Below are 110,495 nucleotides of genomic sequence, written 5' to 3'. Positions count from 1 at the left end.
CGCGCCCCGGGGCCAGCAGCAGCGACAGTGCAAAAAGCGCAAAGCCCACCAACACGATGATCGGCCCCGTCGGCAGGTTCGGCTGGGCCGCCGACAGCGCCGCGCCGATATAGGCCGCGATACCGCCAAGCGCGCCGGAGATCAGCACCACATGATCGGTCCGCTCGCTCCAAAACCGGGCGGTGACGGGCGGGATGATCAAGAGCGCGACAATTAGGATCAGCCCGACGATCTTGAGCCCCACCACGGTCACCGCCAGCACCAGCCCCATCATCGCCAGATCGGTGCGCGGGACGTTCTGGCCGATGGCGGTGCCATATTCGGGATCGAACGACGCCAATGTCAGCGGACGCCGAAGCAGCAGCACCAGCGCCAGCGTCAGCGCCGCGGCCACCGCAATGATCAGCGCATCGTTGCGCAGCATCCCGGCGGTGGAGCCCAAAAGGAAATCCTCCAGCCCCGCCTGTCGTCCGGCGCTCATGGTCTGGATCACCGTGAGTAAGACGATGCCGAGCCCAAAGAACACCGACAGGACCGAGCCAATCGCCGCATCTTCGGCCAGACGTGTGCGGTTGCTGAGCCATGAGACCAAGAGCAGCCCCGCCGCCGCAGACAAGGCCGCGCCCAGCAGCAGGCCAATCAGGTTGCGCCCGTCCCCGCCAAACGCGACCATTACCATAAAGGCCAGCGCCACACCTGGCAGCGTCGCATGGGAGATCGCGTCGCTGACTAGCGCCCGTTTGCGCAGGAATAGAAAAGTGCCGCCAACGCCCGCAGCCATGCCCAAAAGCGTGGCCCCCAGTGTCACCAGCGTGGCGTTATAGCCCAGTTGCAGCGTCAGCGCTTCCCAGATCATGACAGTTGCAACGCATCCATCTGCGCGCCTGCCAAGCGACCGCCATAGGCGTCTTGCAGGTGGTTGGCTTGGAATACCTCTTCGACGCTGCCTTCTGCGACGCGGTGGGTATTGATCAGAAACACATTGTCGAAATACTCGGCCACGGTCGATAGGTCATGGTGAACCGCCACTACCGTTTTGCCTGCGTCCCGCAGAGATTTCAGCACGGCGATGATCGCCTTTTCAGTTGCCGCATCGACCCCGGCAAAGGGTTCGTCCAGCAGATAGAGGTCTGCATCCTGCGCCAAAGCACGGGCAAGAAACACCCGCTGTTGCTGGCCGCCCGACAGCTGGCCGATCTGACGGGTGGCGAAATCCTCCATCCCGACGCGGGCCAGACAATCGGTGGCGCGGGCGCGGTGCACAGGGCGGATGCGGCCCAGCAGGCCCAACTGCGGGTAAAGACCCATCAGCACCACATCGATCACGCGGGTCGGAAAATCCCAATCCACGCTGGCACGCTGCGGCACATAGGCGATGCGGTGGCGTTGTTCGGCCACCGGCTTGCCATAGACGGTGGCGGTGCCCGCCAGCGGCGTCAGAATACCCAAAGCCGCTTTGAGCAAAGTCGACTTGCCCGCGCCATTAGGGCCGATGATCGCGGTCATCTTGCCCGGCTCAACGGTCATATCCACCGAAAAGACCGCAGGTTTCTGCCCGTAAGAGACGGTCATGCCACGCACGGCAAGCGGGCTGTCGGTGCGCGACATGGGCGCGGCGTCACGGCTGCTGGCAAGTTCAAGTGTCATGGATCAGCTTTCCTGTGCCAGTTTGCCGTTCATCCCGCCAGCATCAACAGACGCGCCAAGCGCGCGGGCGATAGTGGTAACGTTATGATCAATCATACCGATATAAGTACCCTCATAGCTGTCGGGTTCCCCCATGGCGTCACTATAGAGCGATCCGCCGATCACGACCTCATGACCGCGCGCCGCAGCGCCTTCGACCAGCGCGCGCATGTTGCGGTCAGAGACCGATGTCTCGACAAAGACTGCACCGATTTCGCGGTCGACCAGTTCATCGACCAACGCAGAGATGCGGTTCAACCCCGCCTCGCTGTTGGTCGAGATGCCCTGAATGCCGATCACCTCGAACCCGAAAGCGCGTCCGAAATAGCTGAACGCATCATGCGCTGTGACCAAGACGCGCTGGCTTTCAGGCACCTGCGCCACGGTCTCGGCGGCATAGATGGCCAATTGTTCCAGCTCGGCGCGGTAGGTGGCTGCGTTCTGTGCGAACATCTCGGCCCCTGCGGGTTGGGCCTCGGTCAGGGCGCGGGTTACCTCATCAACCACGGCGATCCATGTTTTCGGGTCCATCCAGACGTGGGGGTCATAACGGCCCTCGTAATCCGGGTGGCTGAGCAGATCTTCCTTGGGCAGCGCATCGGCCACGGCAACCACGGCGCGTTTGCGGCCCAGATCCTCGAAAAACCGTTCCATCTGCGCCTCAAGGTAGAGGCCATGCCAGAGCACCATATCAGCCCGGGTCAGCGCCACGATGTCGCTGCGCGTCTGGCGGTAGCTATGCGGGTCAACGCCTGACCCCATCAGCGAACGGACCTCAACCAGATCGCCACCAACGCGGCGGGCGGCGTCAGCGATCATACCTGTCGTCGCGACGACATTAAGCTTTTGCGCTGCGAACGCGGCTGGCGCCGCACCCAGAAGGGTGAGGGCACTCAGGCCTCCGATCAAAGCGGCGCGGCGAGACGGGCGAAAAGGATCAAATGCATGTTTCATGATGTCTTTATGAGAATGATTCTCAACTAAGTCAACAGTTGCGAATGGTTCTCATTAACATTTTCAGTATCCGCCTGTTTTCCGGGCGTTCAACCGATGACGCGGGGTTAGCGTCGCTTGCTTTGGCCCTTGGCCCATGTCATTTTGCCCGCCTGACCAAACCGGAGAGACCCGATGGCCACCCAGACGACCCCGCAGGAAAGCACGACTGAAACCGGCCCAACCGGGCATCTGCCGCAGGTGACAGAGCAACGTGTCGCGCCTATGCCGCTTGATATGGACTGGCTGCGCTCTGTGCAGGCAAACACCTCGGCAATCGAGCGCCGCGCCGCCGCTCTGCCCGCCCGCCGTTCGCTGAAAAAAGCGCATCAGGCCGCGTGGCTACTACGCGCCGTGACCTGTATCGACCTGACGACCCTGTCGGGCGACGACACCGCGCGCCGGGTTGAGCGGCTTTGCGCCAAGGCGCACCAACCGATTGCGCCCGATCTGCTGGATGCGCTTGGCATGGCGCCGATCACCACAGGGGCGGTTTGTGTGTACCACGAGATGATCCCCGCCGCACGGCGCGCGCTGGAGGGCACGAACATCCCCATCGCCGCCGTCTCCACCGGTTTCCCAGCGGGACTGTCGCCGCTGGAACTGCGCATCCGCGAGATCGAGATGAGCGTCGAGGCAGGGGCGTCCGAGATCGACATCGTAATCTCGCGCCGCCATGTGCTGTCTGGCGATTGGCAGGCGCTGTATGACGAGATGCGCGCCTTCCGCGAAGCCTGTGGCGAGGCGCATGTGAAAGCGATCCTTGCCACTGGGGAACTAGGCTCGTTGCGCAATGTGGCGCGTGCGTCGCTGGTCTGCATGATGGCCGGGGCCGATTTCATCAAGACCTCGACCGGCAAGGAAAGCGTCAACGCCACCCTGCCCGTCAGCCTCGTAATGATCCGCGCGATCCGTGAGTATTATGAGCGCACCGGTGTGCGCGTGGGCTACAAGCCCGCGGGCGGCATCTCGAAGGCCAAGGATGCGATCACCTATTTGGCGCTGATGAAGGAAGAGTTGGGCGACCGTTGGTTGCAGCCTGACCTGTTCCGCTTTGGGGCCTCGTCGCTGTTGGGCGATATCGAGCGGCAATTGGAGCATCATGTGACCGGCAACTATTCGGCGGCTTACCGCCACGCGACCTCCTGAGCCTGTTGCAGGCTGCGGGACGGTATTTGGAAAAGGATGAAGGCATGAGCGTGTCCGAGATTTTTGAGAGCATGGAATACGGGCCAGCCCCGGAATCGGCGGCAGATGCGCTGGCGTGGATCGTGGATCAGGGCGGGCGTTTTGGTCACTTCATTGATGGGTCGTTCACCGCGCCGGGGGCGGGGTTTGACAGCACCAACCCGGCGACGGGAGAGGTTTTGGCCAGCCTGACGCAGGCGACGCAGGGCGATGTCGATAGCGCTGTGAAGGCGGCGCGCAAGGCGCAGCCGAAGTGGGAGAAGCTGGGCGGCCATGGCCGGGCGCGGCATATTTATGCGCTGGCGCGGTTGTTGCAGAAACACGCGCGGTTGTTTGCGGTCTTGGAGGTCTTGGACAACGGCAAGCCCATTCGTGAGGCGCGCGATATCGACGTGCCTTTGGCGCAGCGGCATTTCTATTATCACGCGGGCATGGCGCAGCTGATGGAGAGTGAGTTGCCCGATGCACAGGCGCTTGGGGTTTGCGGTCAGATCATTCCTTGGAACTTCCCGCTGCTGATGCTGGCGTGGAAGATCGCCCCGGCGCTGGCGATGGGCAACACGGTGGTGTTGAAGCCTGCGGAATATACCTCGCTGACCGCGCTTTTGTTTGCGGACATTTGCCGTCAGGCCGGGTTGCCGAAAGGTGTGGTTAACATTGTCACCGGTGATGGTGCCGTGGGCGAGATGATCGTCACCCATGAGGATATCGACAAGATCGCCTTTACCGGTTCCACTGCCGTAGGGCGCCGCATTCGTGAGGCGACGGCAGGCTCGGGCAAGGCGCTGACCTTGGAGCTGGGGGGCAAGTCGCCTTACATCGTTTTTGATGACGCCGACCTTGATAGCGCGGTCGAGGGGCTGGTTGACGCGATCTGGTTCAATCAGGGGCAGGTCTGCTGTGCGGGCTCGCGCCTGTTGGTGCATGAGCCTGTTGCGGATCGATTCTATGCCAAGCTGCGCACCCGGATGGAGAAGCTGCGCATTGGCGATCCGCTGGACAAGAGCATTGACGTGGGCGCGCTGGTGGACCCGGTGCAATACAAGCGCGTGAGTGACATGGTGGAGGCAAACACCGCGGGCGAGCGTTTTGTCACACCGGGTGACATGCCTGAGCAGGGATGTTTCTATCCGCCGACGCTGATCACCGGGCTGAACCCGGCGGATACGCTGATGCAGGAAGAGATTTTCGGGCCGGTGCTGGTCTCGACCACTTTCCGTACGCCCAGCGAGGCGGTGCAGCTTGCCAACAACACGCGCTATGGGCTGGCGGCGACGGTCTGGACCGAAAATGTGAACCTCGCCCTTGATATTGCGCCACAGTTGGAGACCGGGATCGTTTGGGTCAACGGGACCAATATGATGGATGCGGCGGCTGGCTTTGGCGGCAAGCGCGAGAGCGGCTTTGGCCGTGAGGGCGGCTGGGAAGGTCTGGCGGGCTATACCAAGCCCAAGACCGCCCAGAAGCCGTTGAAAGAAATCGAAGCCTTCACCGGTGAGGGCGGCCCGGAAGACGGGATCGACCGCACGGCGAAACTTTATATCGGGGGCAAGCAAGCCCGGCCCGATGGGGGCTATTCGGCACCAGTCTGGGGCAAGTCCGGCGGGCTTTTGGGGCATGTCAGCCTTGCCAGCCGCAAAGATGTCCGCAACGCCGTCGAGGCGGCGCATGCGGCGAAGGGGTGGTCGAAAACCACGGGCCATCTGCGGGCGCAGATCCTCTACTACATCGCCGAAAACCTCTCGGCGCGGGGCGATGAGTTCGCCGCGCGGCTGGATGCGATGCAGGGGACAAAGAATGGCCGCAAAGAGGTTGTTGCCGCCATTGACCGGCTATTCACCTATGCCGCTTGGGCTGACAAATACGACGGTCAGGTGCATGGGGTGCCGATCCGGGGCGTGGCGCTGGCGATGAAGGAACCTGTGGGCGTGATCGGGGCGCTTTGCCCGGCAGAGGCACCGCTTTTGGGTCTGATCTCTTGCATGGCGCCCGCGATTGCCATGGGCAACCGAGTGATCCTTTCGGCGAGCGAACCCTTCCCGCTGGCGGCGACCGATTTCGTGCAGGTGTTGGAGACTTCCGACGTACCTGCGGGCGTGGTGAATATCCTGACCGGGCCGCAGGCCGATTTGGCTGACCCGATGGCGCGACATATGGACATTGATGCCGTCTGGAGCTTTGGCGCGGCGGAACTCTCAGCCGTGGTTGAAAAAGGCGCAGCGAGTAACATCAAGCGCACTTGGGTCAACCACGGCATGGCGCGCGATTGGTTCGGGGCCGAGGGTGCGGGGCGTGCATTCTTGCAAGCCGCAACCGAGGTTAAGAACATCTGGGTGCCCTACGGCGAATAAACCCTATCGCCGAGATGCAGTGAAAGCGCCGCCCCCCTTCGGGAGCGGCGCTTTTTTCATTCCTGCGGAGGGGTAGAGGCTTCGAGCCCTTCGGGCTGGCCGACGACGACGAAATGCAGGTTTTCAGGGTCCAGCAACTCCGCCGCGACGCGCTTGACGTCTTCTAACGTGACCGCTTCGACCTTGTCGTTACGGGTGGCGATATAATCAATCGGCAGGCCGAGCATCTGCATCCCGACAAGGATGTTGGCGATCGGCCCGTTGCCGTCAAAACGCAGGGGATAGGCACCGGTGATATAGGTCTTGGCGGCCTCCAGTTCCTCTTGCGTGATGCCCTCGGTTGCGGCTTTGGCCCATTCGGTGCGGATCACTTCAATCGCCTCGCCGATACGGTCATTGGCCGAACTGACAGAGCCGAGATAGGTCTCAGCCAGATCGCGCGGGGCGAGGTAGGAATAGACGCCATAGGTCAGACCGCGCTTCTCGCGCACCTCGGTCATCAGACGGGATTCGAAACCGCCGCCGCCAAGCACGTGGTTCAGCACCGTTGCCGTGAACCAATCGGGATCGTCCTGCGCGAGGCCCGGCTGGCCGAGGATCGCAACGGATTGCGGTGTGGCGAAATCGACCACTGTCGTGCCCGCGGGGATATCGACTTCAGCGCGCGGGGGCATCGGCGCGCCCTTGGCCGGCAGATCGCCCAGCAGCGTATCGAGCAACTCGCCCAGTTCTTCGGGGGTGATGTCGCCCACCGCGCCGACATAGATGCGGTCACGGGCCAGCACGGCCTTACGCGCCCCAGTCAGGTCATCGCGGGTCAATCCGGCCACCGTCTCCAACGTGCCGTTCAGCGAACTGCCGTAGGGGTGGTCGCCAAAGGCGATCTTGTCGAAGGTCTGGCGGGCGATGTCGTTCGGGTCTTTCTGGTTCGACTGGATGTTCGAGATCACCTGACCGCGCACACGCTCTACCGCGTCTTCGTCAAACCGCGGCTCTAACAATGCGGCGCGCAAAAGCTCGATGGAGGCTTCGCGGTTTTCGGTCAGGAAACGGGCAGAGACGGAAAGCGAGTCATCCGACACGTCGAAACTGAAGTTGGTTGCCAGCGCTTCGGTCTCGCGGCTGAAGGCGCGCGCGTCCATGTCGCCTGCGCCTTCCTCCAAAAGGCCGGTCATCAGGTTGATCGCGCCGCGTTTGCCGGGGGCGTCCAAGGACGCGCCGCCCCGGAAACGGATTTCCAAGGCAACAAAGGGGATCGAATGTTCTTCGACCAGCCAAGCGGTGATGCCGCCGGGGCTGGTGACGGGTTGAATGTCGACTTCGGCGCGGGCGGGGAGTGCGGCGAAAACCGTTAGGATCAGGGCGTAGAACAGTCTCATTGCGCGTCCTCCTTCATCAGCCAACCGGTGACCGATGCGCGTTTGTCGAACAGGGTGCGGGCCGCCTGCATGATGTCTTCGGCGGTGACGGCTTGCAGCACATCGGGCCAGTCTTGCACGTCTTGCACCGTCAGACCGATGGCGAGGGCCGAGCCATAGCGGTTTGCCACGCGGTCGGCATCGTCGCGGGCGTAAATCTGATCGGCGCGCAATTGCGCCTTAAGGCGCTCAAGGTGTTCTGGGTCCACCCCGGCTTCCATGAACTGCACCAGCACCTCGTCCAGTGCCTCTTCAGCTTGCTGAAGGCTGACACCGGGCACGGGCAGCACCACAACATCAAAGGTCGTGTCGTCCAGCGTATCGGCCTTGTAGAAGGCGCCGGTGTAATTGGCGATCTGTTCGTCGAATTGCAGCTTTTCAGCGAGGTAGGAGGTGGTGCCGCCGCCCAGCAATTCGCTAAGAAGCAAAAGCGCCGCCGCCTCTTCCTGCGCACCGCTGTCCCGCTCTTGGGCAAGGTAGGAGCGGCGCACATAGGGCTGGGCCACGCGGGCGTCTTGGTAGATCAACCGGCGCTCGGCGATCTGCGGCGGCTCTTCGGTCCGCAGGCGCTCGGGCAGGTCAGGGTTGGCGGGGATCTGACCATAGGTGGCTTCAGCCAATTCGCGTACGTCCTCGGGCATCACATCGCCTGAGACGACGAGGATCGCGTTGTTGGGCGAATAGTAGAGCTCATAGAAAGACAGCGCATCTTCAAGGTCCAACTCCTCCATCTCATGTTTCCAGCCGATGATCGGCACGCCGTAGCGGTGGTTGAGATATTGTGCAGCGTTGACTTGTTCGCTGAACAGCGCGGCTGGGTTGTTCTCGGTCCGCTGGTTGCGCTCTTCCAAAATCACATCGCGTTCGGTTTCGATGTTTTCGGGGGTGAGGCGGATGTTTTTCATCCGGTCGGCCTCCATCTCCATCATCAGGCCGAGGCGGTCGGCGGCGACGCGCTGGAAGTAGGCGGTGTAGTCGTAGCTGGTGAAGGCATTGTCGCGCCCGCCGTTTGCCGCGACGGTGGCCGAAAACTCGCCCGACTCAAGTTTGTCGGTGGCTTTGAACAGCAGGTGTTCAAGAAAATGCGCCACGCCGGATGACCCTTTGGGTTCATCGGCTGAGCCTGCGCGGTACCAGACCATCTGCTGCACGACCGGGGCGCGGTGGTCTTCTACGACCACAACCTCCATGCCGTTATCGAGGGTGAAATGGGTTACCGCCTCATTCTCGTTATCGCGCGCCTGCGCGGAGGGGGCTGTGAAGAGCGTCGCCACCAGGGCCGCCATCATCGGCAGTCGGATCATTGCTTACCTCGAAATATATCGCCTCCCGCATTACCTACGCGGTCTGACGCTACTTTCAAGAAGCCTAGCGAAAACGTGTGTCTTGCGGAGGGTAAGACGGCGTGCGCCCGCCTGCTTTGCGCCAGCGCTCCGCCTCGCTATGGGCATCAAGTGTTTGCCGCTGGTAGGCTTGGCTGTAGCGATCCACCGGCACGATGCGGAACTGGGTGAACCGCCCTTTGCGCTTGCGGAATTCGGCATCGGACTGTGCCAATGTGCCGCGAATACCGGGTTGAACACCCATCCGGCCCGCATGTTGCACCAGTGCTGCGTCCCCTGCGGGGATACCACCGGACGTATCCAGCCGCCCGCCAAAGGCTGCAACGCCTTCGGCAATCGCCGAACGATCGGTCAGGTTCGCCTGCCCCGGTGTGGGGACGGGCAAGCTGTTCAAACTGTCAGGGCGTTCCAGCGGCTTGACCGGTTGGATCAAGAACTCATCCGGGCCGTCAGAAACAGGCTGCAAATCGCGAAGGCCCTGATTGCTGCAGGCGGCGAGGGCCAGCGGGATCAAGCTGATGAGGGCAATGCGACGCATGGTGTCTCCTTTCGGGGTCTGCCTCTCAATATCGCAGGCAGGCGGGCAATGTCACTGACCTTTTTTGCCCCGGCGCTTGGACGCGCTTTTTGGCTCTCCGGTAAAGAGGATCAGGCCCAAGGCTCCGGCGAAAATGAAGACATCGGCAAGGTTGTAAACAAAGGGATTATTGATGCCACAGCAAGAGTTATTCAGGAAGTCGAGCACATAACCATAGATCAGCCGATCCGCCACATTCGCCAGCGCCCCGCCGACCAACAATCCACCGCTCAGTTGCGCCCAACGCCCATGCGGGCTGCGCCAAAGCCACAGGGTGACGCCCGCGCAGATCGCCAGCGCCACCACGATCAGCACCCATTGGCTCATGTCACCGCCGAGGCCAAAGTTAATGCCGCGGTTTTCACCATAGCGGAAATTCAGCACCGGCGGCAGCACATCAATGGAACGGATACGTGCCAACTCCATGATGTGAATGACCACATATTTGCTGATCTGATCGACCAGAAAGGCCACAAAGGCCGCGATGCCGAATGTCCGCATGGTGCTGCCCTTCGCTTAGTGCCGGAAGTGGCGCATGTTGGTGAAGACCATGGCAAGGCCCGCTTCATCCGCTGCTGCGATCACCTCGTCGTCGCGCATGGAGCCACCGGGCTGGATCAGCGCCGTGGCACCGGCTTCCGCTGCCGTGATAAGACCGTCGGCAAAGGGGAAGAACGCATCAGAGGCCACGACCGAGCCTTGGGTCAACGGCGCGTCGATATCCATCACCTCGGCCATGTCTTGCGCCTTGCGCGCGGCGATGCGCGTGCTGTCCACCCGGCTCATCTGGCCCGCACCAACGCCCACTGTGGCACCGTCTTTGACGTAGATGATCGCGTTGGATTTAACGTGTTTCGCCACGGTCCAAGCAAACAGCATGTCGTCGAGTTCTTGATCCGACGGCTTGCGCTTGGTCACGACCTTGAGGTCATCGCGGCTGACGCGGCCCACGTCTTTGTCCTGCACGAGGAACCCGCCCGAGACTTGACGCACGGCCAAAGCAGCGGCGGCTGGGTCGGCCAGACCTTCGGTGGTCAGCAGACGCAGGTTCTTTTTCGCGGCAAAGATGCGCTTGGCATCCTCATCCGCGCCGGGGGCGATGACAACTTCGGTAAAGATCGCAGCAATCGCTTCGGCAGTCGGCCCGTCGAGTGGCTGGTTCAAGGCGATGATGCCGCCAAAGGCCGAGGTGCGGTCACAATCAAAGGCGCGTTTGTAGGCGTCCAGCATCGTCTCGCCCCGTGCCACGCCGCAGGGGTTGGCGTGTTTGATGATCGCGCAGGCGGGGCCATCTTTGGGGTCAAACTCGCTGACCAGCGCAAAGGCGGCGTCAGTGTCGTTGATGTTGTTGTAGGACAGTTCCTTGCCCTGATGCTGCACCGCGTTCGCCAACCCCGGCGCGGTGGAGCCGTCGGTATAGAACGCCGCCTGCTGATGCGGGTTTTCGCCATAGCGCAGGGTTTGCGCGAGCGTGCCGCCAAAGGTGCGGCGGCGCGGGGTGTCTGCAACCTGCTCGGCCATCCAAGTGCTGACAGCCGTGTCATAGGCGGCGGTGCGGGCATAGGCGGTTTGGGCAAGGCGCTGGCGCAGGGCGTAGGTGGTCTGGCCGTCATTGGCCTCCATCTCAGCAATCACCTCGGCGTAATCCTCGACGTCGACCACGACGTTGACGAAGCCGTGGTTCTTGGCCGCCGAACGGATCATCGCCGGGCCGCCAATGTCGATATTCTCGATCACCTCGGCGTATTCCGCGCCCTTGGCGACGGTTTCCTCGAAGGGATAAAGGTTCACCACCACCAGATCGATTGCCCCGATGTTATGTTCGTTCATCGCGCTGACGTGTTCGTCATTGTCGCGCAGCGCCAGCAGACCGCCATGCACGACCGGGTGCAGCGTCTTCACGCGGCCATCCATCATCTCGGGGAAGCCCGTCACATCGGCCACATCCAACACCTCAAGCCCCGCGTCGCGCAGTGCTTTTGCGGTGCCGCCTGTGCTGAGCAGTTCCACGCCGCGTGCCGCCAAAGCTTTGCCAAGGTCCAAAAGACCGGTCTTGTCGGATACGGAAAGAAGAGCGCGTTTGATGGGATAGAGATCGGGCATGGGGCTGGTTCCTTGGTCAGTCTTCATCAGCATAGGGATCGTCGATCGACAAATCTCGCACGCCAATCGCAGTTTCCTGCGCTTTTGACAACGACCAGCGCACCCGCGTGGCATAGTTCATGGCATATCCGGTCAGCACGATCTGCTGCGCGGCGCGGGGTTTAAGACGGGTCGTCTCAAGGTAAACCCCCGGTTCCAAAGACAGATTATGCGTACCGTCATGGCGAAACACCCAAATCTCACCACTTTTCAGCGCCATTGAGGTCGCAGCCCCGCCAAGGTCAACCGTGGCATCTACATCCGGGTGGAGGTGAAAGCGGATGTCAAAGGGCACTCCTTTCAGCCGTGTGGCATCCAGCATTTTGTCGAAACGCCGCTTCTCGGCATCCTCTATCGCCAGCAGCATGTCTTCCCCCGACAGGCCGCGCCCGTCCGACGTCAATTCAAGCCGTCGCGCATGGGTCAGCCCGTGGCTGCGCAGATAGGCATCGTGCCCCCCTTCAAAGCGCAGCCCATCGGCCGCCTCTCCGATCTCGACGGGCACATGGCGCGGCCCTTGGATCAGCGCCTCTTCTCCCGTGTGGCGATCAGGCTCTGCCAGCCGCGCACTGGAATGGCCGACCAGCGACAGTGCCGAATGCGACGGCGTGGCCCGCCCTGCCCGACGCCACTCCAGCCCAAATGACGCGCCTGAACCGCAGTTCACAACCAAGGGCCGCCGCCCCGAGGTCAGCTCGAACGCCAATGTCGAGGCATGGGCATTGCCCGATGCCGAGCCACCCGGCGGGGGTGCGGCATCGACAATCACGCTGGTGCGCCCCGCAGACAGCCGTGCATAGCCCATCGCCAGCCCATCGGGCTGCCGTGTCTTGACCTTGGCCGCCGCCAGCGCGTGATCCAGCCAGCCTTCCATACCGCGCCCGCCGCCATGGAACCGCGCCAAAGCGCCATCCGCATGGCGCAGGCTGCGCAGGGTGGGCGCGATACGCTCGATCGCAGTCAGATGTTCCTTTGGCGTGCTGCGGCCTGCATCGCTTAGCGCGGCAGCGGCCCATGTCAGCAGGGTAAACACGGCGAGCAATTCTTCGGGGTTGCGGGTGGGCAAGCCGCCCTCGGCGTCGATCTGGATGGCACATTCGCGCGCCAATGCCTTGATCGCCGGATCGGCCAGTTCCTCCAACCCCTCAAGCGACAGGCCCGCATAGATCAGCCCGGTCAGCGCCTCGAACCGAGGCAGCCCCGGCGCAGAGGCACGCCAGCGTTTCGACAGAAAGCGGGTCTGTTGCTCTAACGAACGGTAGAAAACATCGCTCTGCTCGGCTTCCGTGCCCCGCAACATGAAAAGCGCATGGTTGATCCAACGGATCAGCCGCCGCCCCGTCAGCGCCGGGGTCCAGCCGGGCCCCTGCCCGCGCCCGAAGCGGTCGATCCAATCCCAAAGCCAATCCTGCGCCGCTGTCCGCGCCCGCGCGTCGCCCACTGCGGCAAGGTCATCCAACCATGCGAATCCATGCAGTTCCGCCGCAAAGACGTGATCTGGCGGGGCCAGTTCCCACATCGCGGTCTGCGGCGCGGTCAGCAGACTGCCAGCAAAAAGATAATTGCCCGCGATCAACTGCCGCCCCCGCGCAAAAGAACCAATGGTGCGCGGCTCGGGCGAAGACACAAAACCTGTCGCCCGCCCGCGCCCACGAGTCGCGCGCCACGCGTGCAAGCGGTTCAAGAACCGCACCCTTCGGGCCATGACGCTGGAAAGATTAATCATATCAAGCTGCCCCTGACGCTCTGATGGCGTTTGACGGGAGCATAGCCCCCGCGCCGCGATGAGTCACCGAATTTTCCCCAGGCGCCGCGCAATCGGCGGGGAACGGTCCCTTGCCAGCGCGGCCGCGCCTTGCCTAAAAGATAGTCGTCCCAAGCGGAGCACGCAGATGATCGCCAGCCTGATGATGTACCTGCGGCCAGAGACCGCCGAGGCCCATGCCCGCTATTGGGCGCTAATCTGCGAAGAACTTGCCGCGCGGGGCATCGCGGCGCCTGAAACACTGAACAACAAAGCAGAGGAATTTACAGTTTGGAAGGCGCCGGATCTGACCCTCTCGCAAACCTGCGGGATGCCTTACCGTCTGTGGCTGCACGACCATGTCACGTTGATCGGTACGCCTGACTTTGCCGTCGCAGGCTGCCCGCCGGGATATTACAACAGCGTTTTTGTGATCCGTGCCGATGATCCCCGTGAAACAATTTCCGAATTTCGCACGGCGCGGTTCACCTATAATCAGTCATTTTCACAGTCTGGATATGCCGCTGCTCACGCTCATTGCAGCGCAGAGGGGTTCTGGTTCAAGAACCGTTCACAAAGCCATGGTCACCGCAACTCTGCCCAGACCGTCGCAGATGGGCGCGCGGATATCGCAGCACTTGATGCGGTGTCATGGCGATTGATCCAACGCTACGACCCCTTCGCCCGCCACCTGCGGGTGCTAGAGCGCACCACACCAACACCCGGCCTGCCCTATATCGCGGCGGCGGGGGCGAATCGTATCGCGACTTTTGCAGCGGTCAGCCAAGCCATCGCGCGGCTTATGCCTGAAGATGTCGAAACGCTGGGCATCAGAGGTTTGATAGACATACCGAACGCGGCGTACCTCGCCGTACCCTCACCGCCGATCGGCGCGTGACGCTTAACCTTTGCGCAAACAGGCGATGTAGAACCCGTCCATGCCGCCTTTGTCAGCCCAGAAATCAGGGCGCAGACGCAACCCGCCTTCTTCGGTGATCCACTCTGCGTCGACCCCGGCCACGTCCAGCGCGGCGCGGTCCACCGTCATGTCACCGTGCCGTTCTAAGGCTTCGTCGACCTGCACTTCGCCCTCGTCGGGCAGCAGGCTGCAGGTGCAGAACACCAGCCGCCCGCCGGGTTTCAGCAAGCTCCATGCGTGGTCGATCAACTCGGATTGCAACTCGATCAGGTCCCCGAATTCCGAGCCATCTTTGGCATGGGGCAGATCGGGGTGGCGGCGGATGGTGCCGGTGGCGGAACAGGGCGCATCAAGCAGGATCGCGTCAAACGCACCCTCTACGGCACGGGCGTCCTTGGTGAGTGTCTTGGCCTTAAGCCCCACGCGGGCAAGGTTTTCCTTCACCCGCTGCATCCGTGGATGCGACTGGTCAACGGCGGTCACGACAGCCCCCGCAGCGGCAAGCTGCATGGTCTTGCCCCCCGGCGCGGCACAGAGGTCCAGCACGGTTTCACCTTCGGTCGGGGCCAGCACCCGCACCGGGATCGCAGCGGCGGCATCCTGCACCCACCAGTCACCTTCGGCAAAGCCGGGCATGGTGGAGACCTGCCCGGCATCCGTCACCCGAACGGACCCTGTCGGCAACAGCGTGCCGCCCACGGCCTCGGCCAAAGCGGCAGGATCACCCTTGGCGGTCAGATCAAGCGGTGCGCCCACGAAATGCGCCTCTTCCATCGCGGCGATGGCGTCGGTGCCCCAAGCTTCGGCCAGCGGGCCGCGCAGCCATTTCGGCAGGCGCGGCGCACGCAGGGCGTCCCAAGCCTCAGGCCCCTGCGCGGCGATCTTGCGCAGGACGGCATTGGTCAGACCTCTGAGGTGGCTCAGCGTGCGGTGCTGCGACACGAGATTGACCATCGTGTTCACCACCCCATGCGCCGCCCCGCCATGACAGAGCTCCACCGTACCGACGCGGAGCACGTTGCGCACGGTCAGCGGCGGGGCCTTTTGCAGATGTTTTTGCAACAGCCGGTCGGCACGCTCCAATCCGCGCAGCGTGTCCTGTGCCAGACGTTGTGCCCGCGCCCGATCATCCGGGGGCAACTTGTCCAACGCGCCGGAGGCGAGCAGTTCCGACATCAGACGTGGCTCTTCGCCCAAAATCTGATCCAGCAGGTATACCGCGCTTCTGCGGGCCTGAACGCCTGTGTCTGCCATGGTCATGTCCTATCTGGGTCTCGTTTGAGGGGTTGCCGGGTTGTCTGGGCCAGCGCGCGACGTATATCAAGGGAGAACTTGGCTCAAGAGGACCATGATGCCCGATCAACGCCCCATTCCCGACAGCAAACCCGGACCTGACCCAACTCCAAGCCCCGCGCCGGACCTGCCACCGCAGCCCAAACCGGGGCCAAAGCCGATCCCCGACACGCCACATGACCCGACCCCGCAGCCCGGCCCTGACCTGCCCGCCGCCGCGCAACGCGCCTTGGCCGAGGCCGCCGCACGGCGCGAGGCCGCCGCTGCGCTGGACCTGCCCGCCGAACTGGGTGGCCGCGATGGGCCAGAGCCGGTGCGCTATGGCGATTGGGAGAAAAAGGGCATCGCCGTCGATTTCTAAGCGGCCTTAGCGCAGGGTCAGGACGGCTGAATCGCCCGTACCCTTGTCGGAGGTGAAGCGGATTTTCGCGCCATCGCGCATGACCACTTGGCAGTTATAGCCCAGATCCTTGCCGCCCCAGACCAGCGTCCGACAGAAGAAACCGTCTTTCCACGTCCAAGTGCCCGTGACCTCCCAAACCGCGCCTTTGCCGGAGATGACCCCGCCAGAGGCCACCTGCAGATTGACGAGCGGGCGGGTCAGATTTTTGCCATCCACCGCCGCGACGAAGTCGGATTTGCTTTGGATACGGGCATATTCCGCCGCTACAGGCAGGCCGCTTAGCGCCAACACCGCTGTTGCGGCGAGTGCAAAAGTAATCCTCATCGAAACCTCCCATCAGTGAATTGCCTCTTGGCATTCACGTAAGCAAAAGAGGGAAAGTTTCAGATAATCTGCATTCGGTTCAGGGTTTCAGGCCCAGCACATCCAGCATGTCATATTCGCCCGGCGCCTGCCCCTGCCCCCAGAGCGCGGCCTTCAGAGCGCCGCGCGCGAAAAGCGCCCGGTCAGACGCGATGTGGCGCAGGATGATCCGCTCTCCGGCGGCGGCGAACATCACATCATGCTCCCCCACGATGTCTCCGCCCCGGATCGCGGTGAAACCGATGTCCCCCTTCTTCCGTGCACCAGTAATGCCATCGCGGCCCCTGTCGGAGACATCGGCGAGTTTCACGCCGCGCCCCTCGGCGGCAGCTTCGCCCAACATCAAAGCGGTGCCTGACGGTGCGTCGACCTTTTGATTGTGATGCGCCTCAATGATCTCAATATCGTAATCCACGTCCAATGCAGCGGCGACCTGACGGGTGAGCTGTGTCAGCAGGTTCACGCCAAGGCTCATGTTGCCCGCGCGGACGATGACGGCCCCCTGCTCGGCTGCTGGAGCAAGCTGCGCGATTTCTTCATCGGTCATCCCGGTGGTGCCGATGACATGCACGATCCCGGCCTTCGCGGCCTCGGCAGCAAAGGCGATCGTGGCCTGAGGCGCGGTGAAATCGATCACGGCCTGCACCTTGGCGAACGCCCCGGCTGCGTCGTCAGTTACGGTCACACCAGACGCGGTGCCACCCATCGCCTCACCCACATCGCGGCCAACCCAATCATGACCCGTCCGCTCTACCGCTGCGGCCAGATGCATTTTGTCGCTGGCGGTGATCTCACGGATCAACATCTGGCCCATGCGGCCAGAGGCGCCGGTAACGGCAATGCCGGGGGTCTGTGTCATGGGGGTGTCTCCTGCAGTTCGGGGGCATGAATGGCTCGGCTGGTTTAGCCCGTCGGCGAGCGCTTGGCAAAGTGCAACCGAAGCCTTAGATGGGGTTCATGGCAAAGAACAAGTTTCATGAGGGCGCAGGCCCGTCGCAACGACAACTCCGCGTGGGCGAAACCGTCCGCCGCGCCTTGTCTGATGTACTCGCACGCGGGGACGTGCATGACACCGACCTCAACCGTCTGTCTATCACCGTGGGGGAAGTGCGCATCTCGCCCGATCTCAAGATCGCCACGGCCTATGTGCTGCCGCTGGGTGGTGAAGGTCAGGATGAGGTGCTTAAACTGCTTGCGCGCAATAAGAACGAATTGCGCCGACAAGTGGCTAAGAAACTCACGCTCAAGTTTTCCCCCGATCTGCGGTTCCAATTGGATCGGACATTCGACCGGATGGACGACACGCGCCGGATGTTGAACCAAGACGTGGTGCGCCGCGATGCGGATGCGCCGGATGATGACGCTGCCGACAGCGCGCCGGATCAGTGATCCGCGCCGGTCTGATCGCATTGGCGCTGATCGCGCTGAAAGGCACGCCTTCGGACGCTGCCGAATGTCGCAACATTACGTTTGACGGCAGTTCCTACACCGTTTGCGAGGTAGATCTGGAACGTGACGATCTGCGGCTCTTTCTCAACGATGACGCAGGCGCGCCCTATGGGTTCTTCGGCTCGTTAGATGAAGCGCTAAAGGCGCAGGGCTTGCGGCTGGGCTTTGCGATGAACGCGGGCATGTACCACGAGGACCGCTCTCCGGTCGGGCATTACGTCGAAGAGGGTATCGAGGCGCGCGGCGTGATCGACAGCGCGGGGCCCGGCAACTTTGGCCTGCTGCCCAACGGCGTCTTCTGCCTGCGCGATGGCCGCGCCGATGTGATCGAGACCAAGCGCTATCTTAGGAACAGGCCCGCCTGCCGCTTTGCCACGCAATCCGGCCCGATGCTGGTGATCGACGGGGCGCTGCATCCGCGATTCTTACCCAACAGCACCTCGCGCTATATCCGCAACGGCGTTGGCACCACGGCAGACGGAAAACGCGCTGTTTTCGCGATTTCCAATGACGTGGTAACCTTTCATGAGTTTGCCCGGCTCTACCGCGATGAGTTGGACCTGCCTAACGCGCTGTATTTCGACGGCAATATCTCCCGTCTGCGCGCGCCGGGACTGCGCCGTACCGGGGCGGGCTTCACCACGCTGGGGCCGATCATCGGCATCGTCACGCCTGCAAAGTGACCTTTTCCCCGCTTGGGGGCTGGGCAGCGCGGCATGGCTCCGTTAGAGGGCAGCACCACAAAGGCGAAGGGGCAAGACATGGCACGCAAACGCAAGGGTCGCGATATTTCCGGTTGGCTGGTTGTAGACAAACCCGCCGGGCCGACATCGACCGCCGTGGTCAACAAGGTTCGCTGGGCGCTTGAAGCCAAGAAGGCGGGCCACGCAGGCACCCTTGATCCCGAAGCGACCGGCGTTTTGGCCATCGCCTTGGGCGAAGCGACCAAGACCGTGCCCTATATCACCGACGCGCTCAAAGCCTATGAGTTCACCGTGCGTCTTGGTATTGCCACCAATACCGACGATGCCGAAGGCGAAGTCATCGGCACCTCCGATCTGCGCCCCGATGATGCAGCGATCAAAGACGCGCTGAGCGGTTTTATTGGCGATATCCAGCAGGTGCCGCCGCAGTTCTCTGCCGTAAAGATCGACGGCCAGCGCGCCTATAAACGTGCCCGTGATGGCGAAGAGATGGACATCGCGGCGCGCCCACTTTGGGTGGAAAGCTTGCTGCTGCTCGACCGGCCCGACGCCGATCACGTCACGCTTGAAATGGTCTGCGGCAAGGGTGGCTATGTCCGCTCCATCGCCCGCGATCTGGGGCAGAAGCTTGGCTGCCTCGGCCACGTCCGCGAGCTGCGCCGCACGTGGTCTGGCCCGTTTGACGCCGCGAACGCTCTGACGTTGGCACAGATCGACGAAATCGCCCGCACCCCGGAACTCGACACGCATCTATTGCCGCTCGCCGAAGGGCTGGCGGAGCTGCCCGAGGTCAAAGCCACCCCCGAAGGCGCCACCCGTCTGCGCAATGGCAACCCCGGCATGGTGATCGCCCATGACGTGGAATATGGCGATGAATGCTGGGCCTCGCTGGATGGTCAGCCCGTCGCCGTGGGCCGTTTCAAGGCAGGCGAATTGCACCCCAGCCGGGTGTTCAACCTATCCTCGGACACGAACGAGGGCTGAATGGCCCTGATCACCCGCAGCCATACCAAGGGCGACGCGCCCTCGACCGCTGTCTACTCCCCCTGTGAGCAGTATCGCTACAGCCTGACACGGGTCTGGGACTGCGCTGCGCCGCGGGTGATGTTTGTCATGCTGAACCCCTCCACCGCGACGGAGGTGCAGAACGATCCCACCGTCGAGCGTTGCGAGCGTCGGGCGCGGGTGCTGGGCTTTGGCGGTTTTCGGGTAACCAATATCTTTGCATGGCGCGCCACCGATCCGCGCGACATGCGGGCCGCCCCCGATCCCATCGGCCCCGACAACGACGCCACGCTGGTCGACGGAGCAGATTGGGCAGATCGCATTATCGCCGCTTGGGGCGTGCATGGTGCCCATCTGGACCGGGGCCTTAGCGTTGCCGCACAGCTCGCGGCGGGGGCCAAACCGCTCTACCACCTTGGTCTCTCCAAGGCCGGGCATCCGCGCCACCCCCTCTACCTGCCCTACACACAAGAGCCGGTTTTGTGGCAGCTCTAGCGCCCCGCGCTGGCAGGCATTCGTTAACCACTTCCCCGCTATTCCTTTGATTTCACGGCCACAGCATGCCCTTTTAAGGGCGGGATGATGTGTGGGGCATCAAGCATTGAACGGGTGGAACTGCGCATGTTGTGGCTGGCTGGTGTAATGGGTCTGATGGCGGTCGGCGCTGTCACTTTCGTTGAGATCGAAACGCCGCCCGAAGATGATATTCCAGAAGGTGACACTCCGCGCGGCCCCAACACCGTCGGAGACATCCTGTCGGGCAGCGATGGCGGCGAGACGGTGCAGGGCGGCACGGGCGATGACCAACTTGGCGGCTACGGCGGAAATGATCTGCTTCATGGCGCTGCTGGCGATGACGATCTGCACGGCCACGACGGTAATGATACGCTGCGCGGCGGCGATGGCGGCGACAGCCTGCATGGCAACGACGGGGATGATGACCTTTTTGGCGGCGCGGGGAACGACAGCCTCTTTGGCCATAATGGCGATGACTTCCTCTTTGGCGGCGCGGGCGATGACGCGCTCCAAGGCTCTGCAGGTGATGACGTGCTGAACGGCGAAGCCGGAAATGACGCACTGCAAGGCGGGCTTGGCGATGACGCGCTGCGCGGCGGCGCGGGCGAGGATACTCTCTTTGGCGGCTGGGGGGATGACACGCTCACCGGGGCGGATGACCTGCAAAGCCGCGATTGCCTGAACGGTGGCGGCGGGGATGACCTGATCGTCGCGGGGGCCGGGGACGTGGTGACATCCGGCGAGGGCACGGATCGGATCGCCTTGGGGGACTGGATCGGCCAAGGCGGAGCGGCGCAGATTACGGACTACCACGCACAGGATGATTCGCTGCTTTTTGTCTGGGATGACAGCAGCGCTACCGGGGCAGAGCCACCGCTGTCCATCCTGCCCGACCCCGATGACGCGGACCAAACACTTGTCCTGCTGGACGATATCATCGTCGCGCGGGTGGTGGGCGACAGCGTCACGATGGACGATATCGCACTGATCCCGCTGTCTGCGGCCTTTGACCTTGGCCTTGCGGCGTGACACAGCGCGCTATCGGCGCATAAATCACCCTTTGCCAAAGGCGCGAATTCCTCCTATACGCCCCCATCGCCTGCTGATTCCCTCAGCGGGTGATATCTCCATGGGCCTGAGCTGGACGACATCCCGGCCTGCGCCATCCATTTAAACTCTTTTCGAAAGGAGACCCCGATGTCGATTACTGCTGAAGAAAAAGCAAAAGTCATGAAAGATTTTGGTACCAAAGAAGGCGACACCGGTTCGCCCGAAGTACAGGTTGCCATTCTGACCTCGCGCATCGTCACGCTGACCGAGCACTTCAAGACCCACAAAAAAGACAACCACGGCCGCCGTGGTCTTTTGAAAATGGTCGCGACGCGCCGCAAGCTGCTGGATTACGTTAAGGCCAAAGATGAGTCCCGTTATCAGGACCTGATCAAACGCCTCGGCCTGCGCCGCTAATTGCGGACAGCCCGCCGGATATTCCGGTGACAGGACGACCCAAACCTCCCGGCCCGCGCCGGGAGGTTTTTTGTTGCGCGCAGGTCAGCACAAAGCGCAACGGAGAGAAGCCGCCGTTCACAGCCTCGCTGCGACAGAACGCTTCCCATTTGCCTTGAAAACCTGTATGTCCGCGCAATCTGAAATCCGGCGCGCGGACTCCTGCGCCTGAAAAAGAAGATACCGGAGTCAGGGGCAATACGGCCCCTATGCAATGGCCAATGGGCCAAAAAGGAAACGTAGATGTTTAATGTAACGAAAAAATCGATCCAGTGGGGCGAAGAGACGCTGACACTGGAAACCGGTAAGGTTGCCCGTCAGGCGGACGGGTCGGTGATTGCCACGCTGGGTGAAACCAGCGTTATGGCCAACGTGACGTATGCGCGTCAGCAAAAGCCGGGCCAGGACTTCTTCCCCCTGACCGTGCACTACCAAGAGAAATACTATGCCGCCGGTAAAGTACCGGGTGGCTTCTTCAAGCGTGAGGCCCGCCCCACCGAGAAAGAAACCCTGACCGCGCGTCTGATCGACCGTCCGATCCGCCCGCTCTTTGTCCCCGGCTTCAAAAACGAAGTTCTGGTGATGTGTACCGTGCTGAGCCACGATCTGGTGAACGACCCCGATATGGTCGCCATGATCGCCGCCTCCGCCGCATTGACCATCTCCGGCGCGCCCTTCATGGGTCCGATCGCGGGCTGCCGCGTGGGCTATGAGGATGGCGATTACATCCTGAACCCAACAATCGACGACATGCAGGACCTGCGCCTGAACCCCGAGCAGCGCCTCGATCTGGTTGTCGCCGGCACCAAAGACGCCGTGATGATGGTCGAATCCGAAGCCTATGAGCTGTCGGAAGAGGAAATGCTGGGTGCGGTGAAATTCGCACACGAGCAGATCCAGCCGGTCATCGACCTGATCATCGATCTGGCCGAAGACGCAGCGAAAGAGCCGTTCGACTTCCAGCCGGACGATTACTCGGACCTGTCCGCCGCTGTTAAAGCCGCTGGTGAAGACGAAATGCGCGCTGCATTCGCCATCGCCGACAAGCAAGAGCGCACCGCCGCTGTTGCCGGTGCCCGCGAGACGATCAAAGGCAAGCTCACCGACGAGCAGCTTGAGGACAAGAACCTCGGCTCCGCGATGAAGGGCCTTGAGGCCAGCATCCTGCGCGGTGACGTGGTGAAAACCGGCAAGCGTATCGACGGCCGTCGCACCGACGAAATCCGCGACATCGTGGCCGAAACCGGCATCCTGCCGCGGACCCACGGTTCGGCGCTCTTCACCCGTGGTGAAACGCAAGGTTTGGTTGTGACCACGCTCGGCACCGGCGACGATGAGCAATTCATCGACGCGCTGCACGGCAACTTCAAATCGAACTTCCTGCTGCACTATAACTTCCCCCCCTACTCGGTTGGTGAAGTTGGTCGCGTGGGCCCTCCCGGCCGTCGTGAAGTTGGCCACGGCAAGCTCGCATGGCGTGCCCTGCAGGCGGTTCTGCCCGCAGCGACAGACTTCCCCTATACCATCCGCCTCGTGTCTGAGATCACCGAATCCAACGGTTCGTCCTCCATGGCATCCGTCTGCGGTGGTTCGCTTTCGATGATGGACGCAGGCGTTCCGCTGAAATCGGCTGTGGCCGGTGTTGCGATGGGTCTGATCCTTGAAGATGACGGCTCCTACGCAATCCTGTCGGACATTCTGGGTGACGAAGACCACCTCGGCGACATGGACTTCAAGGTTGCTGGTACCGAAGCGGGCATCACGTCGCTGCAGATGGATATCAAGGTCGCAGGCATCACGCCCGAGATCATGGAAAAAGCCCTGGCTCAGGCCAAAGAAGGCCGTATCCACATCCTCGGCGAGATGAACAAAGCGCTTTCCGGTGCTTCTGACTTCTCTGTCCACGCACCACGCATCGAGACCATGCAGATCCCCACCGACAAGATCCGTGAAGTGATCGGTTCCGGCGGTAAGGTGATCCGCGAGATCGTCGAAGTCTCCGGCGCCAAGGTCGACATCAACGACGAAGGCATCATCAAGATCGCTAGTGCCAACGGCGACGCCATCAAAAAGGCCTATGACATGATCTATTCGATCGTGGCAGAGCCCGAAGAAGGCGCGGTCTACACCGGCACCGTGGTCAAGATCGTCGATTTCGGCGCTTTCGTGAACTTCTTTGGCAAGCGCGACGGTCTGGTTCACGTGTCCCAGATCGAAAACCGCCGCCTAAACCACCCTTCGGACGTTCTGAAGGAAGGTCAGGAAGTGAAAGTGAAGCTTTTGGGCTTTGACGATCGCGGCAAGGTGCGCCTGTCGATGAAAGTCGTCGATCAGGAAACTGGTGAAGAAGTAACGAAAGAAGAAGCCGAAGGCTAAACCTTCGTCATTTCTGAAACTTAAGGCCCCTGTGTATCCGCGCGGGGGCCTTTTTCTTTGCCGGGCACTGATAGAAATACCGCTGTCGGCAGTTGATATGTTTCTGACCACCGACCCCACAATGCCCAGAATGAGCGCTATTCCGCTCGCAATTTATAGCTAAAGAAACCAAATACCGCCGAACACCGCTGGGCCTTAGACAGATGTAAGTTGCAGCCCCGCGCAAAAAGCCTATCTAGCGCGGATGACTAAAAACACCTACATGCCCATCGACACTGTCATTTCTTGGGTCGACGGCAACGACCCGGCTCACGCTAAACGGCGTAAGACCTATGAAGATTTGGAAGATGTCCAGCATAAGACATCTAAGGAACCAACCCGCTTTGACAGCCAAGGCGAGATCTACGTTTGCATCGCGTCGATCTTAAAGTTCATGCCATTTGTCAGAACGATTTGGGTCGTTACTGACGGGCAAAAGCCGCCCCAATTGGACTGGTTCGCGCAATCAGGTTTCTGCGGCAAAAATCGCATCAAAATCGTTGATCATCAAGACATTTTGGGCGACCGCGAAAATGCACTTCCAACTTTCAATAGTCTCACTATTGAAGCCGCGCTTTGGCGCATTCAGGGGCTCGCCGAGCACCATATCTATTTTAATGATGACATGTTTGTTAAGCGCACACTGACGCCCGAGTTCTTCTTCACCGATGCCGGAGAACCCATTGTTCGCGGTTCCTATCGTTTCTTCCGCAGCACTGGTGGCCTAGAGTGGCTTAAACACGAGTTCTTACGCCCTTTGCGACCCAACCATTGGGGGCGCGCGTCTTTCCGCACATCACAAGAAAACGCCGCCCTTATCGCGGGCCGGACAAAACAGTTCATTCTCCAAGAACATTGGCCCCATCCCATGAAAGCCAGCGTTCTCAGCCAGTTCTATACCAAAAATGAAAGCACTTTCGCAGAGCAGCTTCGCCATCGTTTCCGAAAGCGTAGCCAACACTGGCCCATCGCGCTGCACAACCATCTGACCGTAGGCGACCCCGCTTCGGCACCAAAGGTTGCCTATGCCAAACCGGGCCGCCGAGAAGATGAGATGCTGCAAACTCTAATCGGCGATGGGGCCGACTTTGGTTGCATGCAAAGCCTCGACCAATTCCCAAAGGACAAGGCCGACCGCTTATTTGACGGCCTTGTCCAAATATATTCGCCATTCCTGCGCAGGGATATGCTGGGTAGATAAGCTTAACCCGGCAGTTTTGCCTTGCGCAAATAGGGCAACACAGTATCGAACGCCCCAAACTTCGCCTTAGCGTCCTCGTCTGACACAGTCGCGGGAATGATCACATCGTCGCCCACCTGCCAATCCGCCGGCGTCGCCACGCCGTTTTTCCCGGCAGTCTGCAACCCATCCAGCGCCCGCAGCACCTCCGCAAAGTTGCGGCCCACGTTCATCGGGTAGGTCATGCTCAGCTTCAATTGCTTATCCGGCGAAATGATAAAGACTGAGCGTACCGTGGCACTGTCATTGGGCGTGCGGCCATCGGGCATGTAAGCTTCTGCGGGAAGCATATCAAAAGCCTTCGACACCTCTAACCCCGCGTCAGCGATGATCGGGAAACCGGCTTTTGTACCTGCAACCTTCTCAATATCGCCCTTCCATTTCTTGTGCTCTTCAATCCCATCGACACTAACGCCGATCACCTTAGTGCCGCGCTTTTCCCACTCATCAGAGAGCCGCGCCACGGCGCCGAATTCGGTCGTGCAAACGGGGGTAAAATCCTTCGGATGCGAGAACAGGATCGCCCAGCTGTCGCCGACGAACTCATGCAGCGAAAAGCTGCCCTGATCGGTTTCAACTGTAAGGTCGGGAATAGTGTCGTTGATACGCAAGCCCATGATATCCTCCGGGTCAATCTGTGAACAGATAGGCTAGAGGTAATCGCAAACCCCGCCATTTTCACCCCCCGATTGCCACAAAGCAAAACTTCACCGCAGCGCCACGACCCCTTTCGCCTTCATCCTTTCTTAAATACCGATCCCGCACCTGCTTCTCGTCACAAGGCTGGGCACGAAGCGCCCGCGTCAGAACGGCGCCTTCGCCCGAACCTTGGTCGATTTCCCACCTTGTGGGTGGTTGAACCGTAATTCCTCGCTATGCAGCATCAACCGCGGGTACTCTCGCGCCGCGCCGGTGGCATAGAAAGGGTCACCCAAAATCGGATGCCCAAGCGCCAGCATATGTACGCGAAGCTGGTGGCTGCGTCCGGTCTTGGGGAACAGCCGAACGCGGGAGGTTTCTCCGTCGGTCTTGATCACCTTCCAGTCGGTCTGCGCAGGTTTGCCCGTCTCATGGCACACCATCTGAAGCGGGCGATTGGGCCAATCAACGATCAACGGCAGATCGACCGTGCCGGACTTCTCTTCCGGCACACCCCAGACCCTTGCGACATAGGTTTTTCGCGTCATGCGTTTTTCAAACTGCAGCCCAAGATGGCGCTGTGCATGGGGTGTCATCGCAAAGATCATCACGCCCGAGGTGTCCCGATCCAACCGATGTACCAGCAGCGCCTCGGGAAAGACCGCCTGCACCCGCGCGATCAGGCAATCGGCCAGATGCTCGCCCTTGCCCGGCACGCTGAGCAGCCCCGAGGGTTTGTCGACCAGCAGCACTTCGGCGTCTTCATGCAGAATGACCAGCGGGTCCTGCGGCGGGTTATATTCGCTATCCATGGTTCCCCCTCGCAGATGCCGCCCCGCGGTTCAAGCTGCGCGTGACGGTCAGGCGACCGCGGCGAAACTGTCTTTGAGGATCGCGGCCAATGCATCGGCATCCGCTTGGGTGAACGCATTTGGCTGATCGCTGTCGATGTCAAAGACCCCAAGCAATTCTCCCGTGCCGCTCCAGACTGGCAGCACCAATTCCGACCGCGTCGACGAGGCGCAGGCGATATGGCCGGGGAAGGCATCGACATCTTCCACCAATTGCACCTCACCCGTGCGTGCGGCAGCACCGCAGACCCCACGCGAAAACGGAATCACCAGACAGCCGTGCCCGCCTTGATAGGGCCCGATTTTCAGCAATTCAGGCGCGGTCACGCGGTAGAAGCCCGTCCAATCAAAGCGGTCATCGGAGTGATGCACTTCGCAGGCAATCGTGGCCATCAAGGCCACGGCGTCATCTTCACCCTCGGTCAGGGCGGCGATGGTTTTGGCAAGGGTTTGATAGTCGACTGTCATGGTGAAACTCTTATTGCAGACGGGGAAAGGGAGACAGGCCGCCTCCCCTTCTGGTTCCTCGATGATCCGTAAATCAGGGACGCTCAATCGCGATGGCCGTGCCTTCGCCGCCGCCGATGCAGATCGCCGCGATACCGCGCTTCAACCCGCGTTTCTCCAGCGCGTTCAACAGGGTCACCATGATCCGCGCCCCCGAGGCACCGATGGGGTGGCCAAGCGCACAGGCGCCGCCGTTGACGTTCACGATGTCATGCGACAGGTCCATTTCATGCATGAAGGCCAGCGGCACCACGGCGAAGGCTTCATTGACCTCCCACAGGTCCACGTCTTCTTTCTTCCAGCCGATCCGCTCCAGCAGTTTCTGCGCTGCGGGCACGGGTGCGGTGGTGAAAAGCCCCGGCGCTTGGGCATGGCTGGCGTGGCCGACGATCCGTGCGCGGATGTTCAGACCTTTGGCTTTGGCGCTGTCCTCATCCGCCAGAACCAAGGCCGCCGCGCCGTCTGAGATCGAAGATGAGTTTGCCGCCGTCACCGTCCCCCCCTCACGGAAGGCCGGTTTCAACTGAGGGATCTTCTCGGGCCGGGCGCTGGCAGGCTGCTCATCCGCGCCGACCGTGGTGCTGCCCTTGCGCGATGTCACCTCAACCGGGGCGATTTCATCGGCAAAGGCACCGCCCTCTTGGGCCTCAATCGCCCGCGACAGCGACGCGAGTGCATAGTTATCCTGCGTCTCACGGGTGAACTGAAACCGCTCGGCGCAATCTTCAGCAAAGGTGCCCATCAGACGGCCTTTGTCATAGGCATCTTCCAATCCATCAAGGAACATATGGTCGATCACCTGCCCATGGCCCAACCGCGCCCCGCCGCGCATTTTCGGCAGCACATAGGGCGCGTTGGTCATGCTCTCCATGCCGCCCGCGACCATCACATCGGTATGGCCAAGTGCGATCTGGTCAAAGGCCATCATCGCCGCTTTCATGCCAGAGCCGCACATCTTGTTGAGCGTGGTGGCCGGCACCTCTTCGCCCAGACCTGCTTTGAAGCCCGCCTGACGCGCGGGCGCTTGGCCCTGACCTGCGGGCAATACGCAGCCCATCAGCAACTCTTGCACCTCTGTTGGGTCCATCGTGCCCAAGGCCGCCTTGATCGCGCTGCCGCCCAATTCCGGGGCTGTCAGCCCGCCAAAGGCCCCTTGAAAGCCGCCCATCGGGGTTCTGGCTGCACCGGTTATCACGACATTGCGCATCACGTTCTCCTTGAGTTGGGCCGCATAACACTAGGTAAGGTTTTGCGGTTAATCACGTCTGGAACTTCACAGTCTTGAGCCATGTCTATGGAAGTTTCCGCAAAAACAGAAGACCGCTTTTGCGTGGTCGGCGTGCTCAACAAGCGGATCGACGCGGCAGGCAGTTGGTCTGATTGCCCCGCGATTACCCCCCTTGAGGCAGGGCGGCACGTATATTTCCCAAAACGGCCCCGCTGGGATCACAATTGCGCCTTGGTTGCACGGCATAAACCTAGTTGTAGCTGCATATAGCTTCCCTCGGTGCCGCGTTTAATAGCCCCCACCCAGTACGCGGTGCCGAGGAACTTCTTCCAAATTTCACCTCGCATTGGCAGAACCAACATCACGGTCTAGGGTCGCGTTGACGTATATCAGCGAGAGGCACCCCATGCGCGATTTCCATCTTCCCGGCCGGTCGGCTGTTTTGGCAACCAATGGCATGTGCGCCACCTCGCACCCGCTGGCCGCGCGGGCGGCGGTCGATATCCTTGGGCGCGGCGGCAATGCGATGGACGCGGCAATTGCTGGCGCTGTGCTGCTGGGCATTTGCGAACCGCAGATGACCGGGATCGGTGGTGATTGTTTTGTGCTTTACTCCCCGGCGGGCAGTGAAGAAGTCCATGCGCTCAATGGCTCTGGTCGTGCGCCTGCTGGGCTGGACGCCGCCAAATTGCGGGACAAGGGCGAGACAACGGTGCCGCTCCGCTCTGCCGATGCGGTGACCATTCCCACCGCCATTGACGCCTTTTGCCACCTGTCTGAGAGCGTGGGCAAATTGGGGTTGGACGCCCTGCTCGCCCCTGCGATCCACTATGCAGAGGCCGGTGTGCCCGTCGCCCCGCGCGTGGCCTTTGACTGGGCCACAGATGGCGGCACCTTGCAGGGCCGGGCACGCGACCACTTCTTGATTAATGGCAAAACGCCCCGCGTCGGCGACATTTTCCGAGCGCCGGGCCAAGCCGAAGTGCTGCGCCGCGTTGCCGCTCAGGGGCGCGATGCGTTCTATAGCGGAGAAATCGCCGAAGACATGATTACCACGCTGCAAGCCGCAGGCGGCAGCCACAGCGCCGAAGATTTTGCGGCAGCCCGCGCCGAGGTCACGACGCCTGTGTCGGGCCAATACAAAGACCTCGAAGTGGTCGAGCATCCGCCCAACGGCCAAGGCGCTACCGCCCTTTTGCTAATGAACATCCTCAACCATTTCGACATTGCCGGGATGGATCCGCAAGGCGCCGAGCGGCTGCATATTGAGGCTGAGGCCACCAAGCTTGCCTATGACGCGCGCAACCGCTTTCTGGCTGACCCGGATCACACGACGCGGTTGGACCACATGCTCGCGCCTGAAACAGCCCGCGCACTCGCAGCGCTAATTGATCCCAAACGCGCAATGGCCGCCGCCGCGCCGATCAGCGAGGCGGTGCATAAAGATACGATCTATATCACAGTGGTAGATGGCGACGGCATGTCGGTATCGTTGATTTATTCGATCTTCCACGGCTTCGGCTCGGGGCTAGCCTCGGACAAATTCGGCATCCTGCTGCAGAACCGCGGCGCGGGCTTCACGCTGGAAGAGGGTCACCCCAACGAACTGAAGGGCGGCAAGCGCCCAATGCATACGATCATCCCCGGCATGATCCGCGAAAACGGTCGCGTGACCATGCCCTTTGGTGTGATGGGCGGGGCCTATCAGCCCTGCGGCCACGCGCGCTTTGCGTCCAACCTCACTGATTTCGGCATGGATGTGCAAAGCGCCATCGACGCGCCCCGCGCCTTTGCCGATGGCCATGTCATGAAGGTCGAGCGCGGCTTTGGCGATGACGTTCGTCAAACGCTGAGCGACTTAGGCCATAAGGTTGAGATACCCGCAACCGCGATCGGCGGCGCGCAGGCCATCCGCATTCGCGAGGACGGCGTGCTTGAAGGGGCCAGTGACCCGCGCAAGGATGGCTGTGCTTTAGGGTATTGATTGGCGAAAGTCTGGCGGGCATCAGCCCGCCGGGCTCAGTTCATCTGAAAATGCAGCGGATAGGCGCCGTCGGTGAAAGGGCCAAATAGATCGGGGATATCGGGGTGATCCACCGGCTCGCCCGAATAATCCGCCACGAGGTTCTGCTCGGACACATAGGCCACATAGTAGCTCTGATCATTCTCGGCCAAGAGATGATAGAACGGCTGATCTTTCACCGGGCGGTTCTCTTCAGGGATCGACTCATACCATTCTTCGGTATTGGCGAATTCCGGATCGACATCAAAAATCACGCCACGGAAGGGATGCTTCTTGTGACGGACGATCTGCCCGAGGTGATATTTTGCGCGCGTACGTATCATAACATGCTGCCCCTACCCCTCGACGGTAGCCCTTTCAAGGGCTTTGTCCAATCATGGCGATAGTTCATAGAGAAACAGACTGTGATCGGCGCACCGACAGCGGCCTTCGGGCGTTGGCACCCCCAAAGCGGTGTGCGATCAGCGCAATACCGCCAAGCCGCGCGGCCATCACGCTAATTTAGTGATGTGATGAGCCGCGGGAATCGGGTAAAGTCCTTGAAAAAAACGTACCTATAAAAAACGAGAGGCGAGAGGCAAATGAGCAAGCATCTTCGCGCAATGATTATCGTGCTGCTGGTGGCATCCTGCGGCGGTGGCCCCCAAACGGCCCCGCGCGATTTGGATAACGCCTGCACGATTCTGAAAGAGCGCCCCGATTATTTACGTGCATTCCGCGCGACCGAACGGAAGTGGGGGGTGCCCATCCACGTACAGATGGCCACCATCCACCAAGAAAGCAAATTCGTGGCCGATGCCCGGACCCCATTCAAATATGTGCTGGGCGTGATCCCGATGGGCCGCCAGTCCAGCGCCTTTGGCTATTCGCAGGCCTTGGACGCGACATGGGATGAGTATCTGAACTCCGAAGGCCGCCGCCGTGCGAAACGCGATGAGATCCGCGACGCGAGCGACTTTATGGGATGGTATATGAACCTGACGCGCGATCGGAACGGCGTTTCCCTGCATGACGCCCGGAACCAATACCTTGCCTATCACGAAGGCCACACTGGTTATTCGCGGCAAAGCTACAACAGCAAGGCGTGGCTGGTTGGCGTCGCCGGCAAGGTCGATTCGCGCTCAAAGCTCTATGAACGTCAGATCGCCGGATGCCGCCTGCGCGGTTGGTAAACGCCCGCAGCCAATTCTAAACGCAAAACGCCCCGGTTCATCGAACCGGGGCGTTTTTGTTTCTGCAGGACCGCTTAGCGCTTGCTGCCAGCCCGTGCGCCTGCGGTGTCAAACAAGCTATTGGCGATATTGCCGCCGACCTGCATGTCACCCAGCACGACGGTTGTGGCACTGCCATTGCCGTCATTGATGATCCACTGGCGCAGTTGCACCGGGTTCCCGGTGAACTTCATCTGGATATTCCCATACTGGGGGTTTGCCGGGTCTTGGGCGGTGACGGTCGTCGCCGTGCCGTCATAGTCATGGCCCGTGACCATCTTGGCGCGGCCCAGATCGACGTTTTCCGCCAAGATGATCGACAGCGGGGTGCGCGCCAGCGGATAGGTCTCTGCCGGTTGGTTGGATTTTTTGTCGTAGATCACAACCGTGTTCGCGCCCGCAATGACAAGTCCAGATTCGGGGGCGTTATATTCAAAACGTACCTTACCGGGGCGCTTGATATAGATCGTGCCCGAACTGATGGAGCCATCATCGTTGATCTGGGTGAAGTCGCCCTTAGCCGTCCGAAGCTGGTTCAGATAGCCCGAAATCTCGCCCAGCGACAGTTGCTGCGCCGCCGCCGCGAGGGGGGCAGATACGGCCAGACCAATCGCCAGAACCGCAGAAGTAAGTTTACGCATGTTGTTCGTCCTGTGTTGCCTCACGCTCTGACATAGGGCGGGTTGCCGTGATATTCGATATCAGGGGGCGGTTTTTCGCTATCGCCCCTCACCCGGCCCATAAAAAACACCGCCGGGACGGTGATCCGGGCGGTGTTTTTATGCCTATACCCCAAGAGGGGAGGGGGAGATCGCCCCCTATGCCTGTTCCGGCACCAAAATTTCGCGCTTGCCGACGTGGTTGGCCGGAGAGACAAGTCCCTCGTCTTCCATCTGCTCCACCAGTCGCGCGGCCTTGTTATAGCCGATCGCCAGTTTCCGCTGGATGTAGGAAGTGGAGCATTTGCGGTCTTTGATGACCACCTGAACGGCGGTGTCATAAAGCGCGTCTTCGCCGTCGGTATTGCCGCCAAGGCCCAGCACCGCGTCGATGTTGCTTTCCTTATCCTCGGACGGCCCTTCGACCACGCCACCGACATAGTCGGGCTCACCGAACTGCTTGAGGTGGTTGACGATCTCTTCGACTTCTTCGTCGCTGACGAACGGGCCGTGGCAACGGGTGATCTTGGCACCGCCCGCCATATAAAGCATGTCGCCCATGCCCAGCAGTTGTTCGGCACCCATCTCACCCAAGATCGTGCGGCTGTCGATTTTCGAGGTCACTTGGAAGGAAATCCGCGTCGGGAAGTTCGCCTTGATCGTGCCGGTGATAACATCGACCGAGGGACGCTGCGTCGCCATGATCAGGTGGATACCCGATGCCCGCGCCATCTGGGCTAGACGCTGAATGCAGGCTTCGATCTCTTTGCCCGCGACCATCATCAGATCGGCCATCTCGTCGACGATAACCACGATATATGGCAGCGCCTCGGGGGTGTTTTCCTCGGTCTCAAAGATTGGCTCGCCGGTATCCTCGTCAAATCCGGTCTGCACGGTGCGGGAGAACATTTCGCCCTTGGCCAACGCTTCGCGGACGCGGCCGTTGTAGCCTTCGATGTTGCGCACGCCCATTTTGGACATCTTGCGATAGCGCTCTTCCATCTCGCCCACGGTCCATTTGAGCGCGACCACGGCCTTTTTCGGGTCGGTCACCACCGGGGACAGCAGATGCGGGATGCCGTCATAGACCGACAGTTCCAGCATCTTGGGGTCGATCATGATCATCCGGCATTCCTGCGGCGTCAGCTTGTACAGCAGCGACAGGATCATCGTGTTGATCGCCACGGACTTACCCGAACCGGTGGTCCCCGCGATCAGCAGGTGGGGCATTTTCGCAAGGTTGGCGACAACCGGATCGCCGCCGATGTCCTTCCCAAGCGCCAGCGGCAGGCGCTGGTTGCCGTCGCCGAAATCACGGCTCGACAGGATCTCGCGCAGGATCACCTTCTCGCGGTGCTCATTGGGCAGTTCGATCCCGATCACGCTGCGGCCCGGCACGGTAGACACACGTGCGGAAAGGGCAGCCATAGAGCGCGCGATATCGTCTGCCAGACCGATCACACGGCTGGCTTTAAGGCCCGGCGCAGGCTCAAGCTCATACATCGTGACGACGGGACCGGGGCGCACGGCGACGATCTCGCCCTTGACGCCATAGTCATCCAGCACGGTTTCCAGCATCCGCGCGTTTTCTTCCAGCGCCTCATCGCTTAAATGCAGGCGTTGTACGCTTTCGGGGCTTTCCAAAAGGCTCAGCGGTGGCAGTTCAAAACCCGGATGCGTATCTTCAAAGGTCAGCGCGGGCTGCGCTTCGACCTGTGCTTGTTTGGACGGCTGCACGACCCGACGGGTCGGCTGCTGCACCACTTTGCGCGGTTCGGCCGCGGGGATTTTCATCGCCGCTGGCGCGGGCGCTTGTTCCAACGGCAGTGCTTCAGACGTAACGGTATCCGCATAGTCTTCCATCATCGGCTCTTGCATCATCGGCTCATGCATCGCGGGCTCTTCGGCCATCGGCTCCTGCATCGGCTCTTGCTGGGCCTGCGGACGCCGCAACAGCGGCTCGGGGCGCAGCGTGGCGCCCCCTGCGGTCAACGGCGGCTCTGCTCGCAGTGCTGCAGGTTGGCTTGTGTTCAAAAGCAGCGGGTCCGGCCCACGGCCACGGCCCTTGGTCAGCGGCGCAGTCGTTGGCGTGTGCACGGCATTGGCTGTCCGCACGCGATTCTTGATGACATCGGCAATCTTGCTTTTGATGCGCTCTTCGCCCGGTGTCTCATCGACAATGGCGTCGCTATAGGTCTCGATCAATTCCGGCTCTGGCATGCCGTCGGCTTCGGGACGTTTGATCAGCCCCGGCATCCGACCCAGCAGACCACCGCGCGGTTCTGGCGCAAGCTCTTCCATCGGCGCTTGGGCATAGTAGTCGTCGGCTTCCTGTGCGGCCCAAGTCTCGGCTTCCTCAGCCTCTTGCCGGCGACGCTCACGGCGCTCGGCTTGACGGGCCGACAGGTTCTGCGCGGCAACAACGGCACCGCTGGCGCCCCGGCCCAACAGGGTCATCAACCCGGCATAGGCCATGATCAGACCGACCAGCAGGAACCGCGCGATGCGCATCAACTCAGCCTTGGTAAAGCCCAGCACAAAGGCCCCCAGAGCCACGATTGCCACGCCCATCAAAAGCGACATCAGCTTGACCGTCAGGGTCGAGTCGATGGGCAGGATCGTCAGCAGCGCGCCCATGACGGTATCGCCAAAAAGCCCGCCCAGACCAAAGCTATGGGTCAGCAGCCATTCCTGACCGGGGGCCAGCGTCGCGGCATAGATCGCGCCAAGCGCCACAGCGATGGGGGCAAAGATCAGACGGCCAAGAGCGCGGTCATCGCCTTGGTGCAGCGCGAAACGCCCGCCCCAGAACAGCAGGACAATGGCAATGCCCCAAGCGCCCCAGCCGACGATCATGAACAGTGGTGCGGCGATGGAGGCACCGATCCGGCCCATCCAGTTTTGCACCGGCGCATCCGTCGAGACCATCCAGTTGGGATCGTCGGGCGTGTAGCTGCCAATCATCATGGCGGCCATGACGCCCAGCAAAATCAGCGCCAGCCCCAGCAGTTCACGACCGCGCTTTTCGATTGCCTGGGCCATGTTGCTGTCTAGCAATGGATCGCGTCCCCGTGTCTGATATGCCATGTCGTCCCTCGCTTATGTCGAATACAGACAGTCGCGGATCGCTTCCAACCCGCGCGTCGTTTCGTCTTTTGGGGCCACCAAGGCGACCCGAATGTAATTCTGACCGGGATTTTCCCCGGCAACGTTCTGCGCCAGATAGCTGCCGGGCAGCACCCGTACGCCTGTCTCGCGCCACAGTTTCAGCGCCGCGGCCTCGTCATCCTCGACCGGGAGCCACAAGAAGAACCCCGCCTCGGGGCTCGCGTAACCCGGCACATTGCCAAAAATGCGGTCGGCGATGGCGTATTTCTCTTGGTAGAGTGCGCGGTTCTCTTCGACATGCGCCTCATCCGCCCAAACGGCGGCAGCGGCCTGCTGCAAGGGCAGCGGCAACGGCGCGCCCGCGTAGTTGCGCAGCTGCTTGATCTCGCGCATCGTCTCTGGCCCGCTGGCGGCAAAGCCCGCCCGTAGCCCCGGCAAGTTCGAGCGTTTCGACAGCGAGTGAAAGATCACCACCCGGTTGCGGTCGGTGCCGAGTTCCTTAACCACCTCCAGCGCGCCGGTGGGCGGCGTGTCGCGGTAGATCTCGGAATAGCATTCATCAGCGAAAATCAGGAAATCATACTTCTCGGCCAGCGCGATCAGTTCGGCCCAGTAATCGCGCGAGGCGACAACGCCCTGCGGATTGGCGGGGGAGCAAAGATAGGCCGCCGTGGTGCGCCGGAGCACCTCTTCGGGCAGGCTGGCGAAATCGGGCAAATGCCCGGTCTCGGCGGTGGCGGGGACCATGATCGGCTCCGCCGCGCCCGAAATCGCGCCGATCATATAGACTTGGTAAAAGGGGTTCGGCATCAGAATCGCCGATTTCTCCCCATTCTTGGTCGTTGGGCAGAGCGCGATGACGGCGTTATACAGCCCCTCGCGGGTGCCGTTCAGCGCCATAACCTCGCTGTCGGGGTCCATGTCGACCCCGTAGCGGCGGGCAATCCATGCGGCGATGGCGGCGCGCAACTCGGGCGAGCCGTCGTTTGGCGGGTACTTGTTGAAACCTTCGGCGTGTTTCGTGATCTCATCCGTGACCCAAGCCGGGAAAGCATGTTTCGGCTCGCCAATGGTCATATGGATAGGCGTGCCACCGCCCTCATGCCCATCAAGCAAGGCGCGCAGGCGCGGCCACACGTGGGCCGGAAGGTTCGAAAACCGCTCGGAATACATCATCAAAACTGCCTCGGATCGGGATCATTCATGCCCCGTTTGCCCCAAGGTACCCAAGGGCGCCTCTCCCGTCCAGAAAAACCGGGAGATTTGCCGCCCTTGTGGCTTTTCGGTCGTGCGCTGTTATGCCTCGCGCAGGGCCGCTTCAGCCGCTGCACCAAGGCGCAAAAGCTGTTCCTCGGCATTGGGAGCGGCCATCAAAGAGATGGCACAGGACGGCGTTCCGGTTGGCAACGTAAGCGCGCAGAGCCCCATGAGATTCGCGACTCGCGTGTTCCGCAGCGAAAGGAGATTCTGCGCGAGGTAGTAGTCGTGATCGCTGTTCAGCCGCTCAATGTTCGGCGGCAGCATCGGCGCGGTCGGCACCAACACCGCGTCATAGCCCGCCACGGCCCGGTCATAGCCTGCCCGCGCCAGATCAAGCTTGGCCCAAGCGGCAACGTAATCGGGACCAGAGAACCCCTTACCCAACCGGAAACGCTCAAGAATTTCGCTGAACATCCCTTCGGGATTGGCCTCGATTACATCGCGCCACAGCCCGTAGGCTTCGGTGGTGTAGAGGCAGGAACTCAGCGGCATCGCGTCTTCGACCTCGGGCACGGCGATTTCATCGACCGCGGCACCCGCGTCTCTCAGCCGCTCTACTGCCGCTTGGAAAGCCGCCTTTGGCTCTTCGGAAAGCTCATCCATCACGACATTGGTCAGCACCGCAAAGCGGCAGCCCTCCAACTCACTCTCTTGCAAATCGGCGGGTTTGGCCCCTTCCAAAACGCCCAGCAGCAGCGCCGCATCCTCGACAGAGCGGCAAAGCGGACCAACCGTGTCGAACTTCGCCGCCAGCGGTACCGTCCCGGCGAGGGAGACCCGCCCAGCCGTGGTTTTAAGCCCGACCAGATCATTCCACGCCGCAGGAATACGCACTGAGCCGCCCGTATCCGACCCAATCGCCGCCGCCGCCAAGCCAAAGGCCACCGACGCCGCAGCCCCGGAAGATGAGCCGCCAGAGACGCTGTCAGGCTCATTCACACAGGGCGGCGTCGCGGTGCTGGGGTTGTGACCAAGACCCGAGAAGGCCAGCTCGCTCATATGGGTTTTGCCGAGACAAACCAGCCCCATGGCGGTCGCATTGGCCAGCACTTCGGCATCGCGCTCGGGCACCCGGCCTTCGAGCAGTTTGGTGCCTGCTTCGGTGGCTGTTCCAGCGGTATCAAACAGGTCTTTCCAAGAGATCGGCACACCATCAAGGGGGGACAGGCGCTGGCCGTCGCGGGCGCGCTCTGCCGCCGCCGCCGCTTCGGCGCGGGCGCGGTCAGGGGTAACGCGGGCATAGACACGGTCGCGCATCGGATGTGCGTCGATGGCATCAAGGTAGGTATCGCAAAGCGCCACAGGGTCGATATCGCCTGTCGCAATCCCGCGCCCCAGATCCGCCGCCGTCATTTCCAACCATTCGCGCATGTCGTACCCCTTGCCGCTGTTCTTGGCGAACCTAGCGACCGTTCGGCGCATGGACAATCCCCGCGCGCAGATCATATCTAGGGCCATGGATTTTGACCACGATATCGCGATCATCGGCGGCGGGCTGAACGGCCCTGCCCTTGCCTTGGCCCTCAGCCGCGCTGGATTGCGCGTAGCGGTGATTGACGCCCTGCCCGCGCAGACGTTTGAGAACGCCGACTTCGATGGCCGCGCCTATGCGCTGGCGCTGACCTCGGTGCGACTGATGGAAGGCATCGGCATCTGGCCCGAGATCGCCGGCGACGCCCAGCCGATGCTTGAGATCAAAGTTACCGATGGGCGCGCCGGAACCGGCCCCTCGCCCATGTTCATGCATTTCGACCATGCAGAGATCGAAGAAGGCCCGATGGGTCATATGGTCGAAGACCGCCACCTGCGGCGCGCCTTGCTAAGGGCCGTCGCGGCTGATCCGGCGATCACCATGTTGAACGACACCCGCGTCACCGATCAAACGGTCGAGCCGACCGGCATCACCCTGACGCTGGAGGGCGGCAAGACCCTGCGCGCGCGGCTGGCCGTGGGGGCCGATGGGCGCGGCAGCGGCACAGCCGAACGTGCCGGGATCAAGCGCATCGCATGGTCCTATGGTCAGACGGCGCTGGTCTGCGTGGTGGATCATGAAAAGCCGCACCACGGCATCGCGCATCAGTTTTTCATGCCGCCCGGCCCGCTGGCGATCCTGCCGCTGACCGGCGATCGGTCACTCATCGTCTGGAGCGAAGCCAGCGCCAATGCTGCCGCGATCAATGCCCTGCCGAATGCGCAATACCTCGACGTGCTGCGCCCGCGCTTTGGCAGCTTTCTGGGGGAGCTCTCCCTGACCGGCGCGCGCTATAGCTATCCGCTTGGCCTGTCGCTAGCGCATTCCATGACTGCCCCTCGCGTGGCGCTTTTGGGCGATGCGGCCCATGGGGTACACCCGATTGCGGGTCAGGGTTTGAACGCGGGTCTGCGCGATGTGGCGGTGCTGGCCGAGGTGATCGCCGATGCGGTCCGTCGGGGCGAAGACCCCGGGAATGATGCGGTATTGGCGCGCTACCAAGAATGGCGGCGGTTCGACAACGCCAGCCTTGCGCTAGCGACGGACAGCTTCAACAGACTGTTTTCAAACGATAACGCGCTGATGCGTTTGGCCCGCGATATGGGGATGGCTGCGGTCAACGCCCTGCCCGGCCTGCGCCGCAACTTCATCCGCGAGGCAGCAGGCCTGACGGGGGAATTGCCCCGGTTGATGCGTGGAAAGCCCCTTTAACAGGGCCGCGCAGCGTTACAGCGTACGCGCTTCATCCGGCAACATGACCGGGATGCCATTGCGAATTGGATAGGCAAGCCCGGCGGCCTTCGACACCAGTTCCTGCTTTTCCGCGTCATAGACCAGCGTTGTCTGAGTACGCGGACAGATCAGTGCCTCCAGCATCCGGCGGTCGAATTGAACGGTCGCATCCGTCATTGCATCAAGCCCTCTTCCTGACCGCCGCGCATCGCGAATTCGATCAATGTCACCAATGTCTCGCGCCGGGTTTCCAGCGATGGCGCCTCTAGCAGCGCCTGTTTGTCTTCGTCCTCAAACTCCAGCATCATCGACAGAGAGTTAATGAGCAATTCATCTTCGGCGTCTTTCAACGTATCCCAATCTGCCGAAAGGCCGCGGGCATCGAAATAGCGGCCCAACAGGTCAAGGAAACGTGTCCGGTCAAAGGTGTCGTCAAACTCATCCTCGCCAAGATCCCGGTCAAAGCCCGACCAGTTCACATCGCAGCGGCGATAGGGGCTAAAACCTTCGATCTCTTCCACAACGCGAAACCGTGACACACCGCCCAAGGTCACCATATAGCGGCCATCTTCGGTCTCGGAAAATTGCGTGATGCGCCCGGCACAGCCAATCTGGTGCAGGCCATTGCCATCGCGGCCCGGCACTTCGTTGGGCTGGACCATGCCGATCAGCCGAGTATCCGTTTTAAGCGCATCTTCGATCATCTGAAGGTAACGCGGTTCGAATATATGCAACGGCAACCGCGAGCGGGGCAGCAACAGCGCCCCTGCCAACGGAAAGATCGCAATTGTTTTGGGCAATTCTGCTGGCTTGATCATGACAAGGGACTTAGTGCGCCCAGCTCCTCAGGCAAATATCATCGACGACAGTTTGCGGCGCCCGTTCAAGACCACCGGATCATTGGGCTTTAACGCCTCGAAAATGGTGAACATCTGGGTCTTGGCAGCGCCCTCATTCCATTCACGATCCCGGCGGAAAAGCTCCAGCAGGTGATCCACCGCCCCTTCGGCATCGTTATGCGCATAAAGCGCCTGAGCCAAGTCAAAGCGCGCTTGATGGTCGTCAGGATTGGCCTCAACCGTGTCGGTCAGCTCGGCCACCGGGCCCGCGTTGGCCGCTTGATGCGCCAGTTGTAGCTGAGCATGAGCCGCTTCCAGCTCCGGCGCTTTGGAGATTTCGATCGGCGCACCATTCAGCAGCGCTTCGGCCTGCTCCAACTCGCCCATCGCGATATAGGCGCGCACCATGCCACCGTAGGCCGGGGCGTTCATCGGGTCTTCTTCCAAAATCGCGGCAAAGGTCTGCGCCGCGTCGGCCGCAGCCCCTTCGGTCAGCATTTCTTCGGCAGCGGCCACGGCGTCGGCCAGCGTATCACCGGGCGCTTCGCCACCACCCGCTTTTACCACGCGGTCAACGAAGGCCTTGATCTCGGACTGCGGCTGCGCGCCTTGGAAACCATCAATCGGCTGACCTTTGTAGAAAGCATAGACTGTCGGGATAGATTGGATCTGCAATTGCCCTGCAATCGCCTGCGCCTGATCGACATCGACCTTCACCATCTTTACCGCACCATTCGCGGCGCGCACGGCGTCTTCCAACATCGGGCCGAGCGTCTTGCACGGGCCGCACCAAGGCGCCCAGAAATCAACGATGACCGGTACCGTCTGCGAAGCTTCGACCACATCGGCCATAAAGGTCGCTTCGGTCGTGTCCTTGATTAGGTCGGCATCTGCCGAGGCCGGGGCGGCGGTGGAAAGGTTTAGGTCAATCATGCTGTCATCCTCGCTAATCGCGTTTGGCTTTATATGGACGTGCTGAGGTCCGATTCAAAGGTCAAAACTGGCAAAAACCGGTGCGTGATCGCTTGGTTTCTCCCAACCGCGTGCATCGCGGACGATATGGCTGGAGTGCCCGGCCTGTGCGATATCAGAGGTGGCCCAGATGTGATCGAGCCTGCGGCCCTTATCAGCGGCATCCCAATCGGCGGCACGGTAGGACCACCAGCTGTAGAGATTGCCCTCTGGCACGTCCTGCCGAGTGATGTCGACCCAGTTGCCCGCATCCTGCACCGCGCCGAGCGCTTCGACTTCGACCGGGGTGTGGCTGACGACCTTAAGCAGCTTCTTGTGGTCCCAGACGTCATCCTCGCGCGGGGCGATGTTCAGATCACCCACAAGGATCGACTTCTCGGGCTTTTCACTATGAAACCAGTCGCGCATTTCCGAGAGGTAATCGAGCTTTTGTCCAAACTTCTCATTGATCTCGCGGTCGGGTTTGTCACCGCCAGCGGGGACGTAGAAGTTGTGGATCGTGGTGCCGTTTTCCAGCTTGGCCGCCACATGGCGGGCATGGCCCAACATGGCGAAATCTTGATCGCCTGCGTCCAGCAGAGGCAGCTTCGACAGGATCGCCACGCCGTTGTAGCCCTTCTGACCGCGCGCCACCATGTGCGTATAGCCAGCCGCCTTGAACGCCTCGACCGGGATTTTATCGACCGGGCTTTTGCACTCTTGCAGGCACAGCACATCTGGCCCGTGTTCGGCCAGCAACTTCAGCACCAAGGGCTCGCGCAGGCGAACGGAGTTGATGTTCCAAGTGGCGAGGGAAAAGGACATGGGGCAGGCTCCGGTCTGAGGGTGGTCCGGCACAGTAACGCGGGCGGCGCGGGGGTGCCATGAGGAAATCTGCGCACAGGTCACTGGGGCTAAAGATGGACAGCAGATAAAAAAAAGGGCCGGGCACTATGGCCCGGCCAGTCCAACAGGGAGGTATGTACCTTTACCCGGGTACAAAAGTCGGGCTTCAAACCGAGTGGCGGGTCATGAAAACCCCGCCTCTCAGAGTTTCCAACCACGCGGGGTTGGAAATGGTTCCATGATTTATGCCATCAGGCGATAACCACCGGATTCTGTCACCAGCAAACGGGCATTCGAGGGATCAGGCTCGATCTTCTGCCGCAGGCGGTAAATATGGGTTTCCAGCGTGTGGGTCGTGACGCCGGCGTTGTATCCCCAAACCTCATGCAGCAGCACATCGCGCGGCACCACACCGTCATTCGAGCGGTAGAGGAACTTGAGGATATTGGTTTCTTTCTCGGTCAGGCGCACCTTGCGGTCGTCTTCCGTGGTCAGGACCTTCATCGCGGGCTTGAAGGTATATGGCCCAAGCTGGAACACCGCATCTTCGGACTGCTCATGCTGGCGCAATTGCGCGCGGATGCGGGCCAGAAGAACCGGGAATTTGAATGGCTTGGTGACGTAATCATTCGCTCCGGCATCAAGGCCGAGGATCGTATCGGCATCGGTGTCATGGCCCGTCAGCATCAGGATCGGGCTTTTCACCCCCTGCTTGCGCATCAGGCGGCAAAGCTCTCGGCCATCGGTATCGGGCAGACCCACGTCGAGAATGATGAGATCATAAAGCGCCTCTTTTGCTTTGGTCATCGCCTCGGTGCCATTGGCGGCTTCGAAAACGTCGAAATCCTCGGTCATGATAAGCTGCTCGCTCAGCGCTTCGCGCAGGTCATCGTCATCATCAACGAGCAGGATTTTCTTAAGCTGGGGCATCTATCTCTCCGTCTGTTGCCTTATACATGCGCTTCGGCACGGGCTCCGACAAGGTATGTGACCTCTGTCTCACAGCCTCGTGTCAACAAAGCGTGAAATGTTTCAATTCCTTGGGAAATAACTTAGATAAACGCTGAAGCCTTTGCGGAGTTGCAACAAACCATGAGTTTCGCCCCGGACATCACCGAACAACTGGCGCGTGCGCGGGCCGATTTACGCATGGGCGTCCCCGTGGTTTTAGCGGGTGAGGCGCAGGCCGCGCTCGTGTTGGCGGCGGAAACGCTCACCGCGCAGCGCCTTGCTGATGTGCTGGCCTTGGGCGGTGCGCCGGTGTTGGCAATCACCGCGCGGCGGGCGGAAACGCTTAAGGCGCGCGCCTATGACGGCAATCTCGCCCGCGTGCTACTGCCCCCCGGCGCGACACCGGCTTGGGTGCAAAGCATCGCTGATCCGGCGGATGACCTACGCGCCCCGATGAAAGGTCCGCTCCAGACCGCGCGAGGTGGTGATACCGGCGCACACAGTGCTGCCCTTGATCTAGTGAAAGCCGCGCGGATGCTGCCCGCAGCGTTGGTTCTGGACTTGCCGCAAGGCGCAGATTTCGCGCAACAGCACGGTTTGACCCTCATCGACCTCACCGCCGCTGCCCCGATTCTTGCAGAGCGCAGCGCCCTGCATCCCGTGGTCAACGCCCGTCTGCCGATGGAGGTTTCCGAGGCGGGTCGTTTGCATATCTTCCGCCCCGAAGACGGTGGCGAGGAGCATTACGCGATCGAGATTGGCCGCCCTGCCCGCAACACGCCCGTTCTCTGCCGTCTACACTCGGCCTGTTTTACCGGCGATCTGATGGGCAGCCTGAAATGCGATTGCGGCCCGCAGCTTCGGGCTGCATTGGCGCAGATGGGGGGCGAAGGCAACGGCGTGTTGCTCTACCTCAACCAAGAGGGGCGCGGCATCGGCCTTGCCAATAAGATGCGCGCTTATTCCTTGCAGGATCAGGGTTTTGACACGGTTGAAGCCAATCACCGCCTCGGCTTTGAGGATGATGAGCGCGATTTCCGCCTCGGTGCGGACATTCTGCACTCGATGGGTTTCTCCGCCGTCCGGTTGCTGACCAACAACCCGCGCAAGGTGGGCATGATGGAGCAGAGCGGCGTTGCCGTCACCGAACGTGTCCCGCTGGCCGTGGGCGAGAACCGCCACAACAGCGCCTATCTGGCTACCAAGGCCGCGAAGTCGGGGCATCTGCTGTGACCCCGAACGACATGGTTTTGACCCCGACGGGGCTGCGGTTTCAGGGGCGGCGCTATGCCTGTAGCATCGGCAAGGGCGGTCTGACCCATGACAAGCGCGAAGGCGACGGGGCCACGCCGCGCGGGGTGCATCGCTTGGTCGGCATGCTCTACCGGCCTGACCGCATCCCGGCCCCAAGCGCTTGGGCGCAGCCGATCGGCCCGGGCGACCTGTGGTCCGACGCCAGTGGTCAGCCCGATTACAACCACCATGTCCGCGCCCCCTATGACCACAGCCACGAGGCGCTGCGCCGCGCTGATCCGCTCTATGATCTGGTGATCCTGACCGACTGGAACTGGCCGGAAGCCGAAGCTGGCCGCGGCTCCGCGATCTTTATCCATCAGTGGCGGCGGCCGGGCTATCCTACCGAGGGCTGCATCGCCTTTTCACGCGGGGATTTGCACCACATCGCCGCGCGGGTGGGCCCGGCGACGCGGTTAATTATTCGCTAACCCGTTCACCAAAAATAGCAGAGCCGACGCGCACATGGGTCGCCCCAAGAGCAATGGCCTGCTCAAAGTCACCGCTCATGCCCATCGACAAACCGCTAAGATCATTGCGCGCGGCGATCTTGGCCAGCAGCGCAAAATGTAGCGATGGCGCTTCATCCACCGGCGGGATGCACATCAGCCCCTTGATTGGCAGGTCCAGCGCCCGGCATTCGGCGATGAAATCATCTGTCTCGCGGGGCATCACCCCGGCCTTCTGATCTTCTTCGCCCGTGTTGACCTGAATGAACAGATCAGGGCAGCGGCCAATCTCCTGCGCCAAACGCGCGATGGTCTTGGCCAGTTTAGGCCGGTCAACGGTATGGATCGCATCTGCCAGTTCCATCGCCTGACGGACCTTGTTGGTTTGCAAAGGGCCAATGAGGTGTAGCTCAACATCCGCGAAATCCTCGCGGAACCCCGGCCATTTGCCTGCCGCTTCTTGCACGCGGTTCTCACCAAAGATGCGATGCCCTTCGTCCAATACCGCACGCACGCGGGCATCAGGCTGTACCTTACTCACAGCAATCAGCTTGACCAATCCCGCCGCGCGGCCTGCATCGGCTTCGGCTTTCGTGATGCGGTTTTGGATGTCGCTCAGACTCATTTTCGGCCCTCCATTTCAGGCGCGCAGAGAACACCAGCACCGCGCAAAAGAAAAGGGGCAGACCGAAAGGCCTGCCCCAATATTCACAGTATGTCGTTCAACTTAGAAGTTGAAGCGAACACCCATGTCGGCAACGGTGTCGCCGTCGAACTGCTTAACCACACCGCCGCGCAGCGAGGTGCCGCCGCCGAGGTCGTGGTTGAAGTCAACGCCGTAGCCGGTGTCTGCGCCGTCTTGGTCGCCAACATAGACTTCAACGTCTGTCGCTGCGCCAACGTCGAAGCGGCCAGCCAAGATAACGCGGTCGCCGTTTGTGCCGTTGTCAGCATAGGCCAGAGTTACGTCGGCGATGCCGAAGGAACCACCAGCTGTCGCTGTCCACTCGGTGTCACCCGCGTCGTCGGAGTCTTGACCACCAACTGCGAAGGTCCAGCCGCTCCATGTGTAAGCAACGTAACCAGCAACGCGATCGTTGGTGTCGGAAGCCGACACGTGCACGGCCAGATCGCCAGCGGAGTACAGAACTTCCAGACCGTTGGAACCAGCTGCGCCGCTACCACCGGAGGAGTACGCATCGCCGTTGCCGTCAAATGCGGTGTAGTCATAACCGAGACCGGTCAAACCCATGTCGATTGGGTACTGACCTGGCATGGATTCCAGAGCACCGAAGATGTTACCAACGCCGACTTCGAAGCCACCGGAGCGAGCGAAGAAGCGCACGCCGTTGATGCCTGTACCGGCAGGATCGTTGCCGTTGTCTGTGTTGTTCTGCTGGATGCGAGCACGTGCACCGAAGACAACGCCAGCGTCGGACTCAGCTGTCGCGTCGATCTGCAGACGGAAACGCGAAGTCACGTCTGTGTCGCTGTCGCCACCAGTGGAGTCGTTGTCGTTGTACATGATGCCGAAACGGCCGTAGCCGCCGAATGTCACGTCTGCTGCTGCTACACCGGCGGTCGCAACCAGGGCTGTTGTAGCGAAGAGAACTTTTTTCATGAGTTTTCCCTCGGTTTGAATTCATATGCCCAGACCGGGGAATCCGGTAAGGGTATGAAGGGTGTTTGCCCCCAATGCCCTGCACTTGGCAAGGTTCACGGGCCGCCCACCTACAATGTCACCGGGGCTGGTGCAGCTATGCCACAGTTTGGCCGTCTCGGGCTGTACACAGCGCCCGCACAGCGCCTGCCCCCCTATGCACACTCCTATGACACCTATGACATAGACCTTGCCGATATGGGCCCGCTTGGATAGACCGGAGCGCAAACAGGCAAAGGAAAGCTGCAATGGCCCTTCGTACCGCTTGCAAGATGGCGATCTCCGTTCTGGCGCTTAGCGCGCTTGCCGCCTGTGGTGGGGGCTTTGGTAGCCCTGCCACGGAACGGCCAGATCAATACACCAACCCAAACAACCCCAATAGCATTGAGACCAACCCGGAAAACACGATCTGGTCGATCTTTAACCGCAAGAACACGGACAGCAGTGTTTCGGTTAACAAGTATCTGTGGTCGGCCTCGCTTGAAGTACTGAACTTCTTGCCGGTGCAATCGGTAGACCCGTTCACGGGCGTCATCGTTACAGGCTACGGCACCCCGCCGGGCGGTGGCCGTGCTTACCGCGCGACGGTTCTGATTGACGATCCTGCGCTTGATGCCCGCTCACTTAACGTCGCGCTGCAATCTTCGGGCGGTCAGCCTGTCGCACGAGCCACCTCGCGCGCGGTAGAGGATGCGATCCTAAGCCGAGCGCGGGAAATGCGCGTGTCCGACAGCAAATTCTGAGCCCGCTGAACTCAACACGTTTCCAACGCCGGGCCTTGTGAAAGCAGCAGCCCGGCGTTTTTCATGTCACGAAGGTCCACTCATGCCCCGCTATACCCCCGCCGAGATCGAAGCCCGCTGGCAGCAAGCCTGGGAAAAGGATGGCGTCTTTCAGGCCGTTCGCAACGCTGACAAGCCGAAATACTATGTGCTTGAGATGTTCCCCTACCCCTCGGGCCGTATCCACATGGGCCATGTGCGAAACTACACGATGGGTGACGTGATCGCGCGCTACAAGATTGCCACCGGGCACAACGTGCTGCACCCGATGGGTTGGGACGCCTTTGGCATGCCCGCCGAGAACGCCGCCATGGCCATCGGCGGCCACCCGGCGGATTGGACCTATGCCAATATCGCCGAGATGAAGAAGCAAATGAAACCTCTGGGCCTGTCGATCGACTGGTCGCGTGAGATCGCCACCTGCCACCCCGGTTACTACGGTCAACAGCAGGCGTTGTTTCTCGACTTCCTCAAAGAGGGTCTGGTCTACCGCAAAAACGCCGTGGTGAACTGGGACCCGGTCGATATGACCGTGCTGGCCAACGAGCAGGTCGAGAACGGCTGCGGCTGGCGCTCTGGTGCGCCGGTGGAGCGGCGTGAGCTGACCCAGTGGTTCTTCAAGATTTCCGATCACTCCGAAGAGTTGCTCTCTGCGCTCGACAGTCTCGACAACTGGCCCGCCAAGGTAAAGCTGATGCAGGCCAACTGGATTGGCAAATCGCGCGGCTTGCAGTTTGCCTTCTCGACCATTGAAGCGCCCGAGGGTTTTGACCGGATCGAAGTCTACACCACCCGCCCCGACACACTGCTGGGCGCTTCCTTTGTCGGCATCTCGCCCGACCACCCGCTGGCCAAAACGCTGGAACGCGACGATGAAGCCGTCGCCGCCTTCTGCGCCGAATGCCGCAAGGGCGGCACCACCGAGGAGGCGATCGAGACCGCCGAGAAGCTGGGCTATGACACCGGCATCCGCGTGCGCCACCCCTTCGACACGGCGCATGAACTGCCGGTCTATATCGCCAACTTCATCCTGATGGATTATGGCACCGGCGCGATCTTTGGCTGTCCGGGCCACGACCAGCGCGATTTCGATTTCGCCAGCAAATACGACCTGCCGATCATCTCGACCTTCCTGCCTTCGGAAGATGCCTCTCCCAAACTGGCCGAGGCCTATGTGCCGCAGAAGTCGGAAAAGGTGTTCTACAACCGTGGCTTTGCGGGCGACCCGTGGCAAACCGGCGAAGACGCCGTCGATGCCGCCATCGCCTTTTGCGAGGGAAACGGCATTGGCCACGGCGTCACCAAATACCGCCTGCGGGACTGGGGCCTCTCGCGCCAGCGCTACTGGGGCTGCCCGATCCCGGTCGTGCATTGCGACGACTGCGGCGTGGTGCCGGAAAAGAAAGAGAACCTGCCAATTGAGCTGCCCTACGATGTCAGCTTTGACACCCCCGGCAACCCGCTCGACCGCCACCCGACATGGCGCAACTGCGCCTGCCCGGCCTGCGGCAAGGACGCGCTGCGCGAGACCGACACGATGGACACGTTCGTCGACAGCTCGTGGTACTACGCCCGCTTCACCGCGCCGCGCGCGGATACCCCGACTGATCTGAAAGACGCGCAATACTGGATGAACGTCGATCAATATATCGGCGGCATTGAGCACGCGATCTTGCACCTGCTCTACGCCCGATTCTTTGCCCGCGCCATGCAGATCACCGGCCACCTGCCCGAAGGAGCAGCCGAGCCCTTCGACGCGCTCTTTACTCAAGGCATGGTGACGCATGAGATCTACCAGACTCGCGACGATAATGGCCGCCCGGTCTATCACCTCCCCGAAGACGTAACGGACGGCAAATTGGCAGACGGCTCCGAGGTGGAAATCATCCCCTCCGCCAAAATGTCGAAGTCCAAGAAAAACGTGGTCGACCCGCTGCACATCATCTCGAACTACGGCGCCGACACCGCGCGTTGGTTCGTTCTGAGCGATTCGCCCCCCGAGCGCGATGTGGAATGGACCGCCAGCGGGGCCGAAGCATCTTACAAGCACCTGTCGCGCGTGTGGAACATCTGCGACCGCGTGAGCGAGATGGACCGCGATGCGACAGGTACAGGCGATGATGATCTGCTGCGCGCCCTGCACAAAACGATCCATGACGTGACGATGGGCGTGGAATCCTTCGGCTTCAACGCCGCAATTGCCAAGCTCTATGCCTTCACCGCGACACTGCAGAAATCCAAGGCAGGCTATGCCGCGCAGCGCGAAGCGATCATGACGCTGGCGCAGTTGATGTCGCCGATGACCCCGCACTTGTCGGAAGACATCTGGGCGCATCAAGGCGGCGAAGGGCTCATCACCAAGGCCCCATGGCCCAAGGCCGACGAGAAGATGCTGGTCGATGACACCGTGACCCTGCCGATCCAAATCAACGGCAAACGCCGGGCGGAAATTCAGGTGCCCGCCGACATGCCCAAGGAAGAGGTTGAAAAAATCGCGCTGGCGCATGAAGCTGTCATTCGAACGCTGGACGGGGCCACACCGAAAAAGGTCATCGTCGTGCCCGGACGGATTGTGAATGTCGTTGCCTAAGCCCGCCCATATGCGCCGCCGCTTCCTGCTGGCCCTGCCCCTGCTGGCGCTCGCCGCCTGCGGGTTCGAGCCGGTCTATGGCCCCGGCGGCGCGGGCACGGCCCTGCAAAACCGCGTGCTGGTCGATGCGCCCGAAGACCGCTTTGGCTATTTTCTGGTACGCGAGGTGGAAAGCCGTTTGGGCCGCGCGGCCACGCCCCGCTGGGGGCTGGCCCTGACCACCACCACAACCGAAGACGGGCTGGCCATCGACAGCGAAGGCAACACCCGGCGCTATAACCTGCTGGGCACCACCTCTTACGCCCTGCGCGACCTCGACAGCGGGCAGATCGTGACCTCGGGCAAGGTCGAAAGCTTTACCGGCTATTCCGCCACCGGCACCACCGTCGCCACCCGCGCCGCCGAGTTGGACGCGCAGGAACGCCTGATGGTGATTCTGGCCGATCTCGTCGTGAGCCGTCTTTACGCAGCTGACCTGCCGCAATGAAGCTCACCCCGCGCGAGGCGAAACCCTATTTCGCGCGGCCTGATCCCGCGCGGACGGGGCTATTGATCTACGGCAGCGATGCCATGCGCGTGGCGCTGAAACGGCAGGAATTCCTGAAAAACCTGCTCGGCGCCAATGCCGAAGAGGAAATGCGCCTCAGCCGGATGCCCGCAGGTGAATTGCGCCGCGATCCGGCGATGCTGTTGGACGCGATCAAGGCGGTCGGGTTCTTCCCCGGCCCACGTGCCGCACTGGTGGAAGAGGCGAATGACAATATCGCCAAAATCCTGCTCGACGCGCTGAAAGACTGGCAGCCGGGCGATGCGCAGATCATCCTCACGGCGGGCGATCTAAAGAAAACCTCCAAGGTGCTTAAAGCCTTTGAGAGCCACCCCAACGCCTATGCCACCGCGATCTATGACAATCCGCCCGACCGGGCCGAGATTGAGCAGATGCTAAAGGATGCGGGCCTCACACCCGAAGCCGACGCGATGGCCGCGCTCAGCGATCTGGCCCGCACGCTTGATCCGGGCGATTTCCGCCAAACGCTAGAGAAGATCACACTCTACAAACTGGGGGATAGCACCCCCATCGGTTTGGAAGACATCGCCGCCTGCGCCCCCACCTCGACCGAGGCCGAGGTGGACGACATCCTGCATGTGGTGGCCGAAACCCGCGCCGCCGAGATCGGCCCGGTAATGAGCAAGCTGCAAGGCCAAGGCGTGAACCCGGTGACGCTGACCATCATGGCCACCCGACATTTCCGCACCCTTTACCGCATCGCCGCCAACCCCGGCGCGCCGATCTATGGCGTGCGTGACCGCGACCGCGCGATGCGGCAGGCCCGCAACTGGGGCGCGGTGAAGCTGGAAACCGCGCTTGCGGTGCTCACTGAGACCGACCTCAAGCTGCGCTCTGCCGGGCAGCACGCCCCGGCGCTGGCTTTGGTCGAGCGTGCCTTTATCCGTCTGGCGATGCTGGGCGCACAACGTTGATTTTGGGAGAGGAAATTCAATGTATACAGTCATCGGCGGCACCAAATCGCGCGCGTTTCGCGTTATGTGGATGCTCGAAGAATTAGGCCAACCCTACACGTTGAACCCCGCCGCGCCGCGGTCCGAAGAGGCGCGCAAATACAACCCGTCAGGCAAGATCCCCGCGCTTGTGGATGGCGAAGAGGTACTGACCGATTCTATCGCGATCATGACATATCTGGCCGACAAACACGGGGCACTCACCGCCCCCGCAGGCACCCCCGAACGCGCACGGCAGGATGCGATGACCTTTTGGCTGATCGACGAATTCGACGCCGTGCTTTGGGCGGCGGCGAAACACAGCTTTGTTTTCCCCGAAGAGGCGCGTGTGCCCGCTATCAAAGATAGCCTTAAGGCCGAGTTTGATCGCGCGGCCAAGGGACTTTCGGATCGTCTAGAAGGCCCATTCCTGATGGGCGATGAGATCACCGTCCCCGACTTGCTGGCCGTACATTGCATCAACTGGTCGATCGGCGCGAAATTCCCGCGTGTGGATGACAAGCTGAACCTCTGGGCGAAATCCCTGCGCGAACGCCCCGCTTTCGTCGCGGCGATGGCCAAAGAAAACGGTTAACGCCGCGCCCATTCCACAGCATGGCGGCCCGCCCAATGGCCGGTCGCCAGACAGCCGTTGATCAGATAACCGCCCGTAGGCGCCTCCCAATCCAGCATTTCCCCGGCGGCAAAGACGCCCGGTAAGTCGCGCAGCATCAGCCCCGTATTGAGCGCATCTAATCGCATCCCCCCCGCCGTCGAAATCGCCTCATCCATCGGGCGCAGTCCGGCGTGGGCGATGGGCAGGTTCTTTAGCAAGGCGGCCAGAGCTTCGGCATCCTGCGGCAGCGGGCGCGCCATTTCTTGGAGCAACGCGATCTGCGCGGGGGTAAGTTTCAGACGCTTGCGGAGGTGGTTCGCCTGACTGTCCTTGCCGCGCGGTTTCGCCAGACGCGCCGCCACGTCGCCAATCTGCAAGTCCGGCAACAGATCAAGCGCCAACCCATGTCCTTCACGCAGCCCGCGCGAAACGGAATAGATGCCACCACCCTCCAACCCTTTGGCTGAGATCACCGCCTCCCCGCGTGAGTGGTAGGGGCCGGCAGACCATGCCACCCCTTTCAGCGCAGCGCCGAAATGGCGGGTCATATGCGGCGACCAATCGACCAGCAGACCGACATTGGCCGGAGCAAAATCGCGCAGGGCCACGCCGCGCTCGGCCAGCAGGGGCGCCCATGCCCCCGTCGCGCCAAGCCGTTTCCAACTTGCGCCGCCGAGGGCGAGTACAGTTACATCTGCTTCAATCTGCTCAGGTCCCTCTGGCGTGTTGAAAACAAGTGCATCGCCCTCCCAGCCCTGCCATTGCCAGCGGGTATTGATCTGCACGCCACGCTCGGTCAAGCGTGCCAACCACGCGCGCAACAGCGGTGAGGCCTTCATCGCACGGGGAAAGACCCGCCCGGTCGAGCCGGTAAAAACCTCCTGTCCCAAGCCTTCGGTCCAATCCTGCACCGCTTGGCCATCAAACGCCTCAAGCACCGGACGCAGAACGGGGCTTGCCTCCTGAAAGGCTGCGAGGAACGGATCGAACGGCTCTGCCTTGGTCAAGTTCAGCCCGGATTTGCCCGCCATCAGGAACTTGCGTCCTACCGAAGGCTTTGCTTCGCAAAGCGTCACCGACAGCCCTGCATCCGCCATGACCTCTGCCGCCATCAACCCGGCGGGGCCGCCTCCGATAACCAGCGCGCTCTTCATCGACGGGTTTGCGGATCGAAGACGCCGCCCTCTGGCGCGCACATATCTTTGATCCCACTGGCGATCTCGGCGGGTGCTGCAAGCGTATCAGCGGCGAGCTGAGCGGCGTGGGTAAGCAGGTCGTCCCCTTCAACGATGCGGTCGATCAGGCCAAAGGCCAGCGCTTCTTCTGCCGTGATCTTCTGCCCGCCCATCAACATCAGCTTGGTTCGCGCAGGCCCAATGAGCGCCGCCATCCGCGCCGGATCCGAGGGCTGCGGCAGAAAGCCAAGCTTCATCACCGGATAGAAAAACTTAGCCCCCGGGACCGCGATGCGCAGATCACAAGCCAGCGCCATGCCCATTGCGCCCCCGGCCAGCGTGCCATTCAAGGCGGCGATGCTTAGCCCCGGCAGTGCTGCCACCGCGCCCGAAAGGCGCTCCCAAACATCCGACTTGGCCAATCCCGCGCGGGCTTCGTCCAGATCGGCACCAGCGCTGAACACCTTGCCGCGCCCCGTTAGGATCACTGCACGGGCGGTTTGCGCCGCCTCCATGATCTCGGCCAGCTCGACCAACATAGCATGGGTCAGGGAATTGGCCTTGTCGGGACGGTTGACCGTGACGGTCCAGATGTCGCCTGCGCGGTCGAGCTCGATCATATGAGGCCCACCGCCCTGCGGATGTCTTCGTCACGGAGCGAAATCTCATCGCCCAAGAAACGATCCGCCTCTGGGCCACACATCCACAGAAGGGTACGCGCAGGCCAGTCGGCGGGAATATGTACGTCCCAGTCAAGCTGGCTTACCGGGTTCACGCCGCTTTGCTTGATGTCGCGCTGCATGTCGGTAGCAACGGTGCCGGGCGACAGACCGATGGCGCGGATGCCGTTGCCGCCCTCTTCGTGGTGCAAACATTGGGTCATCATGTTCGCCGCAGCCTTGGAGGCGCAGTAGTGGCTCCATGCCTCGACCGGACCATGGGCCGCCCCGGACGAGATCGTAAGGATCGTGCCACCGCCCCCGTCTTTCATCACCGGAAGGGCCGCGCGCATCCCGTGGAAGACGCCGGTCACATTGATGTCGATGGCCTTGGCCCACTCGGCCGGATCGGCTTCGGCCAAAAGTGAGATCGGGTCGATGACGCCGGCGTTGTTAATCAAGACATCAAGCCCACCAAACGCCTGCCGCGTTGTTTCCACCGCCGAGGACATCTCGTTATAGCGGGTCACATCGCAAGGGATGGCGATGGCCTGTTTGCCCAACTCCCCCGCCAGATCGGCGATGGCATCCTGACTGCGTGCAAGCAGGGCCACATTGCCACCCGCCTTGGCGAAGACCCGCGCGGCCGCAGCGCCGATGCCCCGGCTGGCGCCGGTAATCATGATCGTCTTGCCTGTCATATCCATGTGATGATCCTTCCGCTAACTTTGTCATTGCTTAAGTGCTGTGGTAATCCGCCGATCAATCAGGGTCCAGCCTCGCGTGGCTTGACCCTGCGCGGGGATTGGCAGACTCTGCGCTTAACTCATTGCCGAAAAGGATTTTCCGATGTCCCGCATTCCCACAGCATCGCTGTTTCTCTCCCTCCCGGTTACGCTGGCATCGACGGCCCTTTGGGCCGATCTGACCCCGGCAGAAGTCTGGGGCGATTGGCGCCAATATATGGAGAGCATGGGCTATCAGGTCGAAGCCCAAGAGGCCACGGAAGGGGATGACCTTACCGTAAGCGACGTAACCCTGAAAATGGAAATGGCCGAAGACGGCGGGGATTTCTCCATGTCGCTCGGCACGCTGAACTTTGAACAAGAGACCGACGGCGCGGTTAACATCCTTATGCCTGATGTCATGCCGATGACCATCAACGTCGCCCCCGAAACACCCGAGGATGAGCCGGTGTCGATGGTGCTGAACTACGCCCAGACCGCCCCGGTGATGCGTGCCAGCGGCAGCCCCGATGCGCTGCAATATGACTATGCGGCTGAGACGATCTCGCTCACGCTGGCGGGTCTGAAGGTTGGCGAGCAAAGCTACACCGAAGAGCAGGCCAAGTTCAGCCTTACCGGGAGCGGCGTCAGCAGCCGGACTGAAATGAGCGGCACCGAGACGCGCAGCTATGATCAATCGGGCCGCATCGACAGCCTGACGTATGACGTGGTGATGAAGACCCCCGATGATCCCGCGCGCGTCGCGATGAAAGGTGGTTTGGCGCAGGTTGTCTTTGACGGCAGCGGCGCATTGCCGATGATCGACGCGGGTTCGGACATGGCCGCGATGATGCGCGCGGGCCTGACCTTTGACGGTAACTTTACCGCTGGGGCGGGCAACACCGAGATGGAAGTTTCAGACCCCGAAAATGGCGATTTCGGCCTGATCAGCAGTTCTTCGGGCGCGAAGCTGGGTGTCAGTATGGGGCCAGAGGGGCTTGCCTATAAAGGCGGCCAGAAGGACATCGATGTAAATGTCACCGCCGCCGACATGCCCTTCCCAATCCAGTTCAGCATGGCCGAAAGCGCCTTTGACATGAAGATGCCGATCATGGTGACTGATGAGCCGCAAGACTTCGCCTTCGGCGTCACGCTCGACAGTTTTGAAATGTCGGACATGATCTGGGGCATCTTTGACCCCACCGGCCAACTGCCCCGCGATCCGGCGACATTGGTCGTAGATATTTCGGGCAAGGCCAAGATGCTGTTTGAATTGCTGGACCCCGAAGTCGCATCCACCATGGGCGATCAAGCACCGGCAGAGGTTCACGAATTGACTGTGAATGAGGTCACGCTGGACCTTGCTGGCGCTGAATTCGACGCGACAGGCGCCATCACATTCGACAACGACGGTATGAGCGGCGCCCCCGGCATGCCCCAACCCGTCGGCACGTTGGACCTGTCGCTGATCGGCGGCGTGACACTGCTCGATAAACTGGTGACAATGGGTCTGGTCCCGCAAGAGCAGGCAATGGGCGCGCGGATGATGATGGGTCTCTTTACCGTACCGGGCGACGGCGAAGATTCCTTGACCTCAAAGATTGAGTTTACCGAAGACGGCGGCATCCTCGCCAATGGTCAGCAGATCAAATAACCCCACAGCGCGGGTTTTCCCCGCGCTCTCCCAACTGGGAAAATACAGTGTTGCCCTTGCCCCCTGCGGGGCGGGGGATTACCCCTTTTGCAACCCAAGCGGAGCCAAACCATGCCAGAAGCCCTTGATGCATTGACCAAGTCCCTTTTGCAGGCGGCCACAAATGCCGGTGCAGATGCGGCCGATGCAATGGCGATCACGGCAAGCTCTGTCTCGATCGAGGTGCGCGGCGGGGCACTGGAACAGGCCGAGCGCTCCGAAGGGACAGACATCGGGCTGCGGGTTTTTGTCGGGCACCGCTCGGCCAATGTTTCGGCCTCTGACACATCGTCGCGCACGATTGAGGAAATGGCCGAACGCGCCGTCGCCATGGCCCGCGAAGCGCCCGAAGACCCCTATTCGGGGTTGGCCGATCCGGATCAACTCTCTGCCCGCCGCGATGCCGAAGGGCTGGAACTTTATGACGCGACGCCTGAACCTTCCCCCGAAACGCTGCAAGATGACGCCGCCCGCGCAGAAGCCGCCGCTTTGGCCGTCAAAGGCGTAAGCCAAGTACAATCTGCAGGCGCAGGTTATGGCGCACAAGAAATCTACCTCGCCGCGACCAATGGATTCGAAGGCGGCTATGCCCGCAGCGAACGCGGCCTGTCCTGTGTGGCCATCGCAGGCAGCGGCACGGGGATGGAACGGGACTATGACGGCGACAGCCGCATCTTTCAGGCCGATCTGCGCGATGCCGGGGACATCGGTACACGTGCAGGCGAACGCGCGCTGGCGCGGCTTGATGCGCGCAAACCACCGACCGGCAGCTATCCAGTGCTGTTTGACGAACGTATCGCCGCGTCGCTGATTGGCCATTTGCTGGGTGCGATCAACGGTCAGGCGATTTCGCGCGGTGCATCGTTCCTGCGCGATGCAATGGGTGAACAGGTGCTTCCCGCAGGCTTGTCGCTGATCGAAGACCCGACCCGCATCCGCGCCACTGGCTCTCGCCCATTCGATGCCGAAGGGCTGCCGACCAAGCAGCGTGCTATTGTCGAAAAAGGCATCCTCCAAGGTTGGACGCTGGATTTGGCCACCGCCCGCAAGCTAGAGCTTGCCCCCACGGGCAACGCCGCGCGCGGGCCCGGTTCTGGCCCGCAACCGTCAAACTGGAACATCGCGCTGACGCAAGGGAACACCAGCCGCGACGATCTGATCGCTGAGATGGGCACCGGGCTGTTGGTGACCTCTATGATAGGCAGCACTATCAATCCCAATACGGGCGACTATTCGCGCGGGGCTTCGGGCCTGTGGGTCGAAAATGGTGAGATCACCCATGCGATCAACGAATGCACCATCGCGGGCAATCTGCGTGACATGCTGCGGGCGATGATCCCTGCCAATGATGCGCGCACGCATCTCAGCCGCGTCGTGCCCTCGCTGCTGGTGCCGGGAATGACCCTTGCCGGTGCCTGAGGACGACCTCACCCTTTTGATCGACGCCGCCCTTAAGGCGGGTGCAGTGGCGCGCGGCTTTGTCGGGGCCACGGCCAAACGCTGGGATAAGCCCGATAACGCAGGCCCGGTGACCGAAGCCGATCTGGCCGTGAACGATCTGCTACTGGCGGAACTGCGGGGCGCACGGCCCGACTATGGCTGGCTGTCTGAGGAGACTGAGGACAATACCGACCGGCTGGGGCATGAACGGGTCTTTATCATCGACCCGATCGATGGCACCCGCAGTTTTGTCGAAGGCTCCGACACATGGGCGCATTCGCTGGCCGTGGCTAAGCAAGGTGAAGTGACGGCGGCGGTGGTCTATCTGCCGATGCGCGATATGCTCTATGCTGCCAGTCGTGGCGGAGGCGCCACGCTCAACGGTGCGCCGATCCGCACATCTGAAATCAGCAATTTGGCCGAGGCGACCGTGCTCGCCGCGCGGCCCGCGCTCGTGGCCGAACGCTGGCACGGGGGGGCGCCGCCCGTTTTCAAGCGCAGCTACCGCCCCTCGCTTGCTTACCGCATGGCGCTGGTGGCCGATGCGTCTTTTGACGCGATGATCACCCTGCGCCGCACTTGGGAATGGGACATCGCCGCAGGCACCCTGATCGTGGCCGAAGCAGGCGGCACCTGTGCCACTTCGACTGGCGCGCCGCTGCAGTTCAACAACCCCGATCCGCGTGTGGACGGCATCGTTGCGGGTGGCCCTGCGGTACACCGCGCGTTGATCGACGCCCTTGCGTGACCAGCCCCATCTGCTAGGCACTATGCGCAGTACCGCAGCTTTGACAGATCAAAGGACAGCCTCATGACCCAACGCCTGCACCTTGTTTTCGGCGGCGAACTTATTGACCCGACCAAGAATGCGTTCAAGAACGTTGACGACATCCATGTCGTCGGGATTTTCCCCGATTACGCCACCGCCTATGATGCGTGGAAATCCGAAGCACATCGCACCGTGGACAACGCCCATATGCGTTATTTCATCGCGCATCTGCATCGCCTGCGCGACGAGGAAAAACCCGCTTCTCCCACCGAAGAACTGGACTAAATCACAATGGCGGCCCGGTCGCTGGGGCTGACGGCCTATCGGGCGCTTGTGCGCCGTGGCGGGACCGAGAGCGAAACGCCCTATGCACCGCGCCCACAAGGTGAATTGGTCTGGATGCATGCCGCAGAGGCGGGCAATGTGTTGGCCGTGCTGGACCTTGCCAAACGGTTGATGACGATGCGCGACCGTGTGGCCGTGCTGGTGACCTTGCCCGAAAGCGCCGCAGCTCATGACATACCAACGACCGAGACGCGCGATCTTTTTGTCATCCAAACCCCTAGCGAGCATCCCGAGGATGTAGGGCGCTTTCTTGAGCACTGGCGGCCGGATTTCTGCCTTTGGACATGGGGCGCGCTGAGGCCCAACCTTGTGTTGGAAACTTCGGCACGCGGCTGTGCTATGGTGATGATCGACGCCGACAGCGCGGCTTTCGATGGTCGCCGCCACCGCTGGCTGCCCGATGTGACCCGAAAATTGCTCGCCACATTTGAATATGTCTTTGCCCGCTCTGACACTGCCCTGCGCCGCCTTGTGAACCTAGGCCTGCCCCGCGCTAAGGGAGAGGCGACCTCGGCGCTGTTGGCGGGCGGTCAGGCGCTGCGCTGTGCGGATACAGATCTTGCCGATATGTCGGCCTGCCTTGTCGGGCGCCCGGTTTGGTATGCCACGCAGGTGCTGCCCGAAGAAATTCCCGTCGTACTTGCCGCGCACCGCCAAGCGCTGCGCCTATCGCATCGGTTGCTCTTGATCCTGCACACACATGACTACGCTACCGCGGATCAAGCCTATGAACGCGCCCGTGCGCGTAGGTTCACCACGATACGCTGGGGGGATGATCCCTACCCCGATGAGACGACGCAAGTCATGGTGGTCGATGATCCCGGCGACCGGGGACTGTTCTTTCGTGTGGCGCCGGTGTCTTTCCTTGGGTCATCGCTGGTCTCGGGCCACGGTGGCTGCGACCCGTTTGAGGCAGCAGCGCTCGGTTCAGCTGTGCTTTATGGCCCTAAGGTGCGCAACTATCTGCCTTCCTACGGGCGGCTTGCCACGGCGGGGGCCGCGCGGATCGTCAATGATGCGGGCGCGCTTGGCAATGCGGTGTCGCGGCTGATCGCGCCGGATCAGGCGGCGACCATGGCCCATGCGGGCTGGGACGTGATCAGCGAAGGGGCCGAACTGGCCGACCGGGTGATTGAATTGATCCAAGACCGTCTTGATGAAAAAGCGGGGGAGCTTGATGCGCGCACCTGAGTTCTGGCACCTGCCCCGCCCCGATTGGCGCGCGCGCTTGTTGCAGCCACTGGGCGCGGTCTACGCCACGGCCACCGCGCGGCGGTTGGCCAGCGGGGTGCCGTTGCGTTTGGGCATTCCGGTGATCTGTATCGGCAATATCAATGCAGGCGGCACGGGCAAGACACCCACAGTGATGGCGGTGCTCCAATATCTGCTAGAGCGCGGCCACCGCCCGCATGTCCTTTCACGCGGCTACGGCGGCACGCTGGAAGGGCCGGTGCGGGTGGATCCTGCACGGCACAGCGCGGGCGAGGTGGGGGATGAACCGCTGCTGCTGGCCGCGTTCGCGGATGTCTGGGTTGCCCGTGATCGTGCTGCGGGCGCGCAGGCGGCAGAGGCGGCGGGCGCCAGTGTCGTAGTCCTTGATGACGGCTTCCAAAACCCCGCGCTGGTGCAGGATCTTAGCATCGTTGTGGTGGATGCGGTCAAAGGTTTCGGCAACGGCCTGTGCCTGCCCGCCGGGCCGCTGCGCGAGCCTGTCGCAGCGGGGCTGGCGCGGGCCGATCTTTTGATCTCTATCGGGGATGAGGCGGCGCAGGCGCGCTTTGCGAAACGACTGCCTAAGACGGACCTGCCCCACGCTCGTGCCGAACTCGCACCGCTGCAAACCGGGATGGATTGGTCGGATTCCCAAGTGCTCGCCTTTGCAGGCATCGGCCACCCTGAGAAATTCTTTGCAACGCTGCGCGGGCTGGGGGCTACGATCCTCCACGCCGAGGCGCTGGAGGATCACCAGCCGCTGACGCCACGGCTGATGCTCCGGCTAGAGACCGAAGCCGCGATGCGCGGCGCCCAGCTTGTTACCACTGAAAAGGACGCGGTACGCCTGCCGATGGAGTTCCGCGCCAAAGTGCTGACCCTGCCGGTGCGCCTGTCCCTGCCCGAGGGCAACGCGCTGCATGCAGCGCTGGACAGGCTGCCACCGCTTTAGGCCTTGTTGTCTTCGCCCAGTTTCGGCGCGGGCCGGTGCAGCGAAAGCTCGGCCCCCGAAAAGGTGAAGGGCGACCGCAGCCCCGGCACGCCGTCGAGGTCAATCTGCATGCCGCGTGCAATGACATGCGGATCGGCCATGACATCTGACATATCGTTGATCGGCCCGGCAGGCACGCCATGCGCCTCACAGGCAGCGAGCAGATCATCACGGCTGCGCAGACGGGTGGCCCCGGTCAAGCGGCGGATCATCTCGGGCCGGTTGGCGACCCGGTCGGCGTTCTTGAGGTAATCGGACGCCGTGGCCATGTCATCGAGGCCCAGCAACTGGCACAGGCGCTGATATTGCCCGTCATTGCCCGTGGCGATGATGAGATGGCCGTCGGAACACTCAAACACCTCATAGGGTGTCAGGTTGGGATGCGCGTTGCCCATCCGCGTCGGCGCCTTGCCGGTGGTGAGATAGTTCATCGCCTGATTGCCGGTGATCGCCACGGCGCAGTCAAGCAGTGCCATGTCGATATGCTGGCCGACGCCGGTTTGGTGACGCTGATGCACAGCCGCCAGAATCGCGGTGCTGGCATAGACCCCGGTAAAGATATCGGTGATCGCCATGCCGGATTTCTGCGGCTGGCCGTCCGGTTCGCCAGTGATCGACATCAGGCCCGACATGCCTTGAATGATGAAATCATAGCCCGCGCGGTGGGCGTAGGGGCCGGTATGGCCGAACCCCGTGATCGAACAATAGATCAGTTTTGGGAACTGGGCAGACAGGCTGGCATAATCTAACCCGTATTTCGCCAATCCCCCGGTTTTGAAATTCTCAATCACGATGTCTGCGTCGGCCAAGAGTTCCTTGACCTGCGCCTGCCCTTCTTCAGTCCGGAAATCCACGGTGACCGAGGCTTTGCCCCGGTTGGTGGAGTGGAAATAGGAAGCGGTGACATCCTCGTCCCGGGTGACGAAGGGCGGGCCCCATTGGCGGGTGTCATCCCCCGCCGGGCTTTCCACTTTGATCACCTCGCATCCGAGGTCCGACAGTGTCTGACCGGCCCAAGGGCCAGCCAGAACACGCGCCAATTCGACGACTTTCAGTCCTGCAAGCGGAGCGGTCATTAGCCAGCCAGCGCTGTGTCGAGGATCTCTTTCATGTCGGCATAGGACATGTTCGAGTGTTTCTTGCCGTCGATGACGAAGCTCGGTGTGCTAGAGATGTCATCCTCTTTGGAGTTCTCGGTGTACCATGCCACCAGCGCCTCGGCTTTTTCACCGTCTTTCAGGCATTCGTCCAACATCTCGTTATCAAGGCCAGCCAGACGGCCGATCTTGCGCAATTCGTCAACGATGGCCGCAGGTTCGCCCGCTCGGGTCCACTCGCTTTGCGATTTGTAGATCAGGTCGGCGATGCCAAAGAATTTTTCTTGCCCGCCGCAGCGCGCCACCATGGAGGCCCAGAGGCCGTAGCGGTCGAAATAGACTTCGCGATAAATGAATTTCACTTTGCCGCTGTCGATGTAATCGGCCTTCAGCTTTTTGAAGGTATCGTTGTGGAAGGTCGCACAATGCGGGCAGGTGAAGGAGGCGTATTCGATCATCGTGACCGGCGCGTTTTCGTCGCCCATGACCATCTCGGTGATGCCGGAGGTATCCACGTCGCCCTCGGTCGTTTGCGCGTTCGCGGCACCAACGAAAGGTGTCAGCGCGGTGCTGCCAAGGGGGGAAGAGCCGAAGCTGCTTGCGGCAAACCAGCCACCGACGCCGAGTGTGGCGAGACCGCCAAGGATTACGTTTCTGCGATTCATGAGATGTTCCTTTGTCTGTTACGTCAGCTTTAGGTTGGTCAGCTTTGGTTCTTGTTCAATATGTTCTCGCCCAGACGTGCAAGGGCTGCGCGCAGCCCTTCGTCGGCCACGGGCTGGGCGGCTTCGGCTGCTTTGCGTTGCAACGCGGGGGTCGGGCTGGGTTTTTCGGCCTTGGGTTTATGGTCAAACGCCACCTGCCCTTCGGCAAAGCCGGTCGCCGCCGTCTGGGTGATCCGTACCCGCGCGATGGCGTTATAGCCATAGACCGCGTTGACCCGCGCGCGCAGTTGCTCTTTTTGCATCTCCAGCATGGGCGCATTGGCCCCGGTGGTCAGCAGGGTCAGCGTGGCACCGATGCCTTCCTTGCGGCCATAGCTGACCTCAACCGGGCGCGAGATGGCGGCAGTTGCTTCGCCCGCGATCTCGGTCCAATGGGTCAGCAGACGCGATTGCGCGAAGCCACGGGTCTCGCTCGCCTTGCGAATCTGCTGCGAGAGCAGGCTGTCGGTGCGTTTGAACCCTTTTGTAGTCGTACGACGTGGCGGCATGGCTTTGTTTCCCGAATATGCTGACATACATAACCATTTGCCCCCGCGTCACCAGCCCCTGCCCTGTGGAAAGGCCTAAACATTGCGTGAGAAGACATCCGTCAGCAAGCTGCCGCCGATCCTGCTAGAGTGGTACGACACCCATGCCCGCGCCCTGCCGTGGCGGGTGCCGCCGCACGACCGGATGGCCGGGGTCATGCCCGACCCCTACCGCATCTGGCTGAGCGAGGTCATGTTGCAGCAGACCACCGTGGCCACGGTAAAGGACTATTTCGCACGGTTCACCGCCCGCTGGCCGGATGTAGGCGCGCTGGCCGCCGCCGAAGATGCCGATGTGATGGCCGAATGGGCCGGGCTTGGCTATTACGCCCGCGCCCGCAACCTGTTGAAATGCGCGCGTGCAGTGGTGGCAGAGCATGGTGGCAACTTCCCGGCGGATCACGACGCGCTGCTGAAACTGCCGGGGATCGGGCCTTATACGGCGGCGGCGATCTCCTCCATTGCGTTCGATCTGCCCCACGCGGTGCTTGATGGCAATGTCGAGCGGGTGATGGCGCGGGTCTATGACATCCACACGCCCCTGCCCGCGGCCAAGCCCGAGTTGATGGTGCGGGCCGTCGCGCTGACCCCGCAGGACCGGCCCGGAGACTATGCCCAAGCCGTGATGGATCTGGGCGCAACGATCTGCACGCCAAAGTCCCCCGCCTGCGGCATCTGCCCGTGGCGCGAGCCCTGCGTCGCGCGGGCAGAAGGCACAGCGGTGCTCTTGCCTAAGAAGACGCCGAAAAAGCCGAAACCCATCCGCCACGGCACCGTCTATCTGGCGCAGCGCGAGGATGGCGCGTGGCTGCTTGAGACTCGGCCCGACAAAGGGCTGCTTGGCGGGATGCTCGGTTGGCCCGGTTCCGACTGGGTCGATACGGCAGAGCCGCGGCCCGAAGGCACGCCGCCGCTGGCCGCCGATTGGCAGCCCCTGCCCGGTGAGGTGCGCCATACATTCACCCATTTTCACCTGATGCTGACCGTACAGCACGCGCGGGTCGGCCATGATACTGCGCCAAATGTCGGCGAATTCATCGGCCAAAACCAGTTCAGCCCCAGCGATCTGCCCACTGTGATGCGCAAGGCTTTTGATCTGACCCGCTAGCGCCGCGTCAGGCTTTGTACCCCCGGCGATCTGCGGTATATCTGGCGGGCAACAATGAGGTGCCCCATGCCGAACCGCATCATCGCCCCACAAGACCTTGCCCGCCTCAGCCGCGCCTTGCCGTTTTGGCTGTCGCTGCTGCTGATCCCGCTGGCGTGGTTTTGTGCCCTGCAGGGCGGATGGGCCATCGCACTGCTGCCGTTGGTGACGTGGTATCTCTTTTCCCTGCTCGACGCGGTGCTGGGGCTGAACCTCGACAACGCTGATCTGGAAGCGACCGACGATGACCTTTACTGGTATCGTCTTGTCACGCTGATCTGGACGCCACTGCAATTCCTGACCGTCTTTGGCCTGATCTATTACGCCACGCGCGCCGCGCATCTGGACACGGCAGAGCGTATTTTCCTGTTCTTTGGCGTCGGCGTCATCACCGGCACCATCGGGATTAATTACAGCCATGAGTTGATGCACCAGCGGAATAGGACCGAACGGCGGCTGGCGGATTTCCTGCTGGCCATGGTCCTCTATTCGCATTTTCGGTCGGAACATCTGCTGGTGCACCACCGCCATGTCGGCACCCCGCGCGACACGGTGACGGCGCGCTATAACGAAGGGTTCCACCGCTTCTACCCCCGCGTGCTGCGCGAGTCGCTGACCTCGGCCTTTCATGCCGAAAAGAACATGCTGGCGCGCAAGGGGCTGCCTTGGACCGATCCGGGCAATCCGTTTTTCAAATACTGGGCGCTGCAAGCCGCCTTCTTGTTGCTGGCGCTGGTGCTGGGCGGATGGAGTGGCTTGGGCCTGTTCCTCGTGCAGGCCGGGGTCGCGATCTGGCAGCTGGAGCTGGTCAATTACATCGAACACTACGGGCTGACGCGCAAACATCTGGGCGGTAGCAAGTATGAACATGTCCAGCCGCGCCATTCTTGGAACGCAGCGCATAGGGCGTCGAACTGGCTGCTGATCAACCTGCAACGCCATTCCGATCACCACTACAAACCCGACCGCCGTTTCCCGGTCTTGCAGACCTATGGCACGGGCGACGCGCCGCAGTTGCCCTATGGCTATCCGGTGATGACCATGGCCGCGATGGTCCCCCCGCTGTGGCGGCGCATCATGAACCCCCGCGTGCGCAAATGGCGCGAGATGTACTACCCTGAGATCACCGACTGGAAAGCCTACAACAAGGCCAGCAATCCCCTGCCCCGGCTTTAGGCAGCGATTGTTACCAGTGGAGTGGGCGGGTGCATTAAGTCCGGCCACAAAAAAACCCCGCCAAGCGGCGGGGTCAAGGTAGGCCCCCGTGTGGATGCCCCTCACGCAGAGGGGCCACGGGCGCCGGCGGTGTTCGATTATTCGGAGTGGATCAGTTCGCCATTTCAGCTCTGATCTGCTGACGCAGAATGTCGATGGGGACATTCTTGCCGTCTTTCTTGTAGCACCAATAGGTCCAACCATTGCAGCTTGGCGCTTTCTCATAGGCCGCGCCCACCTGATGGATCGACCCTTTGACATCGCTGCCAATGAGGGTGCCATCGGCACGGACCTTGGCCTTGTGGCGGCCATTCATGGAATAGAGGTTCTCGCCCGGGCGCAGCATGCCACGCTCGACCAACTGGCCGAAGGGCACGCGCGGCTCGGCACGTTTGGAGGTGGTGGTTTGCAGCGCCTCGTTGTCGAATTTGCGCACCATCGAGATGCGTTTCTCGGCAACCTTGCGGTAAGCTTCCTCGCGTTCGATGCCGATAAAATCACGGCCCAACATCTTGGCGACAGCGCCGGTGGTGCCGGTGCCAAAGAACGGATCAAGAATCACATCGCCGGGGTTGGTCGAGCCAACGAGGACCCGGTGCAGCAGGCTTTCGGGCTTTTGCGTCGGATGCGCCTTGTCTCCCGCCTCGTCTTTCAATCGCTCATGGCCGGTGCAAATCGGCAGCACCCAATCACTGCGCATCTGGATGCCTTCGTTTAGCGCCTTCAGCGCTTCGTAGTTAAAGGTGTATTTGCTGTTCTCGCTTTTGCCGGCCCAAATCATCGTTTCATGGGCATTGGTAAAGCGCTTGCCGCGGAAGTTCGGCATCGGGTTGGACTTGCGCCAAACCACATCATTGAGGATCCAGAAACCTTGATCCTGCAACGCTGCACCAACGCGGAAGATGTTGTGATAGCTACCGATCACCCAGATCGCGCCATCGGGTTTCAGCAAACGCCGCGCGGCTTTGAGCCATGCGCGGGTAAAATCGTCATAGGCTTTGAAGCTGGCGAATTGGTCCCATTCGTCATCAACTGCATCGACCTTGGAGTTGTCGGGGCGATGCAAATCACCTCGCAACTGCAAGTTGTAGGGCGGATCCGCGAAGATCAGATCCACCGACTCTGCTGGAAGGGCGTTCATTGCCTCAATGCAATCGCCCGCAACAATAGTGTTCAAGGGAAGCGCCGCAGCGCCCTTTGTCATCGTTTTCATATCTCTGCCTCATTACCCGGCGCTTAAGCGCTCATTGGTTGTGGATAAAATGGGCCATCAGAGATTCGTGGTCAATTTCTTTTTTGAATCAATCGGTTAACAAATTAGCTTGATACAAGATATTGTGTATAGGTTTGAACAAACGTCTATGGTGTGGGGTAACACCAAGATCGCGCAGTGCAGCCATGTGGCTTTTCGATCCGTAGCCCATATTGGTTTCCCAGCCATATCCGGGATGCTGTTGCGCCAAGTCCACCATGAGTCTATCGCGCACGGTTTTGGCAACGATGGAAGCTGCCGAAATGGACAGGCAGCGCGCGTCCCCTTTCACCACAGGTTGCGCAGGCAGCGCCAGATCGCGCGGAAGCATATTGCCATCGATCAATGCGTAATCCGCAACGCAGGCCAATCCGGCGAGTGCGCGGGTCATCGCCAGATGGCTGGCACGCAAGATGTTGTGTTCTTCGATCTCTTCGACGGTGGCATGGGCCACGCAAACGACAGCCACCGACATGATCTCATCATAGAGCCGTTCTCGGGCGCGGGCGGTCAGCTTTTTGGAATCATTCAATCCCTCGGGGATCTGCCCTTCGGTAAAGACCACGGCGGCGGCGGTGACCGGCCCGGCCAGCGGGCCGCGACCCACTTCGTCCACCCCGGCGATGGTGCGAAAGCCGCGGGCAGCCGCGCCGCGTTCAAATTCAAAGTCAGGTATCATAGGGCGAGGTGAAACCGCATGCGCAGAAAAGGTGCAACAAAAAAGAGAAAGGGGAGGCGCCCGAACACCCCCCCTTTCAACACCCGAGCGACAGGGACGTGCCGCTCGGTCAAGGCACGCCGGATTTACCGACGGGCCAAGCTGTAACCCGAGTCGCGCAGGCAGCGGGCATCATACCCGTAGCGTGCGCCGTCCGCCGTCTTCACGCGCTTGGCGCAATAGTTGGGCAGACGGTCGACTTGGGCGTAATTCTTTTCAAGGCAGGGCTCACCGAACATCATCACCTTGCCGTCTTCGCCGTTAAAGCTGCGGAAGCACTGCTGCGGCAGCAACTTGCGGTCCACCCGGTCAGGCAGGGGGCGCACTTCGCGCTTGGGCGACGTCCGGGTAGTGCGGCGCGGCTGCGGGCGCGGATCAACATAGGGGCGCAAACGGGGCCGCTCGGAAACCGTGGGGTAATAGCGTGGCGCTTCATAAACCGGAGCGGCACGACGGCGGGTCACGGTCTCGCGTTCTTTGCGATCTTTGTTATTGTCGTAGATCATCTTGCCCACGATCGCGACGCCCGCAATCGCGGCGAGGGTGCGCAGCACTTCCTTTTCATCGGCAGCGGCGTCGCGGGCACCAAAAGCGGTGATGGCAACCGACAGAGCGGCGATGGTAGCAATGAACTTGCGGTACATGGGTCTGGTCCCTTCTTGTTATCGGCGCGGTGTCCTGCGCCCTTTGTCGTCTGCGGCCAACGCTCGGGGGCCGTGTCTGAGTTTTCGTGTCTGTTGATGCCAGCAAATTGGGGAGAGGGCCAAAGACAGGCAATAACAGGGGGGCGTTATCGAATAACAAGCGGCCAAAAACACCTTAGTTATTGAATATCAGCGGGCAAACGCGCATTAAAAACGTATGAAAAACGCATGTTTCACCCTGATGACCGCGCTGGCGGTCACTGTGGCCCTGCCCGCGATGGCAGCTGCTGGCTGCTATGCTGATTATAAGGCCAAGCAAGACAATCCGCTGCGCCTCCATTATGGGGTGGCGCAGATTAATGATGCCTGCGATGCCGCCGGTGCCAAGGCCGAACTTACGCCACGCCTTGCGGCAGAGGGCTGGACATTGTTGAATATCCTCTCCGTATTCGGCGACGAAGGTCTGGATCAAAGGAAAGACAGTGCAGGAAAATTCCACCTCCGCTTCTGACATGCGCAGATTTGGCGGGCGTTTCGTGGGCGGTGGCATTGCCGCTGTCGTGCTGGTGTTGCTGGCCGGGGCGGCATTGCTGATCTGGGCCCTGCCCGATGCCAATGCCTTTAACGCGCGGGTTGAGCGGATTTTCATCGAGAATGACGATCTGACCACCCAAGCCGAGATCAAGCTGCTCGAAATTCTCGCTCAATCTGGCACCGCATTTTCTGAGACATTGGCCAGCTATCGCATTGTGATCGTGGTCTTGCTGGTCTTTGCCAGCGCCATGCTGATCGCGGCGATGGTGTTTCTGATCATGCTCATCGGGTTTAACCGCCGCATGGCGCAGATTGAGCGGACCGGCATTCAGGTGTCTTCGCTGCTTATCAGCCGCGAGGAAAACACCGTTTACCTCAACAACCTCGGTTTCAAACTGACTGGTGCCGCGATGGAGACGATGTCGGTCCTTGCCGAAGCGCGCATGGATGATGATGTGCTGTCAGGCTCTGAGATTGAAGGCATGATATCAGGCCGCAGCCCTGCCGATTGCGATGAAGCCGCCGGTGCCACGCGGATCAAACGTCTGCGCGACACGCTGGGCAATCAATTGGTGTCGGAGTTGTTGGTCAAGAACATCGCCCGGCGCGGCTATATGCTGGCGATCGACAAGGACGTTATCAAGGTTCTTTAACGCCTGCTCAGCATTGCTCTGTACGGCCTGCGCGCGGCTGGCTCTAGCCAACGCTGCGCAGGCACGTTAAATGGCGTCAAATTAAATTGGACAGACTGGAGTAATCAAATGGGTTATCGCGTCGCCATCGTTGGCGCCACAGGCAATGTGGGCCGTGAAATGTTGAACATTTTGGCCGAGCGTCAGTTCCCCGTGGATGAGATTGTGGCTCTGGCGAGCCGCCGTTCACTGGGCTCGGAGATCAGCTTTGGGGATAAAACCCTGAAGTCCAAAGACCTCGACACCTTTGACTTCACTGGCTGGGACATCGCCCTTTTCGCCGTAGGCTCCGAAGCAACCAAGAAATACGCCCCTGCCGCCGCCAAAGCGGGCTGCGTCGTGATCGATAACTCTTCGCTCTACCGCTATGACAGCGAAGTTCCGTTGATCGTGCCAGAGGTGAACCCCGAAGACGTGCACGGCTATGCAAAGAAGAACATCATCGCCAACCCCAACTGCTCGACCGCGCAGATGGTCGTGGCGCTGAAGCCGCTGCATGACCGCGCCAAGATCAAGCGCGTTGTCGTCTCCACTTACCAGTCGGTTTCCGGCGCGGGCAAGGAAGGCATTGATGAACTTTGGGACCAGACCAAGAGCATCTACAACCCGACCGACGACAAGCCTGCGACCAAGTTCACCAAGCAGATCGCTTTCAACGTAATTCCGCATATCGACGTTTTCCTCGAAGACGGCTCGACCAAGGAAGAATGGAAGATGGTCGCCGAGACTAAGAAGATCATCGACACCAGCATCAAGGTCACCGCGACCTGCGTGCGCGTCCCGGTTTTCGTAGGCCACGCCGAAGCGATCAACATTGAGTTCGAAGACCATCTGGACGAAGCCGAAGCCCGCGACATTTTGCGCGAAGCGCCGGGCATCATGGTGATCGACAAGCGCGAAGACGGTGGCTACGTCACCCCCGTCGAATGTGTCGGCGACTTTGCCACTTTCATCAGCCGCATCCGTCAGGACAGCACCATCGACAACGGTCTGAACCTCTGGTGCGTCAGCGACAACCTGCGCAAGGGTGCCGCCCTGAACGCCGTACAGATCGCCGAACTGCTAGGCCGCGAAGTGCTGAAAAAGGGCTGAAAAAGGGCTGAAGCTCAGCCGCAGTTCTGGAATAAGAAAGGGGGCCATTCGGCCCCCTTTTTCGTCTCTGCCTCATGCATCTGCGATGGGCTTAAACCGGCTCGAACATCTTTGCCTTGGCGTCGTAATACTCCAAGCTCCCCTCGCCGATGTCGGTCCACAGGCCGTGCAAGCTCAGGGTGCCATCTTCGACCTTTTCCTTGATCCACGGGAAGGTCATCAGGTTCTCAAGCGAGGTCATGACCGCCTGCCGTTCAAGCTGAAGCTGTTGCTCTGCCGGGTCTTCGACCTGCTCAACCATTTCATACTTTGGGCGTAGCAGGTCCATCCAGCGGCCGACGAAACTGTCTTGGTTCTCAAGCTCGGGCGCTTTGCCCTGACACATCTGGATACAACCCGCCACGCCACCACAGCTGGAATGCCCCAGCACGATCAAATGCGCGACCTTCAGCGCGTTAACGGCATATTCCACCGCCGCCGAGGTCCCGTGCTGTTTGCCATCTGGCTCATAAGGCGGGACGAGGTTGGCGATATTGCGGTGAATAAAGAATTCCCCCTGATCGGCCCCAAAAATCGAAGTCACATGCACGCGGCTGTCACAGCAAGAGATTACCATCGCACGCGGGCGCTGCCCCTCGGCGGCCAATCGGCGGTACCAAGTTTGGTTCTCGGCATAGCCGGTCGCCTTCCACCCTTGATAGCGTTGCAACAGATACGACGGCAGAGCCTTGGCCTTGTCCATGTGTAAACGTCCCTTAATGCATGAAGCGGTTTCAGCGCAGATAGCGCAAATGCCATGCTAATTCGAGAGAAAAGACTCCGCCATCGCAACCCTTTGCACACCATCTTGCGTCATGTTGCGACATGGCCGTGGGGGCTGATTGAAGGATGACAATGATGCAACTTGTGCAAATACGACCGACCGAACAGATCCGTGTCGATCAAGACTGTCTTGGGCTGCTTTATACCCAACTCGGTGAAGTGGGGGCCGAAGATGTCGTCTGCCGCGCGTCGGAGGAATTGGCTTTGCGCATGTCCCACTGCAAAAGACTGCACCAAACCCAAGACCGCGCCGGGCTGCGCAAAAGCGTGCATCGTCTGATCGGCATTGCCGAGCAGATTGGCATGGCATTGGTCTCTCAGGTGGCGGCCGATGTGATAGCTTGTATTGATGCCAAGGATGACATCGCCACCGCCGCCACGCTGTCGCGTTTGATCCGCAGCGGGGAACGGTCGCTGACTGCGATCTGGGACTTGCCAGACCTCACGATCTGATCGCTTGCGGGTGGCGATGGAAAGAGTAGGCTGCGCGCAAATCCAGATTTGCAAAGGTTTGTCATGTCCGCCGAATTCGCCTCCCCCTCTGCCGCCGCCCTGCCGCTTCATGTACTAAGCGAGGGCGCCCTCGATGGGTGGCTTGCCGGTCAGCCCGGCCCGGTGCAGGCATGGGTCAAGGCCAGCGGTTTTGCGGGCGGTCTGGGTCAAGCGCTTGTGGTGCCGGGGGACGAAGGCGCGCCTGCTATGGCGCTGGTGGGTTACGGCAACGATGCCACGCGCCGCCGGGGGCGGTTCCACCTCGCGGCGGCTGCGGCAAAGCTACCTGCGGGCGACTACCGGATCGAAAGCGGCTTGGCAGAAGATCAAGCGGCGAATGAGGCGCTCGGCTGGCTGCTGGCTGGCTACCGTTTTGACCGCTACCGCGAACAGCCCCCACTGACCGCGCGGCTGGTCGCGCCCGAAGGGATCGACGCCGCGCAGATCACCGCACTTGCCACGGGCGAGATGCTGACCCGCGACCTGATCAACACCCCAGCCTCAGACATGGGCCCGCCCGACCTCGAAGCCGCCGCGCGCAAATTGGCCGAAGCACATGGCGCGAAGATAGAGGTTATCACTGGCGACGCGCTGCTAGAGAAAAACCTGCCGATGATCCACACCGTTGGACGCGCCGCCGACCGCGCGCCGCGTTTGATCGACATGGCATGGGGCGACAAAGGGCCAAAGCTGACGCTTGTCGGCAAGGGCGTCTGTTTCGACACGGGCGGGCTGAACCTTAAGCCCGGTGCGTCGATGGCGCTGATGAAAAAGGACATGGGCGGCGCCGCCGCCGTGCTAGGGCTAGCGCATATGATCATGGCCACCGGCATGGCGGTGCAACTGCGCGTGCTGATCCCGGCGGTGGAGAATTCGGTCTCCGGCAATGCCTTCCGGCCCGGCGACATCCTGACCTCGCGCAAGGGGCTGACGGTTGAGATCAACAACACCGACGCCGAAGGGCGTCTGGTGCTGGCCGATGCGCTGGCGCTGGCGGATGAGGACAAACCGGATCAGATCATCTCGATGGCGACGCTGACCGGGGCCGCGCGGGTGGCCGTAGGGCCGGACCTTGCGCCCTATTACAGTGACGACGCCGCTTTCGTCTCGGCCTTGGAAAGCGCCGCTGCGGGCTCTGCCGATCCGGTCTGGCGGATGCCTTTCCATGACGCTTACGAGGCGCTGATCGAGCCGGGCATTGCCGATCTCGACAACGCGCCCAAGGGTGGCTTTGCCGGGTCGATCACCGCAGCACTTTTCCTGCGCCGTTTTGTGACCGAGAGCAAATACGCGCATTTTGATATCTACGGCTGGCAACCTGCCGACGCCCCCGCCCGCCCGAAAGGCGGCACCGGCCAAGGCACCCGCGCGATCTATGCAGCACTGCCCGCGTTGTTGAAACCATGAGCGATCCACGTCTCACCCCGGACCCGGCGCTGGCGAGCCAAAGCCGCGCCGCGCAGGTAGCGGTGCCAGTGGCCGACCTCTGCCGCCGACCCGACGGTCCGCGCGACCGGCAGGTATTGTTCGGTGAGCAGGTAACCGTCCTGCATGAGGCGTCGGGCTGGGCCTATGTACAGGCCGAGAAGGATGGCTATTGCGGCTATGTCCTGCAGCGCGCGCTGAGCACAACGCGCAGGGCCACCCATCGCGTTTGCGTGCCTGCCACCCATGCCTATACCAGCGCCGATCTGAAATCGCCCGACCTGCTGAGCCTTAGTTTCGGCTCACCCGTCACGGTCATTGATGAGACCAAGAATTTTGCCGAGACCCCGCAGGGCCATATCCCGCGTGGCCACCTTGCCCCCATCGATCGCCACGAGGCCGACCCCGCGCAGATCGCGGCCCTGTTCCTCGGCACGCCCTACCTTTGGGGCGGCAACAGCCGCTGGGGGATTGATTGTTCCGGTCTCGTACAGGCGGCGCTGCTGGCCTGCGGCATCCCCTGCCCCGGTGACAGCGACCAGCAAGAGGGCTCCGTGGGCGCGCCCGTCGACGGTGACTACCAACGTAACGACCTGATGTTCTGGAAAGGCCATGTCGCGTTGGTGGTCGATGCCGAAACGATGATCCACGCCAATGCCCATGCGATGGCCGTGAGCTATGAAAACATCACCGATGCCATCGCCCGGATCGAAGCCGCTGGCGACGGGCCGGTGACTGCACATCGCCGCCCCGGCGTTTAATTCACCGACCGGATCAGCTTGCGTTCCAGCACGCGCAGCACGGCCTTAAGCTCGTGGCCCCGACGCAGCACCTGCCCGCCGGTGCCCACCACAGCATACATCCCTTGGCGGTTGCGCAGCTTTGGCCGCTTTTCGATCCGGTACAGCGGTATCTCCGCCGTGCGCCGAAAGACTGAAAAAACCGCCACCTCCTTGAGATGTGAAATCCCGTAATCGCGCCACTCTCCGGCGGCGACCATCCGGCCATAAAGCGATAGGATCAGCGACAGTTCCGTGCGGTGGAATGCGACCTGTTCAGCGGGGCGCTCGAAAGCCGTGATCGGCGATGGGGGCTCTATGCTCATGGCTTTACAGTTGACCCTGACGGGGGCCAAATCAAGCCCTGACATGGTCGAATGCGCCGCTCAAATTTTCTTGAAAGCGTTACAGAATTGTGCAACCAATCGAAAAAATGAAACACAAAGGCCCGATGGAATGACCCCAGAAGCCCGCGCCCGCAAATGCGCCGACGTGATGTTCGCCCAAGATTCCGCCTCGGCTGGATTGGGCATGAGCATCGACGATGTGACCCCCGGCGGCGCGGTTTTGTCGATGTCGGTACGGGCAGATATGTTGAACGGCCACGGCATTTGCCACGGCGGATTTATCTTCGCACTAGCCGACAGCGCCTTTGCCTTTGCCTGCAACAGCTACAACCAAACCACTGTCGCCCAGCAGAACCAGATCACCTATCTAAGCCCCGGCCAGCCGGAGGAGCGGCTGACCGCCACCGCGCGCGAAGTGTCGCGCAGCGGTCGGTCGGGCATCTATGATGTGACCGTTACGGGCGAGGATGACCGTGTCGTGGCCCTGTTTCGCGGGCTCTCCCGCAGCATCAAGGGCCAGCTATTTACCGAGGAGGAGCCGACCTGATGAAAGACCTGACCCCCGCGAAGGACACGCTCGACCCGATTGAGATCGCCAGCCGGGACGAGATCAGCGCCCTGCAACTGGACCGTCTGAAATGGTCCCTGCGCCACGCCTATGACAACGTGCCTTTCTATAAGAAGAGTTTCGACGATGCAGGCGTGCACCCCGACGATCTGAAACAGCTTTCCGATCTCTCGCGCTTTCCCTTCACCGTCAAAACCGATCTGCGCGACAATTACCCCTTTGGCATGTTCGCCGTGCCGCGCGATCAGGTGGCGCGCATTCACGCATCATCTGGCACCACCGGGCAGCCGACGGTGGTGGGCTATACCAAGGATGATCTGGCGAACTGGGGCCAAGTCGTCGCCCGCTCCCTGCGCGCGGCGGGGATGCGCCCCGGCGATATGCTGCACAACGCCTATGGCTATGGGCTGTTCACTGGCGGCTTGGGCATTCACCTTGGCGCTGATGCGCTTGGCCTGTCGACCGTGCCGATCTCGGGCGGGATGACCCCGCGCCAAGTGCGGCTGATCGAAGATTTCCAGCCCAAGGGCATCACGGTGACGCCCTCTTACGCCCTGTCGATTTTGGATGAATTCGCCAACCAAGGCATCGACCCGCGCCAATCCTCACTTGAGGTCGGCATCTTTGGGGCCGAGCCGTGGACCAACGCCATGCGACTTGAGATCGAGCAGGCCTTCGACATGCATGCCGTCGATATCTATGGCCTCAGCGAAGTCATGGGGCCGGGCGTTTCGATGGAATGCGTCGAGACCAAGGACGGGCTGCACATCTGGGAGGATCACTTCTACCCCGAGATCATCAACCCCGAAACCGGCGCCCCGGTCGAGGACGGCGAAATGGGCGAGCTGGTCTTTACCTCGCTGACGAAAGAGGCCTTCCCGATCATCCGCTACCGCACCCGCGACCTGACCCGTCTGCTGGCCGGAACCGCACGGTCTATGCGCCGGATGGAGAAGGTCACGGGCCGCAGCGACGACATGATCATCCTGCGCGGCGTCAACGTCTTCCCCACCCAGATCGAAGAAGCGCTGATGGCGACGCCGGGGCTTGCGCCGCATTTCCAAATTGAACTGTCGCGCCCCGACCGGATGGATCAGATGCGCGTGCTCTGCGAATGTGCGGATGTCAGCATCACCACTGACGCCCGGCAAGCGGCGATCAAAGCGCTGTCAGCACAGATCAAGCAGACGGTCGGCATCTCGGTCAAGGTTGAAGTCATGGACGTGGGCGGCGTTGCCCGGTCAGAGGGCAAAGCCGTGCGCATTCTCGACAATCGGCCAAAGGGCTAAACTCCTTCAGCTTAGCCGCAGGTGACCCGTGCGATCTTCCCTTCCGCGTCTAAGACAATGTTGGTGCGGTTGGGATTGGCGTCCATGGTCACCGGGTCGCCTTCGGTATAGACGCGCTTGGGCTCGGACACGATGCTGGCAGCCGAGCGAGGGCGGCCAACCAGACCCCACCAACTGCCTTCTTTGCAGGTTTCCGACAGCGGTTTTGAGGTCGGCGGCGATTGCGGTGTGGTTGACGTGCTTGACGTTTCATTCACCGCATCAATGACCGAGCTGGGCAATGGTTTGGGCTTGGTCGACGGGACAGACGTTTCAGCAGGCGCGGGGCGTGCAGGTGGCGGCGCAGTGGCCGTCGGTGCCGCTGGGGCCGGGATGGGGTTTTGCACAGGCGCAGTCGACACTTCGGCGCAGCCTGCCACCAATAGGGGTGCCAAGAAAACTAATCTCATGTTCCAAACCTCGTTATTCGCGTGGCGTCGGAGCAAGGGCCGACCATCGCACAACAGGTAGGTCCATCGCAGGCCGCGCCAAGGGTCGGGTGCTTTGCGTTTGCCGGAACCCGCCGATGGCACTACGGTAAGTGCCAGATTACGGAGTTCCCCCATGCGATTTTCGTTCAACCGCAAACGTTTCAAAGACCTGAGCGAACAGGAGGTTCTGGCGCTCGCCATCTCCTCTGAAGAGGACGACGCACGGATCTATCGTGACTATGCTGAACGGTTGCGTGATGAATATCCCGACAGCGCCGCAATCTTTGACGGGATGGCCGAGGAGGAGAACGAACACCGCCGCCGTTTGATTGACCTGCACCGGAGCCGTTTTGGAGAGGTCATCCCCCTCATCCGGCGCGAGCATGTTTCTGGCTACTACGCCCGGCGCCCGGTCTGGCTGATCGAGAACCTGTCGCTAGAGCGTATCCGGCAAGAGGCCGCCGCGATGGAACAGGACGCCGAGCGGTTCTACCTTGCCGCCGCCGCGCGCACGGCAGACGCGACGACACGGCAGTTGTTAGGCGATCTGGCCGCCGCCGAGGCAGGCCACCACGGCAGCGCGCAGAATTTGACCGAGAAACACCTTAACAGCGACAGCCGCAGCGACGAAGACAGCCGCGCGCATCGGCAGTTTCTGCTGACATGGGTCCAGCCGGGGCTGGCGGGCCTGATGGACGGGTCTGTCTCGACCCTCGCGCCGATCTTTGCCACCGCATTTGCCACTCATAACACTTGGACGACCTTCCTCGTCGGCCTTGCGGCGAGCGTGGGGGCGGGCATCTCAATGGGGTTTACTGAGGCCGCGTCGGATGACGGCGAGTTATCGGGCCGTGGCTCCCCCATCAAACGCGGGGTGGCGTCGGGCGTGATGACCACCGTGGGCGGGCTGGGCCACGCGCTGCCCTACCTGATCACCGACTTCTGGACCGCCACTGTCGTCGCGATCATCGTCGTCTTTGTAGAGCTTTGGGCCATAGCGTGGATCCAGAACAAGTTCATGGAAACACCCTTTTTCCGCGCGGCTTTCCAAGTTGTGCTGGGCGGCGCATTGGTCTTTGCCGCTGGGGTGCTGATCGGCTCAGGGTAAGGCAAAGGGCCATGCCCCATTGCACCCCAAGGGCGGGCTGGCTAATGCTTGACCCATGGTCGCGATCTTCCTGAAAACCCTGCCGTTCTTTGCGCTGATCGGCCTTGGCTACTGGGCCGGGCGCACGCGGTTCTTCTCAGCCGAAGCGACGGCCTATCTCACCAAATTCGTTTTCTATTTCGCCCTCTCGGCGATGCTGTTCCGCTTTTCCGCCAATCTCTCACTGGCCGAGGTTTGGGACAGCCGCCTTGTCGCCGCCTACCTCTGGGGCACCGCATTCGTCTATGCCATCGCCAGCCTCGTCGGCTTCCTGCGCGGGCTCGACGTGGCGACCAACGGGATCGAGGCGCAATGCGCCGTGATCGGCAACACCGGGTTTCTGGGCGTGCCGATGCTGACGCTGCTTCTGGGGCCAGAGGCGATCGGCCCCGTGCTGCTGGCGCTGACCGTCGACATGATCATCTTTTCCAGCCTCATCGTGATCCTGATCACCGGCTCCCGCGAGGGGCAATTGCGGCTGGCGACCCTCAAGATCGTAGGCATCGGTCTGTTGAAAAACCCGATGATCGTCGCCATCACCTTGGGGTTCCTCTGGTCCGGCTTCGGCATCCCGATCCCCGTGCCGCTGAACGAATTCCTCGCAATCCTCGGCGGGGCTGCCACCCCCGGCGCGCTCTTTGCCATCGGTGCGTCGCTGGCCTCTAAATCTGCCGAGCGGATTGAGATCGCGGGCTGGCTGACCTTTTGCAAACTGGTGCTGCACCCGCTCTTCGTGGCCTTTGGCGCGCTGTTTCTCTTCGGCGTCGACCCGTATAAAGCCGGGGTCATCATCGCCACGGCCTCTCTCCCGGTCGCGGGCAATGTCTATATGCTCGCCCAACACTACGGCGTCGCCCCTCAGCGTGTCTCTGCCGCCATTCTCGTCTCAACCACAGTTAGTATCGTGACCGTCAGCCTTGTCGTAGGCTGGGTTTCTGCCCTGTGACACACTCAAGTTCGAAAGGAACGCTGCCATGAAGACCATCTCGGAAAACGCCTGTTTCGGTGGCACGCAGGGGGTTTACTCCCACAACTCCGACGCCTGCGGCTGCGACATGACCTTTGGCCTGTTTCTGCCCGCCGAAGCCCAAGACGGCCCAGTACCGGTACTGTGGTATCTGTCGGGCCTGACCTGCACCCATGAAAACGCCATGACCAAAGCAGGCGCGCAACTTTGGGCGGCGGAACATGGCATCGCGGTGGTCTTCCCCGACACCTCCCCACGGGGCGACGATGTGGCGGATGATGAGGCTTATGATCTGGGCAAAGGCGCGGGTTTCTATGTGAATGCCACGCAGGAGCCTTGGGCCAAACACTACCAAATGTGGGACTATCTGGCTGATGAACTGCCCGGCCTGATCGGCGAAAAATTTGCCCTCGATATGGAGCGCCAAGGCATCACTGGGCACTCCATGGGCGGCCACGGCGCGTTGACCTTGGCGATGAACCTACCGGGGCGGTTCCTTTCGGTTTCTGCCTTCGCGCCGATCACCAATCCGACGGAGAGCGATTGGGGCAAAAAGCAACTCAGCGCCTATCTAGGCACGGATGAAAGCACTTGGACGAAACACGACAGCACTCTGCTGATGCGCGAAAAGGGTTTCGACGGGCCAATCCTGATCGACCAAGGCAGCAGCGATCAGTTCCTCGACCTCTTGATGCCCAAAGCGCTGGCCGAAGCCATGACCGCCAAGCGGCAACAGGGCACCTTCCGGATGCAGCCGGGCTATGACCACAGCTACTTCTTCGTGACGAGCTTCATGGAAGACCACGTCGCCTTCCATGCCGACGCGCTCTATGCGGGTTAACCAATGACCGCGCTCTACATCGACGCCGACGCCTGCCCCGTCAAAGCCGAGGCCGAGCGGGTGGCGACCCGCCATAAGGTCAAGATGTTCCTCGTCTCGAACGGCGGCCTGCGCATGTCGCAAAACCCACTGGTCGAGGTGGTGATCGTGCCTGACGGGCCCGACATCGCCGACATGTGGATTGCTGACCGCTGCGGCAAAGGCGATGTGGTGGTGACGGGGGATATCCCGCTGGCGGCCAAATGCGTCGAAGCCGGGGCGCGGGTGCTGAAACACAACGGCGAGGCCCTCACGCAGGCCAATATCGGCAACGTTCTGGCGACCCGCGATCTGATGACCGACCTTCGCGCCGCCGACCCTTTCCGCCAAGGCGGCGGCAAGGGGTTTACAAAAGCCGACCGCTCGCGCTTTCTCGAAGCATTAGAGCGGGAATTGCGCGCGGCAGCGCGGGGGTAGCCCCGCGTTAAAGAATTGTTAGGGCAAGTAATATGACACCACAGGCAGTCGTTTTCGACATCGGCAACGTATTGATCGAATGGCAACCCGAACGTTTCTACGACAGCGTCATCGGCGCAGATCGCCGCCGCGCGATGTTCGATGCCGTTGATCTGCACGGCATGAACGACCGCGTCGACAGCGGCGAAAACTTCCGCGACACGATCTATGCCATGGCCGAGGCGACGCCCGATTGGCGCGATGAAATCCGCCTCTGGCATGACCGCTGGATCGATATGGCTGCGCCAGTGATCGACCACTCCCTGCGGTTGATGAAGGCTCTTCAGGCGCGCGGCGTGCCGGTCTTCTCGCTCACCAACTTTGGCATCCAAAGCTATGATCTTGCCGCCGAGCATTACCCCTTTCTGCGCGAGTTCGACCGCGATTTCATCTCAGGCCACCTTGGCATGATCAAACCCGCGCCGTCGATTTATGAAGCCGTGGAGCAGGGCAGCGGGCTGTCGCCCGAAGCGCTACTGTTCACCGACGACCGCGCCGACAATATCGCCGCCGCAGCTGCACGCGGCTGGCAGACGCATCACTTTACCGGGCCGCAGGGCTGGGCCGACCGGCTCGTCTCCGCTGGGCTGCTGAGCCGGGAGGAAGCCGCATGACCGTGATCCCCAATATCTCTTTCGACGAAGGCGAAGCGTTCTTGGACTGGATCGCGCTGACCGATGCGCTGGCCGCGGGGCATGGCCTGCCAAAGGCCGAGATTGGCGATACCTTCCTCTATCGAGGGAAGGACACGCTGCTCAGCCGTGCTGCATGGATCGACGGGCTGGGCATTGCAGTGAAATCCGCCACGATCTTCCCCGGCAATCCCGACCGCGAAGTGCCGATGGTCAATGGCGGCGTCTCGCTTTTCGATGACGAAACCGGCACGCTTTCCGCCATCGTGGATTTCCACCTCGTCACCAAATGGAAAACCGCTGGCGACAGCCTGCTCGCGGCGCGCCGCCTTGCCCGACCGGACAGCGAGAACATCCTGATCGTCGGCGCGGGCACCCAAGGCCGCGCGCTGCACGCCGCTTATTCCGCGGCCTTCCCGAACGCGCGTTTCACCGTCTGGAACCGGACGCCCAAGAACGCCGAGGCGATGGCGGCTGAGCTTAAGATCAACGTGGCCACCGACCTTGAACAAGCTGTGCGCGCCGCCGATATCGTCACCTCCGCCACCATGTCGGCCGACCCGCTAATCATGGGCGACTGGCTGCAACCCGGCCAGCATATCGACCTCATCGGTGCCTACCGCCCCGACATGCGTGAGGTCGACGACTCGGCGCTGCTGAAGTCGCGGGTCTTCGTGGACAGTTTCGACACCACCGTGGGCCATATCGGCGAAATCAACATCCCGCTTGAGGCAGGCACAATCACCCGCGATCACCTGATCGCGGATTACTACGACCTTGGGGCCTTCACCCGGCAAAGCGACGATGAAATCACCCTGTTCAAGAACGGCGGCGGTGCGCATCTGGACCTGATGACCGCGCGCCATATCCTTGAGCGTTGGCGGGCGCGTTAAGCGGTCACCAGCCCCTCCAACCGTTTCTCGCGGATCGGCAGATGCACGATCGCACTAAACGCCCCCACAGCCACGCCGATCCACCAAACGCCGGTGTAGCTGCCATAGATGTCATACATCCGCCCACCCAGCCAAACGCCAAGGAAGCTGCCCAGTTGGTGGCTGAAAAACACGATCCCGTAAAGTGTGCCCATGTAGCGCAGCCCGTAGATATGCGCCACAAGGCCCGAGGTCAGCGGCACCGTCGCCAGCCACAGCGCGCCCATACCGACGGAGAATAGGATCACCGTCACCGGGGTGATCGGGAACATGATAAAGGCCGCTGCGATCACCGTGCGCCCAACGTAAATCCCCGCCAGCAGGTACTTTTTGGAATAGCGTTTGCCCGCCCAGCCCGCCAGCAAGGTGCCCGCGATATTGGCGAGCCCGATGAGCGAGATCGCCACTGCGCCAAGCGCCGAGGTGGTGGTGATGCCGATGTTGTGCAGCACACCTCCGGCCAAGATCGGGCCACACATCTCGGTCACGAAAGCCGGGAAATGCGCGGTGATGAAGGCAAGCTGGTACCCGCAGGAGAAGAACCCCAGAAAGATCAGCGTATAGGACGGATCGCGGAAGGCTTTGCCAAGGATCTGGCCCATCGACTCCTCAAGCTCGGCCCGGCTGGCCATCGCCGGCGCGCGCATCATCGGTAGGGTCAGCAACATCGCAAGGATCACGCCCGCGAAACTGACAAAGGTCATCTGCCACGACATGAAGCTCAGCATCCACTCTGCCACCGGCGCGCCGAAGACCTGCCCGGCGCTCCCCGCCGCCGTGGCGATAGCGAGCGACATGGAGCGGTTTTCGTCCGAGGCGGCGCGCCCCACCACAGCGAGGATCACGCCGAACCCGGTCCCCGCGATGCCGAAACCCACCAGCCAAGCATAGGTCTGATGCTCAATCGGGGTCGCGGAATTGGCCGACAAAAGCAGCCCCACCGCATAGACCACCGCGCCGATGATGATCGCCTTTCGGTCACCGATCTTTTCGGCCAATGCGCCAAAGATCGGCTGCCCGATGCCCCAGGCGAGGTTCTGGATCGCGATGGCGAGGGAAAACTCGCTGCGCGCCCATGCAAATTCTTCGGCGATCGGAATCTGGAACACACCGAAAGAGGCTCGCACGGCGAAGCTGACCATGATTATGATACATCCGACCATCAGGACCGGGGTGAACAGGGGCGCGCGGCTTTGCATGGAGGAAAATCCTTTCCGCGGCAGATTATGGGTTTCCCCGCCGCCGTCAATTGCGCATCCCCAAAGACTGGCCAGTCTGCCCGCGCTGCCGTAAACCTTATTCAACAAAGCAAACGGGATCCCCATGGACGAGATCGACAACAAGATCATCGCAGAACTGCGCCGCGACGCGCGTATGTCCTATTCCGCGCTTGCGGCCACCACGGGTCTGTCGCGTGTGACGGTCCGCGCGCGGGTCGAACGACTGGTCAGTTCCGGTGCGATCTTGGGATTTACACTGATCCTGAAAGAAGACATGCGCCACAGCCCGATCCGGGGCCATACCCTGCTGGCCATCGAAGGCGCGGGCACCGACCGGATCAAACGCATCCTTGCGGGCATGCCTGCCGTGCAGGCGATCCATGCGACCAATGGCAAATGGGATTTGATTGTCGAAACGGGGACCGAGACCGTCGAAGAGTTGGACAGCGTGCTGGGCCAAATTCGCCGCATTCAGGGGGTGAGTTCCAGCGAGACGAACCTGCTGCTGGCCACCCAGATGACGGTCACGAAATAGCCTACTCGGCAGAGAGCACCACCACCTCAACCCGGCGGTTCTGCTCGCGGCCCGCTTCGGTCAGGTTGCTGGCCCGCGGCGCGAGATAGCCGGCACCCTGCGCCTCGACCCGGCCAGGGGCCACGTCATAGCTCTGCACCAATCGGTCCCGCACCGCCTCGGCCCGTCTGCGCGACAGGGCGGTGTTGGCGTCCAGACTGCCCACCGCATCGGTATGCCCCACCAGCGCCACGCGCAGATCCGGCTCGGTCTTGAGCAACTCGGCTAGCCGCTCAAGGGTGGCAAAGGGGCCGGGGCCAAGCGCGGAGGTGCCGGTCTCGAACTCCAGCCGGTTGAGCACCAGATGGCCGTCGACCTTCAGAGTTTCGGCGAAATCGCCCGTCGCAGTGGCAAGCGGCACCTCGGCAGTCGCCTCTGGCGTGATGGGGGTGCTTTCCCCTTCGGGCGCGTCGCCGCTGCGGGCTTGGATGATCTGCACATAGGCCGAGGTCGCCGCCGTGCTGGCAAGGATGCTGATCGCCTCGGTCGGCGTTCCATCGTCCGCCCGTCGCAAGGCGGTGATGAAATGGAAAGCGCGCAAGTTGACGTACATGTTCGGTCCCGGCAGCACCTCCACCGCAAAGCGAAAATCAAAGCCGCCGCATTCCCGCGCGGCGCAGTCGAGCACGATGTCAAAGCCCGCCTCGCCCAGCTGCCGCCGCAGCGGGCGCATCACCTGCAAGGCGGTCAGCCCCGGCGTGTCCAATCGCCACGCAGCGCGGCGCACGCTGCCATCTACATTGACCCTCGCCACCTGCCCTTCGGCATAGACACCCACGGGGGCGGCATAGCGATCCGGCGCGGTGTTACGCTCTGCCGTCAGGCGCGCGTTGCTGGGCAGCGCCAGTTCAAGCGCCGCCGCCGGAGCCGCCAGCAGCACTCCGAGCAGAGCCGCAGCAACCCCCGCCCGGCTCATCGCGCCTGCGCGTGGTAATCGTCGTTCGGGCGCATGTCGGTGGCACTGGCCACCCGGTTGGTCATGTTAAAGAACCCGGCCACACTGGCGATGTCAAAGATATCGCGGTCGGTGAAACCCGCATCGCGCAGCGCCTGACGGTCAGCCTCTTCGACCTTGGCGCTCGCCTCGGTCAGCTTTACCGCGAAATCCAGCATGGCGCGTTGTTTGGCGGTGATCTTGGCCACACGGTAGTTCATCACCAGCGCCTCGCCCAATTGCGGATCGCCCGACATTTCGCGCACCGCTGCGCCATGGGCCACAAGGCAGTAGTAGCATTTGTTGACCGAAGACACCGCCACCGCGATCATCTCACGCTCAAGCTTGCTGAGCGCACTGTCACCCAGCATCAGATCGTTATACATGCCCGCAAAAGCGTTCAGCTTGTCGATGTCAAAGGCATAGGCCCGCAGGACATTCGGCACCATTCCGAGCTTTTCCTGACAGATGTCGAAATACTTCTGCGTCGCTTCAGGCAGCGGATCGACCATCGGCAGATCAAGGGCGGTGGGCGTGTCGTTGGCCATGGTCTTATCCTTTACTCAGTGCATTGACGGTAATGATAGTGCCCGACCGGGGCAAAGCCCAGTTTGGCGTAAAGCGCCTGCGCGCGGGTATTGGTATCAACGCAGAGCACCGAAAGCCGCGCGGTCCCCTGTGCCTGCCCCCAATGGGCGGCGGCGCGCATGATCCAAGTGGCCACGCCTTGGCGCTGTTGATGCGGCAGCACCTCGACGGCGTGCACCATGCAAATATCGTCGTGCACCCCGGCAAAGGCCACGCCTGCGGGTTTCTCGTTCCAGCGCGCAAGGATGCCTGTTTTGGTCGCGGCGCGGTCCATCACGGCAAGACGCGCAGGGCCGACCCCTCCGGCGGCCCAGACCTCGGCCATGATCGCCAGCGGCTCCCAAATGCAAAAGGCGGTGACCGGGGGCATCGGCACATCCGTCAGCCGGGTGATCGGCGCGCTCAGCACCGTGACCGGATCGACCACGCCGTAGCCCCGCGCTGCCAGCAGCGCGTCGAGATCATCTTCGCCCGCGCGCACCATAAAAAGCGGGCGCTGGTCCATCTTGCGCATCGCCGCTTCGGCGGTCGGAATATCGGCGTCCGAGATCGCCCCACGCGCTGTCGCCGCCGAGACCCGTTTCCCGCCGCGCTGCCCTTCGCGCAGGGTCCATGGCCCGTGATCAAACCGCCGCGCGGCGGGCCATGTCGCGTCGCCCGCATCGAAAAACGCCTGCGCCTCGCTCATGCGAAGGCGGCCTTGAGCTTGACCATCGCCGCTTCGACCATCCCCGGATCGCTGCCGCGGATCACCACATGCGCGCCAAAGATGCCGTCTTTCTGAAACGGGTAGCTGCCCATCGACAGATGCGGATATTCCTCGGCCAGCGCGCCCAGTGGTCCAGCGATATCGCCCTCACCCCGGTCGATGCGCAGCGTCTCACTGATCAGGGGCTGGCCGCCTGTGAGCCCCGGCAGGACGCTGGCAACCATCGCCTGAAAGACCGTCGGCACCCCGGCCATGACATGCACATTCTCAACCACGAACCCCGGCGCGGCAGAGACCGGGTTTTCGATCAGCGCGGCGCCCTCGGGAATGCGCGCCATGCGCAGGCGCGCCTCGTTCATCTCGGTCCCCGCGCGGGCGTAGTGTTCGGCCAAAATCTCACGCGCATCCTCGCGCACGTCGATATCACGGTTAAAGGCGGCGGCGATGCAATCGGCGGTAATGTCATCATGCGTGGGCCCGATGCCGCCCGAGGTAAACACATGGGCATAGGCACCTGAGAGCGCCTGCACGGCGGCGATGATCGCGCCGTGATCGTCCGACACCACGCGCACCTCTTTCAGGTCGATCCCCACTTTCGTCAACTCCCCCGCAAGGTGATGCATATTGCTGTCGCGGGTTCGGCCCGAGAGGATTTCGTCGCCGATCACGATCATCGCGGCGGTGGGGTTTGACATGGGTGCGGCTCCTTGAGGATGGCGTCCCTTCGGTATAGGCCGCGCCTCATGCGCTTTCAAACCCAACTTGCCCCCGCCCGGCTGATCCGCCGCTACAAACGCTTTCTGGCTGATTGCAGGCTGGAAGATACGGGCGAGGAAGTGATCGCCCATTGCGCCAACCCCGGCTCGATGTTGGGGCTGGCCGAACCGGGCAGCCGGATTTGGCTCGAGCCGAACGACGATCCGAAGAAAAAGCTGAATTACGGCTGGCGGTTGGTGGACCATGAAAACGGCCATTTCACCGGCGTCGACACCGCCCTGCCCAACCGCGCGATGAAAGCGGCGCTGATCGCGGGTGAGGTGACGCCACTGGCCGCCTATGCCGAGGTACGACCGGAGGTGAAATACGGCGAAAACTCCCGCATCGACTTCCTGCTGCGCGGCGATGGCCTGCCCGATGCCTATGTCGAGGTGAAATCGGTCACCCTCTCACGCGAAACGGGTCTGGCCGAATTCCCCGACAGCGTCACCGCACGCGGGGCGAAGCATTTGGGCGAACTGGCGCGGATGGCGCAGGCCGGGCACCGCGCCGTGCTATTGTATCTGGTGCAACGCACCGATTGCACGCAGATGACCCTCGCCGCCGATATCGACCCGACCTACGCCGCCGCGTCCCAAGCCGCGCGGGCGGCGGGGCTGGAAATCTACGCCATCGGCACCCATATCACGCCCCAAGCCGTCACACTGGCGCAACCGATCCCCTTTACGGGCTGAGCTGCACTGGCCCTTGCCGGAAAGCCACGCTAAATAGGAGCAAACACAAGGATGGAGAGAGCGGTGAACAACGCACACCGAGGCCGCCAGACGCGCGACGGCATTCGCATTTACGAGCCTTCGGATCACGCCGGGATGCAAGCGGCGGGCCGTCTGGCCGCCACGATCCTCGATGAGATCGCAGAGCATGTCTTCCCCGGGCAAACCACCGGAGAGCTTGATCGCCTGATCGAAGAGAAGGTCAACGCCGCTGGCGCGAAATCCGCGACGATCGGCTACAAAGGCTATCAGCACGCCAGCTGCATCTCGGTGAACCATGTGGTCTGCCACGGGATCCCGAGCGACAAAAAGCTAAAAGACGGCGACATCCTGAACATCGACGTGACCGTGATCGTCGATGGCTGGTTCGGCGACACCAGCCGCATGTATGTGGCGGGCAAGCTTTCGCGCAAGGCCGAGCGGTTGATCAACGTGACCCACGACAGCCTGATGCGCGGGATCGAGGCGGTGAAGCCGGGCAATACCTTTGGCGACATCGGCCATGCCATCCAGACCTTCGTCGAAGGCCACCGCATGTCCGTGGTCACCGATTTCTGTGGTCACGGGCTGGGACAGGTCTTTCACGCGCCGCCCAACGTGCTGCACTATGGCCGCCCCGGCACGGGTGCTGTGCTTGAGCCGGGCATGTTCTTTACCATTGAGCCGATGGTGAACCTTGGCCGGGCCGAGACCAAGACCTTGGCCGACGATTGGACAGCGGTGACCCGCGACAAATCCCTGTCGGCGCAGTTTGAGCATTCGGTCGGCGTGACCGAAGACGGGGTTGAGATCTTTACCCTCTCGCCCGGCGGGCTGTTCCACCCGACCTACAAGACTGACTAAAAGGCAAAGGGGTCGCGACTCCGGGGGGCTAATAGTGCTAAGTGCTGACTATTCTGCAGCCTCAGGCAAGGATTGATCCGCCATTAAAAAAGGGCGCAGAGATTACTGCGCCCTTGCTGGGATCAGGATGGCGAATTGATCAGCTTGAGGGGTGGTAACGGTTGGCGAGGCCGGAGGGCCAGAGCGACCTTGCCCCACCAGTACGCCCGTTTGGCTAAGCCCCCGCAACGTCGGCAGAAGTAGGCAGCGGGTCGACGGCACCGTAGCCTTGGACAGACAGGGCAGAAGCCGCGACGGCATAGTGGCATGCGGTTTCGGGGGTGTCGCCTGTTGACAGGCGGGTCAGGAAGGCCCCGTCGAAACAGTCTCCGGCACCTGTGGCATCGACGGCTGTGACCCGAACGCCGGGGATATGGGTTATCGTTCCGGCGTGCCCTAGAAGCGCGCCTTCCTCTCCGAGGGTCAGGGCGACCACATCCGGCCCCATGTCGTGAAACGCACGCACGATGTCTTCGGGAGCGTCCAACCCCGTAATCTGGCGCGCATCGTCCAGTCCGGGCAGCGCGATATGCGCCAGTCCAAGCGCTTGGGTGATCACGGAACGGGCTTCTTTCAAGGGCCAGAGCGCCAGTCGCAAGTTCGGATCGAAAGAGACCCGCCGCCCTGCGGCCCGCGCGATACGCATCGCTTCCAGGCCGGCATCGCGCGCGCTGGCGCTGATCGCCAGAGTGATGCCGGACACATGGGTAAACTGGGCGCTCTGTATGGCTGCGACGGGCAAGCTGTCCGCTGTCATTCGGCTGGCTGCAGACCCTGCGCGGCGGTACTCGAACCGGTGGCCATCCGACCCGTGCCGCACGAAATAGAGCCCTGTCGGGGCCGACGCGTCAGTTGCAACGCAGGACGCATCGACGCCCTCGCGCATCCAAAGATTGCGAAGCTCTTGCCCGAAACCATCGTCGCCCAAGCGCGTTGCGATGGCACTGCGCGCGCCTAAACGGGCAGCGGCGATGGCGACGTTTGACACGTCACCGCCGAAGCCCTGATGCCACTGCGTCCCGTTGATCTGGTTGAACTCGACCAGCGGTTCGCCAATGCAGATAATATCAAAGTCGCGCATGGGGTCAGTGGTTGTTGCGCGGCAGGCCGCGGCTGGTGATGTCGCGGTATTCGGTTGCACCTTCAAAGACCATACCTTCAGAGAAGGGGCGTACTTTCTCGCGGAAGATCGCTTGCCAGGGGGATTGGCTTTCTGGCTGGGCAAAGCCCCCCGCAGCGTCAAGGGCATCGCGGCGCGCGGCAAGCTCGGTTTCGTCCAGCAGCACGTCCACGCGGCGCTGTTTCAGGTCGATGCGGATCGGATCGCCGTCTTGCAACAGCGCAAGCCCGCCGCCATCCGCAGCTTCGGGTGACGCATTCAGAATCGACGCCGAGCCAGAGGTGCCCGATTGCCGCCCGTCGCCGATACAAGGCAGGGCGCGGACGCCCTGTTTGATCAGATAGCTTGGTGGGCGCATGTTCACCACCTCGGCCCCGCCGGGATAGCCCTTGGGCCCTGCGCCACGCATCACCAGAACACTGTCATCGGTCAGCCCCAACGCGGGGTCATCGATGCGGGCGTGAAAATCTTCTGGCCCGTCGAATACCGCGACACGGCCTTCAAAGGCCTCTTCCGCGTTCGAGAAATAGCGCGCCCGAAAGCCCGCGTCGATTGCAGAGGTTTTCATCAAGGCGCTGTCGAACAGGTTGCCGCGCATGTTCAAGAAACCCGCGTTGGGTTTCAACGGTGACGCCGCGCGGCGGATCACATCCTCATCAAGGATCGGCGTGTCGGTGTAGAGTTCGGCGATTGTTTGACCGGTCACAGTCAGTGCATCGGGATGGGGCAGAAGCCCAGCCCGCAACAATTCACCGATCACGGCGGCGGTGCCCCCCGCGCGGTGGAAGTCCTCGCCCAGATAGGTGCCGACCGGCTGCATATTGACGAGCAATGGCACGGCGTGACCGAATTGCTCCCAATCACCGTTGCTAAGCGCGATGCCAAGATGCGCGGCGATGGCATTGAGGTGGATCGGCGCGTTGGTCGATCCACCTAGTGCGGAATTAACGACTATGGCATTCTCGAAGGCTTCGCGGGTCATGATCTGGGCCGGGCGGAGGTCCGCATGGACCATATCAACGATGCGTTTCCCCGTATGATAGGCGGCCTGTCCGCGTTCGCGGTAGGGGGCGGGGATAGAGGCAACGCCGGGCAATTGCATGCCCAAAGCCTCTGACAGGGAGTTCATCGTCGATGCGGTGCCCATCGTGTTGCAGAATCCGACCGAGGGGGCGGAAGAGGCGGCGATCTCTAGAAATTCTTCGGCATCGATTGTGCCTGCCGCCAGCTCTTGCCGTGCCTGCCAGATCACCGACCCCGATCCTGCGCGTTCGCCCCGGTGCCAGCCGTTCAGCATCGGCCCGACAGAGAAGGCCAAGGCCGGCATGCCCACCGTCGCCGCCGCCATCAGCAGCGCCGGCGTGGTTTTGTCACAGCCAATGGTCAGGACGACGCCGTCGATCGGATAGCCATACAGGCTTTCGACAAGACTAAGGTAGGCGAGGTTACGGTCCAGCATTGCGGTCGGACGCTTGCCGGTTTCCTGGATAGGATGCACCGGAATTTCCATCGGGATGCCCCCGGCGGCGATGATCCCGTCGCGGGTCCGTTTGGCCAGCTCGATATGGTGGCGGTTACACGGGCTCAGGTCGCTGCCGGTTTGCGCGATACCGATCACCGGCTTACCTGACCGCAGTTCCTCAAGCGTAAGCCCGTAGTTCAGGTAGCGTTCAATATAAAGCGCGGTCATCTCAGGGTCGTCGAGATTGTCGAACCACTTACGGGAGCGCAAAGATTTGGTATCGGTCATAATTCGTCTTTCAGCGGCCGGTCACGCCAGGGAAGGCAATGAGAATAGCGAGCGCGAGGATTTGAAGGGCAATGAAGGGCAAGAGAGAGCGAAAGATCTCTCCCAAAGAGATATCAGGTGGTGTCACCGACTTGAGATAGAAGGCGGCGGGACCAAAGGGCGGCGACAGGAAGCTGACCTGCATGTTCATTGCGAAGACCACACCGAACCACACAGGATCAAGGCCAAGATCGCGGATGATCGGGACAAAGATCGGCATGGTCAGCAGCGCAATCCCTACCCAGTCCAGAAACATCCCAAGGACAAAGAGGATCGCCATCATGAACAACACAATCACGGTTGGATTGTCCGACACGCCGGTGATCAGATTAGAGACAAAGGTAATGCCGCCCATCAGGTTAAAGACCCCGACCAGTGCCGAAGCACCGATCCCGATCCAGACGATCATCCCGACGGTCGCGAGGGTTCGCTTGGCCGCGCCCACCATCAGCTCTGTGGTGAATTCGCCGCGGATCATCGTGGACAGGGTCACGCCGATCACCCCGATGGCAGAGGCTTCGGTGACCGAGGCAATGCCGCCATAGATCGACCCCAGCACAAAGATCACCACCATGATTGGCAAGATCAACCCTTTGAGCAGACGCATCTTCTCGGCTGTCGAGGTCTCGTCCGGTTCCGGGATCGGTGCGATGTCGGGGTTCATGTAGGCCCGCACCAGCACGTAGATGATATAGAAGCTTGCCAGCATCAGACCGGGCAAGAAGGACGCGGTGAACAGATCCCCGATAGAGACCGACGCCGTCAGACCATAGATGATCAACACGATGGACGGGGGCACCATTGTCCCCAAGGCCCCGCCCGCGCAGCACACGCCGATGGCCAGACGCCGGTCATAGCCAAGCCGCAACATCTGGGGCAGTGCCAGCAGACCCAGCAGTACCACCTCGCCCCCGATGATGCCGGACATCGCGGCCAGTACAACGGCGACCAGCAAAGTCTGGATCGCGATGCCGCCCCGCAGACGGCCACCGACCTCGCGCATCGCGTCGAACAGATCGCGTGCGATGCCCGACCGATCAAGGATCGCGGCCATCAGCACGAACATCGGCACGGACACGAAGACGAAGGAGTTGACGAAGCTGAAAATGCGGCTGGTGATCAACGGCACGGCCATCGGCCCGAACCAGCCAAGCGCAAAAATCAGCGCCACGAGCAGGGTCACGAAAGCCAGTGGCATGCCGGTGATCAGAAGCAGGAACAAGGTGACGAACATCGCCCCGGTCGCCACTTCGATCCCCATGGCCTTAAAGTCGAACAGCGCTGTGAGAAGGTCCATCACCGGTCCTGTTTTGTCATGTAGTTCCAAGCAAGCACAGCGAACTGCACGGCCATGACCACGAGAATTGTAAAGAGAAAGATTTTAAGCATCCCCGGTGTGGGCGGGTCCCATGCGCTGCCGCTGCTCTCTAGCCGGATTGCGCCGGTTGGCGTCCAGACCGCACGCACAAGGCTTTGCCATGCGGCCCAGCCGAAGAAGGCTGTTGCCACAAGGCAAACCAGCGAAATCACCACGTTGAAAATGCGCCGCCACGGGGCTGACAGGTAATCATAGATCAGGACCACACGGATGTGCGTGTCCCGCGATACCACATAGAGTCCCCCATAAACAAAGGCGGTGGCGTTCAGAAATATCACTGTCTCATGCGCCCAGACCGTCGGGGCGGCAAAGACATAGCGCAAGACCACCTCGATCCCGAGGATCGCGGCAGAGGCGAGGATCGCAAAGGCAAAAAGGATACCGATCCGGTCGATGCCGCGCCCTAACAGCCCAGCCTCGGGGATCGCCCCCTTGGGTGCGTCAATATCCACTGGTGCGCTGGCCGCGACGTTGGGATCTGTCCTGTCTTGCATATGCCCCTCCCGAGCGTTCACCCCTCCGGTCTGTCCGGAAGGGTGCTGGTGCTTAGACGCTTACTGAAGCAGCCCGTTTTCTTCGAGATAGGCCGTCAGCGTGTCATAAACCTTGCGCGATGCGTCGGATGCTTCGGCCGCCTTTTCCCATTCGGTCTTGGCGAAGGCACGGAACTTGGCGCGCTCTGCGTCGGACCAATTATGCACGGTGATGTCGGCGTTGGCTTCGGCTTCTTTTACCGCAGCCATGTCGCTCTCGGCCAAGGTCGACACCTGTAGCTGCCGGAAATCTTTTACGGACTCTACCAATGCGCTCTGGATATCCTCGGGCATCGAATCCCACACACCTTTGTTGATCGAAACCTCGACCAGCGGCATGGAGTGGAAGCCGGGATATACCGGATGGTTCGCCACATCGTGCATGCCCTGCGCGTGGTTGGTCGAGAAGACGGTATAATCCGCCGCGTCGATCACGCCCTTATCAAGCGAGGTGAACACCTCGGAGCCAGGCAAATTGACCGGAGACGCGCCCGCCGCGGCAAAGACTTTCTGCACCATACCTTCGGGCGCGCGCATTTTCAGCCCCTTCAGATCGTCCACGCCGTCCAGCGGCACCTTCGACAGAAACGCCTCAAGGCCGGGGGTCGTCGCACCGATGAAGTGCAAACCGTAGGGTTCAAGCATTTCGTTCATCAGCTCATTGCCGCCGCCGTTCTCCATAAAGTCGAACATCTGCTGCGGGTCAGACCATGCCCCGACCGGGTTGGCAATCAGACCAAACGCCGGTTCTTTACCCGCGAAATAAGAGGTGTCGGTCACGTGGCCGTCGATAATGCCCGCCGCCACCGCGTCCTGCGATTCAGTATGTGCGACGATTGTTTCAACGGGCAGCAGATCGACTTCGACGCGGCCGTCGGTTTTGGCGGCGACGTCTTTGGCCCATTCTTGTTGAAGCAAGAAGTTGGCGTTGCCTGCCGGATCTGATGACTGGAACTTAAGCGAAAAATCTTGTGCAGCAGCGGCACCGGCCAGCCCGGCGCTGACAACTGCGGTTGCGGCCAGAAGCCTAGCGGTAAAGCGCATGTGTTTATCCTCCCTAAAAAGTCGTGACCGTAAACGGTGACGATGGGCGGACGCTAATGACAGCGCTATCATCTGTCAACTATTCACAAAGACCGGCGCGCGTGATAGTGTCTATGGCATGGAAAAGAACGATAAATACAAGCGGGTTACGTTGAACGAAGTCGCGGCAGAGGCAGGTGTCAGCGCTATCACTGTATCGCGGACGATTCGTGCCCCCAACATGGTCTCGGCGGTTGTGCGGAAGAAGGTTCAGGCTGCGATAGAACTGCTTGGGTATGTGCCGGATCAAGCCGCTTCGGCGCTTGCGTCCGAGCGGACAAATGTGGTGGGGTTGCTGGTCCCATCGCTGACCAACGCGGTATTTTCTGACGTCTTGCGCGGTGTTTACGATGTGATCGATGGGTCAGGCTTATCGGTGCAAATCGGTAATTTCCGCTATAGCCCCAGCAAAGAAGAAAACCTTTTGCGTACCTTCCTGCGTCAGCGCCCTGCGGGGCTGATTGTGGCAGGGATCGACCAAACCGACGCAGCGCGGACCCTGCTCAAGTCCGCCCCCTGTCCCGTCGTGCAGATTATGGACGTGTCGGATTCCCCAATTGATCTCATGATCGGGTTCTCACACTACGATGGCGCTGTCGAAGGCACGCGGCACTTGATCGATGCGGGGTACAAAAAGCCCGGATTTCTGGGTGCGCGAATGGACCCGCGATCACAGGCCCGACTTGCGGGTTTCACCGCAGAAGCGCAGGCGCGCGAGGTTTACGATCCGAACCGCGTTGTCACAACGACCCATCCGTCCTCGGTCGGTATGGGCGGGCAACTGCTAAGCGATCTTCTTGCGCAAGCGCCAGACACCGATGCCGTGTTTTGCAATAACGACGACCTCGCCGCCGGCGCGCTGTTCGAGGCCGAACGCCGTCGCATCAACGTTCCCAGGGACTTGGGTATCTGCGGATTTAACGATCTGGAAATGTCACGGCACCTGAACCCCGGCATTACCTCTGTAGCGACGCCCCGCTATGAGGTTGGCGCAGGGGCGATGACCTTGCTACGGGACGCAATCGCCGACCGCGCAGCCATCAGCACGCCTCACATCCGGCTCGGCGTGGAGCTGATCAAGCGCGGGTCGACACAACGAGGTTGAAAGTCCCGAATAGCACGAGATCAGGCAACTGCTGGCAGCAAAACAAAATTCTAATAGTCCCCAATATTCCGTAACTACGGAATTTCCCTGACATCAGGGGGATAAAGAGCCTGATGTTCTGCTTTCGAACTGCTTTCTGCAACTTGATCTAGAAGCACAGTTCGATCTCGCCATCTGCCGCTAAAGTCAGGATGGGCTCAACGCGGAAATTGCTGTTCGAGGCTTTGAAAGCACAACTGCACACGGAATGTTACGGACTAAATGTTCGTGTGCCCTTATGTATTTCACAGGTCATGGCTTGTTATAAATCGCGAGATACGTTGTATAATTTAACGGCCAGCAAGGGTCGCTGCCCCTTCCCTACTCAGCCGTCGATCGCGACCAAATGATTGTCCCACGCTCGCGTCGCGGCGGTAAGTCCTGATAAGCGCTTATCCTGAAGCGCCAATATCCCACCCAGACCGTCCGTCGCAACGAACCCACCCCGGCCCGAGGCCAACCCGCAGATATCGGCGCGGCGGTGGCTGGCGACAAAATCACCTTGATCGTCAAAAACATGCAGCCGCCCGCCGCGCGGTGAGGTGATGCCGACTGATTTTCCATCCGCCGCAAAAGCCACGCTTCCGGCATAGCCCTGCATCGCGATTTGTTCGGCCAAATCAGCCTCAGCCAGGATCGCCGCCTGTCCGCGTCGGTGCAGCCCCAACAGAGGCACCCCATCCCCCGGGTCACCCTGCCATTGCATGGCAAAGGCCACCTGCCCATCAGGGGCCAACGCAAGATGGCGGATTGAATTCAAGTGCAGATCGTCGGGCAGTTCGACTTGATCCAACATTTCACCCATCACGCTGATATAAGAGAGGTTGGCCCGCATATCGTCGATGTTCAGCTTTTCGCGCCCACTATCGGGATGCGTACGGATACCGCCATTGGCCACCACGAGCACATCGTCGGAAAAGCGGAGGATCTCATGCGGGCCAATCCCGCCCGAAGCGATCTCTCCGATCCGCGCATAGCCCCGCGCACGGGACCACAGTCCGATGCGCCCTTCGCCGGTGTCGATCTCATTCTCGCTGGTGGCGAGGATGGCTCCGCCCTGCAAAAACGCCCCATGTCCGTAGAAATGCCGCCCCTCTGGTGTGTCGAGCCGATGGGCGACGCGGCCTTCCACGCAGTCGATCACCAGTGCAAACCGGCCCGGACGGCGGGCAAAGGCCACGGCCTCAGGCGCCGTGGGGTGCGCGGCGGCGGCATGTCCCCGGTCGGGGAGTGGAATGCGAAAAATGTCGTGGCCGGTCCCGTCCAGTCCGAAAAGCGCATAGTCGCCAGAGGGGCCGCGCGCTGCAGCAAGGTACGCGGGGCTACCGGCGGCGGCCCAGCCCATACGCGGCAAGCCAGTGGCGGCGGCCAGACCAGCCAGGAAATGGCGGCGCGAAGGCATCAGTCGCCATCTGCCGAATTGAACCCAACCGACACACCAAGTGCTGGGGCGATCTCTTGGGCTGCCGCTTCGGAAATGGCGAGAACATCGTTTTGCAAAGCCTCGACACGGATACGGCTCACAGGTTCTGCGACCCCGGCAAAGATCGGGTCCTCCAAGGCGCGTGCGGCTGTAAGCGCGCGGTCAAAAGCGGCGTCGGTCTTGGGCGTCGGCGCGTCCGATAGGGTGTCCGCAAGCGCGTGCAAGGCGTCGAGCGAGAGCACCACATTGCGCAGGCTGCGGCCCGAACGGCGCGCCTCGGCCACCTGCGGTTTCGGCGCATCGAAGCGGCCCATGGGACGGCCCAAACGTTGTTCTGCAACAAAATCCAACCCGGTCGCCAAAGCCGTATAAAGCGCCTGTGACGCCTCGCGCGGGCTGAGGAAACGGTCGTTGCCCGCCTCGCCCGCGCTGCTCAGTGTTTCAGCAAAATCCTCGCGCCATGCGGCATCTACGGTCTGGGCCGCTTCGGCCAGATCGGCAGAGATGGCACGTGCCAGCGTGCAGCTATAGCTGTCGGGCCCATAGCCGACAAAGGCCTCGTCGTAGAGCAACCGCTCCAACGCAAAAAGCCCCCGCGCCGCGATGGAGACTTCTGAGAAATCACCGTCTTGAGCTATCGGGTCTTCGCCGGCCACCAATCGCGCCACGCTGCGGCCCACCATGCCGCGTGTGTCTGGCCAAAAGGCAATGGCCAACCCGCGCCCGTCCTCTTCCAACGGTCCAAGGGTCAGATGCGCGATGCCCATCCATGCGTCGAAAGCCTCCTGATAGGCGGGGCGCAGCGCTGTGCTGGTGCAATCGGCCTGTGCGGCCCTGTCGAGCGCTACCGTCGCGTCTGCAAAAGCGGCAGTACCCGGTAAGGCGTGATCATTAATCACCTCGCTCACCCCGGCAAAGACGGGGGCGGCGGTTAGCAGAAAGGTAGCGGTTAGAAGGCTGCGCATCAGAGGCTCTCCAGATAGCGGATCAGGGCGTCACGATCGGCTTTGGGCATCTCCACCACGGCATCGCGGGCGGGCTGTGCTTCGCCGCCGTGCCACAGCACCGCTTCAAGCAGTGAACGCGCGCGCCCGTCGTGCAGGAATTGGGTATGGCCGTTGACCTGTTCGGTCAAGCCGATACCCCAGAGCGGCGCAGTGCGCCATTCGCGCCCGTTCGCGCGGCCCTCGGGGCGGTTGTCGGCCAGCCCTTCGCCCATGTCATGCAGCAAAAGGTCGGTCATCGGCCAGATCAGCTGAAAGCTCTGCTCAGGCTGATCCTCTAGCCGTTCGGTCACGAATTTCGGCTGGTGACAGGAGGTGCAGCCGATCTCATGAAACACCGCCTTGCCGCGCAGCACCTCGGGCGCGCCAACATCACGACGCGCAGGCACAGCAAGGTTGCGGCTGTAAAAGGTCACCAGATCCAGCCCTTCGGCGTCGATCTCTGCCCCGCGCGCGTCACCATCCCCATGCGGAGCGTTGCGACAGGCGGTCTGCTCGGTGGTGCAATCGCCCCATGCCGCATCGAAGATCGGGGATGAAATCCCGATGTCCCCGGCAAAGGCGCTGGCGGATTGTTCGCGGATCGTCGGCGCACCGGATTTCCAGCCGAAACGGCCCAGCATCGGGCGCGCGTGTTCAAAGGACCAGACGATCTGCGCCCGGCCAGAGATCCCATCGCCGTCGGCGTCTTCGGGGTCCGCGAGGGCCAAGATATCCGCAGCTGGGATCGCCTCTAATAGGCCAAGCCCGATCATCGGCGGGGCAACACGGGGGCTGAGCATCGCGCCATCGGCCAAGGGACCATACCCGAGATCTTCGGCGCTGTAGGTCGGGCGGCGCAGGCTGGCGGTTTCGCCATCGGACAGGGCGACCTCAACCTCTTCATAGCGCAGGCCCAGCCGGTATTCCGCCGGATGGCCCGCCACCCCGAAATCCTGCAACTGGCCGCCATAGACCGGATCGGGCCGCGTGCGCGGGGTGCTGTCGCCCACCGAAAGCAGAAACGCCTCGATCTCGCTCATCGCTTCTTCGGGGGCGGTGGGAACCGAGATGCGCAGAAACATCGACACCGCGTCATCCTCCGGACCCTCGGGCGGATGGCCGCGCCCGTCCTTCAGGTGGCAGCGCTGACAAGAGCGCGCGTTGAACAGCGGCCCCAGCCCGTCAGAGGCCAGCGTCGAAGACGGCGAAGAAACCCAGAGCTTTTTAAACAGCCCGTTGCCCACTTTGAAATCCAACTCACGCTCAAAGGGGATATTGCCCGAGGGCAGCGAAAACGCATCGGCATTGCCACGCGGGCTGACCGTGGCAGCACCTGCTGGGTTCGTCTCAAATGCTTCGGGTTTGTCGAATTCGGTCGCGGGGGCGGTGACCTTGGCGATCCGGGCGGCCTCTTCGGCGGTGCGGGGGATCACCTTAAGATGCGGTTCCTCCAAAGCTTGTGGAGCGGCGGCGGCCATGCTCGCGGCGGCCACCGTGAGCATCGGAATGAGGAATCGCATGAGGACTGCCTTGGATAAGCGGCGGGCCCTGCACCGGGCCCGCCATTCGATATTACTTGCTGTCGTCCGACGGCTTGGCCTGAAGTTGACCATAGACGGCCTCGCCCAGTTCGGCCTGAAGCGACAGTTGCGTTTCAAGGAAGTCGATATGCCCTTCCTCGTCGGCAATCAATTCCTCGAACAGGTTCTTAGAGACATAATCCCCAACCTGATCGCAGTGGTTGCGTGCCTCGATATAAAGCGTGCGCGCCTCATGTTCGGCAGCCAGATCGGACTCAAGGCATTCCTTGACGGTCTCGCCAATGCGCAGTGAATCCAACTTTTGCAGATTCGGATGCCCTTCGAGGAAGATGATCCGCTCGATCAGCTTGTCGGCGTGATTCATCTCTTCGATGCTTTCCTCGCGCGACTTATCGGCAAGCCGACCATAGCCCCAATCTTCTTGCAGACGGTAGTGCAGCCAGTATTGGCTTACCGCTGTCAGCTCGCTGCGCAGTGCCGCGTTTAGATATTCGATGACCTTTACGTCGCCCTTCATGAACCTGTCTCCTTGTTTGGTTTTGCCTGACGTAGAGTGGGTTTCAGCACAGGCACGGAAAAGTTGCCATTTCCTCGCATGGTAGACAAGAACAGAGGCATGCAGCCACCACAATCGGCTGCTTTGCCCAAGGCGCGGTAAATTTTACCCGCAGTGATGACTGTGCGCGCGTCAGAGGCGCGCATCCAGTCGATTGCATTGTTGATATCGCGATCGGTGATATTCTGGCACTGACAAACGATCATAGTATTTCGTATTCCCTTGCTGGCTTCGGGCCGCCGCAGCGGCCCGAAGGTGGATTAGGATTACTGGAAGACGGCCTCTGGCGCGTCGAGGCTGTCGGAGCCTTCAAAGGCGATCTCATCGCCACCAAGCACGGTCACGGCCCGTTCAATCGCGCGGGTCTGATCCACCAGCGCATCGACCGCGCCCATGATCAGCGCTTCGCCCTCGGCATTGCCGCGCTCTAGCATCATGTCATAGCTGAAACCCGCTTCGGCGGCGGTTTTGATCTGGCCAAGTTCCGCCATGGAGGCGTTCAGTTTGGCGCGCAGGTCTTCGTCGACGCTGGCATCGGCGCTGGCAACAAGATCAGCCAGCGATGCGCCGGAAACCACGCGGCCATCGACGCGCAGATATTCGCCCAGATAGACGTTCCGCACGCCCAAACCGTCGTAGTAGTGGCTGTTGTGCGTGTTGTCCGAGAAGCAATCGTGCTCTTCTTCGGGGTCATTGAGCATGACGCCCAGCTTCATCCGCTCACCCGCCTGCTCACCGTAGGAGAGCGAGCCCATGCCGGTCAAGATCGCGTCGATCCCGGCGTCTTCGTCTGCCAGCACGGCGGCGCGTGCGTCACCGCCTTCGGCCCATTGGCCGGACATCCATTCCAGATCGCTGACCAGCAGATCAGTCGCGGCTTTGAGGTATTGCCCGCGGCGGTCGCAGTTGTCGCCGGTGCAGTCTTCGCCGGTCGCGTAGTCGGTCCAAGGACGGGTGCCCGCGCCATGCTCAGTCCCGTTCAGGTCTTGGCCCCAGAGCAGGAATTCGATGGCGTGGTAGCCGGTGGCGACATTGGCCTCAACCGCGCCCGCCTCATGCAACTGCCCTTCGAGGAGCGCAGGCGTGATCTCGGCGGCGTCCACCTCTTCCCCGCCCAGCGTGAAGCTCGGGTTGGCGATGACGTTCAGAACAGCCAGTTGGTTCTCATCCGTCTCACCGCCATAGGAGGCATCGACATAGTCGATCAGGCCTTCGTCCAGCGGCCATGCGTTTACCTTGCCTTCCCAATCGTCGACGATGGCGTTGCCAAAGCGGAACACTTCGGTCTGCTGGTAGGGCACGCGGGCGGCCAGCCATGCGGTTTTCGCAGCCTGAAGCGCCTCGGCAGAGGGGGTAGCGATCAGCGTCTCGACAGCGGCTTGCAGCGTCTGCGCGGTGGTCAGACTGTCTTCGTATCCGGCCTGCGCGATGTCGGCATAGGTGCCCAGCACCTCAGCCTTGTCTTGCGCGAATGCCGGAGCGGCGGCAAATGTGATCAGCGCAATGGCTGTGGTCGCTTTGAGGCGCATCGAATGTCCTTCCTTGGATATCACCTTGGCGCCGCGCAGACTGCAGCGGGCCCTTTTGCAATAGGTGACTCAAACGGTCGGAAAAGACAAGGGTGAAGGTGCCGTGACGCTGCCCCGCGTGTAAAGCTATTTGCCGTCAGCCCTTTGCAAGAGCGTCACATGGGTATCGCCATATTTACGCGTGTCGATCCGGGCGAATCCCTCTGGGGCATGCATGGGGGTGTTTTCCTCCCAAACGATCATGGCGCCGGGGGCAAGCCAGCCGCCTGCAGCAGCGGCAATCAACGCTTTCTGCCCCATGGATTTACCATAGGGCGGATCGAGAAAGACCAGGTCAAACGGAGGCTGCGCCCATGGCCCCAGCCGTGTGGCATCGTTGCGCATCAATCGCGTCTCAGATTCGGCCCCAAGCGTGCGGGTATTCTCTGCAATCAGCCGCTGCCCGGTGTGGCCATTCTCGACGAAACAAACCGTGTTGGCACCCCGCGACAGCGCCTCGAACCCAAGCGCGCCGGTGCCTGCGAACAAATCTAGCACCCGCGCGCCTTGGATCACGTCGTGATGAGTCAACATCGAAAAAAGGCTTTCGCGGACACGATCAGAGGTCGGGCGCAGATGCGCTCCGGCATCGCCCTTGCCAAGCGCCGCAAGGGGGCGGCCACGGTATTTCCCGGCAATGATCCTCATGCTTTCAGCAAAGCCTTAAGGTCGGTATCAGGGTCCGCGACCAGCGCGGGATCAGGCGATTTCCCCGCCTCGATCAACCGTTTACCCACCATGTAACCACGCGGGTCGTTCGCAGCATCCACGGCCAGCAGGGTGTCACCAAGGTAGTACCAGAAGGACGCGCTGCCGTCGCCAAAGCGGCTGACCACGCGGTCATAGCCTGCGTTCAGCCCGGCGATTTGCAGCTTCACATCATATTGATCTGACCAGAACCACGGCTTGGCGACATATTCCTTGCCCGCGCCGAGGATGTTTTCCGCAACGATTTCGGCTTGATCAATGGCGTTCGGCACGCTTTCCAACCGGATGCGCCCGCCGCGATAGGGGAAAGAAGTGCAGTCCCCCGCCGCCCAGATGCCCGGCATGTTCGTGCGGCCCTGCGCATCGATCTTGATGCCGTTTTCGATCTCGATCCCCGCCGCTGCCGCCAGGACGACATCGGGCTCAATGCCCACACCGGTGATGACGAAATCGGCAGCGATCTCTGTCCCGTCGCTGAGGCGCGCGCCGGTGACTTGGGTGTCGCCCAGCAAACGATCCAGACCGACGCCTTCGCGCAGGGTCACGCCGTGGCCTTCATGCAGAGCGCGGAAGTAGTCACTGGTCTCTGGCGCGGCCACCCGTTGCAGGATGCGGTCGGCCATTTCCACCAGTGTAACCTCAAGCCCCAGTTTGGCCGCCACCGCCGCTGCCTCCAGCCCGATATAACCACCGCCGACGATCAATATCTTCGCGCCCTTTACGAAACGCGGGGCCATGGCATCCACATCCGCCAGATCGCGCACGGTAAAGACGCCATCCAGCGCCCCGCCAATCGCTTCGGGCAGACGGCGCGGGACGGATCCAGTGGCGAGCACCAGTTCGTCATAGGCGATCTGCCCGTCTGTGGTGGTAAGAACGCGCGTTTCAGGGTCAATCGCGGTCACGCGGCAATCGGTCTTCAACGTGATCCCTTGATCGGCATAAAACGCCTCAGGCCGCAAAAACAGCCGCTCCAGTGTCATATCGCCCAGTAGATACCCTTTAGACAGCGGCGGGCGCTGGTAGGGGGGGCAAGGCTCGGCCCCAATCAGGGTGATCCGCCCGTCAAATCCACCATTGCGCAGTTTCGCCACGCAAGAGGCTCCCGCCTGCCCGGCTCCGATCACCACCACATGCTGCATCTGCCTACCCCCGATTGATCTGGTCTCAGTCGCGGTCAAAGCCTATATCTGGCCCCAAGACAACCGCAATGACAGGAGAGGCTATCCCATGACGATTTCTCAAGGTTCTACGCTGCCCGACGCAAAACTGGTTCAGATGGGCGCAGATGGGCCCGAGCCGGTACAGATGGCCGACAAGCTTAAGGGCCGCAAAGTGGTGATATTTGCTGTGCCGGGTGCGTTCACGCCCACCTGCCACTCTGCCCATGTGCCGAGCTTTGTGCGCACCAAGGATCAGTTCGACGCCAAAGGCGTGGATGAGGTGATCTGCGTCTCTTGCAACGACCCTTTCGTGATGAAAGCATGGGGCGAAGCAACCGGCGCGAGTGAGGCCGGGATCACAATGCTGGCCGACGCCAGCAGCGAATTCACCCGCGCCATCGGCATGGAGTTCGACGCGGCCCCTGCCGGGTTGGTCGCACGGTCCAAGCGCTATGCGATGCTGGTCGAAGACGGCAAGGTGACACTATGGCAACCCGAAGAAAGCCCCGGCACCTGCGAGATTTCCGGCGGCGAAGCGCTGCTGGACAATATGTAAACACACGAACGCCCGGCCAGATTGGCCGGGCGTTTTGCTAACTGGGGTTGCCCCCTCAAGGTCGCACGGGCGAAGGCCTACTCTGCAGCAGCCTGCACAATGGTACGCGTGGGGAACGGAATATCGACACCGCCCTCATCCAGAGCCTCTTTGACCTCGCGGGTCATATCGGCCTTGAAGGCAAAATAATCATCCGCGCTGCACCACACCCGCACAAGAAAATCAACGGAACTGTCGCCAAGGTTGCTCACCTGCACAAAGGGCTCAGGATCGGCATGCGCGCGCGCGTCTGCTGTGATCGTGCTGCGAATGATCTCTTCCGCGGTCTTGAGGTTCGCACCATAGCCCACGCCAAATGTCCATTCCGCGCGGCGGGTTGGGTTGACCGAATAGTTGGTGATCACATTGCCCCAAACCTCAGAGTTCGGCACGATGACCTGCACGTTGCTTAGATCAGCCAGCACCGTGTAGTTCAGGTTGATCTGTTTGACCGTGCCCATCTCGCCCGCGATCACAACGAAATCACCGATTTTAATCGGGCGGAACAAGATCAGCATGACGCCCGCCGCCACATTCGACAGGGTGCCCTGCAAAGCCAAACCGATGGCCAGACCCGCCGCACCGATGACTGCCACAACCGAGGTCGTTTTGACCCCAAAGGTGTTGAGCACGAACAGAACCGTAAAACCCAGCACCACATAGCGCACGATAGAGGCCAGAAATTCGAACAGCATCTCGTCGAGGTGCTTGTTCCGCTTGCCAAGGTTTTCGACACGGTGTTGCAGCCAGCTTGAGATGACCCACCCCAGCAACAGGATCACAATCGCGCCGATCACCGACCCTGCCGCGCTGGCAAGGAATTCAAGTGTCAGCAGATCGGCGATCGTCTTGCCCTGCCACAGTTCCGTTTCAAACAAATCTTGCATCCGGTCTCTCCGTCAGTCTTTCCCGGCCCCAAAGAGACCATCCATCTTGCGCGCCAGTTTCGCATCAAGCGAGCTTAGCCCATCTACGTCATGGGTGATCAACGTAACTTCCACGCGATTGTAAACGTTGCTCCATTCGGGATGGTGATTCCATTTTTCCGCCCAAATAGCCACCCTTGTCATCCAGCCAAAGGCATCGGCGAAATCATTGAACTTGAACGTCTTATGGATCGCATCCCGGCTTTCGACCATCTCCCAGCCGGTATTGAACAGCGGCTGCAGGAGGGTTTTGCGGGTCTCGATGCTTAATCTCTCGGTCATTCTTGTTCCTCAATCGTCGTCTTTTTGAAGGGGCCGTAGTCGGTCAGCACGCTGATCTCTTCGTCCACGGCGTCGCGTTCGGCCTGCAGATACTCCCCCACGGCAGAGGCAAAGCCCGGATCACGCATCCAATGCAGCGACCATGTGGGTGACGGCAGATAGCCGCGGGCGAGCTTGTGTTCGCCCTGCGCGCCCGCCTCGACACGGGCAAGCCCATGGGCAATGGCGAAATCCATGGCGCGATAATAGCACAGTTCAAAGTGCAGGAAGGGGTGATGCTCGGTACAGCCCCAGTAGCGGCCAAAGAGCGTTTCTGCCCCGATGAAGTTCAGCGCCCCGGCAATCCAACGCCCGTCGCGTTCGGCCAGCACCAGCGCAATATCTTCGCGCAGGCGTTCCTGCGCGTGGTCAAAGAATTCCCGCGTGAGATAGGGCGAACCCCATTTCCGCGCGCCGGTGTCCTGGTAGAACTGCCAGAAAGCGTCCCAATGTTCGGGTTCAATCTGATCGCCAGTGAAGGTGTGGATCGTGCCGCCAAAATCCTGCGCCTGAGCGCGTTCCTTGCGGATATTCTTGCGCTTGCGCGAGGATAGACTGGCGAGGAACCCGTCGAAATCGGCATAATCGCGGTTGTGCCAATGGAACTGCTGGCTTTTCCGGCTCATCAAGCCCAGAGCTTCGGCCCGCGCGACTTCGCCCTCGGTGCAAAAAGTCACATGTAGCGAGGACAGCGCGTTGTTGTCGGTCAGTTGCACCGCGCCTTGAACCAGCGCTGCGGTGCCCGCCTCTTCAAACTCGGGCCGCACCAAAAAGCGCTTCCCAGTGGCGGGGGTATGCGGCACCGCGATCTGAAGTTTCGGGTAATAGTGCCCGCCCGCCCGCTCATAGGCATGTGCCCAGTTATGGTCGAAGATATATTCGCCTTGGCTGTGCGATTTGGCATACATCGGCGCCACGGCGATCACTTGGCCCGCAATCCGCGCCACCAGATATTGTGGCTGCCAGCCCGTGCCGGGCCCGACTGACCCGCTGCGCTCCAAGGCCGATAGGAATCGATAGGTGGTGAAAGGATCGCGCGGACGCGCCCCGTCTGCGGCCTCAGAACAGGCGCAGGCATCCCAATCCTCTTGGCCGATCTGTGCCAGTTCCGGCACCACCGTAATCTCGATTTCCTGCGCGCTCATCTGAACCTTGCCTGCCTTGCGTCCTATGTGTGGCCTTGGCCCCGCGGATCAAGGGCTTGGCTGGGGTAGATAGCTTTCAAAGGTAACGTTCTGCGCCACCTGACGTGCGATGTCTTCTTCGGCTTTGCTGCGGATTGTCCAACACAGCACCGCCGCACCACCGGCTTTCAACTCGGCCACACGTGGGCGGCTGAGGTCATCGGCCTCGTGGCTGATGAAACAGGCGCCACAGTCGGCATAGTCGGGAATTTCACGCAGCCGGTCGCAGGTCGCCGTGGGCAGCGGCCATTCATCGGCGCGGTAGCCGCTGGTGGTCAAGCCGCGTGGCACATCGGGCAACAACCGGGAGAGTTCTTGCACCGAATACGGGTTAAACGACATCACGGCCAGATCCCCGCGATAGGTAGCAAGAGGCCCGGCGGCTGCGGCCTCTAATGCGCCGACATCCGGCCCCATACTGCCATCTTGATCCTTGAACTCCACCAGCAGCGGCACGCGGCCGGCAACAAGATCAAGGATCTCTTCGAGCGTCGGGATGCCTTCGTCGCCCCCTTTGAGGGGGATCTTCGCCAGAGCATCGGCATCGCGCAGGCGCAACGCACCACGCTCTGCCGTCAACCGCTCCAGTCCATAATCGTGAAAGACCATCGCCTTACCATCGGCGCTAAGTTGCAGGTCGATCTCGATCCCAAAACCCGCCTCAACCGCCGCGTGCACAGCGGCACGGCTGTTTTCGGGCCGTCCGGCGGCGAGATCATGCAGCGCGCGATGCGCCAATGGAACATTCAGAAAGGCGGAAGGAAGGGTCATTCGATCTCAAAAATGCCTTCGATTTCGACGGCAACGCCCAGTGGCAACGATGCGGCAGAAACCGCCGACCGCGCGTGACGACCTGCCTCGCCCAATGCCTTGACCATGAAATCTGATGCACCGTTGATCACTTTGGGCTGATCGGTGAAGTCTGCGGTGGAATTGACAAACCCGGTCAGTTTCACAACCCGCTTAAGCCGATCCAGATCGCCGCCACAGGCCGCGCGGACCTGCGCCAAAAGGCTCAGTGCACAGCTGCGCGCGGCAGCGGCCCCGGCGTCGACATCCATGCTGTCACCCAAACGCCCGACAATCAGCCCATCCGGCCCGTTCGAGATCTGGCCCGATACATAGACGGTGTTCCCTGTGACCACGAAGGGCACGTAGTTCGCGGCAGGTGCAGGGGCGTCGGGCAGGGTAATCCCGAGGTCGGCAAGGCGGGCGGTCAGGGACATGGCGTTTTCCTTTGGCTGCGGTTTCAGGCGGACGCTATCCGCCCTCAAGGCCGAGGAAAAGCCCCTTTGCCGCCTGGCCGGTCGACCGGGTCAGCTTTCGCGGAAGGCGCGGGCGAAATAGTCGGCCATGGGTTTGAGCAGATAGGCCATGGGAGAGCGTTCTCCGGTGCGGATAAAAGCCTCGACCGGCATGCCGGGTAGTAGGATGGTGCCTTCTTCCAGCTTGTCAGTTTCACCGGGATTCAGCGCAATCTCAGCTCGGTAATAGGTTTGCCCGGTGGCGTCGTCTTCGATGGAATCGGCGGACACTTGCAACACCTTGCCGATCAGTTCTGGCGTGGTGCGCTGGTTCAGGGCCGACAGGCGCAAATTCACTTCTTGGCCCACCGCGACCTGATCAATGTGGATTGTTTGCACACGCGATGCGATGATCAGCGGGCGATCTTGGGGGACAAGGTACATCAGCGGTTCTGCTGCGCGCACGACCGAACGCGGCGTCTGTACTTGCATGGCATAGATGATCCCCGACACCGGAGCGCGGATAGAAAGACGCTCAATTTCAGCCCTAAGCGCGCGGCGCTGTTCGGCCATTTCCAGCTCTCGATAGCGTAGGTCGCGCAATTGGGTGATCGCCTCTTCGCGGCCTGCTGAACGAAGTTTTAGGCGTTCGATATCAATCTCGGTCACACGCTCTTGGGACTGGGCTTTTTGCGCTGACAGTTCGCCGATCTGCCCCGTTAGACGGGCCTCTTCACGTTGCAGGTTCAACACGGCAGACGCCTGCGTCAACCCGCGATCCAACAGCGACTGTTGATTGCCCAGTTCTTCTTCAATCAGGTCCAACTGCCGTGCCAGTGCCGTCTCTTGCGCGTCGACACCGCGGATTTGGGCATTGATCTGCAACCGGCGCTTGCCCAACTGCTCAAGCTCTTGGGCCACGCTGACGCGCCGCGCGTCGAACAGGTTACGCTGCCCGTCGATCAATTCCTGCACATCCGTATTTTCCGACCCAGCGGCGACCAATTCATCGTCAAAGGTCACCGAGTCGGTTTCGTCGCGCTGCGCCTCCAACCGGCCCCGGCGGGCCATAAGTTCAAACAATTGCCCTTCGACGATGGCCAATTGCGAGGTGAGCTGCTCAGCGTCGAGTTGCAACAACACATCCCCGGCGGCGACGCTGTCGCCTTCATCAACGCGGATCTCGGCCACCACGCCACCCGTTTCATGCTGAACGATCTGCCGATTGCGGTCGACTTCGATCCGACCTGACGCAACAACAGCCCCAGCAATTTGGCTGGTCACAGCCCAAGTACCAAAGCCACCGAAAAGCACAATCAGCCCCAGAAATCCAAGGATCAAGGGCCGCGTCGCGGACCAATGCTTGTCCGTACGATCGCTCATGTCACACCCCCGGCATGCGCAGGCGCTTTTTTGATTTCGCGGTGGTTCTGCACCATTTCTGCCAGCACTTCATCTTTGGGGCCAAAGGCCTTGCGCATACCGCCATCAAGCACCAGCAGCGTGTCGCATTCCTGAATGGCCGCTGGGCGGTGCGCCATGATCAGCACCGAACGCCCGCTGGCTTTCATTTGCCGGATCGCATGGTTCAGCGCCTGTGAGCCGATATTATCAAGGTTCGAGTTTGGCTCATCCAGCACAACGATCATCGGATCGTCATAAAGCGCCCGCGCCAGCCCGATACGCTGCATTTGCCCACCCGAAAGCCGTACCTGACCCGCGCGGATCGGCGTGTCGTAGCCTTGGGGGAATTCAAGGATCATCTCATGGGCCGCTGCCATCTTGGCGGCTTTGACCACTTTGGCGTCATCCGGCTCAGGCAAAAGACGGGCAATATTCTCGGCAATAGTTCCGTCAAACAACTGAACCCGCTGCGGCAGGTATCCAATGTGCCGCCCCAGCGTCTCGCTCCCGTAATGCTCTAGCGCAGCCCCGTCGAGGCGAATTGAACCACCCGCAGGCTGCCAAACCCCGGTAAGAGTGCGCGCCAGCGTCGATTTGCCAGCTCCCGAAGGGCCGATCACGCCAACCGCTTGGCCCGGCTCTACGGTGAAGTTGATCGACTTTAACGCGGCTTGCTTTTCACCGGGCGCCACGACTGTCAGCGCTTTGGCGACCAGTTTGGCCTTGGGCTTGGGCAACGCGGTGCGCGCGGGTTCGACCCCGACAGCCCCCAAAAGCTGAGCCAGATTGGCCCAACCGGCCCGCCCGCGCTGCACCACTGGCCATTGGTTCAATGCCAGCTCCACCGGGGCCAGTGCACGGCCCAGCAAGATCGAGCCTGCAATCATCGCACCCGGCGTCATCTGGTTTTGCAAGACCAGCCACGCGCCAAGGCCCAGCATTGCCGATTGCAAAAACAACCGCAGCGTCTTGGTCATTGCTGTGAATGTACCGCCCACATCGGTTGATTTAACCTGCTGTTGTAGCGCCTGACCTCGGGCCTGCTGCCAGCGCGAAAAAGCCGCGTCGCGCATGCCCATCGCCTGCACCATCTCGGCCTCGACCCTGATTTGGTCTGACATGGCATTTGCCGCCTGCCCTGAAATACCCGCTTGCGCTTGGCTTTCGCGCGACAGCAATTGGTTCGCCACGGTGATCGCCACCAGCACCGCCGCCCCGCTGAGTGCCAGCCAACCCAGCATTGGGTGAAACAGGAAGATCGCCGCGAAGAAGATGGGCGTCCAAGGTGCGTCGAAGGCAGCCATCAGAACGGGCGAGGTCATCAAACGCTGCACGGCCTCAAGATCGGCAAGGCTGGCATTGGTTTTCACATCTGGCGCCACGGCAGATTTGCGCACCACCGCATCAAACACCCGCCGGTCGAGATCGGATTGAAACCGCGCGCCCACCCGCGCCATGATCCGACCGCGCGTGTAATCCAGCACCCCCATCACACCATAAAGAAAGACAACCAGAACAGAGAGCGCGATCAACGTTTCCTCTGAACCAGAGCCAAGCACACGGTCATAGACTTGCAGCATATAAAGCGGGCCGGTCAGCATGAGCATATTGGCAAAAAGACTGAACAGCGCCACCGCCCAATAAAGCCCACG

General features: G+C 61.5%; 114 protein-coding genes (2 of these 114 running past the window's edge). 49 read left to right on the top strand and 65 right to left on the bottom strand.

Annotated features, from left to right (window positions below; all coding sequences use genetic code 11):
• The 3 genes in view from DSM110093_RS02445 to DSM110093_RS02435 are tightly spaced (at most 3 nt apart) and all read right to left on the bottom strand, a layout consistent with a single transcriptional unit that may run on beyond the window.
• Positions 1 to 856, bottom strand: the 5' portion of a protein-coding gene (locus DSM110093_RS02445; protein ID WP_243266551.1) for a metal ABC transporter permease. The gene continues 350 nt to the left of window position 1, outside the view; 856 of the gene's 1,206 nt are visible here — the first part of the coding sequence; its start codon is at positions 854 to 856; its stop codon lies off the left edge, out of view.
• Positions 853 to 1,647, bottom strand: coding sequence for a metal ABC transporter ATP-binding protein (locus tag DSM110093_RS02440; protein ID WP_243266550.1), 795 nt, complete (start codon positions 1,645 to 1,647; stop codon positions 853 to 855). The genes DSM110093_RS02445 and DSM110093_RS02440 overlap by 4 nt, the downstream gene beginning before the upstream one ends.
• Positions 1,648 to 1,650: 3 nt before the next feature.
• Positions 1,651 to 2,640, bottom strand: coding sequence for a zinc ABC transporter substrate-binding protein (locus DSM110093_RS02435; RefSeq protein WP_243266549.1), 990 nt, complete (start codon positions 2,638 to 2,640; stop codon positions 1,651 to 1,653).
• Between the two features lie 174 nt (positions 2,641 to 2,814).
• Here DSM110093_RS02435 and deoC point away from each other — a divergent pair, with 174 nt between their 5' ends.
• Positions 2,815 to 3,828, top strand: a complete 1,014-nt coding sequence (deoC, locus tag DSM110093_RS02430) for a deoxyribose-phosphate aldolase (RefSeq protein WP_243266548.1) — start codon at positions 2,815 to 2,817, stop codon at positions 3,826 to 3,828.
• A gap of 44 nt (positions 3,829 to 3,872) precedes the next feature.
• A complete protein-coding gene (locus DSM110093_RS02425) occupies positions 3,873 to 6,218 on the top strand; it encodes an aldehyde dehydrogenase family protein (protein ID WP_243266547.1) in 2,346 nt (781 codons plus the stop codon).
• 56 nt (positions 6,219 to 6,274) lie between these two features.
• Here DSM110093_RS02425 and DSM110093_RS02420 read toward each other — a convergent pair whose 3' ends face one another.
• From DSM110093_RS02420 to DSM110093_RS02395, 6 genes are all read right to left on the bottom strand, one after another.
• Positions 6,275 to 7,597 carry a pitrilysin family protein gene (locus DSM110093_RS02420; RefSeq protein ID WP_243266546.1) on the bottom strand — a complete coding sequence of 441 codons (1,323 nt, stop codon included), beginning with the start codon at positions 7,595 to 7,597 and terminating at the stop codon, positions 6,275 to 6,277.
• Positions 7,594 to 8,940 carry a pitrilysin family protein gene (locus tag DSM110093_RS02415; RefSeq protein WP_243266545.1) on the bottom strand — a complete coding sequence of 449 codons (1,347 nt, stop codon included), beginning with the start codon at positions 8,938 to 8,940 and terminating at the stop codon, positions 7,594 to 7,596. Before DSM110093_RS02415 ends, DSM110093_RS02420 begins: the two co-directional genes overlap by 4 nt.
• A 64-nt stretch (positions 8,941 to 9,004) precedes the next feature.
• Complete coding sequence (locus DSM110093_RS02410) at positions 9,005 to 9,517, bottom strand: DUF3035 domain-containing protein (protein ID WP_243266544.1); 513 nt, start codon at positions 9,515 to 9,517, stop codon at positions 9,005 to 9,007.
• Positions 9,518 to 9,568: 51 nt separating this feature from the next.
• Positions 9,569 to 10,057 carry a signal peptidase II gene (gene lspA / locus DSM110093_RS02405; protein ID WP_243266543.1) on the bottom strand — a complete coding sequence of 163 codons (489 nt, stop codon included), beginning with the start codon at positions 10,055 to 10,057 and terminating at the stop codon, positions 9,569 to 9,571.
• A gap of 15 nt (positions 10,058 to 10,072) precedes the next feature.
• Positions 10,073 to 11,659: a bifunctional phosphoribosylaminoimidazolecarboxamide formyltransferase/IMP cyclohydrolase gene (gene purH, locus DSM110093_RS02400; protein WP_243266542.1), complete on the bottom strand. Its 1,587-nt coding sequence runs from the start codon at positions 11,657 to 11,659 to the stop codon at positions 10,073 to 10,075.
• A 16-nt stretch (positions 11,660 to 11,675) separates the two neighbouring features.
• A complete protein-coding gene (locus DSM110093_RS02395; RefSeq protein WP_243267656.1) occupies positions 11,676 to 13,403 on the bottom strand; it encodes a heparinase II/III family protein in 1,728 nt (575 codons plus the stop codon).
• A 187-nt stretch (positions 13,404 to 13,590) separates the two neighbouring features.
• Here DSM110093_RS02395 and DSM110093_RS02390 point away from each other — a divergent pair, with 187 nt between their 5' ends.
• On the top strand, positions 13,591 to 14,340 hold the full coding sequence (locus tag DSM110093_RS02390; protein WP_243266541.1) for a PhnD/SsuA/transferrin family substrate-binding protein: 750 nt from the start codon (positions 13,591 to 13,593) through the stop codon (positions 14,338 to 14,340).
• Between the two features lie 3 nt (positions 14,341 to 14,343).
• Here DSM110093_RS02390 and DSM110093_RS02385 read toward each other — a convergent pair whose 3' ends face one another.
• On the bottom strand, positions 14,344 to 15,615 hold the full coding sequence (locus tag DSM110093_RS02385; RefSeq protein WP_243266540.1) for a transcription antitermination factor NusB: 1,272 nt from the start codon (positions 15,613 to 15,615) through the stop codon (positions 14,344 to 14,346).
• A gap of 97 nt (positions 15,616 to 15,712) precedes the next feature.
• Here DSM110093_RS02385 and DSM110093_RS02380 point away from each other — a divergent pair, with 97 nt between their 5' ends.
• Positions 15,713 to 16,015, top strand: coding sequence for a DUF1674 domain-containing protein (locus tag DSM110093_RS02380; RefSeq protein ID WP_243266539.1), 303 nt, complete (start codon positions 15,713 to 15,715; stop codon positions 16,013 to 16,015).
• Positions 16,016 to 16,021: 6 nt separating this feature from the next.
• Here the strand turns inward: DSM110093_RS02380 and DSM110093_RS02375 are convergent, their stop codons facing one another.
• Both DSM110093_RS02375 and dapB read right to left on the bottom strand, forming a co-directional pair.
• Positions 16,022 to 16,381 carry a dihydrodipicolinate reductase gene (locus DSM110093_RS02375; protein ID WP_243266538.1) on the bottom strand — a complete coding sequence of 120 codons (360 nt, stop codon included), beginning with the start codon at positions 16,379 to 16,381 and terminating at the stop codon, positions 16,022 to 16,024.
• A 79-nt stretch (positions 16,382 to 16,460) separates the two neighbouring features.
• Positions 16,461 to 17,279, bottom strand: coding sequence for a 4-hydroxy-tetrahydrodipicolinate reductase (dapB, locus tag DSM110093_RS02370; protein WP_243266537.1), 819 nt, complete (start codon positions 17,277 to 17,279; stop codon positions 16,461 to 16,463).
• A gap of 98 nt (positions 17,280 to 17,377) precedes the next feature.
• Here dapB and rbfA point away from each other — a divergent pair, with 98 nt between their 5' ends.
• From rbfA to DSM110093_RS02330, 8 genes are all read left to right on the top strand, one after another.
• The gene (rbfA, locus tag DSM110093_RS02365; RefSeq protein WP_067626238.1) at positions 17,378 to 17,809 is read left to right on the top strand and encodes a 30S ribosome-binding factor RbfA; all 432 of its coding nucleotides are present in this window, start codon (positions 17,378 to 17,380) and stop codon (positions 17,807 to 17,809) included.
• Positions 17,806 to 18,552: a phosphodiester glycosidase family protein gene (locus DSM110093_RS02360; RefSeq protein WP_243266536.1), complete on the top strand. Its 747-nt coding sequence runs from the start codon at positions 17,806 to 17,808 to the stop codon at positions 18,550 to 18,552. Before rbfA ends, DSM110093_RS02360 begins: the two co-directional genes overlap by 4 nt.
• 78 nt (positions 18,553 to 18,630) lie before the next feature.
• Positions 18,631 to 19,557, top strand: a complete 927-nt coding sequence (gene truB, locus DSM110093_RS02355; RefSeq protein WP_243266535.1) for a tRNA pseudouridine(55) synthase TruB — start codon at positions 18,631 to 18,633, stop codon at positions 19,555 to 19,557.
• Between the two features lie 6 nt (positions 19,558 to 19,563).
• On the top strand, positions 19,564 to 20,073 hold the full coding sequence (locus DSM110093_RS02350; RefSeq protein ID WP_243267655.1) for a DUF1643 domain-containing protein: 510 nt from the start codon (positions 19,564 to 19,566) through the stop codon (positions 20,071 to 20,073).
• 87 nt (positions 20,074 to 20,160) lie between these two features.
• Positions 20,161 to 21,123, top strand: coding sequence for a calcium-binding protein (locus DSM110093_RS02345; RefSeq protein ID WP_243266534.1), 963 nt, complete (start codon positions 20,161 to 20,163; stop codon positions 21,121 to 21,123).
• A 168-nt stretch (positions 21,124 to 21,291) separates the two neighbouring features.
• Positions 21,292 to 21,561, top strand: a complete 270-nt coding sequence (gene rpsO, locus DSM110093_RS02340; protein WP_067624299.1) for a 30S ribosomal protein S15 — start codon at positions 21,292 to 21,294, stop codon at positions 21,559 to 21,561.
• A gap of 282 nt (positions 21,562 to 21,843) precedes the next feature.
• Complete coding sequence (gene pnp / locus DSM110093_RS02335; protein ID WP_243266533.1) at positions 21,844 to 23,976, top strand: polyribonucleotide nucleotidyltransferase; 2,133 nt, start codon at positions 21,844 to 21,846, stop codon at positions 23,974 to 23,976.
• Positions 23,977 to 24,238: 262 nt separating this feature from the next.
• Complete coding sequence (locus DSM110093_RS02330) at positions 24,239 to 25,216, top strand: Stealth CR1 domain-containing protein (protein WP_243266532.1); 978 nt, start codon at positions 24,239 to 24,241, stop codon at positions 25,214 to 25,216.
• A 2-nt stretch (positions 25,217 to 25,218) separates the two neighbouring features.
• Here the strand turns inward: DSM110093_RS02330 and DSM110093_RS02325 are convergent, their stop codons facing one another.
• The 4 genes from DSM110093_RS02325 to DSM110093_RS02310 all read right to left on the bottom strand — a co-directional run bounded on the left by DSM110093_RS02325 (position 25,219) and on the right by DSM110093_RS02310 (position 28,459).
• Positions 25,219 to 25,872 carry a peroxiredoxin gene (locus DSM110093_RS02325; RefSeq protein ID WP_243266531.1) on the bottom strand — a complete coding sequence of 218 codons (654 nt, stop codon included), beginning with the start codon at positions 25,870 to 25,872 and terminating at the stop codon, positions 25,219 to 25,221.
• A gap of 186 nt (positions 25,873 to 26,058) precedes the next feature.
• Positions 26,059 to 26,706, bottom strand: a complete 648-nt coding sequence (locus DSM110093_RS02320) for an RluA family pseudouridine synthase (protein ID WP_243266530.1) — start codon at positions 26,704 to 26,706, stop codon at positions 26,059 to 26,061.
• Between the two features lie 48 nt (positions 26,707 to 26,754).
• Positions 26,755 to 27,213, bottom strand: a complete 459-nt coding sequence (locus DSM110093_RS02315; RefSeq protein ID WP_243266529.1) for a GAF domain-containing protein — start codon at positions 27,211 to 27,213, stop codon at positions 26,755 to 26,757.
• 73 nt (positions 27,214 to 27,286) lie between these two features.
• Entirely contained in the window at positions 27,287 to 28,459 is a 1,173-nt protein-coding gene (locus tag DSM110093_RS02310; protein ID WP_243266528.1) for an acetyl-CoA C-acyltransferase, read from the bottom strand.
• A 427-nt stretch (positions 28,460 to 28,886) separates the two neighbouring features.
• Between DSM110093_RS02310 and DSM110093_RS02305 the strand changes: the two genes are divergently transcribed.
• Positions 28,887 to 30,464 carry a gamma-glutamyltransferase family protein gene (locus DSM110093_RS02305; RefSeq protein WP_243266527.1) on the top strand — a complete coding sequence of 526 codons (1,578 nt, stop codon included), beginning with the start codon at positions 28,887 to 28,889 and terminating at the stop codon, positions 30,462 to 30,464.
• Positions 30,465 to 30,499: 35 nt separating this feature from the next.
• Here the strand turns inward: DSM110093_RS02305 and hspQ are convergent, their stop codons facing one another.
• Entirely contained in the window at positions 30,500 to 30,826 is a 327-nt protein-coding gene (gene hspQ / locus DSM110093_RS02300; protein ID WP_243266526.1) for a heat shock protein HspQ, read from the bottom strand.
• A 258-nt stretch (positions 30,827 to 31,084) separates the two neighbouring features.
• Here hspQ and DSM110093_RS02295 point away from each other — a divergent pair, with 258 nt between their 5' ends.
• The gene (locus DSM110093_RS02295; RefSeq protein WP_243266525.1) at positions 31,085 to 31,675 is read left to right on the top strand and encodes a lytic transglycosylase; all 591 of its coding nucleotides are present in this window, start codon (positions 31,085 to 31,087) and stop codon (positions 31,673 to 31,675) included.
• Positions 31,676 to 31,749: 74 nt separating this feature from the next.
• On the opposite strand, the gene DSM110093_RS02290 is transcribed toward DSM110093_RS02295, so the two are convergent.
• From DSM110093_RS02290 to DSM110093_RS02275, 4 genes are all read right to left on the bottom strand, one after another.
• Entirely contained in the window at positions 31,750 to 32,355 is a 606-nt protein-coding gene (locus tag DSM110093_RS02290) for an outer membrane lipoprotein carrier protein LolA (RefSeq protein ID WP_243266524.1), read from the bottom strand.
• A gap of 177 nt (positions 32,356 to 32,532) precedes the next feature.
• Positions 32,533 to 35,460 carry a DNA translocase FtsK gene (locus tag DSM110093_RS02285; RefSeq protein WP_243266523.1) on the bottom strand — a complete coding sequence of 976 codons (2,928 nt, stop codon included), beginning with the start codon at positions 35,458 to 35,460 and terminating at the stop codon, positions 32,533 to 32,535.
• 12 nt (positions 35,461 to 35,472) lie between these two features.
• Positions 35,473 to 36,657, bottom strand: a complete 1,185-nt coding sequence (locus DSM110093_RS02280; protein WP_243266522.1) for an aminotransferase class I/II-fold pyridoxal phosphate-dependent enzyme — start codon at positions 36,655 to 36,657, stop codon at positions 35,473 to 35,475.
• Positions 36,658 to 36,777: 120 nt separating this feature from the next.
• Positions 36,778 to 38,112: an amidase family protein gene (locus DSM110093_RS02275; protein WP_243267654.1), complete on the bottom strand. Its 1,335-nt coding sequence runs from the start codon at positions 38,110 to 38,112 to the stop codon at positions 36,778 to 36,780.
• An 85-nt stretch (positions 38,113 to 38,197) separates the two neighbouring features.
• On the opposite strand from DSM110093_RS02275, the gene DSM110093_RS02270 reads away from it, so the two are divergent.
• Entirely contained in the window at positions 38,198 to 39,424 is a 1,227-nt protein-coding gene (locus DSM110093_RS02270) for an FAD-dependent monooxygenase (RefSeq protein WP_243266521.1), read from the top strand.
• A 15-nt stretch (positions 39,425 to 39,439) separates the two neighbouring features.
• On the opposite strand, the gene DSM110093_RS02265 is transcribed toward DSM110093_RS02270, so the two are convergent.
• The 5 genes from DSM110093_RS02265 to DSM110093_RS02245 all read right to left on the bottom strand — a co-directional run bounded on the left by DSM110093_RS02265 (position 39,440) and on the right by DSM110093_RS02245 (position 43,011).
• Complete coding sequence (locus DSM110093_RS02265) at positions 39,440 to 39,622, bottom strand: Trm112 family protein (RefSeq protein ID WP_067942458.1); 183 nt, start codon at positions 39,620 to 39,622, stop codon at positions 39,440 to 39,442.
• Entirely contained in the window at positions 39,619 to 40,263 is a 645-nt protein-coding gene (locus tag DSM110093_RS02260) for an LON peptidase substrate-binding domain-containing protein (RefSeq protein ID WP_093927866.1), read from the bottom strand. Before DSM110093_RS02260 ends, DSM110093_RS02265 begins: the two co-directional genes overlap by 4 nt.
• A gap of 27 nt (positions 40,264 to 40,290) precedes the next feature.
• Complete coding sequence (trxA, locus tag DSM110093_RS02255) at positions 40,291 to 41,217, bottom strand: thioredoxin (RefSeq protein WP_243266520.1); 927 nt, start codon at positions 41,215 to 41,217, stop codon at positions 40,291 to 40,293.
• Positions 41,218 to 41,271: 54 nt separating this feature from the next.
• Positions 41,272 to 42,060, bottom strand: a complete 789-nt coding sequence (locus tag DSM110093_RS02250) for an exodeoxyribonuclease III (protein WP_243266519.1) — start codon at positions 42,058 to 42,060, stop codon at positions 41,272 to 41,274.
• 264 nt (positions 42,061 to 42,324) lie between these two features.
• A complete protein-coding gene (locus DSM110093_RS02245) occupies positions 42,325 to 43,011 on the bottom strand; it encodes a response regulator transcription factor (protein WP_243266518.1) in 687 nt (228 codons plus the stop codon).
• Positions 43,012 to 43,173: 162 nt separating this feature from the next.
• Here DSM110093_RS02245 and ribA point away from each other — a divergent pair, with 162 nt between their 5' ends.
• Together ribA and DSM110093_RS02235 are read left to right on the top strand one after the other, a co-directional pair.
• Complete coding sequence (gene ribA / locus DSM110093_RS02240; RefSeq protein WP_243266517.1) at positions 43,174 to 44,265, top strand: GTP cyclohydrolase II; 1,092 nt, start codon at positions 43,174 to 43,176, stop codon at positions 44,263 to 44,265.
• Positions 44,262 to 44,756: a L,D-transpeptidase family protein gene (locus tag DSM110093_RS02235; protein ID WP_243266516.1), complete on the top strand. Its 495-nt coding sequence runs from the start codon at positions 44,262 to 44,264 to the stop codon at positions 44,754 to 44,756. Before ribA ends, DSM110093_RS02235 begins: the two co-directional genes overlap by 4 nt.
• Here DSM110093_RS02235 and DSM110093_RS02230 read toward each other — a convergent pair.
• Positions 44,746 to 45,399, bottom strand: coding sequence for a YggS family pyridoxal phosphate-dependent enzyme (locus tag DSM110093_RS02230; RefSeq protein WP_243266515.1), 654 nt, complete (start codon positions 45,397 to 45,399; stop codon positions 44,746 to 44,748). The two genes, DSM110093_RS02235 and DSM110093_RS02230, sit on opposite strands and share 11 nt — an antisense overlap.
• 102 nt (positions 45,400 to 45,501) lie before the next feature.
• Positions 45,502 to 46,395, bottom strand: a complete 894-nt coding sequence (locus DSM110093_RS02225; protein ID WP_243266514.1) for a porin — start codon at positions 46,393 to 46,395, stop codon at positions 45,502 to 45,504.
• A gap of 287 nt (positions 46,396 to 46,682) precedes the next feature.
• Here DSM110093_RS02225 and DSM110093_RS02220 point away from each other — a divergent pair, with 287 nt between their 5' ends.
• From DSM110093_RS02220 to DSM110093_RS02200, 5 genes are all read left to right on the top strand, one after another.
• Positions 46,683 to 47,177: a DUF3576 domain-containing protein gene (locus DSM110093_RS02220; RefSeq protein ID WP_243266513.1), complete on the top strand. Its 495-nt coding sequence runs from the start codon at positions 46,683 to 46,685 to the stop codon at positions 47,175 to 47,177.
• Between the two features lie 82 nt (positions 47,178 to 47,259).
• Entirely contained in the window at positions 47,260 to 49,806 is a 2,547-nt protein-coding gene (gene leuS / locus DSM110093_RS02215) for a leucine--tRNA ligase (RefSeq protein WP_243266512.1), read from the top strand.
• Complete coding sequence (gene lptE, locus DSM110093_RS02210; protein ID WP_243266511.1) at positions 49,793 to 50,293, top strand: LPS assembly lipoprotein LptE; 501 nt, start codon at positions 49,793 to 49,795, stop codon at positions 50,291 to 50,293. Before leuS ends, lptE begins: the two co-directional genes overlap by 14 nt.
• A complete protein-coding gene (holA, locus tag DSM110093_RS02205; protein ID WP_243266510.1) occupies positions 50,290 to 51,288 on the top strand; it encodes a DNA polymerase III subunit delta in 999 nt (332 codons plus the stop codon). The genes lptE and holA overlap by 4 nt, the downstream gene beginning before the upstream one ends.
• Before the next feature lie 19 nt (positions 51,289 to 51,307).
• Entirely contained in the window at positions 51,308 to 51,901 is a 594-nt protein-coding gene (locus DSM110093_RS02200; RefSeq protein ID WP_243266509.1) for a glutathione S-transferase, read from the top strand.
• Here DSM110093_RS02200 and DSM110093_RS02195 read toward each other — a convergent pair.
• The 3 genes from DSM110093_RS02195 to DSM110093_RS02185 are packed head-to-tail and all read right to left on the bottom strand — an operon-like array spanning position 51,898 to position 54,463.
• Positions 51,898 to 53,076, bottom strand: coding sequence for a TIGR03862 family flavoprotein (locus DSM110093_RS02195; protein WP_243266508.1), 1,179 nt, complete (start codon positions 53,074 to 53,076; stop codon positions 51,898 to 51,900). The genes DSM110093_RS02200 and DSM110093_RS02195 overlap by 4 nt on opposite strands.
• Positions 53,073 to 53,717, bottom strand: a complete 645-nt coding sequence (locus tag DSM110093_RS02190) for an enoyl-CoA hydratase/isomerase family protein (RefSeq protein ID WP_243266507.1) — start codon at positions 53,715 to 53,717, stop codon at positions 53,073 to 53,075. The genes DSM110093_RS02195 and DSM110093_RS02190 overlap by 4 nt, the downstream gene beginning before the upstream one ends.
• Positions 53,714 to 54,463 carry an SDR family oxidoreductase gene (locus DSM110093_RS02185; RefSeq protein WP_243266506.1) on the bottom strand — a complete coding sequence of 250 codons (750 nt, stop codon included), beginning with the start codon at positions 54,461 to 54,463 and terminating at the stop codon, positions 53,714 to 53,716. Before DSM110093_RS02185 ends, DSM110093_RS02190 begins: the two co-directional genes overlap by 4 nt.
• Before the next feature lie 142 nt (positions 54,464 to 54,605).
• On the opposite strand from DSM110093_RS02185, the gene DSM110093_RS02180 reads away from it, so the two are divergent.
• The 6 genes from DSM110093_RS02180 (at position 54,606) to lpxK (ending at position 60,892) form a co-directional block, all read left to right on the top strand.
• Entirely contained in the window at positions 54,606 to 56,135 is a 1,530-nt protein-coding gene (locus DSM110093_RS02180) for a DUF2125 domain-containing protein (RefSeq protein WP_243266505.1), read from the top strand.
• A gap of 111 nt (positions 56,136 to 56,246) precedes the next feature.
• The gene (locus DSM110093_RS02175) at positions 56,247 to 57,593 is read left to right on the top strand and encodes a TldD/PmbA family protein (protein ID WP_243266504.1); all 1,347 of its coding nucleotides are present in this window, start codon (positions 56,247 to 56,249) and stop codon (positions 57,591 to 57,593) included.
• Entirely contained in the window at positions 57,586 to 58,362 is a 777-nt protein-coding gene (locus DSM110093_RS02170; protein WP_243267653.1) for a 3'(2'),5'-bisphosphate nucleotidase CysQ, read from the top strand. The genes DSM110093_RS02175 and DSM110093_RS02170 overlap by 8 nt, the downstream gene beginning before the upstream one ends.
• Positions 58,363 to 58,425: 63 nt before the next feature.
• A complete protein-coding gene (locus DSM110093_RS02165) occupies positions 58,426 to 58,668 on the top strand; it encodes a DUF4170 domain-containing protein (protein ID WP_243266503.1) in 243 nt (80 codons plus the stop codon).
• A 6-nt stretch (positions 58,669 to 58,674) separates the two neighbouring features.
• Complete coding sequence (locus DSM110093_RS02160; protein WP_243266502.1) at positions 58,675 to 59,919, top strand: glycosyltransferase N-terminal domain-containing protein; 1,245 nt, start codon at positions 58,675 to 58,677, stop codon at positions 59,917 to 59,919.
• A complete protein-coding gene (gene lpxK / locus DSM110093_RS02155; RefSeq protein ID WP_243266501.1) occupies positions 59,906 to 60,892 on the top strand; it encodes a tetraacyldisaccharide 4'-kinase in 987 nt (328 codons plus the stop codon). The genes DSM110093_RS02160 and lpxK overlap by 14 nt, the downstream gene beginning before the upstream one ends.
• Here lpxK and DSM110093_RS02150 read toward each other — a convergent pair.
• Genes DSM110093_RS02150 through DSM110093_RS02140 form a run of 3 tightly spaced genes read right to left on the bottom strand, consistent with a single transcriptional unit; the run spans position 60,889 to position 63,241 of the window.
• A complete protein-coding gene (locus tag DSM110093_RS02150) occupies positions 60,889 to 62,007 on the bottom strand; it encodes a CaiB/BaiF CoA-transferase family protein (RefSeq protein ID WP_243266500.1) in 1,119 nt (372 codons plus the stop codon). The genes lpxK and DSM110093_RS02150 overlap by 4 nt on opposite strands.
• Positions 62,007 to 62,693, bottom strand: a complete 687-nt coding sequence (locus DSM110093_RS02145) for a DsbA family protein (protein ID WP_243266499.1) — start codon at positions 62,691 to 62,693, stop codon at positions 62,007 to 62,009. The genes DSM110093_RS02150 and DSM110093_RS02145 overlap by 1 nt, the downstream gene beginning before the upstream one ends.
• A 38-nt stretch (positions 62,694 to 62,731) precedes the next feature.
• Entirely contained in the window at positions 62,732 to 63,241 is a 510-nt protein-coding gene (locus DSM110093_RS02140; RefSeq protein ID WP_243266498.1) for a DciA family protein, read from the bottom strand.
• Positions 63,242 to 63,323: 82 nt separating this feature from the next.
• Between DSM110093_RS02140 and DSM110093_RS02135 the strand changes: the two genes are divergently transcribed.
• Both DSM110093_RS02135 and DSM110093_RS02130 read left to right on the top strand, forming a co-directional pair.
• Positions 63,324 to 64,388, top strand: a complete 1,065-nt coding sequence (locus DSM110093_RS02135) for an A/G-specific adenine glycosylase (protein WP_243266497.1) — start codon at positions 63,324 to 63,326, stop codon at positions 64,386 to 64,388.
• Positions 64,389 to 64,454: 66 nt separating this feature from the next.
• Positions 64,455 to 65,603, top strand: coding sequence for an alkane 1-monooxygenase (locus tag DSM110093_RS02130; RefSeq protein ID WP_243266496.1), 1,149 nt, complete (start codon positions 64,455 to 64,457; stop codon positions 65,601 to 65,603).
• A gap of 151 nt (positions 65,604 to 65,754) precedes the next feature.
• Here DSM110093_RS02130 and DSM110093_RS02125 read toward each other — a convergent pair whose 3' ends face one another.
• The 3 genes from DSM110093_RS02125 to DSM110093_RS02115 form a co-directional block, all read right to left on the bottom strand.
• Positions 65,755 to 66,855 (bottom strand): site-specific DNA-methyltransferase, encoded by a 1,101-nt coding sequence (locus DSM110093_RS02125; protein WP_067916247.1) that lies wholly within the window; start codon positions 66,853 to 66,855, stop codon positions 65,755 to 65,757.
• Positions 66,856 to 66,943: 88 nt separating this feature from the next.
• On the bottom strand, positions 66,944 to 67,573 hold the full coding sequence (locus DSM110093_RS02120) for a ribonuclease HII (protein WP_243266495.1): 630 nt from the start codon (positions 67,571 to 67,573) through the stop codon (positions 66,944 to 66,946).
• Positions 67,574 to 67,698: 125 nt separating this feature from the next.
• Complete coding sequence (locus DSM110093_RS02115; protein ID WP_243266494.1) at positions 67,699 to 68,256, bottom strand: hypothetical protein; 558 nt, start codon at positions 68,254 to 68,256, stop codon at positions 67,699 to 67,701.
• Positions 68,257 to 68,473: 217 nt separating this feature from the next.
• Between DSM110093_RS02115 and DSM110093_RS02110 the strand changes: the two genes are divergently transcribed.
• The 3 genes from DSM110093_RS02110 (at position 68,474) to DSM110093_RS02100 (ending at position 70,574) form a co-directional block, all read left to right on the top strand.
• A complete protein-coding gene (locus tag DSM110093_RS02110) occupies positions 68,474 to 68,767 on the top strand; it encodes a hypothetical protein (protein ID WP_243266493.1) in 294 nt (97 codons plus the stop codon).
• Position 68,768: 1 nt separating this feature from the next.
• Positions 68,769 to 69,443 (top strand): hypothetical protein, encoded by a 675-nt coding sequence (locus DSM110093_RS02105; RefSeq protein ID WP_243267652.1) that lies wholly within the window; start codon positions 68,769 to 68,771, stop codon positions 69,441 to 69,443.
• Between the two features lie 108 nt (positions 69,444 to 69,551).
• The gene (locus DSM110093_RS02100) at positions 69,552 to 70,574 is read left to right on the top strand and encodes an aspartate-semialdehyde dehydrogenase (RefSeq protein WP_243266492.1); all 1,023 of its coding nucleotides are present in this window, start codon (positions 69,552 to 69,554) and stop codon (positions 70,572 to 70,574) included.
• A 91-nt stretch (positions 70,575 to 70,665) separates the two neighbouring features.
• Here DSM110093_RS02100 and DSM110093_RS02095 read toward each other — a convergent pair whose 3' ends face one another.
• Positions 70,666 to 71,316, bottom strand: coding sequence for a carbonic anhydrase (locus DSM110093_RS02095; protein ID WP_243266491.1), 651 nt, complete (start codon positions 71,314 to 71,316; stop codon positions 70,666 to 70,668).
• 155 nt (positions 71,317 to 71,471) lie between these two features.
• Between DSM110093_RS02095 and DSM110093_RS02090 the strand changes: the two genes are divergently transcribed.
• The 3 genes from DSM110093_RS02090 (at position 71,472) to DSM110093_RS02080 (ending at position 74,074) form a co-directional block, all read left to right on the top strand.
• Positions 71,472 to 71,849, top strand: a complete 378-nt coding sequence (locus DSM110093_RS02090) for a hypothetical protein (RefSeq protein WP_243266490.1) — start codon at positions 71,472 to 71,474, stop codon at positions 71,847 to 71,849.
• A 63-nt stretch (positions 71,850 to 71,912) separates the two neighbouring features.
• Positions 71,913 to 73,295, top strand: a complete 1,383-nt coding sequence (locus DSM110093_RS02085; RefSeq protein ID WP_243266489.1) for a leucyl aminopeptidase family protein — start codon at positions 71,913 to 71,915, stop codon at positions 73,293 to 73,295.
• Positions 73,292 to 74,074, top strand: a complete 783-nt coding sequence (locus tag DSM110093_RS02080) for an NlpC/P60 family protein (RefSeq protein ID WP_243266488.1) — start codon at positions 73,292 to 73,294, stop codon at positions 74,072 to 74,074. Before DSM110093_RS02085 ends, DSM110093_RS02080 begins: the two co-directional genes overlap by 4 nt.
• Here DSM110093_RS02080 and DSM110093_RS02075 read toward each other — a convergent pair.
• Positions 74,071 to 74,418 (bottom strand): DUF2794 domain-containing protein, encoded by a 348-nt coding sequence (locus tag DSM110093_RS02075; protein WP_243266487.1) that lies wholly within the window; start codon positions 74,416 to 74,418, stop codon positions 74,071 to 74,073. The genes DSM110093_RS02080 and DSM110093_RS02075 overlap by 4 nt on opposite strands.
• A gap of 130 nt (positions 74,419 to 74,548) precedes the next feature.
• On the opposite strand from DSM110093_RS02075, the gene paaI reads away from it, so the two are divergent.
• Both paaI and paaK read left to right on the top strand, forming a co-directional pair.
• Complete coding sequence (paaI, locus tag DSM110093_RS02070; protein WP_243266486.1) at positions 74,549 to 74,986, top strand: hydroxyphenylacetyl-CoA thioesterase PaaI; 438 nt, start codon at positions 74,549 to 74,551, stop codon at positions 74,984 to 74,986.
• Positions 74,986 to 76,296 (top strand): phenylacetate--CoA ligase PaaK, encoded by a 1,311-nt coding sequence (gene paaK, locus DSM110093_RS02065; RefSeq protein WP_243266485.1) that lies wholly within the window; start codon positions 74,986 to 74,988, stop codon positions 76,294 to 76,296. Before paaI ends, paaK begins: the two co-directional genes overlap by 1 nt.
• Positions 76,297 to 76,307: 11 nt before the next feature.
• Here paaK and DSM110093_RS02060 read toward each other — a convergent pair whose 3' ends face one another.
• Complete coding sequence (locus DSM110093_RS02060) at positions 76,308 to 76,745, bottom strand: I78 family peptidase inhibitor (protein ID WP_243266484.1); 438 nt, start codon at positions 76,743 to 76,745, stop codon at positions 76,308 to 76,310.
• Positions 76,746 to 76,899: 154 nt separating this feature from the next.
• On the opposite strand from DSM110093_RS02060, the gene mbfA reads away from it, so the two are divergent.
• The 6 genes from mbfA to DSM110093_RS02030 are packed head-to-tail and all read left to right on the top strand — an operon-like array spanning position 76,900 to position 81,741.
• On the top strand, positions 76,900 to 77,874 hold the full coding sequence (gene mbfA, locus DSM110093_RS02055; protein ID WP_243266483.1) for an iron exporter MbfA: 975 nt from the start codon (positions 76,900 to 76,902) through the stop codon (positions 77,872 to 77,874).
• 55 nt (positions 77,875 to 77,929) lie between these two features.
• Positions 77,930 to 78,859, top strand: a complete 930-nt coding sequence (locus DSM110093_RS02050; RefSeq protein ID WP_243266482.1) for an AEC family transporter — start codon at positions 77,930 to 77,932, stop codon at positions 78,857 to 78,859.
• A 28-nt stretch (positions 78,860 to 78,887) separates the two neighbouring features.
• Positions 78,888 to 79,721, top strand: a complete 834-nt coding sequence (gene fghA, locus DSM110093_RS02045) for an S-formylglutathione hydrolase (protein ID WP_243266481.1) — start codon at positions 78,888 to 78,890, stop codon at positions 79,719 to 79,721.
• Positions 79,722 to 79,724: 3 nt separating this feature from the next.
• Positions 79,725 to 80,177, top strand: coding sequence for a YaiI/YqxD family protein (locus DSM110093_RS02040; protein WP_067622176.1), 453 nt, complete (start codon positions 79,725 to 79,727; stop codon positions 80,175 to 80,177).
• Between the two features lie 32 nt (positions 80,178 to 80,209).
• The gene (locus DSM110093_RS02035) at positions 80,210 to 80,830 is read left to right on the top strand and encodes an HAD family phosphatase (protein WP_243266480.1); all 621 of its coding nucleotides are present in this window, start codon (positions 80,210 to 80,212) and stop codon (positions 80,828 to 80,830) included.
• Positions 80,827 to 81,741, top strand: a complete 915-nt coding sequence (locus tag DSM110093_RS02030) for an NAD(P)-binding domain-containing protein (RefSeq protein WP_243266479.1) — start codon at positions 80,827 to 80,829, stop codon at positions 81,739 to 81,741. The genes DSM110093_RS02035 and DSM110093_RS02030 overlap by 4 nt, the downstream gene beginning before the upstream one ends.
• On the opposite strand, the gene DSM110093_RS02025 is transcribed toward DSM110093_RS02030, so the two are convergent.
• A complete protein-coding gene (locus DSM110093_RS02025) occupies positions 81,738 to 82,979 on the bottom strand; it encodes an MFS transporter (RefSeq protein ID WP_243266478.1) in 1,242 nt (413 codons plus the stop codon). The two genes, DSM110093_RS02030 and DSM110093_RS02025, sit on opposite strands and share 4 nt — an antisense overlap.
• A 124-nt stretch (positions 82,980 to 83,103) precedes the next feature.
• On the opposite strand from DSM110093_RS02025, the gene DSM110093_RS02020 reads away from it, so the two are divergent.
• A complete protein-coding gene (locus tag DSM110093_RS02020) occupies positions 83,104 to 83,535 on the top strand; it encodes an Lrp/AsnC family transcriptional regulator (protein WP_007118685.1) in 432 nt (143 codons plus the stop codon).
• A gap of 1 nt (position 83,536) precedes the next feature.
• Here the strand turns inward: DSM110093_RS02020 and DSM110093_RS02015 are convergent, their stop codons facing one another.
• Genes DSM110093_RS02015 through DSM110093_RS02000 form a run of 4 tightly spaced genes read right to left on the bottom strand, consistent with a single transcriptional unit; the run spans position 83,537 to position 86,500 of the window.
• On the bottom strand, positions 83,537 to 84,490 hold the full coding sequence (locus DSM110093_RS02015; protein ID WP_243266477.1) for an OmpA family protein: 954 nt from the start codon (positions 84,488 to 84,490) through the stop codon (positions 83,537 to 83,539).
• On the bottom strand, positions 84,487 to 85,056 hold the full coding sequence (locus DSM110093_RS02010; RefSeq protein WP_243266476.1) for a peroxidase-related enzyme: 570 nt from the start codon (positions 85,054 to 85,056) through the stop codon (positions 84,487 to 84,489). Before DSM110093_RS02010 ends, DSM110093_RS02015 begins: the two co-directional genes overlap by 4 nt.
• 11 nt (positions 85,057 to 85,067) lie before the next feature.
• Complete coding sequence (locus tag DSM110093_RS02005; RefSeq protein WP_243266475.1) at positions 85,068 to 85,784, bottom strand: GNAT family N-acetyltransferase; 717 nt, start codon at positions 85,782 to 85,784, stop codon at positions 85,068 to 85,070.
• On the bottom strand, positions 85,781 to 86,500 hold the full coding sequence (locus DSM110093_RS02000) for a molybdopterin-binding protein (RefSeq protein ID WP_243266474.1): 720 nt from the start codon (positions 86,498 to 86,500) through the stop codon (positions 85,781 to 85,783). Before DSM110093_RS02000 ends, DSM110093_RS02005 begins: the two co-directional genes overlap by 4 nt.
• A gap of 48 nt (positions 86,501 to 86,548) precedes the next feature.
• On the opposite strand from DSM110093_RS02000, the gene sfsA reads away from it, so the two are divergent.
• The gene (gene sfsA / locus DSM110093_RS01995) at positions 86,549 to 87,256 is read left to right on the top strand and encodes a DNA/RNA nuclease SfsA (protein ID WP_243266473.1); all 708 of its coding nucleotides are present in this window, start codon (positions 86,549 to 86,551) and stop codon (positions 87,254 to 87,256) included.
• A gap of 51 nt (positions 87,257 to 87,307) precedes the next feature.
• On the top strand, positions 87,308 to 88,138 hold the full coding sequence (gene map, locus DSM110093_RS01990; RefSeq protein ID WP_067628973.1) for a type I methionyl aminopeptidase: 831 nt from the start codon (positions 87,308 to 87,310) through the stop codon (positions 88,136 to 88,138).
• A 214-nt stretch (positions 88,139 to 88,352) separates the two neighbouring features.
• On the opposite strand, the gene DSM110093_RS01985 is transcribed toward map, so the two are convergent.
• Genes DSM110093_RS01985 through DSM110093_RS01965 form a run of 5 tightly spaced genes read right to left on the bottom strand, consistent with a single transcriptional unit; the run spans position 88,353 to position 94,041 of the window.
• Positions 88,353 to 89,258, bottom strand: coding sequence for a sugar kinase (locus tag DSM110093_RS01985; protein ID WP_243266472.1), 906 nt, complete (start codon positions 89,256 to 89,258; stop codon positions 88,353 to 88,355).
• Between the two features lie 4 nt (positions 89,259 to 89,262).
• Positions 89,263 to 91,047, bottom strand: a complete 1,785-nt coding sequence (locus DSM110093_RS01980) for an IlvD/Edd family dehydratase (protein ID WP_243266471.1) — start codon at positions 91,045 to 91,047, stop codon at positions 89,263 to 89,265.
• A 10-nt stretch (positions 91,048 to 91,057) separates the two neighbouring features.
• On the bottom strand, positions 91,058 to 92,383 hold the full coding sequence (locus DSM110093_RS01975; RefSeq protein ID WP_243266470.1) for a TRAP transporter large permease subunit: 1,326 nt from the start codon (positions 92,381 to 92,383) through the stop codon (positions 91,058 to 91,060).
• Positions 92,383 to 92,958, bottom strand: coding sequence for a TRAP transporter small permease (locus DSM110093_RS01970; protein ID WP_243266469.1), 576 nt, complete (start codon positions 92,956 to 92,958; stop codon positions 92,383 to 92,385). Before DSM110093_RS01970 ends, DSM110093_RS01975 begins: the two co-directional genes overlap by 1 nt.
• Positions 92,959 to 93,018: 60 nt before the next feature.
• Entirely contained in the window at positions 93,019 to 94,041 is a 1,023-nt protein-coding gene (locus DSM110093_RS01965) for a TRAP transporter substrate-binding protein (protein ID WP_243266468.1), read from the bottom strand.
• Between the two features lie 118 nt (positions 94,042 to 94,159).
• On the opposite strand from DSM110093_RS01965, the gene DSM110093_RS01960 reads away from it, so the two are divergent.
• Complete coding sequence (locus DSM110093_RS01960; protein WP_243266467.1) at positions 94,160 to 95,185, top strand: LacI family DNA-binding transcriptional regulator; 1,026 nt, start codon at positions 94,160 to 94,162, stop codon at positions 95,183 to 95,185.
• A gap of 364 nt (positions 95,186 to 95,549) precedes the next feature.
• On the opposite strand, the gene DSM110093_RS01955 is transcribed toward DSM110093_RS01960, so the two are convergent.
• From DSM110093_RS01955 to DSM110093_RS01920, 8 genes are all read right to left on the bottom strand, one after another.
• Complete coding sequence (locus DSM110093_RS01955; RefSeq protein WP_243266466.1) at positions 95,550 to 96,626, bottom strand: DUF1513 domain-containing protein; 1,077 nt, start codon at positions 96,624 to 96,626, stop codon at positions 95,550 to 95,552.
• A complete protein-coding gene (locus DSM110093_RS01950; protein WP_243266465.1) occupies positions 96,626 to 97,612 on the bottom strand; it encodes an imelysin family protein in 987 nt (328 codons plus the stop codon). The genes DSM110093_RS01955 and DSM110093_RS01950 overlap by 1 nt, the downstream gene beginning before the upstream one ends.
• Complete coding sequence (locus DSM110093_RS01945; protein WP_243267651.1) at positions 97,612 to 99,135, bottom strand: di-heme oxidoredictase family protein; 1,524 nt, start codon at positions 99,133 to 99,135, stop codon at positions 97,612 to 97,614. Before DSM110093_RS01945 ends, DSM110093_RS01950 begins: the two co-directional genes overlap by 1 nt.
• A gap of 70 nt (positions 99,136 to 99,205) precedes the next feature.
• Positions 99,206 to 99,691, bottom strand: coding sequence for a bacterioferritin (gene bfr, locus DSM110093_RS01940; RefSeq protein WP_243266464.1), 486 nt, complete (start codon positions 99,689 to 99,691; stop codon positions 99,206 to 99,208).
• Positions 99,688 to 99,936 carry a (2Fe-2S)-binding protein gene (locus DSM110093_RS01935; protein WP_243266463.1) on the bottom strand — a complete coding sequence of 83 codons (249 nt, stop codon included), beginning with the start codon at positions 99,934 to 99,936 and terminating at the stop codon, positions 99,688 to 99,690. Before DSM110093_RS01935 ends, bfr begins: the two co-directional genes overlap by 4 nt.
• A gap of 60 nt (positions 99,937 to 99,996) precedes the next feature.
• A complete protein-coding gene (locus DSM110093_RS01930; protein WP_243266462.1) occupies positions 99,997 to 101,259 on the bottom strand; it encodes an imelysin family protein in 1,263 nt (420 codons plus the stop codon).
• Positions 101,260 to 101,385: 126 nt separating this feature from the next.
• Positions 101,386 to 101,946 carry a 16S rRNA (guanine(966)-N(2))-methyltransferase RsmD gene (gene rsmD, locus DSM110093_RS01925; protein ID WP_243266461.1) on the bottom strand — a complete coding sequence of 187 codons (561 nt, stop codon included), beginning with the start codon at positions 101,944 to 101,946 and terminating at the stop codon, positions 101,386 to 101,388.
• Positions 101,943 to 103,148, bottom strand: coding sequence for an FAD/NAD(P)-binding oxidoreductase (locus DSM110093_RS01920; protein ID WP_243266460.1), 1,206 nt, complete (start codon positions 103,146 to 103,148; stop codon positions 101,943 to 101,945). The genes rsmD and DSM110093_RS01920 overlap by 4 nt, the downstream gene beginning before the upstream one ends.
• An 88-nt stretch (positions 103,149 to 103,236) precedes the next feature.
• Here DSM110093_RS01920 and DSM110093_RS01915 point away from each other — a divergent pair, with 88 nt between their 5' ends.
• Positions 103,237 to 103,725 (top strand): peroxiredoxin, encoded by a 489-nt coding sequence (locus DSM110093_RS01915; RefSeq protein ID WP_243266459.1) that lies wholly within the window; start codon positions 103,237 to 103,239, stop codon positions 103,723 to 103,725.
• A gap of 77 nt (positions 103,726 to 103,802) precedes the next feature.
• Here DSM110093_RS01915 and DSM110093_RS01910 read toward each other — a convergent pair whose 3' ends face one another.
• The 7 genes from DSM110093_RS01910 to DSM110093_RS01880 form a co-directional block, all read right to left on the bottom strand.
• A complete protein-coding gene (locus DSM110093_RS01910) occupies positions 103,803 to 104,651 on the bottom strand; it encodes a mechanosensitive ion channel domain-containing protein (RefSeq protein ID WP_243266458.1) in 849 nt (282 codons plus the stop codon).
• Positions 104,652 to 104,663: 12 nt separating this feature from the next.
• The gene (locus DSM110093_RS01905; RefSeq protein ID WP_243266457.1) at positions 104,664 to 104,972 is read right to left on the bottom strand and encodes a 4a-hydroxytetrahydrobiopterin dehydratase; all 309 of its coding nucleotides are present in this window, start codon (positions 104,970 to 104,972) and stop codon (positions 104,664 to 104,666) included.
• Positions 104,969 to 106,156, bottom strand: a complete 1,188-nt coding sequence (locus tag DSM110093_RS01900; RefSeq protein WP_243266456.1) for a GNAT family N-acetyltransferase — start codon at positions 106,154 to 106,156, stop codon at positions 104,969 to 104,971. Before DSM110093_RS01900 ends, DSM110093_RS01905 begins: the two co-directional genes overlap by 4 nt.
• A 48-nt stretch (positions 106,157 to 106,204) precedes the next feature.
• Complete coding sequence (locus tag DSM110093_RS01895) at positions 106,205 to 106,966, bottom strand: glycerophosphodiester phosphodiesterase family protein (RefSeq protein ID WP_243266455.1); 762 nt, start codon at positions 106,964 to 106,966, stop codon at positions 106,205 to 106,207.
• A complete protein-coding gene (locus DSM110093_RS01890) occupies positions 106,963 to 107,421 on the bottom strand; it encodes a RidA family protein (protein ID WP_243266454.1) in 459 nt (152 codons plus the stop codon). The genes DSM110093_RS01895 and DSM110093_RS01890 overlap by 4 nt, the downstream gene beginning before the upstream one ends.
• Before the next feature lie 90 nt (positions 107,422 to 107,511).
• Positions 107,512 to 108,822 (bottom strand): HlyD family type I secretion periplasmic adaptor subunit, encoded by a 1,311-nt coding sequence (locus tag DSM110093_RS01885; protein WP_243266453.1) that lies wholly within the window; start codon positions 108,820 to 108,822, stop codon positions 107,512 to 107,514.
• Positions 108,819 to 110,495, bottom strand: the 3' portion of a protein-coding gene (locus DSM110093_RS01880; RefSeq protein WP_243266452.1) for a type I secretion system permease/ATPase. 60 nt of this gene lie beyond the right edge of the window; 1,677 of the gene's 1,737 nt are visible here — the last part of the coding sequence; its start codon lies beyond the right edge, outside the window; the stop codon is at positions 108,819 to 108,821. Before DSM110093_RS01880 ends, DSM110093_RS01885 begins: the two co-directional genes overlap by 4 nt.

Source organism: Sulfitobacter sp. DSM 110093 (assembly GCF_022788715.1).
Lineage (GTDB): Bacteria > Pseudomonadota > Alphaproteobacteria > Rhodobacterales > Rhodobacteraceae > Sulfitobacter.
The sequence above is the reverse complement of the archived record's forward strand: the minus strand, read 5'-3'. Positions and strand labels throughout refer to the sequence as shown.

Bases quoted from the DNA above. Each gene is read 5' to 3' on its own strand.
- DSM110093_RS02440 (WP_243266550.1), bottom strand. From the start codon at position 1,647: ATGACACTTGAACTTGCCAGCAGCCGTGACGCCGCGCCCATGTCGCGC.
- DSM110093_RS02435 (WP_243266549.1), bottom strand. From the start codon at position 2,640: ATGAAACATGCATTTGATCCTTTTCGCCCGTCTCGCCGCGCCGCTTTG.
- deoC (WP_243266548.1), top strand. From the start codon at position 2,815: ATGGCCACCCAGACGACCCCGCAGGAAAGCACGACTGAAACCGGCCCA.
- DSM110093_RS02425 (WP_243266547.1), top strand. From the start codon at position 3,873: ATGAGCGTGTCCGAGATTTTTGAGAGCATGGAATACGGGCCAGCCCCG.
- DSM110093_RS02420 (WP_243266546.1), bottom strand. From the start codon at position 7,597: ATGAGACTGTTCTACGCCCTGATCCTAACGGTTTTCGCCGCACTCCCC.
- DSM110093_RS02415 (WP_243266545.1), bottom strand. From the start codon at position 8,940: ATGATCCGACTGCCGATGATGGCGGCCCTGGTGGCGACGCTCTTCACA.
- DSM110093_RS02410 (WP_243266544.1), bottom strand. From the start codon at position 9,517: ATGCGTCGCATTGCCCTCATCAGCTTGATCCCGCTGGCCCTCGCCGCC.
- lspA (WP_243266543.1), bottom strand. From the start codon at position 10,057: ATGCGGACATTCGGCATCGCGGCCTTTGTGGCCTTTCTGGTCGATCAG.
- purH (WP_243266542.1), bottom strand. From the start codon at position 11,659: ATGCCCGATCTCTATCCCATCAAACGCGCTCTTCTTTCCGTATCCGAC.
- DSM110093_RS02395 (WP_243267656.1), bottom strand. From the start codon at position 13,403: ATGGCCCGAAGGGTGCGGTTCTTGAACCGCTTGCACGCGTGGCGCGCG.
- DSM110093_RS02390 (WP_243266541.1), top strand. From the start codon at position 13,591: ATGATCGCCAGCCTGATGATGTACCTGCGGCCAGAGACCGCCGAGGCC.
- DSM110093_RS02385 (WP_243266540.1), bottom strand. From the start codon at position 15,615: ATGGCAGACACAGGCGTTCAGGCCCGCAGAAGCGCGGTATACCTGCTG.
- DSM110093_RS02380 (WP_243266539.1), top strand. From the start codon at position 15,713: ATGCCCGATCAACGCCCCATTCCCGACAGCAAACCCGGACCTGACCCA.
- DSM110093_RS02375 (WP_243266538.1), bottom strand. From the start codon at position 16,381: ATGAGGATTACTTTTGCACTCGCCGCAACAGCGGTGTTGGCGCTAAGC.
- dapB (WP_243266537.1), bottom strand. From the start codon at position 17,279: ATGACACAGACCCCCGGCATTGCCGTTACCGGCGCCTCTGGCCGCATG.
- rbfA (WP_067626238.1), top strand. From the start codon at position 17,378: ATGGCAAAGAACAAGTTTCATGAGGGCGCAGGCCCGTCGCAACGACAA.
- truB (WP_243266535.1), top strand. From the start codon at position 18,631: ATGGCACGCAAACGCAAGGGTCGCGATATTTCCGGTTGGCTGGTTGTA.
- DSM110093_RS02345 (WP_243266534.1), top strand. From the start codon at position 20,161: ATGTGTGGGGCATCAAGCATTGAACGGGTGGAACTGCGCATGTTGTGG.
- rpsO (WP_067624299.1), top strand. From the start codon at position 21,292: ATGTCGATTACTGCTGAAGAAAAAGCAAAAGTCATGAAAGATTTTGGT.
- pnp (WP_243266533.1), top strand. From the start codon at position 21,844: ATGTTTAATGTAACGAAAAAATCGATCCAGTGGGGCGAAGAGACGCTG.
- DSM110093_RS02330 (WP_243266532.1), top strand. From the start codon at position 24,239: ATGCCCATCGACACTGTCATTTCTTGGGTCGACGGCAACGACCCGGCT.
- DSM110093_RS02325 (WP_243266531.1), bottom strand. From the start codon at position 25,872: ATGGGCTTGCGTATCAACGACACTATTCCCGACCTTACAGTTGAAACC.
- DSM110093_RS02320 (WP_243266530.1), bottom strand. From the start codon at position 26,706: ATGGATAGCGAATATAACCCGCCGCAGGACCCGCTGGTCATTCTGCAT.
- DSM110093_RS02315 (WP_243266529.1), bottom strand. From the start codon at position 27,213: ATGACAGTCGACTATCAAACCCTTGCCAAAACCATCGCCGCCCTGACC.
- DSM110093_RS02310 (WP_243266528.1), bottom strand. From the start codon at position 28,459: ATGCGCAATGTCGTGATAACCGGTGCAGCCAGAACCCCGATGGGCGGC.
- DSM110093_RS02305 (WP_243266527.1), top strand. From the start codon at position 28,887: ATGCGCGATTTCCATCTTCCCGGCCGGTCGGCTGTTTTGGCAACCAAT.
- hspQ (WP_243266526.1), bottom strand. From the start codon at position 30,826: ATGATACGTACGCGCGCAAAATATCACCTCGGGCAGATCGTCCGTCAC.
- DSM110093_RS02295 (WP_243266525.1), top strand. From the start codon at position 31,085: ATGAGCAAGCATCTTCGCGCAATGATTATCGTGCTGCTGGTGGCATCC.
- DSM110093_RS02290 (WP_243266524.1), bottom strand. From the start codon at position 32,355: ATGCGTAAACTTACTTCTGCGGTTCTGGCGATTGGTCTGGCCGTATCT.
- DSM110093_RS02285 (WP_243266523.1), bottom strand. From the start codon at position 35,460: ATGGCATATCAGACACGGGGACGCGATCCATTGCTAGACAGCAACATG.
- DSM110093_RS02280 (WP_243266522.1), bottom strand. From the start codon at position 36,657: ATGATGTATTCCGAGCGGTTTTCGAACCTTCCGGCCCACGTGTGGCCG.
- DSM110093_RS02275 (WP_243267654.1), bottom strand. From the start codon at position 38,112: ATGCGCGAATGGTTGGAAATGACGGCGGCGGATCTGGGGCGCGGGATT.
- DSM110093_RS02270 (WP_243266521.1), top strand. From the start codon at position 38,198: ATGGATTTTGACCACGATATCGCGATCATCGGCGGCGGGCTGAACGGC.
- DSM110093_RS02265 (WP_067942458.1), bottom strand. From the start codon at position 39,622: ATGACGGATGCGACCGTTCAATTCGACCGCCGGATGCTGGAGGCACTG.
- DSM110093_RS02260 (WP_093927866.1), bottom strand. From the start codon at position 40,263: ATGATCAAGCCAGCAGAATTGCCCAAAACAATTGCGATCTTTCCGTTG.
- trxA (WP_243266520.1), bottom strand. From the start codon at position 41,217: ATGATTGACCTAAACCTTTCCACCGCCGCCCCGGCCTCGGCAGATGCC.
- DSM110093_RS02250 (WP_243266519.1), bottom strand. From the start codon at position 42,060: ATGTCCTTTTCCCTCGCCACTTGGAACATCAACTCCGTTCGCCTGCGC.
- DSM110093_RS02245 (WP_243266518.1), bottom strand. From the start codon at position 43,011: ATGCCCCAGCTTAAGAAAATCCTGCTCGTTGATGATGACGATGACCTG.
- ribA (WP_243266517.1), top strand. From the start codon at position 43,174: ATGAGTTTCGCCCCGGACATCACCGAACAACTGGCGCGTGCGCGGGCC.
- DSM110093_RS02230 (WP_243266515.1), bottom strand. From the start codon at position 45,399: ATGAGTCTGAGCGACATCCAAAACCGCATCACGAAAGCCGAAGCCGAT.
- DSM110093_RS02225 (WP_243266514.1), bottom strand. From the start codon at position 46,395: ATGAAAAAAGTTCTCTTCGCTACAACAGCCCTGGTTGCGACCGCCGGT.
- DSM110093_RS02220 (WP_243266513.1), top strand. From the start codon at position 46,683: ATGGCCCTTCGTACCGCTTGCAAGATGGCGATCTCCGTTCTGGCGCTT.
- leuS (WP_243266512.1), top strand. From the start codon at position 47,260: ATGCCCCGCTATACCCCCGCCGAGATCGAAGCCCGCTGGCAGCAAGCC.
- lptE (WP_243266511.1), top strand. From the start codon at position 49,793: ATGTCGTTGCCTAAGCCCGCCCATATGCGCCGCCGCTTCCTGCTGGCC.
- holA (WP_243266510.1), top strand. From the start codon at position 50,290: ATGAAGCTCACCCCGCGCGAGGCGAAACCCTATTTCGCGCGGCCTGAT.
- DSM110093_RS02200 (WP_243266509.1), top strand. From the start codon at position 51,308: ATGTATACAGTCATCGGCGGCACCAAATCGCGCGCGTTTCGCGTTATG.
- DSM110093_RS02195 (WP_243266508.1), bottom strand. From the start codon at position 53,076: ATGAAGAGCGCGCTGGTTATCGGAGGCGGCCCCGCCGGGTTGATGGCG.
- DSM110093_RS02190 (WP_243266507.1), bottom strand. From the start codon at position 53,717: ATGATCGAGCTCGACCGCGCAGGCGACATCTGGACCGTCACGGTCAAC.
- DSM110093_RS02185 (WP_243266506.1), bottom strand. From the start codon at position 54,463: ATGGATATGACAGGCAAGACGATCATGATTACCGGCGCCAGCCGGGGC.
- DSM110093_RS02180 (WP_243266505.1), top strand. From the start codon at position 54,606: ATGTCCCGCATTCCCACAGCATCGCTGTTTCTCTCCCTCCCGGTTACG.
- DSM110093_RS02175 (WP_243266504.1), top strand. From the start codon at position 56,247: ATGCCAGAAGCCCTTGATGCATTGACCAAGTCCCTTTTGCAGGCGGCC.
- DSM110093_RS02165 (WP_243266503.1), top strand. From the start codon at position 58,426: ATGACCCAACGCCTGCACCTTGTTTTCGGCGGCGAACTTATTGACCCG.
- DSM110093_RS02160 (WP_243266502.1), top strand. From the start codon at position 58,675: ATGGCGGCCCGGTCGCTGGGGCTGACGGCCTATCGGGCGCTTGTGCGC.
- lpxK (WP_243266501.1), top strand. From the start codon at position 59,906: ATGCGCGCACCTGAGTTCTGGCACCTGCCCCGCCCCGATTGGCGCGCG.
- DSM110093_RS02150 (WP_243266500.1), bottom strand. From the start codon at position 62,007: ATGACCGCTCCGCTTGCAGGACTGAAAGTCGTCGAATTGGCGCGTGTT.
- DSM110093_RS02145 (WP_243266499.1), bottom strand. From the start codon at position 62,693: ATGAATCGCAGAAACGTAATCCTTGGCGGTCTCGCCACACTCGGCGTC.
- DSM110093_RS02140 (WP_243266498.1), bottom strand. From the start codon at position 63,241: ATGCCGCCACGTCGTACGACTACAAAAGGGTTCAAACGCACCGACAGC.
- DSM110093_RS02130 (WP_243266496.1), top strand. From the start codon at position 64,455: ATGCCGAACCGCATCATCGCCCCACAAGACCTTGCCCGCCTCAGCCGC.
- DSM110093_RS02125 (WP_067916247.1), bottom strand. From the start codon at position 66,855: ATGAAAACGATGACAAAGGGCGCTGCGGCGCTTCCCTTGAACACTATT.
- DSM110093_RS02120 (WP_243266495.1), bottom strand. From the start codon at position 67,573: ATGATACCTGACTTTGAATTTGAACGCGGCGCGGCTGCCCGCGGCTTT.
- DSM110093_RS02115 (WP_243266494.1), bottom strand. From the start codon at position 68,256: ATGTACCGCAAGTTCATTGCTACCATCGCCGCTCTGTCGGTTGCCATC.
- DSM110093_RS02110 (WP_243266493.1), top strand. From the start codon at position 68,474: ATGAAAAACGCATGTTTCACCCTGATGACCGCGCTGGCGGTCACTGTG.
- DSM110093_RS02105 (WP_243267652.1), top strand. From the start codon at position 68,769: ATGCGCAGATTTGGCGGGCGTTTCGTGGGCGGTGGCATTGCCGCTGTC.
- DSM110093_RS02100 (WP_243266492.1), top strand. From the start codon at position 69,552: ATGGGTTATCGCGTCGCCATCGTTGGCGCCACAGGCAATGTGGGCCGT.
- DSM110093_RS02095 (WP_243266491.1), bottom strand. From the start codon at position 71,316: ATGGACAAGGCCAAGGCTCTGCCGTCGTATCTGTTGCAACGCTATCAA.
- DSM110093_RS02090 (WP_243266490.1), top strand. From the start codon at position 71,472: ATGCAACTTGTGCAAATACGACCGACCGAACAGATCCGTGTCGATCAA.
- DSM110093_RS02085 (WP_243266489.1), top strand. From the start codon at position 71,913: ATGTCCGCCGAATTCGCCTCCCCCTCTGCCGCCGCCCTGCCGCTTCAT.
- DSM110093_RS02080 (WP_243266488.1), top strand. From the start codon at position 73,292: ATGAGCGATCCACGTCTCACCCCGGACCCGGCGCTGGCGAGCCAAAGC.
- DSM110093_RS02075 (WP_243266487.1), bottom strand. From the start codon at position 74,418: ATGAGCATAGAGCCCCCATCGCCGATCACGGCTTTCGAGCGCCCCGCT.
- paaI (WP_243266486.1), top strand. From the start codon at position 74,549: ATGACCCCAGAAGCCCGCGCCCGCAAATGCGCCGACGTGATGTTCGCC.
- paaK (WP_243266485.1), top strand. From the start codon at position 74,986: ATGAAAGACCTGACCCCCGCGAAGGACACGCTCGACCCGATTGAGATC.
- DSM110093_RS02060 (WP_243266484.1), bottom strand. From the start codon at position 76,745: ATGAGATTAGTTTTCTTGGCACCCCTATTGGTGGCAGGCTGCGCCGAA.
- mbfA (WP_243266483.1), top strand. From the start codon at position 76,900: ATGCGATTTTCGTTCAACCGCAAACGTTTCAAAGACCTGAGCGAACAG.
- DSM110093_RS02050 (WP_243266482.1), top strand. From the start codon at position 77,930: ATGGTCGCGATCTTCCTGAAAACCCTGCCGTTCTTTGCGCTGATCGGC.
- fghA (WP_243266481.1), top strand. From the start codon at position 78,888: ATGAAGACCATCTCGGAAAACGCCTGTTTCGGTGGCACGCAGGGGGTT.
- DSM110093_RS02040 (WP_067622176.1), top strand. From the start codon at position 79,725: ATGACCGCGCTCTACATCGACGCCGACGCCTGCCCCGTCAAAGCCGAG.
- DSM110093_RS02035 (WP_243266480.1), top strand. From the start codon at position 80,210: ATGACACCACAGGCAGTCGTTTTCGACATCGGCAACGTATTGATCGAA.
- DSM110093_RS02030 (WP_243266479.1), top strand. From the start codon at position 80,827: ATGACCGTGATCCCCAATATCTCTTTCGACGAAGGCGAAGCGTTCTTG.
- DSM110093_RS02025 (WP_243266478.1), bottom strand. From the start codon at position 82,979: ATGCAAAGCCGCGCGCCCCTGTTCACCCCGGTCCTGATGGTCGGATGT.
- DSM110093_RS02020 (WP_007118685.1), top strand. From the start codon at position 83,104: ATGGACGAGATCGACAACAAGATCATCGCAGAACTGCGCCGCGACGCG.
- DSM110093_RS02015 (WP_243266477.1), bottom strand. From the start codon at position 84,490: ATGAGCCGGGCGGGGGTTGCTGCGGCTCTGCTCGGAGTGCTGCTGGCG.
- DSM110093_RS02010 (WP_243266476.1), bottom strand. From the start codon at position 85,056: ATGGCCAACGACACGCCCACCGCCCTTGATCTGCCGATGGTCGATCCG.
- DSM110093_RS02005 (WP_243266475.1), bottom strand. From the start codon at position 85,784: ATGAGCGAGGCGCAGGCGTTTTTCGATGCGGGCGACGCGACATGGCCC.
- DSM110093_RS02000 (WP_243266474.1), bottom strand. From the start codon at position 86,500: ATGTCAAACCCCACCGCCGCGATGATCGTGATCGGCGACGAAATCCTC.
- sfsA (WP_243266473.1), top strand. From the start codon at position 86,549: ATGCGCTTTCAAACCCAACTTGCCCCCGCCCGGCTGATCCGCCGCTAC.
- map (WP_067628973.1), top strand. From the start codon at position 87,308: ATGGAGAGAGCGGTGAACAACGCACACCGAGGCCGCCAGACGCGCGAC.
- DSM110093_RS01985 (WP_243266472.1), bottom strand. From the start codon at position 89,258: ATGCGCGACTTTGATATTATCTGCATTGGCGAACCGCTGGTCGAGTTC.
- DSM110093_RS01980 (WP_243266471.1), bottom strand. From the start codon at position 91,047: ATGACCGATACCAAATCTTTGCGCTCCCGTAAGTGGTTCGACAATCTC.
- DSM110093_RS01975 (WP_243266470.1), bottom strand. From the start codon at position 92,383: ATGGACCTTCTCACAGCGCTGTTCGACTTTAAGGCCATGGGGATCGAA.
- DSM110093_RS01970 (WP_243266469.1), bottom strand. From the start codon at position 92,958: ATGCAAGACAGGACAGATCCCAACGTCGCGGCCAGCGCACCAGTGGAT.
- DSM110093_RS01965 (WP_243266468.1), bottom strand. From the start codon at position 94,041: ATGCGCTTTACCGCTAGGCTTCTGGCCGCAACCGCAGTTGTCAGCGCC.
- DSM110093_RS01960 (WP_243266467.1), top strand. From the start codon at position 94,160: ATGGAAAAGAACGATAAATACAAGCGGGTTACGTTGAACGAAGTCGCG.
- DSM110093_RS01955 (WP_243266466.1), bottom strand. From the start codon at position 96,626: ATGCCTTCGCGCCGCCATTTCCTGGCTGGTCTGGCCGCCGCCACTGGC.
- DSM110093_RS01950 (WP_243266465.1), bottom strand. From the start codon at position 97,612: ATGCGCAGCCTTCTAACCGCTACCTTTCTGCTAACCGCCGCCCCCGTC.
- DSM110093_RS01945 (WP_243267651.1), bottom strand. From the start codon at position 99,135: ATGCTCACGGTGGCCGCCGCGAGCATGGCCGCCGCCGCTCCACAAGCT.
- bfr (WP_243266464.1), bottom strand. From the start codon at position 99,691: ATGAAGGGCGACGTAAAGGTCATCGAATATCTAAACGCGGCACTGCGC.
- DSM110093_RS01935 (WP_243266463.1), bottom strand. From the start codon at position 99,936: ATGATCGTTTGTCAGTGCCAGAATATCACCGATCGCGATATCAACAAT.
- DSM110093_RS01930 (WP_243266462.1), bottom strand. From the start codon at position 101,259: ATGCGCCTCAAAGCGACCACAGCCATTGCGCTGATCACATTTGCCGCC.
- rsmD (WP_243266461.1), bottom strand. From the start codon at position 101,946: ATGAGGATCATTGCCGGGAAATACCGTGGCCGCCCCCTTGCGGCGCTT.
- DSM110093_RS01920 (WP_243266460.1), bottom strand. From the start codon at position 103,148: ATGCAGCATGTGGTGGTGATCGGAGCCGGGCAGGCGGGAGCCTCTTGC.
- DSM110093_RS01915 (WP_243266459.1), top strand. From the start codon at position 103,237: ATGACGATTTCTCAAGGTTCTACGCTGCCCGACGCAAAACTGGTTCAG.
- DSM110093_RS01910 (WP_243266458.1), bottom strand. From the start codon at position 104,651: ATGCAAGATTTGTTTGAAACGGAACTGTGGCAGGGCAAGACGATCGCC.
- DSM110093_RS01905 (WP_243266457.1), bottom strand. From the start codon at position 104,972: ATGACCGAGAGATTAAGCATCGAGACCCGCAAAACCCTCCTGCAGCCG.
- DSM110093_RS01900 (WP_243266456.1), bottom strand. From the start codon at position 106,156: ATGAGCGCGCAGGAAATCGAGATTACGGTGGTGCCGGAACTGGCACAG.
- DSM110093_RS01895 (WP_243266455.1), bottom strand. From the start codon at position 106,966: ATGACCCTTCCTTCCGCCTTTCTGAATGTTCCATTGGCGCATCGCGCG.
- DSM110093_RS01890 (WP_243266454.1), bottom strand. From the start codon at position 107,421: ATGTCCCTGACCGCCCGCCTTGCCGACCTCGGGATTACCCTGCCCGAC.
- DSM110093_RS01885 (WP_243266453.1), bottom strand. From the start codon at position 108,822: ATGAGCGATCGTACGGACAAGCATTGGTCCGCGACGCGGCCCTTGATC.